The organism is Paenibacillus sp. 01T443 (assembly GCF_056398325.1).
The window spans coordinates 115343-230685 of the sequence record NZ_JBFTPE010000010.1; the positions used below are offsets into that span (position 1 = coordinate 115343).

Sequence of the window (115343 nt, forward strand, 5' to 3'; positions counted from 1 at the left end):
TCGGCGGCTCCGCTTGCTCCCGTTATCCGCACATTCGTACCGATTATGCCAGCAGGTATATAAGCCGCTTGCGTCTTGACCAGCTGTCCGAATCCATCCTTGTAATAGGTTTCGTACGGTAACTGTGAGGCTGTAGCCTGCAAGCCGGGCCACGCTATGTAAATCGCCGTAATCAGGACCATGATGACCGGACGAATCCGCAGCCTCCTGTTCTTCAAACGATTCCCCCCTTGTTTATTTGATACCCGAATGCGCCATGGTAGAAATGACCTTGCTTTGTAAAAGAATAAAGAAAATTAAATTCGGCACGAGCATAATAAGCGCTGCTACGGCAGCCGCACCTTGACGAGCTACATTGTTCGCCAGATTGCTCGTCAGCGTCGATAAGAAAAACGGAAAGTTTTTCATCTCATCATCCTGCATGAACAGCATCGACGTCTCTACGTTGCTCCAAGAGTTTTGAAAGGCTAGAATAGCGACCGTAGCTATGGCAGGCATACACATCGGAATGACGATGCGGGCAAATACAATAAATTCATTGGCTCCATCAATCCTCGATGCCTCCAGCAGCGAATCGGGAATCTGATCCACAAATTGCTTGAGCAGGAAGACGGCGACCGGCAGCGCAAGCACAGGCAGCAAATGACCCCAATACGTATTCATGATGCCTAGGTTGCTGACCACCAGATACCTTGGGATTTGAATCACCTCCGGCGTAAACATGAGCATAAGAATAATCGCGGCGAAGATAAACTTGCGCCCTGGAAAAGGATGCTTTGACAGCGGATAAGCGCAAAGCGCGCTCACGGTTGTTACACCGACGACGCTCGCCGCCGAAATGAACAAGCTGTTGAATAAATAACGGGAAACCGGAACGATCGAATTTGAGGTTACCCAAAATAACTCCACGAAGTTCTGTATGTTCGGCTCCTGAACGAAAAACCTAGGCGGATAAATAAATAATTCATGATACGGCTTGAAGGCATGATTAAAAATATAAATGATCGGTAGGATCATGATAACGGACAACGCCAGCATCAACACATTAAAGCATATTTTCGCAGCCAGACTCGATTGTTTCAGGTGTTATTCCTCCTTCGTACCGAACAATCCCCAGCTAAGCTTGTTCGCAAAATACATTAGTATAAGAAGAAACACGGAAATCGCCGCCGCGTAGCCCATTTCAAAACGGATGAGCCCGTAATCGTTAATATGGTTCACGATCAAATGGCCGGCGTATTCCGGCGTCGGGTTTTGCCCGGACAGCTCGACGCCAATAGAGCCCGTCTTGAACGTCGTGACGATTGCCATTACGGCGCCGAACAGCATTTGCGGTTTCATGGACGGAATCGTGATAAACCACAGCTCTTGCAAACTATTTTTGATACCGTCGATTCTCCCTGCTTCATAAAGCGTCGTATCCACATTAAGAATCCCTGCGAGCATCGCCAAGAAACCAACGCCCATGCTCGACCATAACGTGACGGCAATCATCGAATTCATTAGAAAATCCGGGCTGGTTACCCATAGCTTCGGCACATCGATAAGTCCGGCTTTCAAGAGAAAGCTGTTCAGGTAACCAATCCGGTCTCCCGAAAGCAGGGGAAGCCATATGATGGTCATGGCAATCCCAACCGTGAGAGATGGCGTATACATGGCAAGCGCAACCCATTTGCGGTAGCCACCGCGCAGCCGCGAGATGAGCCATGCGAGCAGGAAGGCTGCTGCATATCCGCCAGGACCGACGATTACGGCAAATTTAAAGGTGTTCGGGAGCGCGTATTTCAGGAACAGCAAATCCTGCGCGATCAAATATTGAAAGTTGCTCCACCCGACAAACCGCGGCGGCTCTATCCCGTTGTAGTATGTGAAGCTTAGGCCAACCGCCGCAAAAATAGGTATCACAATAAATAAAGCAAAACAAACGAGAAAAGGCGCAATAAACAAGTAAGAGATACGAAACGACCACAGCTTAATCCACATAGCGATCAACCCCTTCCCAAGGCTGATCCACAACCTTAATATCCAGCTTTTTCACTTGGCTGCCGTTTTCGTTGATAAATCCGAATTCCTGCTGCTTCCTGATCAGCTCGCGGTTAATGTCCCTAACCGCTTGCTCTAGTGAGGACATGTAATTAGACGTTTTTACAACGGAGCGGATCCACGCATTATTGATCTCACGCTCCAGGAAATATCCCCCCGGCACATTAGGAATATCCTTATACCATTTCCATTGGTTCAAAATGATTGCAGCATCCTCCTTTTTCCACGGAAGATTAGTGAAAGCCTCCACGTTAGACGTATTCCAGCGGAATGCAATGCCGTTCACAGCTTCCAGATCAGAGCCGTATTGCTCCTGCACCTCGGCTGAAAGCCACCATTTCAGAAACTGCCAGGCCTCAGGCTTTTTGTTAGACTTGTTGAAAATTACGCCGGTTCGCTGTCCGCCGCCCGCCCAGCGGCTTATAGAGCCGTCCGATTGCTTCGTTCCCGGAATCAGCGCGATGCCCCAGCGTCCGTTCAATTCGGGCGCGGCCGCCGAGAGCTGTACGTACATGTTGTAATCCGAGATGCCAATTGGCATCGTACCCGTGCGGAAATGCTGGTAGAAGCTCGGCACCTCCCGCTCCAAGGCATACGTATTAAATAAATCCGTCCACTGCTTGAATGCACCGTACGCTTCGGGCGTATCCAGCCCTGATTTAATGCCGCCCGGCTCGTAAAACTCTACGCCGTTTTGATAGAAAAAGTGGGTGAATTCCTTCGGATTTACATAGAAATTCATAAAGTTTTGCTGCAGCGTTGGCAATAGTTGATAGACTTCCTCCCAGGTTTGCGGGATTTCAATTCCGAGGCGCTCCAATATATCCTTTCTATAATAGAGAACCTGGAACGACTGTGTCTCCGGCACGCCGTAATAACCGCCGTTATAATGAAGCGGAAGCCAGGAGCCGGGACTAAACTGCGGATAAAGCTGTTTAAAATCATCAAATTCGCTCAAATCCTGCAGCGACCCGCGAATGGCATAATCGACCGGCAAATCCTGCGTCAGGCCAAGCGCAATGTCAGGCTGGACGCCTGCAGCGTTAGACATGAGCAGCAGCTCCGGATTCGGCAGCAGATTCACCTTTACTTCAATGCCCGTCTCCGGCGTAAAGGACTCGTCAGCCAATTGCTGCAGCTGATCGACATAATCCCTTCCCCGCTGTACCCAAATATTAAGCTTTTTATCGTCCATTTCTTTCAAGCTGTCCCTTGCGTCAAACGAGTATACAAAGTTTTGGGCTCCGCCCCACATGCGGTTAAAAAGGCCAGCCTCCATATTTGGCGCATCCGATTTCTCCGGAATGACATATACCTCATCGAGCTGTAGCGATTGCTTTACCAGCGTATCAATAAACGACGCGAACTTTTCTCGCATGGAGGCAATCTCCTCCACTTGATAAGGAATCTCCTCCGGCTTACGAAGCAGCGCCCGCAGATCCTTCGCTGACGTATCGAGGCCTTGGCTGATGGAATCCTTTTTCCCATTCGCTTGGACCACTCTTTTGGACAATGCTCCCATCACATCTGCAGCAAGCGCCATCTGGTCTGTCAGACCGGGGAAATCCTGATCCATATTCCATGAACGGTTGCGATCGATCGTTTTTTTCGTGCTGGAGCCTGTAATCGTGCGCAAATCCCAATCTATGGCATCCAGATGGGCAATCAGCTTCTCCAAATCGACAATAATCGGTTTTACGGGCGACTGCGTAACTGCAAGCGATAAAGTATGCTTCCCCTTCTCCAGCTTTAGCAGATACGGTTTTTTGCTTTTATCCTGCAATATCAGGCCGTTCCAGCCCGTCGAATAAGGAAAACCATAAGCCAGAAATTGTTGAAAAGGCACCTCGCCGTCAATTTTCACGGCTCTGTAGGATGTTTTCTGCGCAATCGTATTCTGCAAGGCTCGGAAGCCAATTTTGTAAAGCCCGGTCTCTGGCACTTCAAACGACCAGGTAATCTCCTGGTTTTGCTCCAGCCACCGCAGGCCGCCCACGGTATTATAAACAATTCTTCCTTTATAACGCGGGAGAGTGCGGGAGTTCTTATCCGAAAACAGCTTGATCGCCGTATCGTTTTTCGTCGAGAAATCCTCGGCTTGCAGCGTTATTACATCGCCGCCAATGGCTGGCACATCCTCATTCTGCTCTGCCAACTCCTCGTAAGCCGGAATCGTCCGGCTTGGACGGAGCTCGATTTGCTCAATCGCTACCGGATCATAGCCTTGCAAACGAATCGTATGCGTTCCTTGTGAGAAATGCCATTGCAAAGGCTGCGCATATGCCCCTCCCGAATCAATGAAAGGCTTCTCGCTCCAGTCTGAAACATCTACCGCACGGGGGCGAATCTCATCGCCGTCTGAGTTTTTCAATATAGGACGGACATCCTCCCAGGTTCGGTACAATGAGGTGGACGAAGCTTCCCTAAATGGCCTTTGACCGTCTAACGTTACTTCCCACCCAATCGGTCCTTTTTTCCCGGCATCCTTTAGAGGGTTATAAGAAACGTGGATTTCATACAGCGCACTCTCTGCAACGTCAACCTTATATTCGACCCAGCCGGTATTGCTTGTGTTCCAAAGCAGAACATTCGTTTTCCCCTCATACTCGCCCGCTTTAATTTCTTGGGGATTGGATACAGCGGACGGCTTCGCTCCTTCCACCCGTATGGAGGCGGTTGCGTTGTTCAGCCCTTGCTCCTGCCATTTTGCCAGTGCCTCGCTAAAATAAGGATCAACCTCATAATCGAATGTAGAGATGAGGTCTGCGTAATTAACCGCTGCGGTTTCCTCGCCGGATACGGAGCTAACCGCTCCAGACGAAAGCAGCCATGCCGCAATCACGATACTGCCGCAATATATGAACCATTTTTGTTTCTTTCTCATAACGGGAAGCCGCCCCCCTCCTTCGCGCAAATCCAATTATTCTGTAAATCTCACACCAGTGTCCTTATGGAAAAAATGAGCCTTGGAAATATCCAGTTCAACCTTTACCTTCTCATTTTCAGCAAAACGATTATCGGGATCTACCCTGGCAATCAACGGCTTTTCCTGCCCGATATCCAAATAAAGAAAACGGTCTGCTCCCATCAGCTCATTATCACGATACGTTCCAGTGATGATCGTCTCCGAAAACAAGCCCTCAAGCTTTACATTTTCCGGCCTTATTCCTAATATCACCGATTTGTTTACTTGGTTATTATTGCGCAAAATATCCTCGGTCGCTTCATTAATCTTCAAGCTAAAGCGGTTCGTATGAAATTCCAATCTGCCCTGCGGGTTTTCTTGAATGCGCCCATGGATGAAATTGATTTGCGGCGAGCCGATAAAGCTCGCTACGAACGTATTCGCAGGCTTGGAATAAATCAGCTCCGGCGTATCGCATTGCTGAATGACTCCGCCCTTCATGACGACAATGCGATCGGCCATCGTCATCGCTTCCACTTGGTCATGCGTCACGAAAATAAAAGTCGTGCCTAATTTTTTGTGCAGCTTCGTAATTTCCATTCGCATCGTCACGCGAAGCTTTGCGTCTAAGTTAGACAGCGGTTCATCCATTAGAAACAGCTTCGGATCGCGTACGATAGCTCTGCCCAGCGCAACCCGCTGGCGTTGTCCGCCCGAGAGCTCCTTCGGCTTGCGATGCAGGTAAGGCTCGATTTCCAAAATCCGGCTCGCATTTTTGACCGCTAAATCAATCTCATGCTTAGGCAGCTTTCGCATCCGAAGTCCAAACGCAATATTCTCATAAACGCTTAGATTTGGATAAAGAGCATAGTTTTGAAAAACCATGGAAATATCCCGGTCCTTTGGCGGGAGCTTATTAACCAGCTGGTCCCCGATGAAAATTTCACCCTCTGAAATATCCTCAAGTCCGGCAATCATTCGGAGAGTCGTCGATTTCCCGCAGCCGGAAGGCCCAACGAACACAATAAACTCCTTATCCTTTATCTCCAGCTGGAAATCCTGCACAACTGCGTGTTTGTCTTTGCCATACCGTTTGTACAAATGATTAATGGTAACTGCCGCCACATAATGACCTCCTATCATGACTATATTCCCGCAAACAAAAATGAGGATATCAGGCCTTGCTCTGATATCCTCCATTGATATGGTAGAATGTATGCCGTTATTGGATTAAGCTTAAAACTGTTTCTTTCCCTAGCTGCAGATTGGCTGTCACCTCGTCTGCCTTTGCCAGCTCTTCCGCGTTCAATCTTTCATGCCAGCTTTTTGCAGCTTCCGTAATATGGTGAGACTTGGAAGCGCCCAGAATGGCTGACGTTATCCCTGGCCTGCTCAGCACCCACGACAATGCGTATTGCGCCCCGGTTAGTCCTTTCTCTTCCGCTAGCGGCCTAATCGCCTCCGCCACTTGAATAGCATTTTTCTTCAGAAGTTCTTCTAATCTCGGTTCCCCTGCCGCAAGGCGCGAGCCTTCCGGCGGCGCTTCTCCAGCCCGATACTTGCCTGAGAGTATCCCGCGGCCGAGCGGGCTGTAGACGATAACGCCGACATTTTCCGATTGGACGAATGGGATAATTTCTTTCTCAATCTCGCGTGAGATCAAGCTGTACTCCGGTTGAAGGCTATCAAAGCGATGCAAGCTGTGCAGGGCGCTAATTCCATGAGCTTTCGCCAGCTGCCAAGCAGCAAAGTTCGAGGCCCCTATGTATCTCACCTTTCCTTGGCGGACCAAATCGTCTAAAGCACGCAGCGTTTCCTCAAGCGGCGTGTTCGGATCAAAGCGATGAACCTGATAAAGATCCAAGTAATCGGTTTTCAATCGTTTCAGACTATCCTCGACGGCTTTGAAAATATGATATCGGCTTTGGCCGCCATCGTTTACACCTTCGCCCGTGCGGCCGTGAACCTTAGTTGCAAGAACGATTTGCTGCCGTCTTTCCTTTAGCAGGTTGCCTAGAATACGCTCAGACTCTCCAGCGCCGTAAACATTCGCCGTATCCACCAAATTAATTCCGCTATCCAGCGCTAAATCCAAAATATCGGCCGAAGCCTGCTCATCAATCCAGCGACCAAAAGCCATCGTCCCCAAGCTTACTGCGGATACTTTGAGCCCTGTTCTTCCTAATTTACGATATTCCATTTTCATATTCCTCCTATGGTTTGGGTAATAAAAAAAACCGGAGACATCAAATAAAGCATGTCTCCGGTTATCCGGTCGATAGATATGAGTATTCAAAAGAATGGGATGCTAGTTAGTAGGCGGCCAATACGCTTCTTGCATGTCTGTCATGCTCAGCAGCAAATTGGCTTAGCTCGATGATTAAATTCCCTTTTCCAAAGGACAAAAACTTCCGCCCTTCTTCTGCTTGCACGTTAACCATGAGATCCAAAAAAAGAATAATCATCTTCCGTCTTCGTTTAATTTCAGGATAACCGTTATCGAACAGCCATTGATCAATCGTATTATAAGTTCCGCGATTCAGCCGATACATTTGCAAACAATAATGATGAAATGCCAGATCAGGCCATTCATATAAGCTTGCCTTCAGGTCATTCTTCATAAGCTACCTCTCGTTTTTTAAAATAAGAGCTTTCCTTACAATCTTTGCCGCTTTACGGAGGAAGGGGATTTCTCTGTATCGAAGCGACTGCGTTCAGTCCGGTCGATTTGCACGATCTGACCATTATGGATAGTGATCTGAACAACGCCATATTGAACCCCTACCAACTGCTCCTTGATTCGTTTCAACCATTCGTCAGCAACCTCTACAGTTCGGGACATCATCATCATCCTCTCTAAAGTTATGGGTGTAACCATTAGAAAATAAAGAAGACGCACGTCAAACGAATGAGCCTTCGATTGGCATGCGCCTCCAGTTTTCTAGCGAGCGCGGCCTGCAGTAAAATACAGCGGTTATTAAGCTATAATTTCTTATGCAAGCAACAATATTCATTTCCGACTAATTCAATAGGATAAATTTAATTTAACATGTTGTTTTTCATTCGTCAACACTTATCCGTCTAATCAAGCTGACGTTTTTGCAAAATAGCGATAACCGTCAGCCTTGAGCGGTACAGTTGATAAGCGACTCCGATAAGCAGCCAACAGAGCCCCATGTATAAGGCAGTTCGATCAAGCAGCGTGAGCAGCCAGCCAACGAAGCAGGCACCGCAAAGCGGAATAACAAGGTAAACGATCGTCTGCTTAAAAGATCGCTTTTTCTCTTTCACATACAACTGTACAATGACCGATCCGTTCACAAACACAAATGCCGTTAACGCGCCGAGGCTAACGAATTTGATCGCCGTTTCCAAGCTTAGAACCAGAGCGAGCAAGGATACTATACATACAACCGCAATGCTGTTGACCGGCGTTTTATATTTGGCATGCAGCTTTCCGAAAAATCGTTTGGGCAGCGTCGAGTCCGTACCCATAACATGCAGCAATCTGGATGCGCTCGTTACGGCAATAACTCCCTGCGTAAACACAGCCAGGATAAGCACCGAAATGAAAATCGCTTGAAGACCTGCCCCGCCGACCAACTTCATAAGCTCAAAGCCCGCTGCATCCGCATCCGAGAAAACAAGACTTGGAAAAACCAGCTTTGTTAGAGCGGAGACGACGATATACATGGCGGATGCAATAAGAACGATCAGCATAATGGCGCAGGGTATCGTTTTGCGAGCATTAATCGTTTCATCCGCCAAGGTGGTAACCGTGTCAAAGCCAAGAAAGGAAAAGCAAACCAATGACGCACCGGTCAGAATCGTCGAGATTCCCCAATCACCCTGGGGCAGCAGAGGCTGTACGGCAACCGCTGCAGCGCCGCCGGCCAGCCCTTTAAGTAAATAAAAGCAAAACACGGCAATAAACAAAATTTGTACAACTACAAATATTTTGCTGATGCCTGCCGAAAACCTAATACCTACGATGTTCACAGCCGCAAAAATAAGATTGATCGCAATAATCCATAGCGATGCCGGTATATCCGGAAACTGCGCATGCATATAAAGACCAAATGTCAGGCAAGAGATGACAGGGGAAAATATATATTCGAGCAGCACGACCCACCCGACCAAAAAGCCCGCATACGGATGGATAGCTTTTTTGACATACGTATAAGCCGAGGCAGAGGATGTAAATCTTTTGGACATTACGATATAACTTATTGCGGTTAATAGAATAGCTGCCGCCGCCATGCTGTACGAGCCTGTCATCATGCCTTTAGAGCCTTCGTAGGCAAGACCGTATACGGTAAAATAAATCATAGGCGACATCCACGCCAAACCCAGGGCAACAACCTGAAACAACGTTAACGTCTTTTTATACGTCACTTTTTCTTCCATCATTCACACCTCTGCCTTATTGTTTTTATATCTTGTAGGTAATAAAACAAGAATAACCCGGGAGGTATTGTCGTTAGACAACCTCCCGGGCTTTTATCCCTCCGTGAACACAGCAAGCTGTGCGTTCCCTCTCGGTCCAGTCCGAACAAATGGTTCGCGGAACCCTAGAAAACTATAATTATTTTATTTTATTTTATGACATGTTACCTGACAAACAACCCTGAAACACGAACGATTATTCATATTTCTTCGCTTATGTTAAATAATATAACATAGTTTGTTCTGTATTTAAAGATTTTGTTTTTTAATGATGATAAAATACAAAAAGACCTATGCGGCCGTGTTAGGGATACATAGGTCTTTCTTTTAACTTAAATTTAGCGAAATGACGTTATTATCAACTCAGGCGGTTCTATTAAGCTACCTTGGATTTCGCCGAAGCAAGATTTTAAATCTTTTCTGCCATTTGCTTAAGCTCTGATAATAATTGATCCAACTGCGCATACTCTTCAACCATCGTATGGATTTTGATATCCTGCGTCTCCATGCTGGCGTGAACTTCTTCTACCGAAGCCATATTTTGTTCCGTCGTAGCCGCAATATTGACCATTTCATCCGCCATATTGGAATACCGAAGATGGAGCTCATTAGCTGAGCTGCCTACCGCATCAGAATGACGTTTGACAAGCTCCGTATTGTCATTTATACGATCGATAAGCTGCTGCACCTGCTTTGAAACATCTCTGCTTGTCGTTACAGCAGCCTGTCCGTTTTCAACCTGCTCGTGAACGGCGCTAATTTGAGAGCGGATACCCGATAAAATATCGGATATTTCTTTCGTTGCCTCTCTTGCGTTATCCGCAAGCTTCCGAACCTCGCCGGATACTACCGCAAAGCCCCGGCCATGTTCGCCGGCGCGTGCTGCTTCAATCGCCGCATTCAGCGCAAGCAAATTCGTCTGCTCGGCAATGTCGCCTATGGTGCCGACGATCGAGCTAACGCGATCATTTTGTTCGTTAAGCTGCGCCATCATTTCAACCGTATGCGTAATAATAGAACGCACGCTCTCGACCTCTTTGGATAAAGCCGTCATTTGCTCGCGATTTTGAACGGTTAATTCGGCATTGTCAGCGGAGTATTGCTGCAAAAGCTCCGTTCCTTCCAAAAGCTGCTTCACAGAAGCGTCAATGACCTGCGAGGATTCGCTGATGTTTAGAATTGTCCCTGTTTGCTTCTCGATCGCTGCCGACATTTCGGAGAACGTAGCGGTTACTTCTTTCGAGATATCACCCGTGGAACGAACGGTCGTCTGTTGGCTGCTGCTGAATTCCGTCAATACCTGAATGGAGGAATTGAGCTTAGCCAGCAGCGCTTCTGCCATATCCTTTGAAGCTAAGGCTTCACGCTGCTTGTCCGTCACCTGCCGCTGAAGCTTACCGCTAAAACCGGCGGAGAATGCAAGAGCAGCCGATGCAAATATTAAGTACAGGTACAGGTAGACAAGCGATTCATCCGGAAACAGCTTTGGTTGCAGCACGGGATCAAGAAACAGATAAGTGCTTAACGCAGCTCCAAGTACCCCAGTCAAAATGATAGGCCTATGATCGGCATACAATGTAATGATTGCAAGATTCACATACACCAAGAAATAGGTGCTTACAATCGGATTGGGGTCCGACAAAATCAATAAGCTGACGATGATGGTCAAAATAAACGGTACGGTATATTTAATATAGCCCGTAAAAATTCCACGGTATGTCATGAAAGTAGCTGCTCCGCACAAAAATGTTCCGACACCCGCCAACAGGAGAACCATGTTCGCGCCGAGTCCGATAGCCAGATCTGTAGCGATCCCAAGAGCTAAGAGGCTCCATAGAATTTTTATTAACAATCGATTTCGTTTGTCTAGTTCTGTCAATTCTCTTTTCATGACATTTCCGCCTTTTCTGAGTAAACTATTCGTTTCTAAAGCTTAATTGATTCGCTTTGCCCAGCACCTCCCGCTCCGTTTGCAACAAGGACCGACTCCAGCGGATAGACAAGCCAATCATAGAGATGCTTGTTACGGTACATTTGCTCCATATCGAACAAAACCGGAACGACATCATCGCCTTTGTAGAAAACCTTCTCTCCCACCTTCTCTAACGGAACCTGATACGAAATTCGAAGCGCCCTCAGAAATTTCGGCTCCAGCAGCGAAACAAAGTATTTCAAATGCAGCTTCTCCGCAATATACACAGCCGAAGAAAGCAAATCTGAAATGTAGCGTCCGCGGTATGGTCTAAGCAGAGCCATCTTATCGATCTCTGCAACTGCACCGTCTGCTTCAACGACTTTGGGGTTCTTTTGAAAGGGACCCGCAGCGTTAATAGAGCTTGAAGTTAAGCTATAGGGCTTAATTTCAGAGGTTCCTACATAATGTCCTTCCGGTGTCACAACGATAAATCTCTCAAGAGTCTGATCAGAAAATTCAAGTTCAAACCCCTTCTCCATCCAGACGGTTGTCCAAATGCCGTTAAACATGGCTAACTCCAGCTCGTTCTCCACTCGTTTAAACATGATTTTTCTCCTTTTTCTCTCTATTTTCTCGTAGGTTTCTTCGCAGGTAAAATATGTAGGCAACCTATTTATCGGTATAATTTACTCAAAAATTTACCATTTTCACAGAATAATCATAATTTTTTCTAAATCGAACATCACATCTTATCCCATATACGCTTTTTAATTATTGTAAAAGTCCTCCTTTGATTTCATATAAAATGAATAACCCGCAATATTCATCATTATTCGTTTCCGCTAATTCCACACAATTCCTAGCAGTTAAGTGCGAAATCGAAACAAATCGTAGCATCAACATCTACAAATTGTCAATCATTTCCTTTTGATTTTGTTTCAAAAAGCGTGGTTTCGTTTATATATAACTAAGAAATCCAAACAGTTGATCAACAAGATCAACAAATAAAGAATGAGGAGAGATGTTAAATGTCACGAGAAAACTCTAGTAACGGCGTATTGGTAGGCGCAATTGTAGGAGGTGCCATCGGTGCCATTTCGGCTCTGCTTTTTGCACCAAAAACAGGCGCAAACCTTCGAGAGGATCTCTCGAATAAGTTCAAAGCCATTAGCGAGAGAACAAAGGATATTGCCACTACAGTAGGACAAACAACAAAAGAATTGGCAACCACGGTCGGTCAAAACACAAAGGACCTGGCTACTAACATTAAAGACGAAGCCGGCGATTTGATGGATCACACTAAAAAATCAAATCAAAATATTATGGATTCTCTGTCCTCCACAAAAGAAGAGGTTAAGGATGGGCTTGCCACCACAGGGAGGTAATGCAATGAAAGTCGATCTCGAGACGACCACAAACTCGATGGCTCCCACCGAGGAAGAAATGATTAAACTCGGTGAGGACATGGAGAAAATGGAAACGAATGCAGAGGTTATCGAAAACGGAATGGTTCCCGATCCCGCTCAATAACGGCTGATGCACAAACAAAAAACCACCCTTTCCATCATTAAGATGGAAAGGGTGGTTTTTTGTATTAATAAAATGATATTAAGTACCGAACTCCGGATGCTGATCCGCTAACAGCAGCTTCAGCTTATCGATCGCACGCTTCTGAATGCGGGATACGCTCATTTGCGATACGCCAAGCTCATCGGCAATATCACGCTGCGACTTACCATTGTGATAAGCGAGCAGCAGCACGGTCTTTTCTTCTGTTTTCAATTGATCGAGCGCTTCTTCCAGATCGAGACGATTATCGACATGCTGATAATCGTCTTTGTCTGATCCAATGAGGTCGCCTATTGTAGCGGCGCTTTCCCCTTCACTGGATAAAGGCGTGTCCAGCGAAACATAATGATAGGATTCCCTGCAAGAAAGCACCTCGATCGTTTCCTCCACCGATAGGCCAAGATGACCTGCAATCTCTTCCATCTTAGGCGAATGCCCAAGCTCTACCGTTAAGTGATCGATAGCCTGCTGAATGAGCAGGCCCTTTTCCTTGATTCGTCTTGGCACCTGGATATACCATGACTTATCGCGTAAATAGTTTTTCAGATGGCCGATGATGCTTTTCATCGCATAACCCTCAAACGGAATTTCCCGCGAGCTGTCAAATTGCTTAAACAAGCGAAGCATGGACAGTTGGCCCACCTGATACAAATCTTCATAGAGATCAGGACGGCTTCGGGACATTTTAGCGGCTGCCATCTTTACGATTGGTTCATAATGCTGCAGCAATTCCGCAGCCACATCATTGCAATTCGTATCCTGATACACTTTCATTTTTTCAATTGTTTCTTTTGGATCCAGGAAGGATGAATTCGCGTTCATGCCATCTCCTCTTTCCTACCAATAAGCTTGGTGAGAATCACCTCGGTACCTCTCCCGGAGAATACCTCAACTTTATCCATTAGCGCATGCATCATAAATAGCCCAAGTCCGCCCGAAGTCACTTCGCTTAGTTCCTTATCGTGAAGAGTGACGGACTTGCTCTCAGCCGGCTCATATTTAAAGCTGCTGCCCTCATCCTTGATCCGAATCGTAATCCCGTTCTCTTCAAGCTCAAAGCTTATTTCAATTTCCCCAGGCTGAGAATTACTGTACGCATGGAGCACTACGTTAGTGCAAGCCTCTGTTACCGCTACCTTCATATCTTCAATTTCCTCATAGGAAAAACCTGCTTTATTCGCAATGCCAAACAATGTAAGCCTAACAATATCAATAAATTCCGCCCGGGCAGGAATCGTCAAATGAATGAATGAGTTCATAGTTTCTTCTGTCCTCTCCTGTATGTTCCTATTATAGCTTATATTTTCTTGACTTTGTTCCAGACCCTAATAGTGGAGATAACGCCATCATACACCGTACTGATTAATCCCGGTTCCCCCACGGGCTTTTTGTTATGCCCTTTAATAGAGGCTACCACGCTTGCCGCCGATTCCTTAGCAGCACCGGTAAACGAATGCAAAGCATGCCCTAGATCATTAACCGAAGCGAATAAAACATCAAGGGAGCTTAGCTTCGTGCGAACATCCAGCGTCATCGCATTCGTATTATGAATGGCCTCTTTCACCTCGACGCTAATTTGCGTAACCTCCGTTCGGAGCGAGCCCACGGTTTGACGCATCTCATCCAGCGCGCCTCGCAGTACCTTCAACGTTTGAATAAGAGAATACAATAGAACTAGGAACGCAATTGCTATTACAGCAATACTGATTTGCATTAACAAATCCATTCTCATCACTTCCTTTTTTTCATAAGTTACCCGCTGCCCGTCAATTTGAAACAGGCTAGCAGCATCCTTCAATAGTTGGATGAAAATTGTCCTTTGGATCATTCATGTTATAATAGAGGGAACGATAATAATGATCTTTTATATAAAAGGAGCCTATCAAATTGCATAATCTACGAATAAATATCCGTTGGAAAATATTAATCGGCTATTTTCTGATCATATGCTGTCTGGGCGCTGCTATCCTTGTCGTGAGCAATAGAATTTCCTCATTACAGACCGAAATCGAAACGATGACCACCCGCGACATTGAAGTCCACAATCTTATTACTACCATCAGGTACAATGCCGTTAGCATGGAGACAAGCCAGCGAGGCTTTGTCATCACCGGCAACGAGATCTATTTAGAGCCGTATAACCGCGGGAAAGCAGAATGGGAAGCCAATTATAATACGCTTTTTCAATATCTTGCGGATGATCCCTCTTCTCGTAAAAACCTCGAGGAAATCAAGCTGACCATTCAAAATTGGATTAAAACAGCCGGCGAACCTACCATTGCGATGCGTAAGGCAAATAATACACAAGGCATTATTGATTTTTTTAATGAGGATAAAGGGAAACAGGATATTGACGCCCTACGAGTACAATTAGAAACGATGCGTCAAAAAGAAATAACGACAACTAAAAATCATATTTTGCAATTAAAAAACCGCAACGATATGCTCGTAGTCAGCTTATATCTTATGCTGATCATCATATCTATTATCGCTTTCATCATCGTCTCCTATGTTTCTGGCACAATTGTCAAAACAATCAAAGACGTCGTGAAAACCATTTCTGATATCGCAGCCTCCGGCGGGGATTTATCGACTCGGATTAAAGTAAATACCCGGGATGAGATCAAGGATCTTGCCGATGCGACCAACAGTCTCCTTGATAATCTAAATGACCAATATTGGATACAAGAAAAGGTTGCTGAAATTGCGACGATGAATCAAGGCGTAAATGATATCAAAACTTTAGCGGATTCCTTTCTCACCAAGCTGGCACCCATTCTGGGGGCGGCATATGGCGTATTTTATGTTCGCAAAGGCAATGGAGAGCAGCAAAGGCTTGTCAAAACAGCCTCCTATGCTGCTCACGGGGACGAGATGGGTCATGATAGCTTCCGTATCGGTGAAGGGTTAATCGGCCAAGCGGCGCTCGAGAAACGCACTTTCTTATTGAACACCGCTCCAGATCATCCGGTACGCCTGACCTCCGGCCTTGGAATGATAGAACCAAAGAGCATCCTCATCGTTCCTTTTGAATTTGAAGGCAAGGTGGCGGCAGTCGTTGAATTTGCTTCCGTTGAATCCTTCACTACCCAGCATTTAAAGCTGCTGGAACAAATTGAAAGCCATTTTGGCGTCGCCATTAATAATGTCGATGGGCGCATGGAAGTGGAAAGATTGCTTAGCGAATCCCAAGTGTTAACGGAAGAGCTTCAGACACAAACGGAAGAGCTGCAAACCCAGTCCGAGGAGCTGCAAATGCAGCAAGAGGAAATGCGCATGACTACCGAGCACCTAGAGGAGCAGAATCTATTTGCCGAACAGAAAACGAAGGAACTCGAAAAAGCGAAGGAAGAGCTGGAGAACTATTCCGAGCAGCTAAGAAGAAGCTCACAATACAAATCCAATTTCTTGGCCAATATGTCGCATGAGCTTCGGACGCCGTTAAACAGTATCTTAATTCTTTCTCAAATGCTCGCCGAAAATGAAAATAAAACGCTGACTTCTGAAGAAGAAGGGTATGCTTCAGTCATCAACACTTCCGGAAATGACTTATTAACGCTTATTGATGATATTCTTGATTTATCCAAGGTTGAGGCGGGTAAGGTTATTTTAACGAAGGATGAAGTGAATGTCAGTGAAATACCTCAGCATATGCAGCTGCTCTTTAACCCTGTGGCTGAGAACAAGAACATCGCCTTCTATATCGATCTGAAGGATGACGTGCCGCCATTGCTGTACACAGACGGTCAGCGTTTGCAGCAAATTTTGAAAAATCTTTTATCCAATGCCTTTAAATTTACGGAAAAAGGATCGGTTACCCTAACGATTCAAAAAGCTGAACAGCAAATCATTCAAAAATATATTCCTGCTCACTTAGATGACAACGTGATCGCTATTTCAGTAACCGATACCGGAATAGGCATACCATTAAATAAACAACAGCTTATTTTCGAAGCTTTCCAACAGGTAGACGGCGAAACGAATCGACAATACGGCGGTACAGGCTTAGGTTTGTCCATATGTAATGAGTTTACCAAGCTGTTGAATGGGTGCATAATCCTTGAGAGCATCCCTGAGAAAGGAAGCACGTTTACCCTTTTGATACCGAGTCTCCCTAATATGGAGAAGGAACAGCTCGTGGTTCTTAATCAGGAAGTCGCCGCAGGCGCAGAGCCATTAACAGAAGAACGGACAACAGTCTCGGCACCCGACATTATCGATTATAAGGTAACCGAATCAACGGATTTTGAAGGCTCCCTCTTTAAAGGCAAGAAAGTACTGCTTGTAGAGGATGATTCACGCAATGTATTTGCGCTGGTCAAAGCGCTCGAGAACAAAGGCATAGAGGTCACAGTCGCTAATAACGGCAAGCAATCTCTTGAAATCATAGAGAAGCAAAGAGACTTCGACCTTGTACTCATGGACATTATGATGCCCATTATGGATGGTTATGAAACCATGAAAGCGATGCGCCAAGACTCAGATATCAAACATACACCGATAATTGCGCTTACGGCCAAAGCAATGAAGAGCGATCGCGAGAAATGTTTGGAGGCCGGCGCATCGGATTATATAAGCAAACCGCTAAATATGGAGCAGCTGTTCTCGCTTATGCGGGTATGGCTGACAAAGCAGGTGGGGAATTGAGCAGTCAGTGGAATGAGGATGATCCTATTCTCGATGAATTATCGTTAGATGAGCTGGAAGCCATAGAAATTAACCTGCTTTTGGATGGCATTTTCAACGTCTATGGCTTCGATTTCAGGAACTACCTGCGTTCCTCGCTGCGCAGACGCATTCAGCATCGGATGAATCTCGAAGGCCTGCCTACGATAACCTCGCTGCTGGAGAAGGTGCTTCATGAACCTGGGTTTATGGAAAAGCTGCAAAATGATTTTTCAATTAAAGTAACGGAAATGTTCCGAGACCCAAGCTTCTTTGCCTCCTTCCGCAATGAGGTTATCCCTCAGCTCCGTGACCTTCCCGAAATTCGAATATGGCATGCGGGCTGCGCGACGGGAGAAGAAGTTTACTCGATGGCCATACTGCTGCAGGAGGAAGGTTTGCTCGATAAAACAAAAATTTACGCTACTGATATGAACGAGCAAGTAATCCAGAGCGCCAAGTTAGGAAAGTTCTCGATCAAGCGCATGCAGGCATTTACGAAAAACTACCTGCAGGCTGGCGGCACTAAGGAATTTTCCTCCTACTACTCAGCCGATTATGAATATGCCATGTTCCATCCTTACATGAAAGAAAACATGATGTTTGCGCAGCATAATTTGGCAACGGATCGTTCATTTAATGAGTTTCACGTGATTTTATGCCGAAACGTTATGATCTATTTCGATACGGAACTCCAACGCCGCGTGCATGATTTGTTTTTTGAAAGCCTGGCGAGTCAAGGCTTCTTGGCGTTAGGAAACATGGAATCGATGATCTCCGTCCATAAAGCACAATATGAGGACTTTAACCCGACCGAGCGTATCTTCAGGAAGTTCAGCACGAATGGCTAGATTCGATCATAAAAAAAAGGGAAATGACAATAATGTCATTTCCCTTTTTTTATGATCGGAATAAACTGAAGCCCCTACTGATGCGCTGCTTTAGTATCCAAATATTTCGTCAGTACAACTTCTGTGCCGTTCTCAGATGCATTAACCTCTACCTCATCCATCAGCGCCTGCATCAAATAAATGCCCAGCCCGCCAACCTTAAGCCCGCTTACATCAACCTCAGGCAGCGGTGCAGCATTCTCCAGCGCAGCTGGAGGAAGAAATGAAGGTCCGCTGTTTTTCACTCTTATCGTGAGACCGGAATCCTTGGACTCGAAGTATATGTCGATTACATCCTCAGTGGCACCCTGGGCGCCATGGATAACCGCATTATTGCAAGCCTCCGAAACAGCTACCTTCATATCCTCCATTTCTTCAAAGGCATAATTCATTTTTGAGGCGATTCCAAAAAGACAGATTCTGACCATATCGATATAGTCTGCATGGGCCGGTATTTGTAAACGAATGGCATTCATGCTTGAGCCTCTGTCCCTTCTATTAGATATCTGGAAATGCCCGTAAGATCAAATAATCGTTTGACGCTCGCAGGGATTTCACGTACAAAAAATGGAGCCTTTAGCTCATCACGCAGCTTCAGCACCGAAACGATAATGCCAATTCCGGTACTGTCGATATATTTTAATTGTTTAAGATTTAATACTAAGGCCTTATCCGTACGGTTCATCACTGGCTCTAAAGCAGCTCGCAGCTGCGGCACCATAGACAAATCCAGCTCTCCGCTTACATGAAGAATATATTGATCTTGTTTCTCTTCCTGTATCACTTGAAATTGCTCAGCTTTCATTCAATTCACTCCGCTCGCGTTTGTTTAATAAAAAATAGGAACAAGATTCTTCTCATTGTACAAGAAGTACAAATAAATTCCTACATTGAGAAGCTATCGAAATAATGAATGGACGTTAACTTGCCAGTATCTGCATCAATAAAAAGTTTTAGCAAGGCATCACCTCGTTCGAATACGATTCCATCCTCTGTAATGTAATCCGGCCCACCAAGTGCTTCTTTAACCGATTCAATCGTAGCTGCGATTTTAACGCCATCAATGTCCAGCGTTTTTGTTCCTTCAGCTAATTCAACGGAATAAATCATGTCATCACTAAAGACAACATCCATATTCGGATAATGATAAGTCATCAATTCCTTCAAATATGGATCTTTCGTGATTTTCACAGGCTCTCCCAGCTTCTTGACTACGATTGCTGGATCATCATAGAGCGATACGCCATTAACACTTTGAAGCTTGAAGCTTGGTTTTTCCACCTCGGAAGCACTTGCTTCTGCTTTTGCATAGGTAACCTCGATTACGGTAGAGGGAGGCATAGAAGCGGTCACTATTTTGTTCGCTGATTGAGCAGGTGCTTCTGCCTCCACAGAGCTTGAATCCATCGCTAACGAATAAGTAGGAGCGACATGTCCAAGATCACCTGGAAAAGCAAAGATCCCGCCAATTAAACAGCCGATTAAAATAAAATTCTTCATATGATCTCCCTCCTATGCGGGATAGTCCATCATCTTACTTACTTTATAAGTACATTTAAACCGCACCCGAGAGTTTGAAACAGGCTGCTTGCATTTATTTTATTTTGTTTCGATCATCACTAAACAGATATCATCTTTCTGGATTTCGTTATTATACTCTGAAACAAACCCGCTCACGATTGAGGCATGCTCGGAAGGCTCCTCACGAGCCAGATGTTCGATAAGCGAATCAAGGTTAACTTCATCATCTCCAATAGATTCACTTAATCCATCCGTGTAGAGAAAGATCTTCATAGGCTCGTCATAGGGAATGACGCCTTTCTGAATTTCAATACGATCAAACAATCCAATTGCGCAGCAGCCCTCGGTGAGCAGCGTTACTTGACCGCCCGTGAGAACTTTGCCTGGAGGATGCCCGGCATTCACGTATTCAATGATACGGTTCTTGGTATCGAGCACTAAGTAAATGGCGGTGAAATAGTAATTAAGCAGTTCTTCCTTCTTATACAGCTGGTTCATATACCGATTAAGCTCCTGCATAACAAGGTCCGGCTCCGTAATTCGCTTAATAGTATCTTTAAGAACCGAGGATATGTACATACATACGAGTGAGGACGAAATCCCATGTCCCATCATATCGAGTAAAATTACACCGTAACGGCTCTCGTCAATGCGGTACCAAGCATAAAAATCGCCTGCAAGCTCAGAAGAAGGCTGATAAACCGCGTTTACTGCTATATTGTCATCATTTATAGGCTGACTTAATACATTCCTTTGGACTTTTTTGGCCAGCTCAAGCTTCGCCTTCATTTGCTTGTCTCTTTCTTTGTGCCAATCAATCTCCTGCTTCAATCGCAAGGATGAGCGAATACGTGCGAGCAGCTCCATCTTGTTGATCGGCTTCATTACGTAATCACTCGCGCCTGCATCAAGCGCTTCTGCCATTTTATTTGAATCACCAAGCGCTGTAACAAATATAATCGGAACATCCTTAAAGCGCTCAACTTGTAAAATCCGTTTGCATGCCTCGAGCCCGTCAATTTCAGGCATCATCATATCCATCAAGATTAAATCCACATTCGTTTCAGCCGTGCATTCGCTATCTATGTCCAATATGTCGTAAAGCTCCATCGCGGAAGAAGCGATCTTTAGATCCTCATAGCCTTCCTTATTTAAAATAGCTTTAATAATAATCTGGTTTGTAGCATTATCATCTACGATTATAATACTCATATTTAGGCTCCTTTAACTCCATTACCTGCTAACTATATTCTGAGCGTAACAGATAACTGAGTCAACTTTTTATAGGACAAATGACCAATAAAAGACCTACCCTCACGGATAGGTCTTGAATTGTCACCTGCGAAGTAGAGGATCCAGCTCCTAAACGACGTAGTGAGGATAATAATAAACGGCAGGGTCAAATTCTTCTCCGGAATATTCCCTGCCTCCCCAAGCGATGACCAAAATTTTGTCTTGGTCCATCTCGCGTTCAAGACGCTGCGACTCCTGCTCGGAAATACCGAGCGATCTCATCTTCGCACGAAGCTCATCCCCGTTCGAGCGGAAAATATTCGCAATCGCAGATCCAAAGCCTTCCTCGGCAATACCGATTTTCTCGGCATCCGTATTATCGACGATCCTTTTTGTACGATCCTTATCATGGGTCAGAACAAAGATCTTGTCCTTCGCATAACCTTCCGTTTGAAACTTATTAACCTGTTCTTGAACCTCGACAACATTATTTACGGTGTGTACCTTCGTATTGTTTAGATTGTTTAAATTATTCATTGTAATTCCTCCTGTTTTCATATTAGTCATTGTCCTGCTTCATTACAGCAGCCAGCGTATTGCCCAGAAATGGACGACATCTCCCTAAACGAAGTTAACTGACTCGTCTTCTGCCAACGATGAGAGAAACGATAAACAGAACGATGAATACTACAAATAGTATTTTTGCGATTCCTGCTAATGCGGAAGCAATTCCTAGAAAGCCGAATATGCCTGCGACGACTGCAAAGATGAAAAACAATAATGCCCATCCTAACATTGGAATCATCCTTCCCTGAAATACTGTTTTTGTTAACTTGTCATGTTATTAACCAGCCAACAGCCCTTTGAAACAGGGAATATATAAGCGCAGTTCCCGAAACGGCGCCTATTAATGAAGAAATAAATACAACCTTTTTCTGATGTTTCAGAAGCGCCGGATTAGGTTAAGAGACTACACCAAACAAATCGATAATAGAAAAGGCTGGTGATGATCGATGGAAAAGCAACGTGTATACGTTAACGGCATCGATTTAGTCTATGAAGAATGTGGAAGTAGTAAAGGGAAAGTCATTGTATTGCTCCACGGCCTTTGCGGCTCATCTCAATACTGGCAGAAAATATGTCCGTCGCTCAGTGACGATTATCGTGTCATCATACCAAACCTTCGCGGTCACGGCGGCTCATCGGCTCCCGATGGGACTTACACAATGGATCTAATGGCAGAGGATATAGCTGCGCTCTTAACCGCGCTTCATATCGAGAAGGTGGTCATGTTCGGACATTCCTTAGGAGGTTACGTAACGGCTGCTTTTGCAGATATGTACCCGGAAAAGCTTACAGGCTTCGCGCTCATCCATTCAACCGTACTTGCGGATTCAGAGGTAACAAAGGAAAAACGACTAGAGGATATTGAAGCGATTCGTGAAAAAGGGATTTCAAAATACCTTTACGGAATTATCCCGAATTTGTTCACCGATGCGAAGCTGGGTGAAATGCGCGAAGAGGTCAATGAACTCATTGGCGTAGGTCAAGAAATGGAAGCGAACGCAGTCATTGCTACATTAGAGGGAATAATGCAGCGTCCTGACCGCAGCCATGTGCTGGCACTGGCTAAATATCCAGTCTTACTTGTTGCGGGTGCCGAGGATGCCGTCATTAAACCTGATGATACCTTCACGGTTACAAGTCTGGATCAACCGGAAACGACCTACAAATACCCGCATATTCTTGAAACGACATTCGAGGATGTCGCACACATGAGTCTCGTGGAGGTTTCTGATCAGCTTGCACGGGTGATGTCCACTTATTTGAAGACATTGGTAGAACGCGAGAAAACAAGAACCGAGGGAAAAACGGAATTACCGACGCCTCAATAAGACATCTGGATGGTTAGATGGCTAAACCTTGTTTCAATATCAGGTTAAATGGGTATATAAGAATGTGCGGATGCCCCCCCTATCTATCCGCCGCAAATAACTGGAGGTGCTAGTGACTATGAGCAATACAAAGAGTAGTACGAATACTTCTTATCGAACGGGAGAAATTGTTAAGCATGCTGGTAACTACGTTTCAGAATCAGGTAAGGAAAATAAGCTGCAAGAGGGAGAAACATTCCCTGCTTGTCCTATTAGCGGTAATGAAACAACTTGGAGTGCCCCCAATTAGCGTAAAATAACAGATTTTAACCTTATTGAAGGGCTGTTTCAGAAAGTAGACCATCTACTTTTTGGGGCAGCCCTTCTGTTTTTTTAGGTATACATACTTCACTCCGATTAACTTGTATGGTAGTATGGTAGTGTAAATCCGAAAGGAATGAGCAAATGAATTTCAATCTTCCTCCGCAGCCTGCTTCGACCAGGGATGCCGTCTACATGCAGTTGAAAGAACAAATATTAAAGCTCGAGCTGCCGCCTGGAACGCCGCTTTCAGAAAACGAAACGTCACTCCTGTTCAAGGTCAGCCGCACGCCTGTGAGGGAAAGCTTCCTTAGGCTTGCTGGGGAGGGACTTGTGCAGGTTCTTCCGCAACGCGGTACGTTCGTATCGTTAATCGATACCGTCCTCGTTGAGGAGGCAAGGTTTATGCGGGAGCAGCTGGAGAAAGCCGTCATTTTGCTCGCTTGCTCGCATTTTCCTGAACTATCCATGCAAGCGCTCTTAGAAAATCTACGTCAGCAGCAAGCTTGTGTACGTGACAAGCATGACAAGAGTATGTTTGAGCTTGATGAGGCATTCCACCGTATTTTGTTTGACGGCTGCAGTAAGAGCAATACATGGTCGATCATGCAGCAGATGAATGCACATTTGAATCGAAGCCGCATGCTTAGGCTGGTGGATGACCATAACTGGGAGCCTCTATATGAGCAGCACCGCCAAATGGCAGAAGCGATAAAGAAACAGGACAGCCAAACGGCTCAGCAATTGATGACCGAACATCTTTCTTTAAATATCGCTGACCAAGCTCTTCTGAAAGAGAAGTATCCCGATTATTACAAATGAACGCAGGAGGTCAAATACGCATGAAGATGACTTTTAGATGGTTCGGCGAGGGTAATGATACCGTCCCCCTCAACTATATTAAACAAATTCCTGGAACCGACGGCATCGTTTGGTCGCTCCACGACGTGCCGGCCGGTGAAGAATGGCCGATTGAGCGGATTCTGGAGGTTAAACAGCAAGCAGAGAATGCCGGGTTACATATCGATGTTGTTGAAAGCGTTAACGTACACGAGGATATCAAGCTCGGCTTACCTTCTCGTGATCAGTACATCGAGAATTACAAGCGGACCATTGAGAAGCTCGGCAGTGTTGGCGTCAAAGTCATCTGTTACAACTTCATGCCAATATTTGATTGGCTGCGCACCGATCTGCATAAGCCATTGGGTAATGGCGCGACCGCGTTATTTTATGAGAACAGCCGCATCGCTAACGCCGATCCTTTCCAATTGGTCGATGAGATAAATGCGAATTCGGCACTTACCATGCCAGGCTGGGAGCCCGAGCGGCTGCAGCATTTGACGAGCTTGTTTGAAGCTTACCAAGGTGTTACGGAAGCTCATTTGTGGGAAAACCTTCGCTATTTCCTAAATGAAATCATTCCGGTTGCAGCTCGGAGCGGTATCCGAATGGCTATCCACCCGGATGATCCGCCATGGCCCGTATTCGGCTTGCCGCGCATTATGACATGCCAAGAAAACTTCAGTACCTTCTTGAAGCTTTATGATAGCCCTTACAATGGCATTACACTTTGCAGCGGCTCGCTCGGCGCCAATCCCGATAACGATATTATTGCAATGATTCATGAGTTTGCTGACCGCATTCCGTTTGCCCATATTCGTAACGTCCGCGTTTACGAAAACGGAGATTTTATCGAAACCTCGCACCGCACGCAGGACGGCTCGGTTGATATCGCAGGTATCGTGAGGGCATATCATGAAATCGGGTTTACCGGCTATGCAAGGCCTGATCACGGACGACACATCTGGGATGAACAATGCAGGCCTGGTTATGGGCTCTACGATCGCGCGCTCGGCATTATGTATTTGTGGGGACTTTGGGATGCTTGCCAACTTTCAGCCGCATCTACCGGAAAACAGGAGGTTCGATCATGACAGGATTACCGCAGCATGAATCATTAGTTGGCAAAGTAGCTGTAATCACAGGCGGCGCAGGCGTATTGTGCCGGGTGATGGCGATTGAGCTCGCTCGTCAAGGCGCCAAGGTAGCTATACTCAATCGCACGGCTGAGAAAGGGGGCGCGGTTGCCGAGGAAATTAGGGCAGCCGGGGGGACAGCCATTGCCGTGGCTTGCGATGTGACAAACGCGGAAAGCATGAAAGCAGCCGGCGCTGCCGTGCTTATGCAGCTCGGGCCATGCGATATTTTGATCAATGGCGCGGGAGGCAATCATCCGAGCGCAAATACGACAAACGAGACCTTCAAGCCTGAACATCTGCATGCGGAAAATATGACCACGCTGTTTAACTTAAGTGTGGATGGCTTCCGGAACGTCATGGATCTTAACTTTGTCGGAACGCTGATTCCTACACAAATTTTTGCGGAGCAAATGATTGAGCGCCAAGGCGCAGTCATTATCAATATTTCGTCTATGAGCGCCCCTTCCCCGATGACAAAGGTGCCGGCTTACAGCGCGGCCAAAGCAGCTATTGTCAACTTCACGCAGTGGCTCGCGGTACATCTTGCGGAATCGGGCATTCGCGTTAACGCGATTGCTCCCGGATTTTTCTTAACGGAGCAGAACCGCAAGCTGCTCTTGCATGATGACGGTTCTTTGACCGAGCGCTCGGGCAAAATCATCTCCCATACGCCGATGCGCCGCTTCGGAAAGCCTGAGGATTTGCTTGGCGCTTTATTGTGGCTCGCTGACGAGACGACATCCGGATTTGTTACCGGAACAACGATTCCGGTTGACGGTGGATTTTTAGCCTATTCGGGCGTTTAATCTTAAGCTGATCTTCAAGTTCCCTCACTTCCCTGTATGAGATGGGCAGCAATATGCCAACCTACAGTAGGAAAGGAGGGGATCTCGCTATGACATCATCCAAAAGCCGCCGTGAAAATGCGTGGCATCAACGTAAGCACACGCAGCAGCCCCATGGCAAAGTGAAGTCACTCGAAGAGCTTAGCCAAGAAGACAACGATACGAAAGCCAAACAAGATTCATAAGGCCCAGCCGAATAAGTAACGGTCACATGCGCAAGCGGCTGCTTTCGCCGCTGTCCTTTACGGCAAAAGCAGCCGCTTCGCGGGCATTTCTACACGCATTTATAAATGTAATTAATAAATCGTTACAGATCAAGCGTAAACGGCTGTCGCCGTCCTCTGTGGCAAAAGCTGACGTTTCGCGGTGATATATAAGCACATTTATAAGTGAAAACTTATAAATTCTTATATATGAATAAAAGCCTTCGTCCCTTGTTAACATAGGGATGGAGGCTTTCTCACTCTAATCGTTATTGAACTTTATCACGCGTATAAGCCAGATCAAAGGCTGCTGCGGCTTTAAAATCAAGTGCAGTAAGCCCTCCGTCCCGCCAAGTTGTCATTCGAAGCGTCACCATTTTATAATCAATGGAAATAAAAGGATGATGATTTAACTGCTCTGAAGCTTCTGCTACTTCGTTCACGAATGTTATGCCTTCTGGAAAAGTCGGGAAGCGATATTTTTTCACAAGCCACTTTCCATCCTCACGCTTCCAGCCCTCGATCTTCGTCAAGCCTTGCTCGATTTCCGCCTCGGAAAGCTTCAAAGCCTTCACTCCCTCTCTCGTTCAATTACGACTATTATACGATAGTTCGCTGGTTCAATAGGGTATAATACGGATAAGTATGATATAAACGTTCTCAAGGCTTAATGCTTATAGCTTTGCAGCGCTGGAGTATGCAGGTATTTGCTCTTAGTAAATTAAGGAGAGAAACAAGGTATGAATCCAAAAGCTAACACTTATTATTTTGCAGACGATGGTCGCATTCCTAATCATCCGAGCTTGCCGCTTATATTATATCCAGGAGCTCTAAGAGAAAAATTAGACCAAATCGAAGCTGTATTCAACAACAATAATTGGCGGAACAGTTGGACAAACGGGGTTTACGGTTACCATCATTACCACAGCAACGCTCATGAGGTGCTCGGTGTCCAAAGCGGTTCAGCAACGATCCAAGCAGGCGGCGAACATGGAAAAACCTTAACGATCCATGCCGGAGATATCATCATCCTTCCTGCAGGTACGGGACATAAACGCTTGAATACCAGTCCTGACTTCAAAGTCGTGGGTGCCTACCCGAATGGCATGGATTACAATCTGAGGCGCGGCCAAGATGGAGAACGACCGCAGGTGTTAGAAGAAATCCGCAAGGTTCCGTTACCGGATACGGATCCTGTTTATGGCTCTGCGGGTCCGTTAATCGAGCTATGGAAACATAAAGAGTAAAAGTCTATTTTGGAATCTTAGTCCGTCACAGGTTTCAAGACGCCGGATTAGCAGCGTCTCATGTTTTAGCTTCTTATGGCGAATGCAATTGCATTCTGCCTTTCGTAATATTTTAATCATGCTGAGTCAATTGAGGGAAATCAGTTACTACTGCTGCTGTTCCTTCTTTTCAAAGTAATGTATCGGACGGATCTCCAGGCGCCAGCCAAACTGCTCGCCCTCCCCCACTTGCGTAGTCGGATGAAGTGAGGCTACCCTGATGGCATCTTCCATGTTCTGTGCTTCTATGAGGAACACGCTGCCTATTATCTCCTTAGTCTCAGTAAAGGGACCGTCCGTTATCGTCACCTTCCCTTTCTCCCGGCGCAAGCATTTTGATTCCAGCGCTAGGCCAGCATCAATAATTACTTGGCCGCTATTATAGAATTCTTCGAGGTGAGGCTGACATAACCCCATCACTGCATTGATCTCCGTCTCCGGACGGGCATCCATTTTCTCATGATCTAAGTACCCCAAGCATAGAAATTTCATTTTAATCCTCCTTAAGATGAGATGAATTGTGCCTCTATTCATACGACGAACGGTAGATAACAAAATCGACACAGCGGATTACCAACTTTATATTACCGTTAAAAAACAATTATAATTTTAAAAATAGCTCAGTTGATCAAGTTTAAAAGTTCATTGCGAAGTTGGAAATATGTATCATTCCACCCCATCTTCGCATAGAAACGTAATCCGATCAAACCATTGTAATACCTGGCTCCAATTAATCTTTCCTTGAAATTAGGAATGATAATTCCCGTTTGTTTTTGATAATTCTGATATTCTCGGATCACACCGAGGTCCTTCATATGCCAATCTAAGGTTGCAAGATCAACAAGAAAATCAACATATTTGCAATTGCTAATTCCCCGATTAAATCACTGAATTTGATGACGTACTCCTTTTCTTTAATCGAGAAGGAGAATACAGTGCATAAATTCCCCCACTCAATTGCGTTATCCTAGATACATCCGAACCAAAATATTTACTCATACAACTTCTACTTCTGATATCTCCAATTTTGGTTTTTCGTAAATAGTCATCTATCTCTACACCTCTCCAGAAGATTGACTTAATAGCTGATAAGATCCCCCAAGAGCAGGCCGAGGCGGCGTGCTACACTAAATCCATAACAATCGAAAGGATGGATGGCGGATGACTCATGTCGTAACGCAAGAGCAAATTGAATTTTATCAAAAGAACGGTTTCGTTCAGGTAGACAATATCCTAAGTCAAGAAGAGGTCGCGGAGCTCACAGAGGCGATGGAAGAAGCGATGGTTGAACGCTCTCAGCTCTCCATTGCTACCGATGTCAGCACCGGCTCTTATTACAAGGTGCTTAACCAGAAGGTCAACGTTTGGCGTGACCACGGCATCATGGCTAAATATTCGCTGCATGCCAGAATCGCCCAAGCGGCCAAGGAGCTTTGCGGCGCGAGCGTTCGCCTGTTCCACGACCATGCCCTCTGGAAAATGCCACACGATTCCAAGCCAACTCCCTGGCATCAGGACCTACCCTATTGGCCAATGAACGAACCTGGCGCGCTCTCCGCGTGGATCACAGTCGACGACGTCAACGAGAAGAACGGATGCATGATGTTCATCCCCGGCTCGCACAAAGTCGGCAAATTAACTGGCATCGACCTTGTTAACCCGCACAATATTTTCGATTTTGTCAACGGCACGGAGCTGGAGCATGTAAAGCCGGTCATCGTTCCGTTGAAGAAGGGCAGTTGCACGTTCCATCACGGGCAGACTTTCCACTATGCCCACTCCAATCAGTCAGATAGGCCCCGTCGCGTGCTGGCAATCATCTACATGCCGGACGGAACGACCTACAACGGGAAGAAGCATATTGTCACTGATGGACTGGGACTCGAAATCAATGCTAGAATCAGAGCAGGAACGTTGCCCCTGCTGGCCAAATAACCGGCGGGCCGCGACAAGCGATCTTCTTCGGAAATGAAGTGAAGCCTATGACCCGGATTCTTAGCAAACAATATTTCGACAACCCCGATTTTCCGTTTTACGCAGGATACTACGTCATTGCGCCGGACGAAGCGGTTGCCGAGCACTCCCACGAATTTACTGAGTTGGCGTACGTGGCGGAAGGCTCCGGTGAGCACAGCTATAACCACGGGGACTACTATGCCATTCGCGCTGGCGACGTGTTCATTATTGAGCCCGATATGGTGCATGCCTACCGGGTCGGGCCCGCCGGGAAGCTCGTTATCTGCAACGTCTTGTTCATGCCTTCTCTGCTCAAGAACGAGTTGGACACCATGTCTTCGGTTACGCCCTTCGTCGACTTCTTTTATGTCGAACCCTTCCTCCGCAACAATGCACGATTCGTATCGCGGCTCAGTCTGCGAACGAGCCAGCAGCTCGAGATCAGCAGCATTTTGGACAAACTGATCGCAGAGCAGAACAACCGGAGTTTAGGCTACCAAACGATGATCAAGACATCCATGATCCAGCTGTTTATCTCTTTAAGCCGTTACTATCAACAGATGGAGCGTCCCAAGGAAGCTGTTTCCGACGAACAAAGTCTGCAGATGATCGTCGATTTCATCCACCGTCACTACGCCCAACCTCTCACGTTGGAGCAAATTAGCCATATTTGCGGCATGAGCGCGTCTGTGTTCTCTGCCAAATTCAAGATGTACACAAGGAGAACCTTCATCGAATATCGCAATGAAATCCGTTTGAGTATCGCCCAGGAAGCCATCCTGTACACCGACGACAAAATCGCCACAATTGCGCAGAATGTTGGATTCGACGACCTTAGCTTCTTTAATAAGCAATTCAAAAAAAAGACCGGGGTTACCCCCAGTCAGCTGCGCAAGCAACCAAATAGAACGATCTGATCTGTAAGTAAAAAATCTACACGATGGGAGAGGTCGCATGAATCGGAGAACAGTACTACAAAGAAGAGTATGATTTAATTTCACTGAATAGATTTATTTCCTCATTAATGTTGAGAGATATTATCGCAACGACCTTCTTATATATTCTCTATAATTTCACTAACACAATGTTCTATATCCTTATTTGAGCAATCAAAAGTTTTATCACTGTACTTAATGTATAGAGGAACCCTTTCCTCGTAAACGTCCTTAAGACTATTTCCTTTTTTTATTACAATGCCTCTGGTTGTTATGTTTATTAGTCTCCTTTTGATTTCTTCATATGGGACATGTAAATAAATAATCTGTCCCTCCTGTTTAAGGACATTCATTGTTTTTTCTGAATATATAACACTTCCACCTGTAGATATAATGCAATTTTTCAGTTGCAATTCAGACACAATTTTTTCTTCGACTTCCATAAATTTTTCGATACCATCATTATCAATGATATCTTGTAACAACCTGCCTTCATGTTGTTGTATAACAATATCTGTATCCACATAATCCATTCCTAAAGCTTTTGCAAGCAACACTCCTAAAGTGCTTTTACCAGCTCCGGACATACCTATAAGAACTATATTCATATTCTTCCTCACTTTTGTTCACTGGTATTGGTGTCGTTAAACCATTCGGCATTTCCCGAAAATATCCTTTACGGGATAACGTTTTACTGCCCTTTAGCGATTCCATATTGAGCACATAAGCAAAAATGAGATTATAACGGCTGTCTGTTCATTCGGTATCATGATCTACTGGCTATATCAGTCATTGGCTTCCTGCAACACACGAGTTCCACCGGCCGCCAAAAAATCCTTAACGAATTCGTCGAAATACTCCAAGGGTTTGTCCCCTGTAATAATTGAGATGTAGGCTTTGTTTTTTAGCTTTATTAACTCAGGCCCCGATTGGATTAGGGAGGGTGTCGCTACCTCCAACGCATTGTAGATTCCGTCCTGATCTAAGCCCAAGGTTGCTGCCCATTTCTCTCTTGGTTCCGTAGGCATAATGGGAACAGTCATGCCTAAACCGGTACCAATCGTGTTCTGATAGCTGAACGTCTTGTCATAAGGAGGAATCAGAATAACATCTTCCCTGGAGGCGTTAGCCCATTTCCAATGCGTTCCCTGGATCCCATACTTCATTGAAGCAGCTTCATCCTGGTCGGAATTAGCACTAACATAGTCAAGGATTTGAAGGATCCTCTCCATCTTACCCGGCTCTTTGGCGGCATCGGCTCCGATCGCCGTGAAGCTCATGAGCATATCATAGGCTTTTGAGCCTCGTTTGCCATCCGGTCCGCTAAAGGGCTGACCGACCACGATTTGGGCGTACGGATTTATAGCGGTTAATTCCTTCACGTTAAATGTCGCTTCTACAGGAGTCTCCTCGCCATTCGAATTCCATATTAGATAATCACCTTCTTGAATCCAATGATAATAATTGCCCATGGATGTCATGCCGATCGTTCCATTGATAAAGGAATGAGAGAGATGCTTGTAGCCTCCCTTGTTCTCCCCAGTAATAAACTCCGGATCGATGACACCGTCCCGATACCATTTGCTAAGAAATTGTAGCGCCACCTTCATCTCCGGCTGCAAGGCACCTATAACCAACTCCTTTTCCTTTACTCCAAAATAGAGCTGGTCGGCAAAGACGATCTGCCCAAAGGCGCCGAAGACGACGTTCATCCCTTCGCTGGACAGACCATAGGTATCCTTTTTGCCGTTGCCATCCGGATCCTCATTCGCGAATGCATAAATGACCTTCTCGAAATCGGACAGCGTCTGAGGAACCGTCAGGCCGAGCTTATCCAACCAATCTTTGCGATAGACGATGGGGATCCGATAAATGTTCGTAGGATTAATGACCGGAATACCATAATATTTCCCGTTAATTTTTCCATAATCCTGATAGTCGGACGCCTTTTCCTTGATAGCCTTCATTATGTTCGGAGCGTACTTATCCAGCATCTCCTCCGGAATTTCGGCCAGCACACCTTGCTGTTGATACTTGAGAATATCCTGAGGCTGTCTAATCCTGAACAAATCGGGAATCGAGCCCTGAGCCAGCTTGATATCCAGAAGCGCTTCATATTTATTGTTCTCCAGATTCCATGAGTCCAGATTGACATTAAATTTCTGTTCCACATACCGAACCATCTCCGCATCTTCGGAGACGGGAAGGTTCTGATGCATCGTCCAGGAGATATCATACCGGGTGGCGCCAGAATCTGTGGGGGCCTGCAATGTTTCTGCTGCAGAGGGGGACAACGTGGTTCCTGCACAGCCGCTAACAATGCCCAACAAAACTGTACCAATAAGATAAATGAACAGATTGTACCGTAATTCCTTCTTTGCCATCAGACAACCTCTCTCCCTTACCATCAGTCTCCTGCTTCCGACGGGCTGAATCGACTATACTTACTTAGCGATGTTACGCAAGTAATTCCCCGGCGTGCACCCATGCATTTCTTTGAACCTCTTGATAAAATAAGCAGCCGTTGCGTAGCCGACCGTATTTGCAATTTGCTCGATTGTCATGTTGTTTTGCCCAAGTAAGGCTTTGGCTTTCTCCATTCGATGACTGGTGACATATTCGGTATAGGTGACGCCTATCTCTTCCTTAAATAGCGTGCTTAAATATTTGGGACTGAGTAATACCTTCGTGGAGACCGCCTCAAGGGACAGATCCCCCGAGAGATGGTCATGGATGTATTGCTTGGCCAATTCAATACTGGAGACCGCACGCTCGCTATTGCGATTCTCCATATGAGCGATAAAGCCGGTTGCCGAATCCACCAGCCACTTTTGAAAAGAAAGGATATTGTGCAGCCCGACGTACTGGTTGTAGAGATCCAGATTCTCCTGCTCGGGATGCTTATATCGAACACTCTTCAAAAAATCGGAATAGACGAACACGGTATTGGCCAGAACAAAGCGGCAATGATCTGCCGCATACATTCCTTCCCGCATAATCGTAACCAACTGCTCTATAGCCGTTACAAGCTCCTGCGGCTGCCGAGCGTGCAATTTATCTTTGAACTTCGCCAGAATAGCTTGCGGAATTTGATCCAGGCTGTTCTCCCGATTGAGCAGCTTGCGATCCTTCAGGATAGAGGTCTCTGGCTGGAAATAAACATATTTCATTAAGGTTTGGGCCTCAATGTAGCTCCTATGAACATCGGTCATCTCATGCACCCAACAACCCCACGAGATTTGGACATCCAAGCGGAACTGCTCTTGACCCTCCGATATTACAAATTGAGATATTTGTTCCAATAGATCCTCGCTCTCTTGATTAGCGCAAACAATGATGACAACCTTCTTGTCCGGAAGCGCTTCGGCAATGATGCGGCTATTAGACAGGGACGCGGTCTCCAACTGGTTAATAATACGGTACACCGCATATTGCATATTCCTGGAGCTTAACCGTGAGAATGCTTCGCTCGAATCCAGAATTAAGCAGCAGTAGCGATTGTATTCGCTCGAGAGACCTAGAAATGAAAATTCTTCAACCCATTCCTCACGCGTATAGCAATTGTGGAGCAAGTTGAGGACGACATTGTGCTTGATTACCGAGCTATTGGCCTCCAGTGTCTCTTCCAAGCTATTGACTTTATCATTCAGCTTGACGAAGGCCGTGTCGATCAGCCTGTACTCATTGGTGACATGCTCGGACGAGTGGTCCATTAACCCTCTTATTTTGTTCGTCAACCGCTTGATTGGGCTATAATTCACCCTAGCCAGAATTCCGGACAATACGATGCCTACCAGAATGGCCAACAAACAGATGCTCAGGATCAGCTTTTGTATGAAAATCGATTTTTCATAGAAAGAGCTGGAAGGCACGACGCTAAAAATTTTCCATCCGGTCGATGGGAGGGTTTGATAGGAAACAACGTGGGAATTCTGGTCAATGGTTCCGCTATAGCTCTTGGCCTCCCCCCTGATCTTACTGTTGTCATAATCACCCTGTACTAGTTTTCCTTTATCTGCATCCGATATCGTGTTACCGGAATGATTCAGAATAAACGTACCTTCATATTGTGAAGGCATCATATTATGAATAATCGCGCTTATTGCACTTTCCTTCACGTCAATCGCAATGATGACGTCGCTGTTCTCGCCTGAGACTTGGAAGGGATAGCTATGTGCGTAAGTCATCAATGCACTGCTTCCACCGTCAGATAGGTTCGAATAAATATCCTTAGGGACCAAGCGTGTCGGAGTCCAGAGGCTGCTCTGTTTATTGCTTCGCATCCCGTCAATCCAGTCCGCTAGGTTAGCGATGCGGCTATCTTGGTCGGCATTGAAATTCAACCCATAGAGCGACGATAACATGACATTTTGTCCAGGGTAATACAGATGCACAGCTTGTACGACGTCCGAGTTGCTGATGACCTCCGATTTAAGAAATTCTTGCAGGTCAATCACCTTGCTATGATTGCTCTGTAAGGAAGAGTCAGCAAGCAGTCGTACATTTATGTTTTGGTTAAGGGAAATATCCAAATAGATTTGCTGAGCTCTTTGGAACACTGCCGTTTCAATCGTTTGGGCCGTGTTCTCCAGAATCAGCTGATTTCTGTCGCGCAACTCTTCCTTATAGTTTCTCGAGAAGTAAATGTAGAAGATAGAACAGAGCAGAAGCACGATGACGAGAACAATGGATATATAGGAAATAGCTAGGTTAGCAAATACTGAATTCCATTTTTTCATAGTGTTCCCCTTATCCCTCTGAGAGTTTCCTCAGTCATTAACTCAATTATCCTGCATCTTTATTAAACCAATGTAAAATACGATCCGCATTTTATTAGGTGAGTGTAAAATATTATCCCCATTCCTCCCAAACTGATATAAAAGAGAAATTGTTATATTGATGTATGGCGCGCCCCAATGCTACATTGAGACCGATTCCGATTCCATTCGGCAAGGTGATGCAGAGCGGCACAAGTCGTTCACCCCTTCCTATGAATCGGTTCTAGATATCAAAAGACAGGAGTCGATTCGATTTGAAAGTCAAATCCCAAAACAAGCTGTTATCTGTTACGATGGGCGTGTTATTGCTGCTCAATCCCGTGGCAGGAAGTTACGCCATGGCCGCTCCGGCCGAATCTTCTGTCGGACTGCCCCAAGCTCCGGCATGGGGACACTTTGTAGATAGCTACAAGAACAACTTGCCCGCTAATATGACGGTGGAGTCTAACCCAGTGATTGGTGTGCTGTCCGGGTTCCTCGATCTCTGGACGCCAGGATCCTCGTGGAATAACGGTACCAAACTGAACAGCGCAGTGCTGGACTACAATATCCAGTATGTGGTTGATCTTGCAGAAACCCGTACGGATGAGGAAGAGAACGCCGCTTATTACGACGACCGACGCAACCAAACCTACGGTGCTTATGACGGTCTTGGAACGCTTGCAGATGTGTACCGAGAGAAATCAGGCACGTTCACCACCATTACGAGCATTCCAGACGATGCTACGACGGTTAAGTACGATGACGGGAACGGCGCTAATAAAGGCGGCAATTCAGACTCCGAGCTGGGCAAGATGGTCGATCTGATTGGTACGGTTCGCGGCAACTATGCTTCGACTACGCAAGCTAAAAACTTCTACAGCTATATGCGTCCATGGCGCTGGGCGGATACTTCTGTCATCGTGCCTACGCTGTTTCCTGCGCGCAATACGACTAAGCCGGAAACGGATGGCGGCTTCCCAAGCGGTCATACGAATGCTTCCTATCTCGCCTCACTGGCAATAGCTTATACCGTGCCTGAACGCTTCCAAGAGATGCTAACCCGCGCTTCCGAGATGGGCAACAACCGTGTCGTTGCCGGCATGCACTCACCGCTGGATGTCATGGGCGGACGCGTTACGGCTACCGCTCTGGCAGCTGCAGCTCTAGCTGACCCGGATAATGCTGAGCTGAAGCAAGCCGCTTACGAGCAGGCTCATGAGATTATGCAGCAAGAAACCGGTACTGCAGAAGATCGCTTCAGCGATTATGAGAAGAACAAAGAGCAATTCAACCAGCGTCTAACCTACGGATTCACGCCGATCGCTTCCACGACGGAACCCGCAGTCGTGCCGAAGGGCGCTGAGGTGCTGCTGGAGACTCGCCTGCCTTACTTGAGCGACGAGCAGCGCCGCGAGGTTCTTGCGACAACTGGTCTGCCATCCGGCTATCCAGTGCTCAATGATCCAGAAGGCTGGGGACGTCTGAATCTATTCGCTGCTGCAGATGGCTATGGCGCCTTCAACAGAGATGTAACAGTAACCATGGATGCTGACAAGGGCGGCTTCTATGCAGCCGATAGCTGGAGGAACAATATCGCCGGTGCAGGCCAGCTGACGAAGGCAGGCAACGGAACGCTGACGCTGACGGGCAGCAACACGTATTCCGGAGGCACTGAGCTTAATTCCGGTACGCTCGAGGGAGAATCCGCGACGGCGTTCGGCAGCAGCGATGTTCTGAATAACGGTGGTACACTTATGGAGAATGTAACGGGCAAGATGACCATTGGTGGAAGCTTCACTCAAGCTGCCGAAGGTACTCTCGAGCTGAATATGGCCAGCGCAGGTGATGTGCTTGATGCAAATGGCGCGGTCAATGTGAACGGGAAATTGCAAGTGAACTTCACAGACAACTACGTGCCGAGCACGGGAGACATCACCTTGATCAGCCATGACGCGGATCAACGGACCGGACAATTCTCTGCTGTTAAGGTTAATGGCTTGCCCAGCTCGTATAATGCTAAGGTTCTTTACCAATCCGACCGGATTGTGCTGAACCTTACTACCTCGACGGGTACTCCAGGTTCAGGTTCCTCTAACGGCACGGACGGCAATGAGACAGGCACACAGGAGCCGGAGACTAATTTGAATCCGTTCCAATCCAATGTTGTTAGCCGGGAAGCGGTACTGAAAGCGGTGAACGACGCTATCGCCGCAACGAATAACGGTAACAAATCGTTCATCGATGTTAGCAATCATTGGGGCAGCAGCGCCATTGCGAAAGCAGTGAAGCTGGGTATCATAACTGGGTACGAGGATAATACGTTCCGTCCGAACGCGTCTATCACAAGGGCAGAGTTCGCTGGCATAATTGCCAGTGCATTCGCACTGACATTAAATCCAGCCTCGGCTACCTTCAACGATACGGGCTCTAATTGGGCCATTGGTTACATCGGCGCCTTGGCGGAGAAGGGGGTCGTAACCGGTTATGCGGATGGCAGCTTTAAACCGAGCGAAGCTATCTCCCGTGCCGAGATGGTGGTGATCATTGCCCGCGTGCTGAACCTTGACGTGTTAGCGACCGGCGAGCCAACCAACTTTACAGACGTGAGCAACACCTACTGGGCTGCGAATGAGATTGAGTTGGCTTCTTCAGCCACTCTTGTACAAGGGATTTCAACCTCTTTATTCGCACCTAATAGCACGACTACTCGCGCTGAAGCGGTGACGCTCATTATCCGCGCTCTGGAGAGCGACAGCTCGATCAAGGCGTTAATTGAAGGGTTATAAAAAGTCCTAAATAACAAAGAAAAGTGAGATGGCTCATTTAACGACGAGCCATCTCGCTCTTTGTCAGAGACAATTCGATAGTATCGTTTCTGGAGCTTTTGTTAACTGATATTGGTGTCGTTAGTTCAACCAAACCTATTAAAACCAGAGTCATTGATGATTTCTTCTACCGTCTCTGCTGGTTGTTTTAGGGTGGTGTCGTAAATAAATTTGTTATTAGAATGTGACATTTGCATTTTGTTCAATAAAAATAAAGAGCGTTCTAAGGAATCAATGTCCCCCCTTATGCTTAGACGTTCGATTAACTTTTCTTTATCTGCTATCAGTACAACATACTTTAGCTTCACATTTAAATCTGATAAATGTTTACAAAACCAATCAAGCTCATCCTCCACTACAAAATCAATTACTACATTTAAATCATTTTGAATAAAATTTCTCGTTAAAGCCAAGATGTTTTCCCATGTAAGACTTAAACGTTCTTCCCATGAATGTTGTAATTCGCCTTTAAACATATGAAGAAGAACATCACCCTCAATAAGAACGCAATGCTTAACATTGCGAGCAAGTTCTTTCGAAGTCGTGGATTTACCAACCCCCAACGGACCAGATATAAGATATACAATGTTTTTTTTATCTTCTTCTTTCATTTCTAAAATCCTCTCGATCCGATTTTATTGTCTAGTACAACTTTTCGGTATTAAAATATCGTTCACCGTTAGTTGAATACCTTATCAGGACCTCAGATATTTTTATACAACAGTCTTACTGTTTGATTTTCTTTGAATTCTCTTCTTAAATAGAAATTGTAGGCTGGTGCAAATGTGTTGGTTAGTAAGACTATGTTTTCTATACCTAGCGATTTAATGTCCTTATAAGTAAACTCAAGCATATTTGAACCTAAACCCTGCCCCTGAAGCTCAGATTTAACAAAAAATTCTTCAATTAAATATTCCTTACCTCTCCACCATTGCTTTTCTTTCCCGAGTATCGTTGCAACTATCGCGTTTCCATTAGATTCATCAATTGCTACATACCCTAAAAAACCAGGTGTCTCCCAAAAGTCTTTGAACAATTGTTTAGCAACATCGAAAGTCCATTTATTATTCCAAGGAGGTTGGTTAAATACTTCAATAAATAAGGATATACAGTGCTCTAGATCTTCCTCAATAAGTTTTCTAATAAGTATAAAATTCTCCTCCTCAAACTAATCTGCCAGTCAGCTTAATAAAGCAAAGGAGCAATTGCCGCAGCAAAGTGCTCCTTTCTAGTTAGTTTAACACCTTACATATTTGCGTTTGAAACCAATTTGCCCTTTATCTACTGCCTTTTGAATATTTCCGGAAGCGAGTATAAACTTACTTTTTTTCTTGTCCCGATTGACTTCTACTGGGCCTACTGCCTTCGCAGTTTCTACCGCCTTATCATGGAGAGGCAAATAGGATACTCCCACTGTGTAAAGATAATTATTCATAGCGGATTTTGTTCGATCGGGAGAATCGTGAATCGTATTTTGCACAATTTCAAGCATATTGGCAAGTTTGCTTTCGGAAAATTCACCGTCCGGTCGATTACCCAAAAGCCAGCAGTAACAGCTCCAGCCCGCTGACATTCTCAGCTCTTCGCCGCTTGCGATCCATTTATCGGCAACTTCTTGTGCAATATCTGTTTCTGCCAAGGTTACTGCCACTACATAATCAGAAAGCATATAAAAATAAGCCGAATCTATCCAACGCTCAAAATCAGCTTCAGCCATTGCTTTCGGGTCTGCAATTACGCCAGCAAAATACATGGCGTCGTAATTCCCCGTTGTGTAAAGCTTCTCAGCCAACGGTTGGTTTTTTTTGATTTTTTTGGCGATGGGCTTCATTTCACCTGTAGCCACACCGAAAAGTGGTTCATGTGCGCCATTTGATATGTATATTTTCTTGGTTCGTTCCTTGCCGAGAGCTTCAAGCTCCTGCATAACCATTTCGAAATTCATTATTTAACACTTCCCTATTTTTAAAGGATTTCATTAATTTTATCATAAACACATACTGGACAGCGATAGTGTACTATGTAACACAGGTATCTGATTCAAACGCCCCTGGGATCGGTGCAACAACTTCACAAACATATCCCGTTTCTTCTCGCACTTCTCTCATTGCTGTGTATTCAGGAGATTGATCTTGTGGATCCCTTCCCCCTTTGGCAAAAGTCCAAACGTACCCTTCCCAGAATCCGCTGGGACTTCTCATCAACACCTCACCGGCATTATTAAAAACGATTCCTCCATAAGCGATTTCATCCATTTTTTACCCGATAGTTCAATTTCAAGATCGGTTTCGTAATCTTTATTTCTTTGCTTCTGAAATATGCCAGCATACACCAGATGGATCTATTAGGTTGATCTCACGTTTTCCCCATGGATACATTGTGGGTTCCTTTGCCTTAATAGGATAATTCTTCTCTAAAGCAACGGTTTGTATGAGTGACCACCAACCGTCTAAATCCTCAACTACGAGTTCTACCATGTAGTTATCTTGGAATTCTTGATTATGGAAATTTTGAAGATAGAATTCCTGTTCCTCAATTCGAAAAATACTCAATCCGTCGTCGGAGTAGACTTTCTCAAATCCAAGATCTTCAAAAAAGCTCTGTGCAAGTATATAATCTTTGCCTGATGGAATAAATGGTCGAAGCTTAGTAACCTTCATAAGTTCCCTCCCTTTTAGGCCTAATAACCAAAGATTCAGATGTTTGAAGCCCGGTGGTTTCCTGAAGTTCAGGACACCGGGCTTCGTTTTTATTTTTTTACAATCGGAACCCATACCTCGCAGCGATAATCTTCCGACATCGTATCTCCCGGCGGGTAAAGCTCGAAATCGGGCCCTTCGGCCTGTTCATATCCCGTAGTGGGGAACCATTCCTGGTAGATGCGGCCCCAAACCTCTTGGATCGCGCCAGGCATCGGACCGATGGAGCTAAATACAGCCCACGTGGCTGCCGGAATCTGTATTAATTCGAACCCGTTGCCTGTCACTGCCGCATCAATCTCTACCGCAATCGCGTATTTAAAGCCCCCGCTATCCTGCTGCGTATCATAGCAGAGTCCAAGCATTTCGTCGGTTTTTCCTAGGGCAGCAATTCTTCCGACAGTACCATCCGCATGACTATCTCGCCAGAATTTCGGGATCTCCGTTGAATTCTCTCCCTCCATAGTGGATGTTTGGATCGATTTTCCTACGACGGTAAACGCCTCTTTTTGCACAATTCTGTAGTCCATTTCTTTGTCTCCCTTCAGTGATAGGTGGAAGGAGATGCGAGGGAAGGCCTTCAGTTGAACGCCGGGATGACGGGCGTCGGAAGGTGAAATGCCGTGCAGCTTGCGGAACGCCTTAGAGAACGACTCAGGTGAATCGTAACAGTACTTCATCGCGATATCGATCACCTTCGGACCGGACAGAGCCAGCTCTTGCGCCGCCAAGGTCAAACGTCGTTTCCTTACGTACTCGGCCACAGTCATGCCTGTCAGCATATAAAACATGCGCTGGAAGTGATAAGGGGAGGAGTACGCTGCCTTCGCAAGCTCTGCGATATCCAACGGCTCTTCCATCTTCGCTTCCATCAAGTCGAGCGCCGACATCATTCGATTCAGCCATTCCATTCGCAAAAGCTCCTCTCTAAGAACATGTTATCAGGGTTTGGTGATACCATCCTGTCATTGTGTGCGGTCGTTTGACAGACGCTGATATGAAAACAGCTCCAGAAAACCTTTTACTGCGTTTGATATTAAAATAAACTGCCTGTTAGCTCAGCAATATTATATAAATCTTCCAAAGCTAATACTACGCTTTGTCTATAATTATCTTTATCTTTCTTGCATTTTTTATAACAACGAGCGTTTTCAGAAAAAACTAAACAACCTTAGTCCGGTTGAGTACCGAGCTAAGGTTGTAATATTCATTCTTGCCTTCTTATCCTTTTAATCCGGTGGTCGAAATTCCTTCAACGAAATATTTCTGAGCCAGGAAGAACAATAAAATACAAGGAACGACGCTGACGACAGACATTGCCAACACCTGATTCCAAGACACAGCAGAGGAAGCGTCGAGCGATAGACGCAGGCCAAGAGAAACCGTGAATTTCTTAACGCTGCTAATGTAAATGATTGAATTGAAAAAGTCATTCCATGTCCATATGAACTGGAAAATACCTACAGAAAAAATTGCAGGCTTGCATAAGGGCAGGAGTACCCTTACTAAAACCATGAACGAGTTGCAGCCGTCGATCGTAGCTGACTCGTCTAAGTCACGAGGCAAGCCTCTGAAAAACTGGATAAGCATATAAACGAAAAAGGCCGAAGTTGCAAATAATGATGGCACGATAAACGGCAGATAGGTGTCCAGCCAGCCGAGCTTATTGAACAAGATGTACCTCGGAATCATCACCGTTGCATCCGGCAGCATCAAAGTCGCCATCATGATGGAGAACAGCGGCGTGCGCAGCGGGAAGTTGAATCTTGCGAATCCGTAAGCAACGATAACGCTCGATAGGATCGTGAACACGACGGTTGGCACGACGAGCTTCATTGTATTCAAGAAGAAATCTTGAAATCCATATTGCCCGGTACCGGCCCAGCCTAACGAATAGGAGTTCCAGACATAGGTATCGGCGAACAGCTTGCTGGAGCCGAAAATGTCTTGATTCGTCTTGAATGAAGATACGAACAGCCATATTAACGGATATACCATCACAAAACCTAACAATATCAACAGTAAATATGAAGGCCATTTGTTCGAGCGAGTATGCATCATTTCGATTTACCTCCGTCTTCGTAGTACACCCAGCGGTTAGAGGTTTTGAATATAATGCCGGTCACGATCAATATGATCACGAACAATACCCATGACAACGCCGACGCGTACCCCATCTTGAAGAAGGTGAAGGCTTCTTCGTATAGCTTCAAGGCATACAAATAAGTTGATTTCATAGGACCACCGTTCGTAATGACGAATGCGCCGGTAAATTCCTGAAAAGCGTTAACCATTTGCATAACCAGATTGAACAATACGATTGGCGTCAGTAGCGGTACCGTAATCCTAAAGAACATACGGGTCTTCGATGCGCCATCAATCGCGCCTGCTTCGTACAGATCTCCCGGAATCTGTTGTATACCCGCCAGAAACAGCACCATTGACGAGCCGAATTGCCAAACGGATAGCAAGCCGAGTGTGTACAGTGCTATATCCGGATTGCCCAGCCAATCTACAGGGCTGATGCCGATATTAACAAGCAGACTGTTTACAACCCCCTCCTTCATGAACAGGAAGCGCCACAATACCGATATGGCTACACTGCCTCCCAATATTGAGGGTAAGTAATAGACCGTTCGGAACAAATTGATTCCCTTCAGCTTTGCGCTTAGGATCAATGCTATGAATAACGCGAATGCCAGCTTGACCGGAACGGCAAGAATCACATAAATCGACGTTACGCTAAGCGACTTCGTGAAGCCGGGATCCGCTGTAAAAATTTGTTTATAATTGTCCAGACCGACGTATTTCGGGGGATTGACCATATTGTAATCCGTTAAGGAATAATAGAACGATGCGATAAACGGATACAATTGAAAAACGAGCAGCCCCAAAATCCATGGAAGAACGTATAACAGTCCGATATAGCGATAGTTGCTTCTTCTTCTGAACACTGGCTCACGCTCCTTCTTTCCGATCGTTTCAAGAGCTGGCACGCCGGCAGCACAGCAGTGTGCATCATGCTGCCCATTTAAATTCCGCCGAATCCGGCGCACCTCTCTAATTAAAATTACAACTCACCTATTTGTCATTTAACTATCTGCTCTTCAGCTCGGTCAGCTTCTTCTCCAGGTTGCTCGCAAGTTCCTTGGCTGCCGCTTCCGGAGAGGACTTGCCGAAGGCCACCTGCTCGATGACATCCTGCAGAATAGCTGATACTTCCGAGTTCATTGCGATTGCGTTATCGACGATGCCTGCGTTCTTCAGTCCCATCTCGACTGCATTCGTAATCGAAGGGTCGATCTTTCCCGCTTCGACTGCCGCTTTCTGTGCCGAGGACGATGCAGGTATGGAGCGAACGTCTCCCAGAATAACGGCTGCTTCCGCGTCGTTCATCAGCCAGTTAAGAAATTTAACCGCTTCTTCCTTATGCTTCGACTTGCCGTTCACGGTGATCAATTGCGATGGACGGACCAAGACAGCCGAGTTTTTTGCGTTTTTGTCAATGACCGGGAGCGCCGTTGTGATTTCTACGTCATCCGGTAATACGGAACGAAGCGATTGAAGCGTGCTGCTCATAGCCGAGATGATCGGAATTTCTTGATTGATCCACTTCGTATTTTGTTCGGTTTTGCCGATAAACAGATCCGCTTCGCCAAGCGGCTGATAGACGCCCGCTTTCATCGCTTTATCAATCCAAGCGAGCGCTTCGGTCGCTTCCTCTATCGTGAAACCCAGCGTAAAGTCCTCATTGATCCATTGCGCACCCGTACGCTGCTTCAGCATGTTCGTGAAATCCTGCATCAACACGCCATGATCGGCAAGCATCAAGTACTTCGAGTTGTCCTTCTCGTGCAGTTTTTTCCCTTCCTCGTACAATCTGTCCCAGTCCCATTGAATGTCGGTCGGTACACCCAGCTTGTCAGCCGCCGTCTTATTAATAACAAGCGCGTAAGCATTAACGCCCATAGGCAGCGCTACTATTTTGTCATTGTATACACTGAAATTGTTCAGGAACTCTTGATCAAAGCCATCTAGTGACAGCCCTTCCTGCTTACTTAGGTCAAGGAAGAAGTCGCTCTTCGTCAATTCTTTCATCCAAGGCACGTCGAGCTGAATAATGTCGGCAGCCGTCGAGCTGGCAAGCTGCGTCTTCACCTTCTGCTCATAGCCGTCAAAGCCTTGATATTCCGCTTCGATCGTGACGTTAGGCGCAATTTTCTTATATTCCTCTATAGCGTCCAAGGTTGCCTTGTGACGGCCATCGCTTCCCCACCAGCTGAAGCGCAAGGTTACTTTGTTGTCTGCCCCTTTATCTCCATTTCCTCCATTATTCGATCCTGAAGAGCCAGACGAACAGCCGACAGCCATTAGTGCCAGTACCAACATAACGGCGATGAAACCTATAAACACTATCTTCCTTTGTATTGTAACCTCTCCCTTATCCGTTATTATGGAAACGCTTACTTGATTATAGAAGGGATTTCTTTTCCGTTGAAGGTATCCAATCTTAGATCGGAGTATCATTATTTGAGCATTTCGATGTCAAAGTATCATTATATCGGTTTAAGTATCATTTTTATCTAAAATACGCGATCTCCCGCCTGCCTTCTCGAAAGCTGTCCGTGCTGTGCTATAATTTCAATAACCGGCTAACCGATTGCGAGGTGACATTATGTACAACCTATTGCTCGTCGACGATGAGGCCGATACAAGAGAAGCGTTGTCCTCCTACTTTCCCTGGGAGAACATTGGCTTCCAAATCATCGGTCAATGTGGAAACGGTAAAGAGGCGCTTGATTTCATTCAATCCCATGAGAAGGTCGATGTCGTACTGACCGATATTAAGATGCCAATCATGTCTGGAATCGAGCTGGCCGAGGCTATTCGTGAACGGAAGCATAATATCCGGATCATCTTTCTAAGCAGCTATCGCGAGTTCGAATATGCGCAGAAGGCACTACAATATCGGGTCCGCAACTATATTGTAAAGCCAGCCAAATACCAGGCTCTGCTGGACGTGTTCGGTGAGTTGAAAAATGAGCTCGAAGCGTCAGAACCTAGTATGGCCCAACCTTCTTCCGGGAGCAACAACGATGGGCTTATTATCACTCAAATCAAATCGTATATTCAGACGCACTATAAGGATGCTAATTTAGAAGATGCGGCGAAGAAAGTCTTTCTGAACGCCAACTATCTCAGCTATCTGTTCAAACAGAAGACGGGACAAAATTTTACCGATTACCTTATCGGGGTCAAGATGAAGGAAGCGATGCAGCTGCTAAGTCAGAACGAGTACAAGACATACGAAATTAGCGAAATGGTTGGTTACAGTAATGCTAAAAATTTCACACGTACGTTCAAAAACTATTACGGCAAGCCGCCAAGTGACTATCGGAACGGGTGACCCGCTATGAAAGAACGATACTTTATCAAGCATTTGGCTACATTCTTGATTCCATTGATCTTGCCGCTCATCATACTCGGCTCGTTGTCCTTCTACACGACGCAGCGCGATATGAAGAACGATATTAACAAGAATAGCAAGTTCCTACTCATTCAATCCCAGCGCCAAATGGAGATGATTCTCGATGAGCTAGAGACACTTAAGCTGGCACTTTATCAGAATGCCAAGGTGTTCAACGAGCTGTCGAACGTATTGCAAAATCCGGTCTACACCTATGAAAGCTCGACTACCTACCAAATTATTTTCAGTTATTTGAATGCGCTTACGAGCTCAAAGCCATACATTCATTCAATCTACTTCTACGCGAAGAACTCGAATAATCGTTTTGTATCCTCTCTGGGCGGTTTATCGACGATTAACCGTTTTAACGATACGCAGTGGTATGACGAGTTCATGAACTACGAGGGATCGGCTACGGAGTGGACAACAAAGCGTGAGACGCGGATTTTCCATTTTGAGAAAGACAAGGCCGAGCTCGTTACGATCTACAACGTGCTGGCCCCGAAGAAGATCGGCATTATTTTGAATATTCGGCCCAAATATATTGAAAACATTTTAGCCAACATTACGACGCATAAGGACCAAGTGCTGTACGTGCTGAACGAAAACAATCAGATCATATTCTCAAATACGGAGAAGAGCGGATTAAAGGATACGGAGCTCAATAAAATCGCAAACCATCCGTCCACCTTCTTCGACTTCGAATCGAGTATCGGAGAAGTAAATGTGACGAAAGTCGAATCCGAGCAATACAATTGGAAATACGTTTCCGTCATCCCGCATCACTCGCTGTACGAGACGCCTTCACGTATCATGAACTATACGATCGGCTTCGCCTGCTTGTCCTTCGTACTCGGCCTTGCGCTGACGTTCTATTTGACACGCCGGAATTACAGGCAATTGCTCGCGATCACTTCTCTGCTTCGATCAGCTGAGAATAACCGGATTCCTCTCGTTTCTCCCAAGAAAGTGAACGACGAGTATTCGTATATCGTTCAAAATATGATTGCCCACTTTATCGAGCATCGCTATATTCAGACCCAACTGTCGGAGAAGAAGTATCGTCTTCAGTTCATGGAGCTGCTCGCGCTGCAGTCTCAGATTAATCCGCATTTTCTATACAATACGCTGAATTCGATCTATTGGGAGACGGTCGGCTTGACGGGCAAGCCGAACAAAGCGAGCGACATGATAGAGAACTTGTCGGATATGCTATCCTATTCCTTCAGCCGCCCGACCAATGATGTTACATGGGCAGAGGAAATTGCAAATACGGTGAGCTACATCAACATTCAGAAGAAGCGCTATAAAAATATGTTCGACGTCATCTTCGAGTACGATGAGGATATACTCGGTTTCTACACGATGAAGCTTATCCTGCAGCCGCTCGTCGAAAACAGCATTTATCACGGCATTAAGGAGAAGGAGTCGCCAGGGCTCATCAAGATCAAGATCTATCGAAGCGGGAAAACGCTGCGCCTGGTCGTCATAGATAACGGACACGGAATCGAGACTGATCGCCTCGCCCACATTCGCCATTCATTGGACGAGGCAGAGCCAAAGGAACCCGAGGAGCATTCCCAGCATATCGGCTTGCTGAACACGAATAAGCGGCTAAGGCTTATGTATAATTCGAATTACAATCTGACGATCAAGAGTAAACAACGGCTGGGTACGGTAATCTGCGTCGTCGTACCGCTCCATACCCGATAGTTACTTATAAAAAAAATTCCCGTCCGTTTGAAAGCAAACTTAAGACCCGTAAGATGGCGGATTCATTCGCGAAGCGTCCATTCTTACGGGTCTTTGTTATAATTTAAGGTCTATTTTTTCGAACGTTTCTTGGAAGATGCTTTGACTTGTTTCCCGCGTTTCACGCTCGAAACCATAACGTTTTTCTCCGTATGCGTGTAATAGTGCTGATAGACAGGACAACAATGATGTTGCTTCACCGTTTCAATATTTTGAATGACATTCACAAGCTGCGGATGGTAGTAGTCCTCGTATTGGGTAATTGGAGGATCATACATCGTCTGCGTTGGACAATCGGGACAAAAGTCAGCTTCATTCACACTACCTACATTGCCCATGTTATAGTTACGGTTCACAGTAATTATCCCCTTCCAGTTTTGGATTACAACTTATTGTATTCACAGAGAGGCGATGCGACCTGTACGCTTGACCCGGAAGGCGATAGCCTCCAATGTTTCCGCGGTTTGAGGGGCGAGAGAATTACCGTGTACCGGTTACAGCTTATTCAGGCTGCTATTTCGATTCAATCGATTGGGCGCTTTTTAAATATTAGAGGAAACGTTTGAGATACCTGATTTAGAAAAGTGTAGACTATCACTTTCGTATCGGTATTATGGGAGTGTCTCATTCGCCGTTAATGAAGGTGTAATAAGAAGCGATGGAAAAAGAAATTTACGACATAACAAATACAGCCGGCCTCTCAAGAGGGCAGGCTGTATTTGTTTAAAGGCTTTTAATTGGATGGAATGATTCGAATATCCTTATCCAAATTAGCAAGCATTAAGTAATTGCGATTGAAAGTAAAGATGCGTTTCACCTGATAATAGGACATGGTCACAGCAGTGAATGCTTCGCTGAGCGAGAAACGGAGCTCGGGCCTGTCCATAAGCAGTCTGCGCGATTCCCCATCAAATTCGGGGCCGCTGGAGATGACCGCCAGCTTGCCTTTACTCACTGCCTTATCAATTGCATTCAGAAAATATTCCGCAAGCTGATAGCTGTATTCATTGCGAAGCCATTCGTGAAGATCAAAAATAATGGAGTTGGTCGTCACGTAATTACGTTCAAGATCATGCAAATCCAGAAACAGGGAACGGGCTTTCACATAGCGGGGGTCTTCAGGGTTCATTAAAGCGGCTAAAGCTGTTCCATCCAGAAAGATTGTATCCTGAATGTTCAAATGGTCTTCCATATGTCAGCACTCCTTAATCCACTAGTTTGCAAATACCATCCAAATACAGAAGTGGGTTATCTTCCTTTTGATCCACTGAAATGGAGGTTGAATCGTTTTGGGCGCTTGCCAGGTATTGGACAATGATTCCATTGACGATCGCTTGAACGGTCGTTTGCTGCATATCGGCGATTGCTTTCAGCTCAACATAATATTGCGGATTGATTTCTATAGTGCTTTCTACTTGTTCTTCACTTCTTGAAGAAATGAATTCGGAAGCGGTAGACTTCACTTTTACGAATTGATTTTGAATGAAGCGTTTGTAATTGTTCACCATCGGGATTCACTCCTTATGTATAACTTTTATAAAGATTCGTCGAATTTTGTCATTTTCAGGGGGTAATGTCGGGTTGAAAGCCAGCATCTGGCTTCCTGCAAGGTGATGGGCGTCTTGGGAAAATAAAATTGGATGAGGCAATTGGAGGTCATTTATCCGACTCAAACGTGCTTTGTACTGATTTGTGGCGAGCATTTAGCTCCTACGCCAAGTGTTACGCGACAATGAAAGCTTGTTTACCGAAAACTTGAAAAAAAATTCGCATCGTTAGCGCTTTGTGAGTGGGATTTAATGTGAATTATTGACCTCTAATTATTGAGCTATCCTGCCCGTTAGCGTTATGAAGCAGCCGATCATTGTGGTCGGCTGCTTCCGTGTTTTTATTGAACTATCGTTTCCCGTTAGTTGAACGTCGTATAGATCAAAGTTGTTTCATGTAATAAACGGTGAAAAATGCATCCTCGTGAAAACCAAATTGCCTCTTTCAATGGCATAGCTTTAGTTTAGTACGTCTAGGCGACCCAGGGCGCTATACAGCCATACAAACAATAACCCCACGGCTGCTCCTAAAATGGATACGATTCACGCATCCTGCTTCGCATTGCTTGCAAGTACTGACGGAGCTACCAGGATAGAACTTCCAATCGTAAACAATATGACCGTGACAGTAAATTGCCGAACGCTCATCTTGCCATTTTCCAACATCGCCTTCGCCTCACTTTCGTCATAGTTTGATCATAGAATGCCCACAGCTACTCGTATCATTTGGGCAGCGGAACCTCAAATGCATTTCGAATTTTAGCTGTACAAAGCAATAATAAAGGCAAAAGGAACCCATATGTTGAAGCATAGAATAGCCAAATGTCTTTATTAAAGTCTGCAACATATTGAGCGTTCGGAAAAACAATAAGCGATAATACAATCATCAGCATTCCTAAAGGTGCAATAAGCGAGCGATAATCTTTTATTTCAAATAGGTTTGCAAACACAACAACCGATACATGAAAGTACATCACCGATCGAATGTAAGTTGTAATGACCCAAGTGAAAGCGAGGATTGCTTCGATGCGCGTTAGGAAGCCCCCGATATTAATCTTTTTCGCAAGTGCATAACTTGGTGCATTATTTCTTGCCACAAAATCCGGACCGAGTACGAGAATATTCAGCAGGATAACGGTAATTAAAATGATTCCTCCTAGTAATGTACCGATGTAAAAGGCTTTTCCAGCTGCCTTGCGATCACTAATAAAAGAAGGGAAAATCATTAAAAACATGACAGGAGACAACGAAAATGTGCTCACATAAAAAAGTGAGGCCTTTATAACCGGTGTTATGCCTTTTTCAAACACAGGCTGTATATTTTGTAAATCTACTTGAGGTGAGATGAACACGATAAGTGTAATAAGCAAGAATAAAAAAAGGATGAATAACAGTTCAGCCGAACGTGCGAATGTTTCAACGCCAAGACGGGCAGCTAGGATCACAATCATTGCAAACAGGATATTTAATGCAACAAGCGGTGTTTCGGGCATCCAATAGGTTTTAATAAAATCGCCAACATAAAAAGTAACTTGTGCAGCACTTGAAAACGCCCAGAAAAAGAAGGTAAAATTGATAAGCTTCCCAAGCCACTTTCCGAAGACTTTTTCAATAACCTGATCCAAAGAAAGATCGGGGAACAAATGACCAACTTTAATATATAACCATACAAACATCAAACCAATCCCGGTGCCGAGTATGGCTGCAAGCCACGCATCTTGCTTTGCAAAACTCGCTAAGGGTGCTGGAGTATGCAAAATAACCGTACCAACGGAATATAGAAGAACGAGAATCATAAACTGACGCGCTGATATTTTGAAGTTTCCAGGCATGTTAATCCCCCTTTATTCCGTGATTTTTCCTTTTTTTTCGTACGATAGCCATGCCTAACAACAAAAGCGGTAGAAAAAGCCCTATTGTCAGCAGATGAAGAGTCCATACTTCAGTCGTCTTCTGATATTGTGTAACGTTGGGGTATATGAAAATAGAAAGAACCACTAAGATCATCCCTAAAGGCAGCGTAAGTGGTCGATAATTTTTCAAATTCAATGTTTGCGCAATTCCTATTAGTGAAGCGTAAAAATAAAGGGTTATTTTAAAATAAAAAGAAATGAACCATAATATTGCGAGTATTACTTCTATTCGTTGAATAAACGCCCCCACATTGATTTTTCTTGCTAAGGCATAACTTGGATACATCAGCCTCGCCGAATGGTCAGCACCAAGAACTAAAACACTTAAAAGTGTAATCATTAATAGAACAATTCCTCCCATAATATGCCCTTCAAAAAAAGCTCTTGAAGCTTGTTTTGATTGATTTATAGAGGAGGGATAAATCATTAACAGAGTAATAAGCGGCAGAGAAGTAAAATTTAAATACAATAAAGTAGCTAAAATAATCGGTTTTATTCCCGTCTCAAAAACAGGCTGTATTTTTTGAAAATCGATATCAGGAGAAACAAAAATGATAAGCATAAAAAATAGTATAATAAACACAGGAAAGAATAATTCAGCTGCACGTGCTATTGTTTCAATTCCTAGACGTACCCCTTGAACAATGATCAAGGCAAAGATAATATTGATCACTTCTATAGGTGTGTTAGGCATGATCTGTGTAGTTAAGAAATTTCCGAGAGCATACAAAAGAACCGCTGCAGCAAGGAACAAACTTAAACTAACCAAAAGCGAAACGATTTTACCCAGCCATGTTCCCAAGAGTATATTATTTATATGGATCAATGTCATCGCGGGTAATCGATTACAAAGGGCGATATACAACCATATGATTAATAAACCAACAATTGTTCCAATAATCATAGAAATCCAAACATCCTGTTTTGCAAAAAAAACTAGACCGGATGATGCAGTTAAGATCGTACTCCCGATCGTGTAAAAAGTGACGAGTATCCTAAATTGACTTGTCGATATTTTATTTTTCTCATGCAATGTTTCTCATCCTTTTCATTTTTTGAATATTGAGATGGATGCGGGTAATCGTGCCAAATATATAACTTCCTTACTTTAAGACGCTGTCCAATAGATCGTTAAATGGTCGGTAAATGACCGTCAACCAGTCGAGGGGATTCGGAAGTTCAACATTTAAACTCAACAAGATGCTTAAGACGGTTCCCAATAAGAGCAGGAATGAAAATATCCACAGTTCCTTGGTTAACCGCCTTTTCAATAGGTCAGGCGCATCAATGATGAAGATGGCGGCAGCCACCGCTAGAATTCCTAAGATCGCCCACATTCTCTACTACTCCTTCATGTTCTGCAGGAATGAATTTGACACGGTGCCTAAACGCCGGGTCTTTATATCCACCTTCACACTTACCTGCAGGTCGTCGGTAAAATACTGATCCCAATCCTCTTTCATCTTCTCCCATGCCTTGGGATTGGCACGATGAATGGCTTCACCGAATCCGAAAATGTCGACCTTATACTTGTTTTGTACTTTTTCGATCGTATGTTTGATAAATTTCTCGATTTTTTGATTCGCTCGTTTATCCAAATCGGCAATCGTCTCCGTCTTCGTTAAGTCGACATTACATTCAACGTCCAGTACATTTTGTTCGATTCGAATAAGGATATCAATTTTGGGGTGACCGTCTTCTACCCTTCCTTTCGTTTCTGTTTTCGAGCGGATGACCTCGAACGATATTTGGCCTCCCGCGGGACATGTCAGAACACCGACTGTACCTTCCACTTTATCCTTGATATAGCTGTATCCTTTGCTTTCCTCTTCGTTAAGCCAGCCCAGTAGTTTATCTTTTTTAAATACTGCGATTCCCGTGTATTGCAAATTGGCGGGAGAATCAATTTTTTCTAGATTTTTCTTGCTCGCACCTTGTTCATGGTCGCCCTTAATTTGGATAGTGCTCAATACCGGATGTTTTCCTTCACTTATGAGATCAGACAGCAAATCATCCAAATGGGTGGGAACGGTCGGTGCCCATGTTTTATCAGAGACCTCAAGCGATTTATACAATTTATTCGCCGGGAGTTTTTCCAAGGGGGTTAAGAACCCTAATATTTCTCTTGCCGTCGTTCCCTTCGATACAGCAATGTAAAAGTCCGTTCGGAACTCGTAGAATCTCGACAAGAAGTCAAGCGTATCGCGGATGCCTTCCTTCGCGAGCTGTTCCCCTAAAATAAGCATCCGAATATGCGCAAAATAGAGTTGCCTTGGGGTTACCGTTGTCATTCTTCTGACGGCCTCAGACACCGTTTTTCCTCTTGCATGATACATCACGGACGGCATTCGACCGCTGCCCGGGTTCCTTGAGGATACTTCACTCGGATCCGTGACTTGGACGGAGACCTCATATTCCCCCCCTACTTTATCAATGCCGATAGCTCCCACAATGGCGAGATCATTGAGCTCACGGCGACTCCAGCAGCCGGTCACAAACATCAGCAGGAAAAGAACAAAAGCTAACAGGAACGCGTTTCGTTTCACGGTACAACTCCTTTGATGCGCCTTTATAAGCCTTTATAACATGCGACCCTCATCCTTGCGGTTTTTGTTTCGGAGGTGGAGGATTTAGTCCGCGATTCACATTCGTCTGATTGATGAGACGAGGGCGGGAAAATAGGGCCCACCTTGGCAACCGGATAACAGCATCCTTTTGGTCATCAGGTATCATCGGAGCAAAAGGACTCATATAGGGAACCCCAAACGTGCGAAGACTGCACAGATGAAGCACAATCGCAATGATTCCGACAATAATCCCAAACAGCCCAAAGGAAGCAGCAAGCCCCATCATCGGGAACCGAAGAATGCGGAAGGCGTTAGACATGCTGTAGGAAGGAAATACAAAGCTGCTAATGGCCGTTATGGCGACAACGATGACCATCGCAGCTGACACAATTCCCGCCTCTACGGCCGCCTGGCCAATAACCAAAGTCCCGACGACCGATACTGCAGGACCAATCGTTCTTGGCATGCGAAGACCGGCTTCCCGTAAGATCTCGAAGGCCAGTTCCATGATCAGTGCCTCGATGAAGGCGGGAAAGGGAACACCTTCCCGCTGTGCCGCCAAACCGAGCAACAGAGGCGTAGGCAGCATTTCCTGATGAAACGTCGTAATCGCGACATATAGTGAGGGAGCCAGTAACGAGATTAAGATCCCGACGTAGCGAAGGATTCGAATAAGACTGCTGATATCCGCTCGCTGGTAGTAATCTTCCGCGGCATGTAAGAAGGAAATAAACAAAGCCGGGACGACTAGAACGAACGGGGTTCCATCAACCAGAATGGCGATTTTTCCTTCCAACAGCTCGGCTGCGATGACATCCGGGCGTTCCGAATTGTAAACGGTCGGAAAAGGGGTGAATGTTTCGTCTTGTATCAATTCCTCGATATAGCCGCTTTCCAGGATACTATCGATGTCGATCCGGTCCAAACGCGAGCGAACTTCTTCGACCACGCCTTCACTCGCTATTCCTTTGATGAACATTATTGCTACATCGGTTTTGGTCACCCGTCCGATTTGTTTGGTTTCTAACCAAAGATTCGGGTCTTTAATTTTGCGCCGAAGCAAGGCGGTGTTCGTGCGAAGCGTTTCGGAGAACGCTTCACGCGGTCCGCGAATGACAGATTCGGTCGAAGGTTCGGTTACCCCGCGGTCTTGCCAGTCCTGTGTACTGGCCGCGACTCCTATCGCATGCCCGTCCAGCAGGAAGACGACCTCTCCGGACAAAACCGAATGGTATAACGTATCAAAGTCAGTAACGTCTTTGATATCGCCGATCGTGAGGGCGTGGTCTTTCAAAACTTGTATGGCATCCAGGGGCGATGCAAGCTGTTGAGACACATTCGTAATATCCAACATCACCGATTCCATTATAAAATCGTTGATCACTTTTTTATCCGCCAAGCCATCGGTGTAAAATACCCCCATCAGCTGATTTCCGGATTTGATGTGAACCTCGCGGACGATGACATCCGTACTGTTGCCGAAAGCATCATATACCTTTTGTATGTTTATTTTAAGGCTTGATTGCAGCGGTTCTTTCTCATTTGTCGTCTCAGTTGCAGCGCTTTTCGCAGTCATTCGTTTCAAAAATCGAGAGAATTTCATGAATGTCTCCTCGGCTATGGGGTTAGTAACCCATTTTCACCTAAATATATGAGGTTTAGTCTTTAAGACAGCCATTTCTTAAGATTAATATCTTCGCTTGGCATTTGTTCCGTGATCCATTGCTGCACATGATACAACCGATGATCGAAAGCCAGTTGTAAAAATCCAGTCAGCCGATATTGGGAAATATGTGATTTTTTCAATTTAACAAACGCTTCTTCGTAGGAAGAAAAACTTAGTTTTTGAAAAATAAACCTATGCTTAAATCCGGCTTCACCCTTACCACCGACTCTCATCTTGAAGCTGCAATGTTTAACAAAACACCTATCACCGTATTTCAAGACGGAGAAACATTTGACTTTGGCGGTGTAATCCAAAAACTGGACGAACATACTGTCACCATAGATGGCATGCACTATATGAAGAGTACTTGTTCATTTAAAATCAGATAACCAACTAATCTAATACGTCATATGCTTAACTCCGACTGCCCTGTCCGCGATCTCAGTTTTAATTAGAGCATCGAAATAGCTTACATGAATTTGTTTGTAAATAAGACCATATAAAAAAGCCCGACCTAGTTGGTCGGGCTCGGGCTTGATATAGTTATTTCGATAGTTTTTTCTTCATTGAACTTCCCATTATATATATCGTCCAGTAAATGAGTGAGCATGATCTTCTTAGCGACCCACATCAGAATCATTCCGCTGTCGATGCTTTTAGCCTCGTCATAACAATCTATTTCCAACCGCAGCTGTTCAGCATGCTCTTCAAGATGCTCAATTAATTTTTGACAATCAATTTGTTCCCCGATTGTTTTCGTTTTTGTATATTTTAGAACATCCTAACCCATTCGAGGCTGCCGTTTTATGCCGGCAGCCTCGTTCTGATGATTGTTAAGCTATCGTTACCCGTTAGCACAATGAGCGAGTTTTTATTGCTCTATGCCAAAATACGATAACAAAGCTGTTTTATACTCTTCATTTGTCTGCGGGGTGAAGGTCCTAACACCTTCAGAGGTGAAAATGCGGAACTCACGGTCAGAGATTGTACGCCGTCCCTCCGGAGTCCGTATCGCAACGATCGGGTATTTGTTGAAAATTGAATCAGGGGCATTTTCACACCAGAAACTCGCAAATAAGTAGTCCTTCGGCAGTTGTGGCTCCTCAGTGAAGGAGTAAATGCGAGTCCATCCCCTGTTTTTCTGTTCACAAAGCGCCCAGCCGTAATAAGGATCATTTTCGAGGCGGTAGCACTCATCGCCTTGCTGCTGTTCAAGACCTTCGATGAAAGAAATTGGTCTGCGGGGTACGATCCCGCCCACACCAACATCACACAGGTAGTTAATGCCTTCGGCTTCTACCTTAAGGACGTGATGGCGCCTTTTGGGCGGGAGATCCGGCTCATCGCGCCAAAATCGGGCGACCAAATCAGTAACCGTATAACCAAGTTCCCGCAGCAGCCAGCCGAATAATGCATTCAACTCGAAACAGTACCCACCTCGCTGACGCATTACAATTTTCTGATACAGATCCTGCGGATCAAGTGATAAAGGTATACTTTCTAGAATATCCAAATTCTCATATGGAACCGTGTACAGATGTCGTTCTTGCAGGTCAGCCAGCGTCTTTGCGCTGCCATCGAGCGAACCCTCAAAACCGATGCGATCTAGATAGCCCTGAATTTGATTGTTTTTACTGATCAATCTTAAGACACCGTCCTTAGGAGAATTACTTACTATGAGAATCGCTGTTAGATGAATCGTACTGAGAATTCTTCCATAAAAATCTCCATTATCCTTCTTTTATGTGGCCTTCAGCCACACTCTTTTGCCCGTTAGCTTAATCCTCAGAAGCTCCAGCTTGAAGCCACGAAGCCCAAATTGATCATTCATAGTTCGTCGGCAGATTTGGCACCTTGACTACGCAGCCACTTAACCAGATCAGCAGCGGAACTACGTTTTGCTGCGTCCAGTGGGGTCAATCCATCCCAAACCGAAATCCAGTTCAGTTCAGCACCTCGGTCGAAAAGGTACTCTGCTGAGTTACACTGTCCACCGTGACAAGCGCACCAGAAGGCGACGGTAATCTTGTCCGGAGGTGAAGAGGATTTTGCTCCCCAGGGGTATCGCTCCGAAAGTGTGGCACCGGCGAAGTTGGCCTTCAATGCATCCATCTGTCCTAGCGCAGCCGCATGCCAGAGTGCTAACTGAGCTCCACGTTCAACCAATCTATGCGCTGCCCTCCACTGTGCGAACGCCACTGCATCGTCTAGCGGTGTGCCACCGGCGATCACTGCACCTGGCGACTCAATGTCGGCGCCAGCATCAAGAAGCGCGTCAAGCACTTCTATGTCATCGCAGCTCGCAGCCCAATGAAGCGGAGTCTCGGTGTGCGATCCAGTGAACCGAGCGTTCAAGTCCGCACCGAACTCGACTAACATACCTACTGTAGCCGCACCGTTAGGAAAGTTACCGGGCCAGTCGGTCACCACATGCAATAGTGTTCGAGACATTCCGCAATTTTCACTTTCGTTGTTATTGCCTCTTCCAATAATTCTTGCCGTAGCCAAGCCCGTATTTTCTTCAAGAAGTCGCTTCAACGATGGGATATCGCCAGTGTGGATCGCTTTAACAACGGATACTGTCAGCGTTTCATCTTCGTAAATAAAGTCCATGTCCAGTTCTCCTCTCACACATATGATCAGTTCCATGCCTGGCCTCTCTATTTCATAGAGTGCTACATACCATCCTTCTTTCGATTTCAAATCCCAGTATCCTGCCAGTTAGTTGAGCGAAGGGCTGCCACGTGGCAGCCCTTCGTCATTTGAACTATCGCTTCCCGTTAGCGGAATAGCATATATTTACTTTCGCTATGTTTATAAATGCATAGAATGTACCCATTTAATCAGCATATTTTTTAACCCATTCCTCTCTCCAATCTTGAAAAGACTCTGGCTGAAGTTCTTCTAAGGTTTTCCCTTCTAAAGACCAATATCCACCATCTGATGTATCGCCATGCGGGTATGAAGTCCCTCCTATTGGTTGACCATCAACTTCATACACATATACATCAACTTTTCCTTTGGTAAGTGGGTGATTTTTAACGATGAATTTTTCAACATTGATTAACTTACCAAAATATTTAGAAGGGTCAAAATGTTGTAATCCCCAATAAATCATATAGGGTAGTGCTACGATTTTCTGTTTTGTCAGTTCGTAACTTTCAGCACGCCCTTCATAAGAGACAACTTGGTATCCTTTACTCTCAAGGTAGCTTTGAGAGACGATCTGCAACTTCGATATTTCGTTACGTTTGTTTCCTTGTTCAACCTTCTCCGCATTTGAACAACCAGTCATAACGAGCAGTGAAAGCACAATTCCAGCTATCCATTTCATACGTGAAGCCTCCTTTACAATTTGGACCCTCTTATCTTGTGAAGGCTGCGAATAATTTGATTTTTAATCGCCCATCAAAAGAGCACGTTTATTTGAACTTACGCTATCCGTTAGCGTAACGTTTAGTCTAACCGGTACTACCTTGCTCGAGCGTGAGTGTTTTTAATCTATCCGTTCCAACTGCACCTGGGCTTATAAGGTTCTCCTCTGTCCAATAACTAATTCGGAACGATGTGTCATCGTCTAAATGAATGCGCAGAAATACCTTGCCTTTGTCACCAAGCCCTTTTCCTCTTTTGTATATTTCGTCAAAACCTACATACTCCAATGCAAGGTATTCTTCTATGAATTCTTTCTCCGCTTCTTCAGTGAAAACCGAAATTTGGTGACCGTCGTTGGTACTCTCGAAGCTTATTTTAGAGACTTTCCCCTGAATATCATAGACATCTGAAACGGTTTTTGCTATTGGATTACCATTCGATTGATACAATTTCTCCCCAGCTACAAGCCGAAAAGTCGATTTATAACCTTCCACTTCATATACTTTCGTACCTTCAGGCAGGAAAGTTGCATCACCGTTTTTCATTTTATAATCCATGCATGCGTTGTTTGATAAAGTGAAGTCGATCTCGCCAACTTCCTTCCCTTTCCCGACCTTTAAACCTTCATTTGAAAAAGATTCATCTCCAATATAGTCGTACCTAATGTCGTTCCACATTAAAGCGTCAACGTAGTCAATTTCTGCATCGGGGCAATCCTTAACATTTTTTTCGGTTTTCAAAAGGATCTGCTTAGGGTTTTCTTTACTTTTCGAAACTTGATTTTCTTCATGGCTCTTAGATCCACAAGCGGTGAACAGCAGCAAGATTACCATTAGCATCATTTTTATTCTCATAAAGTCAACCCCTTAATTTATCAGTAATCAACAGACGTTAACATAGAGAGTATTGTTGCGCTAATCTGCCCGTTAGCAGAGAAGACTATCGATCCATTGATGTCGGCAGCCTTCCCTGAGGTTATTGAGCTATTGAGCTACCATCCTTGTCCTATTCACCAACATCTTCGTCCCTTTTGTGATTATGTATCCTACTGCTTTCAATCTAAGGATGATAGACTGTTTATATATAGTAAGAATGGATTGGTGAATCGATGAACGAAAAAATTATGGTAATTGAAGATGAAAGAAAAATTGCGGATGCAATTGCCTACGCCTTAAGAAGAGAAGGATATACCGTCGAGGTTGTTGATCATGGCGCAGCAGCTATAGAAAAGATAAATGCGTTTCGTCCGGATGCCATCATTTTGGATGTGATGCTTCCCGGCATGGATGGCTATGACATTCTAAAGAAGCTTCAGGATAAAGGGCGCATCGGCGTGATCATGCTGACGGCCAAAGAGGATATTGTCAACAAGATTTTAGGACTTGAGCTGGGAGCAGATGATTATATCACAAAACCTTTTGATATGCGGGAGCTGCTTGCGCGTTTAAAGTCATTACTAAGAAGAATGCAGGCTTCAGGAGAAAAGCAAGAGCTTGACGAGATTAGGTTGGGTGAAATTGTGCTGCATATAAGTAAACGAACGGTTCTGGCAGGCGATAAGAAGCTGGAATTGACACCTAAAGAATACGATCTGTTGGCTCTACTAGTATCCAGCCCCGACAGGGTTTATACAAGGGAGCAGCTTTTGGATTTGGTCTGGGGAATGGATTATATAGGCGGTACGCGTACCGTGGATATTCATGTACAAAGGGTGAGAAAAAAGCTGGGATCGGATATCAGTGAAATGATACAAACCGTTCACGGTATCGGTTATAAAGCCTTGGGAGGTTACGGTGAGAATCAGCATAAAAATTAAATTCAGTATTTTTTTGGCTGCCCTATTGCTTCTTACTGTATTTGTTTTAAGTTTGCTGGTGCTGGAAGGCATAAAAAAAAATCAGCAGATAGAGGTTGAGCAGTATTTGGCCCAGCAAGCGACAACTGCAAACGTATATTTTATACAGACCATTATGGCCGAGTCTAGTAAGGTGCCTCAAACTTTTCTGGCATCGAAAGGCAAGGAATTTGCAGAGCAATTGGAATTAATTAGCGGTCAATCGGTCGTGTTATATGATCAGCACGGGGCAATCGTTAATAAAGATAGATCGTTTATTACATCCGATAGTATTAAAAAAACGTTATCTTTCGCACTTAATAATAAAACAGCCTATTTGACGGCAAAAGATTCATTATATTACATGACTCCATTAAGAACAGGCAATGAGCAAGTAGGCGTTGTACAGTTCAATTACTCCCTGTCAAAGAACCTTGCCTTTTACAATCAGATCAAGCAATTGTTTATCAATATAGGAACGGGTGTATTTTTACTCAGCTTTATTCTGGCTTATTTTTATTTTAATTCGTTTGCCAGTGGAATCATTAGACTTAACGAAACGGTGGACAGGATTCGGGAAGGACATTTTAAGACAGACATGCTCTCACGAAAAGATGAAATCGGTGAACTGAGCGAGGGCATTCGCGTTATGAGCGAGCAAATTATGAAAACGATGCGGGATAAGGATCTTGAACGAGAAAAATTAACACTGGCGGTCCATAAGCTATCCCTGCTTGATCAGCAGCAAAAGCAGTTTATTGGAAATGTCACCCACGAATTTAAAACACCGTTAACATCCATCAAAGCCTATATCGATTTGCTCGAAATGTATCCGGATGATGAGAAGCTGATGGAAACAGCAAAAATAAATATCCAAAGTGAAACGCAAAGGCTTTATGAAATGGTTGAAAAGGTTTTACAGTTGGCTTCTCTGGAAAAATATGATTTTGAATTTAACAAGGAAAAGGTCGATGTACAGCAGGCTATCCAAATGGTGCTGAACAGCCTGAAAGGTAAACTGGATAAGTTCGGTATACATCTGGAAACAGATTTAACCGAAGCCTATGTGGAAGCCGACAAAGACTGTATGACCATTGTGCTTGTCAATCTCATGGATAATGCCATTAAGTATAACAAGGCAAGGGGCCATATTTTTGTAAAAAATGAATGGAAGAATGGTCAGGTTATCATCGAAATTGCTGATACTGGCATTGGCATCCCGGAAGATGTGGTGTACAAGATTTTTGAACCCTTCTACACCGTTGATAAAAACAGATCCCGGGAAAACGGAGGCGCAGGACTTGGACTTTCTCTTGCTAGAAAGTATGCGGAATCCCAAGGAGGCTCTATAGCTCTTGTGAGCACAGATTTGGCAGGAACCGTATTCAGAATCTCTTTTCCAGCATATGGGATAGCGGACACAAGAAAATAATTAACATTTTCGATACTTTTGTTTACATGTTGGAAACATTCGTTTGTATTTTTGGAACAATTTCTTGATATTGTAGGTATCGAGGAGGCGATCATGATGAAGAAAACAAAAATGATAATTATGGGGTTAGCTATAGCGCTGCTTGTATTCACTACAGCCTGCAGTTCAGAAGAGGATGCTAACAGGGTGATTATCAAAGAGCCCGGGGAAACGATAACGGTCATTGATGATGCCGGTAAGGAAGCTGGCGAGCCTGGTGTATCCGTGGAAAAAATAGAGCGTTATGATAATGTCGAGATTTCAGACTGGCTGGATGATGAAACCGTCATCGTATCAAAAGAAAACACGTCGCTAGAAAAAATGAAGCTGGAAGAATTGTCGGATTCCTATCCTAGAAGCTTGTATGCGTACAATCTTAATACCAAACAATACGAGCTGCTAAAAGAACAGGATGATGTGTTTTTGGGAGGTGCGGCCTTATCTTCTGATAAAAAACATTTGCTGTATCATGAATTCGATTTAGGTGATCCTGTCTATCATGTGTTGAACCTGGATACGTTGGATTCATTCGGTATCATTGGCAATCCTATTGGAGGAGCCGTCAGTGCCAAATGGGCAGATAAAGAAACGATTATTGGCGCTGCTTACAGCGGGGGCGCCTATACGGCAAGCACAACTGGGAACATATCTTCAATAGCCGGTTTAAATGATGAAGCTTTGTTTATCGTTGAAAGAATGAAGGATAAGGTTTATTACAATACCAATTCCAATGAGTCCTTGATGGTGCTGAACCTGGCTACCAAGGAAAAGACAAGTTTGAATTTGGATCATGTATATGGTGTAGTCCCCTCGCCGGATGGGAATCAACTACTGGTTTTGCAGTCAAACGGCTCCAAAAGAGTTATGATTCTTTGTGACGCAGATGGGGGAAATCAAAAAACGATTGCAGAAGGCACGGAACTTGGCGGGGTTTCATGGTCGTCGGATCAGCGGATGATTGCATACAGCGAGAAGGCCGATGTAAACGGAATAACCGTGGAAGGACTTTATCTCTACGATATGTTAACCGGCAAGTCCACCCAGTTAGCGGTTGATATCGAAAATGCAGTGACCTCTTGGAGCCCTTCCGGCAATGCGCTAGTTTATACGGAATGGAGTGGTAACCAATATAACAGCAGTATTGTCCATTTAAAGTATTCGTTACAAAAATAAAAAGACTCTCTTTATTTGTTGTTGTTTTTCTTACGCGATGTCACGCAGTTTAATCTGTATAAAGCAGCTATTATCCTTGTTTCATTCTTTCGCAGTACATTAAAATCGGCGCCGTTTACGTCTGTTCTGGACGTATGTGGCGCATTTTTTTACAATATTGCAACTAGGGTCAGACTCTGATTTATGGCTATAACTCTAGTTTTTTGGCGACGCATGGAAAATGCAGTCGAAATTTTACATATATAGGACTGCAAGAATCTAGTAAATGCTGGTATAATAGTAGACCTACATAACCTAAGAATACTAAAGGAGACTTGTATGAAAAAAATTGTATACCTGATGATTTTGATCTGTGGGTTGATTAGTATTTCCGGTTATACACCAAACCGGGCGGAAGCAAGCGGTAGTTATACAGCCAAGGTATACACCGACTCATTGAATGTCCGCAGCGAGCCTTCGGCGGAATCGTTGATCGTGGGTGTTCTGACTAATCGCGAGACGGTCACCGTTTCGAATGAAGAGCACGGCTGGCTGCGCATCAAGTCTGACCGGGTCTCCGGCTGGGTGGCAGGTCAATATTTGAAGAAGGTCGATGGCCGAGTCGTAACGGCATCGGCGACAGATCAAGATAGCAGTGTGCAACAGACTTCTGCGGCCACCCGTGCGACTGTGCTGGCGGATTCGCTGCGAATCAGAGCCGGCGCCGGATTGAACTATAAGGTTCTTGGAGGCCTAACCAAGGGTGATACTGTTACGTTAATAGACAACCGGGAAGGATGGGTTCAGATCCAGACTACAAATGGGCAAACCGGTTGGGTATCAGATCTTTATATCGAGAAAAATACAGTACAAACGGCAGCGGTTTCTTCGGGAAAATCGAAGGGACTTCAAGGGAAGCTAATCGTCATTGACCCCGGTCACGGCGGAGACGATCCCGGAGCAATCGGAATGAAATATGAAACGATGGAGAAAGAGCTTAATTTGAGCACTTCCTTCTACCTTGAGGATGAGCTTCGCAACCGCGGAGCGCGCGTCATCATGACAAGAACGAAGGAAGAGGAGAAGCCCAAGCTCTCCGATAGGGTGAAGATAAGCGAATCCGCCGGCGCGGACGCTTTCGTCAGCATCCATCATAATTCTTCGGAGAATAATACGTCCGGCATACTTACCTTCTATTATTCGGAAACGAAAGATCGGTCATTAGCCCGCGCAATAGAAAACAGACTTGCGGACGGCATCGGCTTAAAGAGCAATGGGATATCTTTCGGCAATCTTCACGTTTTGCGGGAAAATGATACGGTATCTACACTAGTAGAGCTCGGTTTCTTGACCAACGCAAAGGATGAATCTATCATCCGCAGCTCTGATTACCAAAAGAAAGCAGCCAAAGCAATTGCGAAAGGGCTGGAGGATTACTTTAGCATGTAACTGCATATTTGATCGGACAAGAGCAGACCGCCAGCTTTGGGCAGTCTGCTCTTGTCTTATAGGGGTATCGCCTTTGTAATGGAATGCTTATAAATCAGTCTTCCTTAAGTTACTTTGAATTTCAATAGTCTGGTTTTCGTGACCATCCCCGCACTCTCCAGTGTCCTCTTAGAAGCTTCATTATAGTACCAACATCCGCATACAGGCTTAATACCCTGCTTCTCACACCATTTCCTTAATTCTAAAATGATGACTCTCCCAATTCCTTGTTTTCTATATGCCTCATTAGTAAACATACCTATGCTTGCTAATCCTTTGAGCATCTTAGAATTCTCAACTACTCCTATTCCAAGCAGAACAGCCCCCCTATAGTAGGTGAAGATTTCTCCTCTGGCAATCCGCCGTTCGTATTGGTCAAGAAAATCTCCGCAGATTTGTTGTATTTGTTGCAGATCTTCTAAATTAGCAGTTCGAAATGATTCATCACCTGTAACATTACTCTCTACTATTTCTGCTTGATTGTCTTGGAAAAAGTAAGCTTGTTTGTTAATCGTAAAGTCCTTATCTAAAGCTAGGCTTATAAATAGTTCATCGCAGGTCGGAACGAAAAGAGAGTTCACTGTATTTCGTTCAAGCACTTCGCTAAACATCTTCTGCGAGTACATTTGGAAGGGGCGTCTGATATAGAATTGGGTAAGAAGTTCGCTATTGTGAATAGCATAATAACCCACTACTTCTGTTCCCTCTTGGATCATGTAAAAAGTCGATGCTAGAATATGCTCCTCCAAGAATGAATCAAAAGGTGATGGTAGTCCGTCGATGTATTCTTCTATAAGATATTGAATTTCATTGATAAGACATTCTTTTGTAATCATCCCAAGCCATCCTTTCATGAGAGACTATTATTTTATTTAGACAGAGAATTTATACTATACCACTTTCTAAGCTGATTAATTTGAGCTTGATGATAGCGACTATGGTCAGCCATATGCCATAAGCCCCAACGTATGGTTGCTTGCTTTTCATTTTCATGTCCAAATGTGACAACTGTATCTAGATCAGCATCTGTTACTTGTGTACATGAATCTTTTAGCATTCTTAATACACCTTCATATTTAGACATAAGTGTGTTCAAAGACATCCCTTTGACCATCGGGAGCCTATTAGTTTCATCTATCATGGGGCCATATTGTTCTTTTAATGACTGGGGAAGTGGCTGTCCCTTTATTCTATAAACCCAATTTAGATCAACATACATGATATGTTTTATTAACTGAGCTGTACTATTAAAATTGTCATTAAGTCCCTTGTAATCTACTTCCTCTTGCGGCATTCCATCAGTGATTAATTGTAGTCTTTGGCTATTCTCTTTTACAGCGGAATATAATATTCCCACAATCGGTGACATATTTTCTTCACCTTGTAAATCGTAAAGCATCCTAGTTCATCCTCCCCCGTTTTAGCGTCAGCCTAATACCTTATTTTTCTAGTCTAAACTTTATTTTCTCAGTCTAACACTTAATTTTTCTAGTCTAAGACTTTCTTTCCTTCTGACACCACTCTCCTATACAAAAAGGTACCCATCGCAATAAACACTTTTTCAAAGTGTCCAAGGTATGGGTACCTGATTGATCTTACATCTCCGCTTTTGGCGTCGATCTCTTTGGCGGTGCATCATCCGGCACCGTCTTCGGTGCCCTCACGATGCTGATTTCTTGCAGCCGTTCGGAGGACGCTCCTCCTGAAGCGTATCGTTCCTTCAGAGGTTTCCTAAACGCCGGTGAAAAGAAGGCTGATGTCCTCGTTGCCATTCTTCGTCTTCCATCCGTTGAAGCCTGCCGCATCGGTAATGCCCGGTTTGAACGTGAGATAGTACACCTGGCCCGGCGTCATGTCCTTGGACAGCTTCAGCGTCACCTCAGTGACGACCGCGCCCGTGTTGTTCAATTCGTCGTGGGAGATACCTACGGCATCCCCTCCCTGTTCCTTCATCACGAAGTACGGCTCGTTCACGTTTTTCACCGGCTCGCTGAATACGACCTTAATCGTCGTCCGGTTCAAAACGATCACCTGTTTCGCGTAAGGAGCCTCGTTGGCGACAATGGTTCCCGCGAACGCAGATTCGTTCGCTCCGTCCTGCGAGATCAGTGACGACACGCCCGTTACCCTCCCCGTGTACACGTGACCAGGATGGAATAAGCCCGGGTTCGGATCGGTTCCCGTGCGGAATTGGACGGTAACGACCCTATTCGTTCCCGGCTTGCGGACAGCGTATTTACTCCAACCGGTCATCGAGACGTTGGCGCCGTTGTCCTTGAGAATTGTTATAGCTAAGGAACCGACGTCCGCGTCCTTAATATCTCTGTCGAAAGTTATCTCGATGGTGTTCTCGTTAACCGCGGCTATGCTCTGAAGCTTCACCGGCAGGATAGGATTCGAGATGCCCCCGAACTGAAGGCCAGATTTCGTATCCATCACGTTGCCAGCCAGGTCAGGAATACCCGACACGGTAAGGCTGTACACGGTTTTGTCTTGTTGGGCGGATGTCCACAGCGTGACGGTACGTCCCTCGTTGTCCAGGTTCGCTGATACGATCGCCAAGCCGCCGATGCTGTACCGTCCGGTCTGCACGGCAATGTCCCGATTCACCTTCTCGCTAAATTTGACGGTCAATGACGCGTCCGCATTCACCTTAAATTCCGAATCGATGATCGTCGGCTTTACCGCGTCGTCGTTGCCGACGATGGACAAATCCGATCGCGTGTCCATGACGTTGCCGGCGAGATCCTTGACGTTCTTAACCGTCAGCCAGTACCGGGCGTTGTCCGATTGATTCGAAGTGGAGAACGTGACCTGTCTCTTGTCTGAAGAGAGCTGCAGCGTCGTGATCTTCAATCCACCGGAGAACGAGTAGTTCGCGGGATTCGTAGCCGTCGTGTAGTCAACTGACTCGGAGAACGTCAGCACATAGACGCGAGCTGTTACTCGGTCGAACGCGGTTATCGTCGGCTTCGCCATGTCCGATCTCGCCGAAGTGTACGCCCACGCCTTGCCGTCGATGGTCAAGTAATGCGTGCGGTTCTCGATCTGGTAGCCCGTCGTGAGCAATACCGACATCCCGTCTCCGCTGACCGTCGCGAGAATGATCGGCACTACGTTGCCGTGATCGTCCCGCAGAGAGAATCGTCTGATATCCGCCGAGTCACTCTTCACCTTCAGGTTCACTCGCACCGTCTGGATGTTCAGTCCTTCTACCGACTTCACATCGAGCGCACTGTCCCAGCCCGTATAGACCGCATAGACAGCCTCCACGAGCACGCCTCGTGTGGCTTTGACCGTGTAGTCATTCCTAGGCGCGATCCAGCCTTTGCTAAGAGCGGTTCCGACCGCAACCTTCGCCCAGGCCGATACTTTACCAACGAAGCCGACGTTCGGGTTTGCGGGGACGTTGTTGACTTTCAGCAGCACGGCAGCCAACTCTTCGACCTTCACCGGGGCGGCCGGCTCGAATCGGTTACCCCCTTTGCCAACCATGATGCTCGCGCTTCGCACCGCTTGGACTGCCGTGAACGACCAGCGCGTCTTCAGCACGTCCACGAAGCCGGGCGTGGAATTAGAACGAGGCAATTCGAGAAGCTTGTAGAGCACGGAAGCGAACTGTTCGCGGGACATTGATTCGTTCAGGCGGGATGACCCGTCCTCGAAACCGGTCATAATTCCTTGCCGCTTCAGCACTTGGAACTTTTCCTCCGTCGTGAGCGTCGCCGCTCCCGCGGCCGGGATGACCAATCCAAGCAGCAACGTTAAYGCGAGCAATGCCAGAGCGATTTTCCTCATCTTTGCAATCCTCCTAAGGGATTTCTGCCGGAACCGCGGAAGAAGAATAAAATGTAAGCAGTTGCAGGCCGGCGAATATACTCTCTTTAACGACGCTACAGAGGAAAATGTTTCTGTCGAAGGGTGTCTCATCCAAAACTAGTCATGATTCGAGCAAACTTCTGGAAATCCGCCGCGAGCGGCGTGGATTGTACATCGTTTTGTTCGGCGAAGTAAATTTTGATGCCAGCTATCGGGTCATCGAATGTACGCTGCAGTGTCCCGTTAGCGTAATTTTGACAGGATCATGAATCGTTCCTTGTTCGACTCGCTTTAACATTTTTAAGCTGGGCAACGATGATGACGCTAATGATTACCAGAAGGAACCAAGAGCTGATCTTACTGAAACTAACCAGTTGCCAGGTTTGGTGTTGATCAGGGTATTTCCAAGCATCAAAAAATGTGGCTATATTTTCTGCTAACCAGATGAAAAAACCTACAATGATAAAAGCGAGCGATAAGGGCATTCGATAAGTTATAGTCCGTACCCGATATATGATCCGTGTTTTCCAGAAGATAATAAACACAAGTGCCGTCAACCACCATCGAAAATCGGGAATAAAATGATGTGTGAAAAAGTTGAAATAGATGGCTCCTCCTAAAAATACCGCAGACCTAAGCCCAGGCCAGCCGGTCATGTCCATCCGCAGTCTCCGCCATACCTGACACATAAAGCTTGCTACACTTGCATACATAAATCCGCTAAAGAGCGGGACGCCAAGCAGCTTCGTATATCCAGGCTCAGGATATGACCATGATCCCATCCATACCTTATATATCTCCAGCAACAATCCAATTAAGTGAAATATACAGATGACTTTGATTTCATCACGTGTCTCTAATCCGCTGCGGTACATGAAGTATTGTACTCCAAGCAGTATAAGTAAAATGGCATCATAACGATAAATGAAAGGTACCGCTATTACGTTAGAGAGAGCTAAGGTTCCAAAGATCGCAACAGGAAATATGCAGCTCATCGCCTGATGATAGCCAAAATGCAATAGTTGAACGATTGGCTTCAATTATGTTTATCTCCTCCCCATTCCCATTTAAACTTACGACTCATCAATTTAAGTTCTGGTCATCAAAATTGATTAGATTGGGTATGTGTCTCAAGAATAAAGGTGAAATCCTTATTTTAAAATAGAAACTTCCTCATTTAATATTTCTTATTTTCGGTTGCTCCACATAGAAGGAGCCGCCGCCATTTTCTGTATACTGATTGAATGTTTGTCCTTTTTTAGCCATACAAAAATCCCCTCCAAGTTCACTCTATCCTTATGAATTCATAAGATTTTTTCTGAGTGTTTACATGAAGGGGATAATATCAATGTATCAATTCCATTTTATAACCAAGTAATAATAGAGATAAAATAAGCCATTTTATTTTATAGAGGTGCAGATGTCATATATTTCCGCTAAGTTTGTGACCGTGTATGTACTTTGAATTTCTGCAGAGCTTTTTTGCGAATTTCTGTTAACCCAACAAGTATCAATTCCTGACAGAATGCCACCTTTTATATCGGTATTTAATGTATCCCCGATAATGAGTGCTTCCTTTATATTAAAATCATTAATATGACTCATCACATGATCAAAAAACTGTTTTGACGGCTTTTGAAATCCAATGCTTTGAGAATCAAAAATATCTTCAAAAAATTCATATAAGCCTGACTGCTTCAATCGCTTTATCTGAGTTTGGGTTATACCATTAGTGATAATAAACAGTCTATGGGATGCAGATAAGCTCTGACACAGTTCTAAAGCTCCTTCAATAAGCTGAGATCCATTGCCCAAAAGTTCTCTGTAAATATTTTCCCATTCAATGCCATCTACGACTTTTCCTAGCTTTAACATAGTTTCAGAAAATCTTGAGTTTAGCACATCATCCAATACAATTTTTCCATTTTCATAATCAGCCCATAGTTGTTTGTTGACGGAATTATATACTCGAAATAACTCATCCGAAAAAATATATCCTTGTTGCTGAAACAATTTGTTTAACGAATTTGTTTCATTAGCACCAAAATCTAACAATGTATCATCTAAATCAAATAGAAGTATTTTATAACTCATTTTTCTTCTCCTAAAATTTAAATTTTACTTCATCTCATCTATCAAAGGTGAATACTAGAGAAAATCAGACTATAGAGCAAGTCAATCCCCGTACATAGTTGATGTACGGGGATTCCGCCTCCAAAAAAATGTTATTTACGTCCATAGGCAGGCTGTTATTCTCCAGGTATCATACCTGTTGAAATCGCTATTCGATTCCAACAGTTGATCGCATTAATCGCCATAATTAAATTGACAAATTGGCCCTCGTCAAAATGTTTGCGGACTAGATCATACAAATCCTGCGGCACGCCAGCATCCGAGATTTTGGTCACAGCTTCCGTTAATGCTAGAGCGGCCCGCTCCGCTTCCGTATAAAACGGAGCTTCCCGCCAAGCGCTAAGCATATACAATCGCTGCTCCGTCTCCCCCGTAGTACGCGCTTCTTTCGTATGCATATTAATGCAGTAGGCGCACCCATTAATTTGCGAGGCACGAATTTTAATCAGTTCCCACAGTTTAATGTCAAGACCACTCTTCTTTACATACCCTTCTAATTTTAAAAGTGTTTGTAAAGCCTCGGGTTGCACTTTGGTATAATCCATTCTGATTTCCATTTGTCATTACACTCCCTAATTTTTTTATGGATAACGTAATTAATGCTTTTTATCTTTCTTACGTCCACCTTATATCAAAAGAAAACATAATAAATACTTATTTTTTTATTAAATAGTAACCAAATACTTTCTAACAAAGTATTTCCTGAAGCACTTTGCATGATTCGGTGAAACCCAAAATAAATGATTAACCATTGAAAACTGGAGATTACAAAGAACTCTTTACGAGTTCGAGATGACTCTTCATGCGATTCATAAGCTCAGGCAGGGCAATGCCGATCATCGTGATCCCCACACCAAGCCATTGCAGCCAGTTGACGGACTCATTCAATACGACGTACGACATAATGACAGCCGTCGGCAGTTCAGCTGCACTTAAGATTGTAGCTAGTCCGCTGCCAACACGCGGTACACCAATGGCATAGAATAAAGGCGGTATGACGACACCGAAGAGAGCTAGCAGTATCGCCCAAGGCAAAAGCTCTTCCTGCAAAGATCCATTTATAAGAAAATGCGGTGGAAACACCACCATGGCGAGAATAAACGAGCCAGACAGCATAATCGCGCTTCGTGTGATTGGAGCGACTTGTTTGGCTGTTTTCCCGCTAAACCAAACGAAGAGCGCATAGGTAACAGCAGCCAACAAGCCTAGAGTAACACCTATCCAGGAAACAGCTTCCTGGCCATCGCCCAAATAGCCGCTTGCCATAATAATCCCAATTAACAAGGTGATGAGCGAAAAAATCTTATCTTTACCAGGACGTTTACGTTCAACTACTGCTTCCAGCAGGATGCCCATCCACGTAAATTGAAACAACAAGATAATCGCGAATGAAGCTGAAATATATTGAAGCGCTGTATAATAAAGCATTCCCGTTAAGCCTGTCGTCGTTCCTACGGCCATGAGCGTGAGTGCTTGACGCCTTGTTACTTTCAATTTATGCGACTTTGCGGGTTGCTTGGTGGATTTCGCGGTCACGAATACCAATATCCACAGCATAATCACACCGAATAGGTTTTGGCTGCCGACGACATCGCCGACATTGAAACCAGACTCATAAGCTTTCTTTACAAAAGTAGATAATAAGCCGAAGCTGCATGCCCCACATAAAACTAATAAAATGTATTTCATGATGCCTTTTTCTGTTCTGACTGACCGCACTCCAGAACGATAGATCCAATTCCTATATTTTGGTAGTAGCGCCTCCCAAAACCTGGATGACTGAATACAAAGACTGTATGATGCCGTGATGATGCTGGAACTATTTGAATCATTGTCACACCCGATTCCGGTTTTTTTACTTTTAGAATTTAATTTATTCACTTTAGGAGCTTTGGGCTAGTTCGATCGCTAGTTCGATCGCTTGTTCTAATCGTTTTCTTATAGAATTTTATTATTCTCAATAAGCTTCTCTTTACTCCTCTTCAGGGAACATCCCCGTGGAGATGGCAATTCGATTCCATGCATTAATGGTGTTGATCGCCATAATGATTGCCACATATTCTGCCTCATCCACATGTGCCCGAACTCTTTCATACAAATCCTGCGGTACGCCTTGCTCAGAAATACGGGTTACAGCTTCCGTAAGCTCGAGCACCACTCTTTCTTTGTCGGAATAAAAGGGGGCTTCGCGCCACGCGCTTAGCAAATAAATCCGCTGCTCCGTCTCGCCCATTTTCCGCGAATCTCGGGTATGCATGTCCATACAAAAAGCACACCCGTTAATTTGTGAAGCTCTGATCTTAATTAATTCATATAGATTTGCATCCAACCCACTTGTCTTAATAAATCCTTCCAGCTTCATCATCACTTGCAAAGCACCTGGGCTTGCACTCATATGATTTAATCTAACCTTCATTATAATCTCCTCCGTGAACTTTATTTTTATCAAGTCTTACAAATTCTATCGACGATAGGAGTTATCGACGATTAACCTCATCCACAATATATCTGTTTAATTTATGTCTGTCAACTAATAATCTGAGCTATTTCGTTGAAAATACCCAAATACCCACATTTGACAAGGGTTTTAAATCCACCTAAGATGATTAATAATAATCTTTATATCTGGAAAGCAGGTGTTTGCATGCAGTATAGTATTGGCGTTGAATATGGCCTGCATTGCTTAGTATATTTAATTGATATTCCTACTGATTCTACTATTGGGATTAAAGAGCTCTCCGCTTTTCAAGGTATTTCGGAGACCTACCTTTCGAAGATTTTCGGCAAATTAACAAAAGCTGGTATCGTTAGCTCTGTCCCTGGTGTAAAAGGAGGCTACAAATTAGCCAAGCCTCCTGAGGAAATTTCTTTTTGGGATGTAGTTGAAGCTGTTGAAGGTGCTACCCCCATTTTTCAATGTAAGAACATCAAAAATAATAGCTATCTATGCCGCGATGAAGACTATAAAGCGTGTTCTCTAGCTTCTTCCTGTGTGATTAACTTAGCTATGCTCGAAGCTGAGGAGAGTATGCGCAATCTTCTGCGTAACAAGTCACTTACTTGGTTGAATGAAGAGCTTGATCGCGTATTAACCCCTCAATCGCGCAAAGATACTCGTGAATATTTTGCTAATAGCAACAATGCTTAATGGTGAACATTTCCACATGTTTATTTGATATCCCGCTTGTTGTTCCCCTCATATACTTGTATTGAGTCCAATCTCTTCATCAGCAATAAAAAAAGCCACCTGGAAGGGTGGCTTGCATTCAAGAAGAGTGCAAAAGTAATTGCTTATTGTATAATTCGCTATTCTCCCAAACCAAAATCCCAACCTTTTCTAAAGTCATGTATTCTATTTCCTTCTCTGTGGGGTATGTTTGCAACGAAACGAAATCGATTTTACTTTCATCCATGTCTGCAATACGATTAACTACTATTTCATTGCCTTCAATTTTTAATATCAAATCATACGTTCTAAAATCCTTTCTTTCTGGCATATCTCCAACATGATGCTCGGTAAAACTCTTTAAATCTATCCACGAAATAACAGAGCGATGGATACCTGAACCAAATGAATAGGCATAAACTACATCCAAAGTTCCATCCTTATTGACATCGTAAGGCACAGCACTTGTTACACCAAAACCACCGAATCCAATACCTATATGAACAGCCTTCTGATTGGTTACGATAAATGTTTCCAAGCTTGAATCCTTAAAAAGCTGAAGCTTTGTTTTATCCCAAATATCAGAGGGAGTAATTTCAAGCAGGTCATTTTCCATATTACCCGAATGAGAAATATCTTGAGTTGCTAAAATGAGTTTATTGGCTTCTTCAATTGATAACTTCTTTTTTGATTCCTCGATTGATTCCTCATTGGAATCACAAGCCGAAAATAGAAAGCATAAAGTCACCATAATTGAGAACCCCATTAGCATCTTGTTGTTCATTTTAAATTTCACCTCCGAAACATAAAATAACTGCAACACTTATATCATCAAAATTTCATGCTCGTAGTGTTCGCTAAGTGTTTAAACTATCCTGCTCGTTTAATAGTTAGCAATCTCTATCAGATTATCATCGGGATCCCTTATATAAATAGACGTAATAGGAGCTAATGCTCCTGTTCATAAAATTTCATATGTTTACCCCATCCGTTTACTACTGTTCTCCGTTAGCTCAAAATGGCATGAATTACAGTTACTTTATTCCACTTCCCCTTTAAATTCTTTTGTACAATTCGTTTCTCATAAATCTCAATACTATCCTTGGATTCTGAAAAATAAGGTGTCGGCCTTATAATCATTTTGAGGACATCGTCTATTCCGCAAGGGGCAGTCAATATTACATTATCCTGGTCGTCTAACATCAGGCCTAAAGCTGTTGCGGTCTCTGGAAACTTAGAGATGGCATCCACTGAAGACAAATATGGCGGGATGTTATTGACTAAGTGCATCCTTGCTTCATTTTTCACAGACCAAGGTATGTCTGGAATGATTTGTTTCAACTGTAATTCAAATTGTTTCTCAGCGTCTTCATTTTTATTTGAAGGATCAAAATAAATTACATCTACATCAGGTAATGGTGTTCGCTCCGTGAATCCATGCAGGGTATCCCAGATTTTTGAACGCACAAAGCCTGCACAAACCCACCAATCAGGAAGTTGCAGCGATCTAGCAGCCCGGAGGATGTCCATCATCCATTCATCTGCATTAATAAGGCGAATAATATCTTCTCTACTATTAACCAAACTCATCCTCCTCATATAAGAACATACCAATGATGTCCCTGTCTCGAACTTAATACTTATTCGGAAAAAGCGGCTAATTACCCTTTATTACCCCATACGTTTTATTTAAGACTAAAACTGCGTCATTTATGATCTCTTGTGGTAAGAAAGAGAAAGGATTCACGAAGGGAGAGACAGCGATGGCGCAGTTAACGAAAGCACAGCTGAAGCAATTAAACGAAAGGCTCACCGAGGAAAAAAAGGAGCTAATAGCTCATTTTGAAAGCAATATCGATTCAAATAGCGAACTAGACGATTCGCTTACAACTTCTACCGGAGAGTTGTCATCATACGATAATCATCCTGCCGATCTTGGAACCGAGACATTTGAGAAAAGCAGGGACATGGCCATTGATGAGACACTTGTCCAACAGCTTGAGGAAGTAAACAGCGCGTTAGATCGGCTGCAAGCAGGCGAATATGGAGAATGCAGAGTCTGCGGCGAGTACATCCCGTTCGAACGGCTTCAGGCGCTGCCAACCGCTGCGCGCTGCATCGAGCATGCCGCCGATTCCAAGCTCTCGGATGACCGGCCCGTGGAAGAGCAGGTCATGACGCCGCCACCTGACGGAGCACTAAAGAGCGGACAAGAGGATAAAAGCCATTTCGACGAGGCGGATGCTTGGAGCTCCGTTGAAGAATACGGAAATGCAAGCGATACAGTAAAACCCGATGCCAATTAGCATCGGGTTTTTCATTACACCAGCAAGAAACGAATTAATCCCAAAATAGCGAAGCAAAACAGAATCGTACCCGCGCCAATACCCGTGATTGCTCTATTTGCAACGCGTAGTTTTTTGGATAAAAATAAGGAAAGCAATGCGACAGCAACAAGGAGGATCCCTAAAATATTCAAACTTGGATCCTTAAACACATTTTTTAACCAGAAGAAATGAATGCCTACGATAAAAACAATCCATGGAGCAATATAATCCTTTTGTTTAAGCTTCGTTAATAGGATGGCACCAATTGCTGCTAAAAAGAATTCGATAAACACGAAAACCAAATAACTTTTGAAAACGCTCGAATCCGAAAGCGCAGTAGCCTCCTCCCAATTATTCACACTTAAATAGATGCCAATTAAACAGATGATTAGCGGAAGCAAAGAAGCCATTCCGATATATTTCCGCCAACTTTTCCTGGGATTCTCCTGCGCCCAGCCAAACCAACTAAAACTAAACAATCCAAAGATAGCAGCATACATCGCGTAATCCCTAATGTATTCCATTACGTCCCTCAATCCCCCATTTCCATCGCAGTCTTCACCCTTCAATATTCCCGCATCCCAGCCGCTTCAATAAAATAGAAATACATCCATGATATATGACAAATTATATCAAATAATCCCATTCCTGCGGGCAAAAAAAGGAAACGGGCTCCATGTGCCAAGGCGAAGCAGGCTTGAATATGCTATGAACAAGAAGCACGGCATAAGGCTTCAAAGGAGGAGTTACCTTGGACGTCTTGAAACAAAGTTATGAACAGCTCATCTTCCTCCAAGACCTCTCAATCGGTTTTAAAGCAATCATTGCCATACACAATACGAAGCTCGGACCTGCCCTTGGCGGATGCCGGATGTGGCAATACGCCAGTGACGAAAGCGCTATTCTTGATGCGCTTAGGCTCGCTCAGGGAATGACTTATAAATCTGCCGTTTCGGGGCTTCCTTACGGGGGCGGTAAGGCGGTCATCCTCAGCCATGCTGATCAAGGCCCGCGTGAAGTGCTGTTTCGCGCGCTGGGTCAAAAAATCCATGATTTGCAAGGCACCTATATTACAGGCATGGACCTGGGGACAACGGTCACCGATATGGATTGGGTTCATTTAGAAACCTCGTTCGTTACCGATACGACCGGATCACTCGGGGCTGTCAGCGATCTTACTGCAAAAATGACGGCTTACGGGGTATTTCTAGGAATCAAGGCGTCTCTCAAACGCGCGTATGGCAGCGAAACTGTCAAGAACAAAATCATTGCTGTTCAAGGTTTAGGGAAAGTAGGCTACCAGCTTTGTCGTTATTTGAAGCAGGCAGATGCTACGCTCGTCGTTACGGACATTAATCCCAAGCTGTTGAAAAAGGCTATTGATGATTTTGGAGCAAGCCCGCGCAGGCCGCATGATATTATTTCCGCGCCATGCGATGTGTTTTCACCATGTGCATTAGGCGGCATATTAAACGATACTACGATCGGACAGCTTAACTGCAGCATCATTGCAGGGGCCGCCAATAATCAATTAGCTGAAAGCCGACATGGCGAGATGATCCATGGTCTCGGTATTTTATACGCTCCCGATTATGTTATAAACGCTGGCGGCATTATCGTTACATCCGTAGAGCTGGGCGGTGGAGATGCTTTGGCAGCGCAAAAGGAAGTAGAGAAAATCAGCGATACGTTGACGTACGTGTTCAGCGAAGCAGACGCGCAAGGCATCTCGACTGCAGCAGCTGCCGATGGGGTGGCCGAGAAGCTGCTCGGGAACTGATTGCATTCGAGTGTTCCTTTAGCTGATCAAGCCTACAAAGATTGTCTCACGATTTCTTCCAGCGGCGTCAGCGTGCCGATAAGTTTCTTTTAATCGGCAGACGTCCAGTTTCCGGTTGTAGTTGCCAAGCCTATTTAAGTTGTACAGCCCGGCTGTCGTTTGCTAGATTTTAAATATATTAATACCGCTGCTGCTTATTTGGGGGACGGATTACATGGGGCATATGGGGGACACCGGACTTCGAGAATAAGGGCTGGAATCCTCCCGGTGGACCTTTGCGATGATAAACGAATAATAAGTAAGGGCAAGCATCGCTTTTTCTGCGGACAAGCTATAATACTATTGGTCTTTCTTAATGAATCGCGGGGATGCCTTTAATACCTCTTCTGTGGTCCATTCAGCAAAAGCGACCGATCGGATATCGGCATAGCCGAGTGTTTCCAGCTCCTGAAGCAGCCAAGTCTCATCACGGCGGATTGCGGCAAGCCCTTCGGGCTGCGGAACTCCATCTTCGACCAGGCTGCACGACATATGAATCGGGGACGAATGGAGATCGAAATCGCTGCGCTGCACGGTCTCGTACGACGGTTTTTTCAGAATGCTGAGCGCTCCATTCGTTTCATAGACAGCATAAGCCACCTCGCTGACCGAGAAAACATCGCGCTGCCGAAGCATCATACGCAGCTCGTCGAATGCAATGCTGTTGCGGCGCAGCGCGTCAAGATCAATTTCACCGCGGATAATCAGAAGCTCCGGTTTGCCTTCCAAGCTTCTGCGAAAGGGCTTGCTGAACTCCATTATTTTTTCGAATAGATACGAAAGACCCGCCCAAAACGCCAGGGCGAAAATGAGCTTCCAGAACGAAACCTGCCCATCGTAAATCGTATTTCCAACTAGCTCGCTCAATACTAGAGCAGATATAAAATCAAAAGGCGAAAGCTGGGAAATCTCTCTTTTGCCAAGCAGGCGCGTTAAACACCAGAGTCCGGCAAAAGCGATAAACAGCTTAATTACTATGGGCAAGTATTCCTCCATTTCTGTTCCTTCTTCCGCGTTTTTATCATTTAATACCCTTCTTTTGAACAATGTTAACTTTGTTTAGTCATTTCTAATAGAAACGCAAGCGTAAACGGCTGCAGCCGTCCTTTAGCGGCAATAGCTCGTTTCGCGGAGATATATAAGCACGTTCATAAGTGAAAACTTATAAATTCTTTTATATTAAAAAAAAGGCTCTTGTAACTCCTGAAAGTGCCGATGCATATAAAACTAGCTGCTCATATAAATAGAGGAACCAGTCTTTTACTATGAAGGGGCGCTGAGGCATCTATGGGCTGCTGCATCGGACGGATTACAATCGTAAATAACCAAGGCACTATTATATTTGGTAATGTCAAATCCATAGAAGTCAATACGACTTCTTCATCTCAAAGTGATTCATCCGGTTCATCAAGCTCATCGAGCACCGCAGCTGCCGACACAGGTTCCGATGCGGCCGGAGCTGCCGGGGATGCCGCCGAAGCTGCTGCTTTAAATAATAAACGGTCAAAAAATCGGAACAAAAACAAACGGAGTCATTCCGCGGTCGAAGCCTATCGGTATTTTAATCGCAGAAAGCGCAGGCGTAAGCGTAGGCGTTCTTAATTTGCACGGGTACGGCAGTAAAGCGTTTAGAACACCTTCCGATATAAAAAGGAGCTCCCTTGGCGATTGCGCTAAGGAAGCTCCTTTTTTTCAAGTGATTGCATGCAGCTCATACAAGCTGTTGACATTACACCCCACCGTATCGGCTATGGCTATCGCAGCCTTTAGTGGCATAATGCGCTTGTTGTCGATATAGTCGACAATTCGCTCAGGCCTAATGCGGAGTGTCGCCGCAAGCTGCTCCTTCGACATCCCGCATTCCACCAAGCGCTGCTCAAGCAAGCAGCTGCCAAGCTCAATTCTCATCGGATGGCACCCTCCATTAATTGGACGTACAAATCCAGTTTAACCAAGCGTGCCTCACTATACCCTCCGTTCAAAGCTCGAACTCCACCGCTGAACAATCTGCCCGACTAACACCATTCCTGCCTCGTTCCTCCAGCAGCGTATAAATCAGACTCGTTTCCATTCGTTTAGCTGTTTACTTTCTCTTTTTCTTTGGTATAGCGGTTTGTCGGAATCGGCAGGCCTAAATTGCCGCGCAGCGTATCGGATTCATAATCGGTACGATAAATCCCGCGTTCCTGAAGGATCGGAACGACCAGCTCAACAAAATCGTTCAAGCCGCTTGGAATGGATGAATGAATAATGAAGCCGTCCGCAGCGCCTTCTTCATGCCACTGCTGAATGAGATCAGCCACCTTCTCCGGCGTGCCAACAAACTGACCGCGCGGCGTAGCGGATTGAAGCGCAACCTGGCGAAGCGTCAAGTTTTGTTCCTTGGCTGTTTTTTTAATTTTATCCGTGCCGCTGCGGAAGCTATTATGTCCAAGATCCCCAAGCTCAGGGAAAGGCTCATCAAGCGGATATTGCGAGAAATCATGGTGTTCAAAGAAACGTCCCAAATAGTTCAGCGCATTCTCGATCGTAACAAGCCCGGCAAGCTCTTGATACTTACGCTCAGCTTCCTCTTCCGTCCGTCCGATAATCGGCCCAATACCCGGAAGAATGACAATATCGTCAACCGAACGGCCTTCCGCAACCGCGCGGTCCTTCACGTCCTTGTAAAAAGCTTTCGCATCCTCGATGTTTTCATGACCAGTGAAGACCGCATCTGCTGCTTTACCTGCCAGCTTCTTACCGCTCTCCGAGGAGCCCGCTTGGAAAATAACCGGATGCCCTTGCTTCGACCGCGCGATATTAAGCGGACCTTGCACAGAGAAATACTCGCCTTTATGGTCAAGACGGTGCAGCTTGGAAGGATCGAAGAATACGCCCGACTCTTTATCTCTTACAAAAGCATCATCCTCCCATGAATCCCATAATCCGCGCGTAACCTCAAGGTACTCTTCCGCAATTTTATAGCGCTCGTCATGCGTAGGGTGATCCGTTTTGCTAAAATTGCTTGCCGAGCCTTCAAGCGGAGACGTAACCACGTTCCAGCCTGCGCGGCCTCCGCTAATATGGTCAAGCGAGCCAAACTGTCTGGCTACCGTAAACGGTTCGCTATAGGAGCTGGATAGCGTACCGACGAGACCAATTTTAGAGGTAACTGCAGCGAGCGCGGACAATATCGTAATCGGTTCAAAGCGATTTAAGAAATGAGGAATCGATTTTTCATTAATGTATAGACCATCCGCAATAAAAACTAGATCAAACTTACCCGCTTCCGCCTTCTGCGCCTGCTGGGTATAAAATTGAAAATTAACGCTCGCATCTGCCGGCACTTCCGGATGTCGCCATGCCGATACATTTCCTCCTACGCCATGGATCAATGCACCAAACTTAATTTGTTTGCGATTCGCCATAATAAACTACCTCCCGATTTACATTGGTTTGTTGCCCGACTTCTGCCAATACGTTTATCCCATTTCCCATATCTCATATCTCATATCTCATATCTCATATCTCATATCTCAAATCTCAAAGCTGGTAGCTTAACTGCAGCAACGTCGCTCCAGCGTTTTGCCGACAAGCCTTACAGTGTACTTTCTGCAACAGAATCTACCACAAACCGAACCTAACGAGTCTACATTGCACTTTGTACAACAGAATGAGCATCCAAGCCTGCAGAACGGGCAGTTTACGGCTTTTCTACTGCAAAAACTGCAATGTAACCGGTCAAATGTTCTCCCTGTGAGTTTTCTGTTGTAAAAAGTGCAATATAGCCTGTTTGTCCTTCATCTCATTGAGGTTTCTGCCGCAATAACCAATTGAGGAACCTGCTACAATAGCACCCTATAACCCGTTTATGCGTTTGCCCTATAAGGTTCCTGTTGTAAAAGATGCAATAGCCTGTTCGTCCTTCGTCTCATTGAGGTTTCTGCCGCAATAACCAATTGAGGAACCTGCTGCAATAGCACCCTATAACCGGTTTATGCGTTCGCCCTATAAGGTTCCTGTTGTAAAAAGTGCAATATAGCCTGTTCGTCCTTCATTTCATTGAGGTTTCTGCCGCAATAACCAATTGAGGAACCTGCTACAATAGCACCCTATAACCCCGGTTTATGCGTTCTCCCTTATGAGGTTCCTTTTGTAAAAAGTGCAATATAGCTAGTTGAACCTTCGTCTCATTGAGGTTTCTGCTGCAATAACCAATTGAGAAAACTGCTACAATAGCACCTATAACCCGTTTATGCGTTCGCCCTATGAGGCACCTGCTAAAAAAGTACAACTCAGCTGCTTAATCTCCCAACCGTACGAAGCTCCTGCTGCACACAATGCAGCAAAGCCTGCCGTGTGCTCCTCCGCTATTGCACCTGCAGCAAAGGAGCTTCGTTCAACAAAAGCCGGTAGCTCTTCACGAGCGTTTCCCCGTTTTTCAAATCCTTATCAAACGCACGCTCAAAACCAAGCCGCTCATACAGCCTAACGGCCGAATCCATCATATCCGAGGTATGGAGATGCAGCGTAGCGGCGCCCCAATCTCTTGCCAGCTTAGCGCTGGCGCGAATAAGCTCGGTCGCAACGCCGTAGCCGCGCGCTTTCTTCGATACGGCAAGCAACCGGATGATCGGTGAATGAATATTCAGGTCAGGCAAGCCGTAAGCCGCTTCCGAGGAATCGAACAGGAACACACTCCCGACGACCTCCCCATTCAGCACCGCGACCAGCCGCGCCTTTGTAGCTGCGCCATCAACAGCCGCAAGGATGCTTTCTTTATACTGTTTCCAGGCCGGCTCGGGCAGCTCCAGTTCATATTGCCCATAAGCATCGAGCAGCACCTCCCGGGTCGCCTCGTGATCCGTCAGCTCGGCCCCCCGTATAACCACTGCATTTTCTGGCATGCATCTTCACCCGCTCTTTCTGAAAATAATAGCAGCCGCTTTACAGTCTAAATTGCGCAGCTGGAGTTAAGCGATCCTGATTCGCCCTGCTTAATCCTGCGAATTTGCGCCAAGTGAACTTGAACATGCGCGACAAAGGCCGGTACGATAGCAGCTATCGCTACGGGCTCGCCTTTAAAGTTAATGCCTGCTTTGCTCCATTCCTCAACCGTCAGACGATTAAACAGCAAACTGTTATATTGAACGAGCGCCCTTGCGGCTGTCAGAATATCTTTCGCATCACCCTCGTTTGCCTTCTGGCCGGATACCCATGCATCTTGGTTGAATAAAGGCAATTCCACTTCGGATCCTGCCAATATTTCACGTACGCGGAAGGATACCACAATACTGTGATCCACAAGATGCGTGAGGACCTCCGTTACGCTCCATGATTCAGGAGCAGCTTTCCATTTCAGCTGTTCATCCGTTAATCCTTCGATTTCTTTCTCGATCTGATCGTACGCCTGCAAATACGCTTGAACATCGACAGTTGACTGGCTCATGTAAGCTCCTCCTTATGAATGGGGCAAAAGTGTACTTCTTTATTACTTGCTAAACCGGCTAATCTCGAACAATCGAAGATCATAGCCCGTGTCTTTTCTTTCTATTTTGTCAGCCAAAATCTCACCGACCACGCTGGCAAATTTAAAGCCGTGACCGGAAAACCCTCCGGCAAGCAGCACATTGGCATGCTCCGGATGCGAATCAATAATGAAATCTTCGTCAGGAGTAAACTCATATTTGCATACCGCGCTTGCCAAAAGCTTACCCGCTGCTCCCGGTACAAACGCATCGAGAGCGCGGCGCAAGTCTTCCTCATCCTCCGGAAATGCGCCAAACGGAGCAATCGGCTCGCCAGGCAGCCATTCCTCTCCCGTGTCATGCCTGCCAATCTTGATGCCTGCGCCCCCGATACTAGGGAAGCCGTAATATCCGCCTGCCGCTCCTCCCCAGGTGAAGCCGGGAAAAACACCGGCATCAAAGCGCGGCGAGCTCGTTTCAAACCAGCCAACTACCTTGCGAACCGCGCGGATCGGGAGCTTGACATGATTCGATAGCATTTTGAACCAAGCACCGACGGTAATAATGATTTGCGGAGCCGTATAAGCCGCATCCTTCGTATACACGGTGACGCTTGTCGCATCGGCCTTGATGTCTGTAACGAAAGTATCCGTGAGCAGCTCAGCTCCGGCTGCCAGCGCCTGCTGCTTGTAAGCAGCTACACATTTCTCGCTGTACAGGTAGCCTGCATTCGGCTCATACATGCCTTGGAACGAATCGTCCAGCTGAATGCCGGGAAAACGCCGGTTAATCTCAGCCGCTTGCAGCAGCTCGACCTGCACGCCGTTCGCAACCGCATCATTCAGCCTGCCTTCGTAATTGTAAAAGCTCGTCTCCGCCATGTTCAGCACGCCGGATCTCTCCAGCAGCTTTTGTCCGGTTGCCTGCTCTAGTGCTAGCCACCTTTCGTCCGCGCGCAGCGCCATCTTCACATACGTATCGCCGCCGTGGTAAGCATGCCTGATCAGACGAGGCTCGCCATGATGGCTTCCATTGTTATGCGGTGGATTAAAGGCATCGATGAGCAGCGTCCTGGCACCGCGCGCTGCCAGCTCAAAGCCTGCGCTCATCCCCATCGAGCCTGCCCCTACGACGATGACATCATATGATTTCGGAATGCTGTCGTCCTCCTTGCGTACGCTCAGCCGCCAGCTTGCGCAAAGCGTCCGAAGCCAGTTTGGCAAAGAACGTAGCTGCGATCGGCAAAGCCTTCTCATCCAAATCAAAGGCTGGATGATGCCACTCCTGCGGTCCTGCCGTGCCGAGAAATACGAACAGTCCATCCGTTTCTTTCAAATAGAAAGCAAAATCCTCGCCTGCAGGTGAAGGGATCGGCTCCACGACGGTAAACCCCGCCGCTTCGGCAGTCACTGTCGCTTGATCCGCCCATTTCTGATCATTCACGACCGCCGGCGGGCCTTCAATCCATTTCACATGCGCCTTTGTTGCAAAAGCTGAAGCTACGCCATTCACAACCTGCTCGAGGCGCTCGCGCACGGTTAATCGTACCTGCTCGTCAAACGTGCGGAGCGTGCCGTCAAATACCGCCTTATCGGAAATAATATTCCATGCCGTACCCGCATGCAGCCGCGTCACGCTAACGACCGCGCTGTCCAGCGCACTCACATTGCGGCTTACGATCGACTGCAGCGCCGTAATGATATGCGCCGCTGTCACGATCGGATCAAGGCCTGCCTCAGGCACCGCCGCATGGCTGCCGCGCCCTTCCACCTCAACAATGAAACCATCTGCCGCAGCCATAAGCGGGCCGCCCTTGATGCCAATGGTTCCGACCGGCAGATCAGGCTTATTATGCATGCCGAATACCGCATCCACGCCTGCAAGCGCTCCGCTTGCGATGAGCAGCCCCGCTCCCTTTGCTTTCTCTTCAGCAGGCTGGAATAGAAATCTTACAGTGCCCTGCAGCTCCTGCTCCCGCTCCTTTAATAGAAATGCGGTGCCGAGAATCGAAGCGGTATGGAAATCATGGCCGCAGGCATGCATTTTTCCCGGTATTTTGGAAGCAAACGGCAGCCCCGTCTCCTCTTGGATCGGCAGCGCGTCTATATCCGCCCGAACGGCAACGGTCGGTCCGCCATGTAGACCGCCAACCTCCGCGATTACCCCCGTTTTCAGTCCATGCTCTACGATCCGAATGCCAGCTTCAGTCAACCAGCCAATAATGGCGGCTGTCGTTTCAAATTCCTCATGGGACAGCTCGGGATGTTCATGAAGCTGCCTGCGAATAGCTACAAGTTGCTGCTCTATCGATTCTGCCGAGAAGTCGCTCATACTAATTCCCCTTCAAAGGCTTCCTTCAGCAGTTCAAAGGAACGAATGCGTTTCGCGAAATCAGGAATAATTGTCGTAAAGACGAATTCATCCACGCCGTATTGCTCTTGGATCTCCAGCAGTCGTTTTCGAACCGTTTCCTTGGTGCCTCTCGTAATATCCGCTTCCCGCTCTTCGGCAGTGTATTCCTCGCCTGCTTGCCGAGCGAACTCCTTTGCTTGCTCAAGCGATCCCACATTAACGGTTTTGCCGCTTGCCAGCGTAACTCTCACGCTTTTAAAATGCCCGGCTAATGCATTCGCTTCCTCCTCTGAATCGGAAGCGATAACGGACAAAGCCAAAATGGTTTTCGGCTCTCCGCCAAGCGTGCGGTTAAAGTTATTCCGGTACGTCTCGATCGCTTTCCGGGCCGTATCCGGATCATTATTAATAAATAAGGCAAAAGCATACGGATAACCCTTCTCCGCGGCCAGCTCCGCGCTTGAAACACTCGTGCCGAGCAAATAAATATCAGCCGGGTGAACAGGTAATGGACTTGCTTCTAAACCGGCAAGCGGATGCTCCGCTCCAGTCGGAGCAATGAGCAGCTGCTCCAGCTCCGTCAGCTTTTCTGCCAAGGTCGCCGCTTCCGCTACGCCCTTCTGCAAAGCTTTTGTCGAACGCGGCAGCCCTCCTGGTGCACGCCCGATCCCGAGCTCTACCCGGCCAGGTGCCAAGGAAGCCAGCACGTTGAAATTTTCCGCTACTTTATAAGGGCTGTAGTGCTGCAGCATTACGCCGCCTGAACCGATACGTATGGATTTGGTTTGAGCCAGCAAATAAGCGATAAGTACCTCCGGCGAGGAGCCTGCCATGCCTGGGGAATCATGATGCTCCGATACCCAGAAGCGTTCGAAGCCCAGCGTTTCCGCGAACTGCGCTAGCTTAACTGTATTTCCTAAAGCTTCTGAAGCTGTCTGCCCGGGGAAAATAATGCTTTGATCCAGAATGCCAAATTTGAGTGACATATTGATTTGCTCCTCTATGCGTTAGATGGAATAAACACCTTCCGGTGTGATTCGCTTCAAAAATTGCTTCGTCCGTTCTTCCTTCGGATAATTAAAAATCTCGTTCGGCTTGCCTTCTTCGACAATGACGCCGCCGTCCATGAACACCACATGGCTGGCTACATCCTGCGCAAAGCCCATTTCATGCGTCACGATAATCATCGTGATGCCTTCCTTCGCAATTTTGCGAATAACGCCTAGCACCTCGCCAACAAGCTCCGGATCAAGCGCCGAGGTTGGCTCATCGAACAGGATTACCTCCGGATTCAGCGCCAGCGCACGGGCAATGCCAACGCGCTGCTGTTGTCCCCCGGAGAGCTCGCTTGGGTAGGCATCCAGCTTATTGCCGAGCCCGACTTTCTCCAGCAGCTCCACGCTTCTTTTGCGGGCCTCATCCTTCGGTATTTTCTTAACGATGACGAGCCCTTCCATGACGTTCTCGACGGCCGTCTTATGCTTGAATAAATTATACTGCTGAAACACCATCGCGCTCTTCTGGCGAAGCGTATGAATATCTTTTTTATCCGGACGTTTGCAGTTGACCGAAAAATCATCAATGGAGATTTGGCCGTCATTCGGCTTCTCCAAGTAATTGATGCAGCGCAGAAGCGTCGTTTTGCCGGAGCCGCTAGGTCCGAGTATGGCCACGACCTCGCCTTTCTCTACGGTAAGATCGATGCCTTTCAGCACCTCATTGCGTCCAAAGCTCTTCCTAATCTGTGTCAGCTTAATCATGAGACACCGCCTCTGTTGTAAAGGTTAAAGCGCTTCTCGGCTAATGCGGTCAGACGCTCGATGATAAAGGTCAATCCCCAGAAAATGATGGCTGCTGCCAAATAAGCCTCAAAAAACTTCCAGTTCGTCGTCGCGACGATTTGCGCTTTCGCGTTAATTTCCACGACCGATACGGTAAAGGCCAGTGTTGACCCATGCAGCATTCCAATAACCATGTTCGATAAGTTCGGCAAACTTGCCGCAAAGGCTTGCGGTAAAATAATTCTTCGCATCGCCTGCGAGGTCGTCATGCCGACTGAGTAAGCCGCTTCGATTTGTCCGCGGTTGACGGCCAGCAAGCCCGATCTCACTACCTCTGACATATATGCGCCGGCCGTGATGGAGAATGATACATAAGCGAACCCAATCATTGGAATGGAGACCGATCGAAAGGATAGTCCCAAGGCACCGGCCACAGCGTCGACGATAATCGGCAGCCCGAAATAGATAAGCAATAAATGCGTCAGCATCGGCGTACCGCGGATAAAGGTGACATAAGAAGCCGCGATCGGATAAAGGACAGGCACCTTGTAAAGCCGTATAACCGCTACGGTGGTACCAATGATGAGGCCGCAGAAAACGGAAACGGCCGTTATCGCGAGTGCCGTCGGCACAGCGGTTAGCAGCTGAAGAAAAGCCGTCCATATAAATGCAAAATCAAGCTTCATTTTCCCGTCCCCCTCTGCCAAAGCCCGGTCCTATTGCGAGCCACCTTGCTTTCCCTTTTTTCAAACGAGGTTCTTTATCCTCAGACGCTATACGGCGTTCATGCTTTAACAGCTTGTGTTCAATGAAATGGAACAGCTTCTCAAGTCCAAAGCTGATTATAAAATAGATGATTGCGAGTGAAATGTACGTTTCAACGAAATGCCTGGACATCACGGCGAGCGTTTGCGACTTGCCGGTCAATTCCATAATGCCTAACGAAAAAGCAAGCGAGGTGTCCTTCAGGTTCGCGATGACTAGATTGGCAAATACCGGAACCGATATCGCCATGGCTTGTGGAAGGACGATCCGCGTAAAGGCTTGAAACCCTGTCATGCCTACCGAGTAAGCCGCTTCAACCTGCCCGCGGTCCACCGCTCCTACAGCAGCGCGAATCATTTCCGCCATATAGGCTCCGCTGTGCAGGGCGTAGGTGAGGATGACAAAATATAAGGCCGGCACCTTTGCGACATCTACGTGAACGAGCTTCAATATTTCAGGAAGACCATAATAAAACAAAAACAGCTGAATCAAGATCGGCGTGCCTCTGAAAAAGGAGAGATACACCTGAGAAAAACGTCTTAAAATCGGAATCTTATAAAGCTGGGGAAGGGCGACGATAAACCCGACGCCCAGCCCGATTACGATGGAACTCACCACAATAAGAAGAGTGACTTTCAAGGTAGGCAGCAGCTTTACTAGATATTCGAACACATAACTGATATCAAATGGTTCTCCCATCCAGCCATCTCACCTTTCACCCGCGTTTATTTTTCTTCGGAAGTAAAGTCGTTGCCTAACCATTCAGAACTAAGCTTTGCAAGCGTACCGTCGGCTTTAAGCTCTTTAATCGCTCCGTCAACCGCGTCGGAAAGTTTCTTTTGCTCCGGATCATCTTTACGGAACATGAACAAAATGTCTGCTTCGCTAAGCGCCGGTCCTACTGCTTTAAGCTCTTGCTTTGAATCGATAAGCGATAGCGTGAAGTCGGCTGCCAAAAATGCGTCCACGCGGCCGGAGGTTACTTGTGCTACGGAATCGTTAGCTCCGCCGTTTTGGTACACGATTTCAATGGCGTTATTGTTTTCTTTGTTATAGTTTTCAAGAATGGTCGATTGCGCGCTCGTTGCCGTCGTCAACACTTTTTTGCCTTTTAGATCATCAAGCGTTTGAACGGAATCATTGTCCTTTGCGACGATAATTTTGTTTCTCCAGTGCGCGTACGGCTCCGTGTTAAACAAATACTTTTGCTCGCGTTCCGGATTTTTCTCCATTTCATGAGCAACCAGGTCGATTTTTTTCGTTTCCAAGCTCAGCAGAAGGTTTGTAAATTCAAGCGTTTGGATGTCAAATTCGTAGTCGGCCAGACGTTTATCGATTTCTCTAACCAACTCAACATCGAAGCCGGTTAGCTTACCGTTCTCGTCAATAAAGCAAACGTTAGGGAATTGTGTCCCCGTGCCTACGACGATCTTTGTTACTTCTTTCGAGGCATTTCCGCTTGCTGCTTCCGCATCGGCGCCAGTGTTGTTTTTGTTGCTGCCGCAGCCTGCAAGAGTTAGTGCCATAACGATTGCGATTGATAAAAAGAAAGCTTTTTTCATTTTCTTTTCCCCCAATGTATGATGTAATTCGAATCCTTATAATTCCTACCTGTTAAGTAAGGATTAACGTTGAATTCACTTTACCACCTGAATATAGAATTCGTCAATCCTAATTCTTATAGAGATCTTCTATAAGTAAATCGATTTGTCTGATCGGTGGTTTCGGCAATAAAAAACCGCTGCTTCAGAAGGAGCAGCGGATGAACATATTTAATCACACTATTTCAATCGGCTTTACTGACAATCTAATTTTACCATGAGTGCAGCTCTTCGGATAATAGAGCATTTCTATAAAAGCTTTCAATTTACCGATAAGCCCAGCTTCATCTCAGCTAACTGCTTTCCTATCTCTGTAATTGCGTCAAGAAACGCGAGATGCTCTCCGTGATGCGAAATGAGATTGGTTTGCAAGGAAATGCCTTCCGTCTCCGGAACACGGATCTGATAAAGCTTCCCTTCGCGTATTTCCTGCTGGGCGCATAAATCGGGGAGAAAACCGATGCCCGCCTTTTGGATGACCAGCTTCTTAGCCAGCTCAGAATTGTCTGTTTGAATTTGAATATTGGGCGGCATGTCGAGATGCTCGAAAATACGGTGGATGCGCAGCCAATCTAAAGAGCCGCACTCAAAAAATACGAGCGGCTGCTCAGCAATCGCTTCGATCGTCACGCTCTCCGTCCTTAAAAAAGGATGCCCGTCATAGGCATACAGCCGGATCGGATCCTCATAGAACTTCGTCGATTGCAGGCTGGGATGGTTCACGTTGCGAACAAAACCAATATCGACTTCCTTGCCTAGCACCTTATTCATAATTTCATCCGTCGTGCTGGTTACGATTTTATATTGCGTATTCGGAAACCTTTGCTTCAAGCGAGGCAATAAATCCGGAATGACATAATTGGAGACGGATACGGTACAGCCAATTCGGAACTCGTCGGGAGACGACTTCTTCTGATTGATATGAAGCTTGCCCTTCTGATAGATAAGCAGCAGCTGCTGCGCGTAGGGCAAAAACCGCTTCCCATCCTCCGTTATTTGTATCTGTTTTCCCTGCCGGTCGAACAGCTTGCAATCAAGCTCCTGTTCAAGCGATTTAATTCTAGCCGTTACGGAAGGCTGCGATAAATACAACGCGTCTGCTGCTTTATTAAAACTGCCGCAATGAATGACGTAGACGAATGCTTCGATATTTTCAATATTGATCTCCTTCACCCCCTCAATCCATTTAAACCAACTAATCCAATAAGAATTTATTAGTTTAAAAATAACAAATGAGAGGGCTGGCTGTCAAATCGTCTTCAAAGCAGCATGCCGCATTTTTCTAGTGCTGCTGCGATCATTGCCACGCACGGCGGTACCGTGTCATGCTCCGTATCCGCTGCTAAATCTCCTAAGGGATTAAACGAAAAAATACCCCTTACGGGGTATCTAGCGGACTTTTATTTAGGCCAATGCAGAGAAGAATGAGCTGGAATTATCCGACTGCTGTTATTCTACAGTCATAATAATTTCTTCATACTTCTCGTCAAAAGAAATCCGCAGCGATTTATTTTCTAAATACCACAAGTTATCTTCCTCTATAAAATACGTTATGCCATCTATGTCCTCGCGAAGTCCAATGCTTCTTGGCTCATCCTTGGTGACGCCAAGCGAAAGCCCTGGATGAACACTGCCGCAGCCGCCCAAACGGACATAGATGCGAATCGAGTCACCAACGGTCAAACCCATTTCCTGCTTATACCAGCGAGCCGCTGACTGCTCTACCACTAAATTCATCGCGGTCATCTCCTTCCACTACCTATTCTATTCCATCATTACGAATATGCGAACCGATGTCAACACTAACAAATTTACAAATATGTTCAGTGAAAATAAAGGATGATAAGAATTAATCCAATACCTCAACAAGAAAAACTTTGTTAGCAAATCCGCCTCTTTCAGAAGCCTTCTTCAATCGCATAGTCTCTGCATTTTCGAGGCTAACTCCGTGAATTGAAGCATAAGCATGGATTACCTCTAGCACGTCTGCTAGTTCTTCAGTTGCATCCTCCACATTCGCTGCCTCTATATACTCTAAAACTTCTTCATCTAATTTCTTTCGTAACTCTACTGCATATTTCTCGTTGTCTAAAATTTCGTAAATACATTTTTCTCCTTTAGACTCGATTATTTGTGGAATCCCATCACGCACCAATTTTTTATACAACGTCATTTGTCCTCACCTCATCATTACTTATAACCTCTCAGATAGTATAACTATAGCAATTATCCGTTACCGCGCAAACCTGCCTAATAAGCAATGGATCCTTCAAGAACTTTCTTAACTAATTTGGCCCCTGCTGCATTTCCTTAGAAAATTCCGGCAGTGCCGGCATTCTAAACACAACCTCCGCAGCATTGTTCCACATTAGCAAATCCCAGCTTTGGTGCTTACATATTCTACTGCACTTTCTACAACAAAAACCTGACGTAGCACCCGACCACATGAGCTACAATGCAGTAAGTACAACAGAATTCTCCCAACACGCCCTAAAATTGCTCCATGACGCAGTTTCATTGCAGAAACTGCTTTGTAGTGAGATAAATGGCGATTTAGCACGGATTACATTGTAGAAACTGCAGCGTAGGAGGCGAGATAGATTGGTGGCTGATTAGAGGTAGTTTGATGGTTGATTAGAGGTAGTTTGATGGTTGATTGGAGCTTGATTAGGGGTAGTTTGATGGTTGATTGGTGGTAGTTTCGTGGTTGTTTGGTGGTTGATTGGTGGCTGATTGATGCTTGATTGATGGTTGATTGATGGTTGATTGATGCTTGATTGATGGTTGATTGATGCTTGATTGATGGTTGATTGGTACTTGATTAGAGGTAGTTTGGTGGTTGATTGATGCTTGATTGATGGTAGTTTGGTGCTTGATTGGAGGTAGTTTGGTGGTTGATTAGAGGTGGATTGGAGAAGAAGCAGCAAAGGGATGAACATAACTATCGTCCATTATTCCAGTTGTTTTATATAGTAAGGGATGCAGGAGCTGCTTTGTAATCATTCCGCCTATGTCCCTTATCCTTCCCCAAAATACAAGAATAAGCCGAATACGAATATACCCCATACAAATTACAAAACTAAAAAAAAGAAGACTGCCGTCCTCGGCAATCTTCTTAATCTGTTTTATTCGTATCCCGCTCCAACCCGCCTGCGTCCATTTCTAGTTTCTCTTCTTCAGGGATCTTCTTCGAAGCGCTCGGCACCTTCCTTTTTTTTACAAGGAGCTCATCGGACGAGCAAATGACGATGCTGACCTGTCCGCCGCTCGCGTATGCACGGATCAGAACCGGCTGGTCATATTTGTTTTGAAAAACAAAATCCGGTCCATACCAGCTGACCGTCGCATCCCGACCGGGCGGTACATATTTCACATTCCGGCTATGGGAGTACCTCTCGATTATTTTCAACCCCGCACGGTCTACTGCGTTGAACAGCGTCGACGAAATTTGGCAGATGCCTCCGCCGATATCCTCCGACATTTCTCCCCTTACGATTACCGGAGCACGCAAATAGCCCGTTTCCTTCGTCCGCTTACCAACAACCTCATTAAACGAAAATCTCTCATTAGGGAATACGACATAATTATTAATCGCTTTTGCGGCCAAACTAACGTTATGAGAGCGATTTTTGTTATTCGAATTGTAATAGGTCGCATATTGGCCAATTCTTTTTACTTTTATCGTTGAGAGCAGCTCGCTGTCTACCCTTGGATAGATCGTCAGCATGGGAACCTCAAGCTGCGAAAACCCGCCTTCAAAAATAAAGCTGTAAAATTGCTCTTCAAACAATTTTCGGTCCAGCTGGCTTCCCGCATGCTCAGGCAATATTCTCCCGCCGCCGTCCAGCCTCGCGTTAACAGCCGGTTTCTGCACCTGCCTGTCTATCGCGTCCATCCCTTTGTTTAATTTATCCTGAACCACGAACGGTATGCCGGTACGCGAATCGCTGTACTGAGCCCGGCTCATTTCCAGAATAACTTGTCCATTTCGCTCAATGACAAGCGGATCGGGATAATGCCCCTGCTGAAACATCATCAATATGGCTAAAATCCAATACAGACCCATTGTCGCTAATCTCCCCCAGACGGTAGTATCCGTGATAGTATGAATCATTTTGGGCCTATCCATTCATGAGCGGTCTTTCACATATTTAAAAGCAAAATGGTTGAACCTAATAAAAATATGATGTAGGAGGAGGGCAGCGAAAATGAACTTTATACGGAGGCAAACGATATTCGTTTTTACCGCGTTTCTTATCTCGCTGCTGACGGTACATCCGCATGACGCACAAGCGCAATCCATACTCCAAAAGCCAAAAGCCTCCCTCAATGCGCAGCAGCAAAAAAGCCTCATTATTACTGTCCGTTCCGGAAAGCAAGCCGCATTCGTAAGTGACCTTCACATCGAGAGCCGCGAAATGAATGCAGCATTGCGCCAAGCTAAGATCGTTCCAGCTTCTGACGCTGAAGTGGATGTTTACTCGGATATTTATATCACGCTGCTGTCCCCGGAAGCGACGTATTACCGTTTGGAGCGAGGCGGTCAGCTATGGGATGAAACAAAGATGGAAAGAACGATTTTACCGACAAAAATGGCAGAGAAGCTCATCGGACTAGCAGAAGCGCTGCGGACACAGCATTACGGAGAGCTCCTTTCCTGGCAGCAGTCGACTCAAATCATACCTAACAAAAGCATCTTTTCCGTAACGGAGCTGGAAACGGGATTGACGTTCAATGTGCAGCGCCGCGCAGGCAGCGACCATGCTGATGTGCAGCCCTTAACGAAGGATGATAGCCGCATAATGAAACAAATCTATCACGGCAGGTGGAGCTGGAAAAGAAAAGCGGTGCTTGTCCACGCAGGCGATGCTTGGATCGCGGCTTCCATGAACGGGATGCCTCATGGCGGAGACGGCATTCCGGAGAATGGTTTCTCCGGCCATTTCTGCATTCACTTCTATCTAAGCAGTACCCACAAATCTGATCTTCCTGATTTGGCGCATCAGATCATGGTACACAAGGCAGCCGGGAATTTGAAACCATTTTTCGATTCCGCATCACCGCTTGTATTAGCTAAAAGCTTCATTGAAATAATGAACCATCAGGATCAGGGGCTGCTTCAGCAGGTTGCAGAAGGCATTTCGAAGGAGAAATTCGCGTATTTCGTTAAGGAAATGGAGTCGCTCGATTCCATTCGTGAAAAAAAACAGTCGAAATACAAGGGGGCAAGCGACACAGATGATGGGGGTTTCGATGAGAGCTTGTCAGCAGAAATCAGATTGCCAATTACGATTCATAAACAAAACCATGCTGAGCGGAACACCGGTTATAGGTTTATTTTCAAACGCGAATCTAAGCAATCGCCTTGGCGTATCCAAAACATTTTGACAGATGAAGATAATATGGATTCGAATATTCAATGAAATAAACAAAGGCTGCCGTTCTAATCTCCGGCAACCTAAAGTGTTATAACAAACCGTTGCTCAACGAGACTACCCGATTCTCCTTGGCTGAAATATAGGCGCTATCGAGCAAGGAAACCGAAAGCAGATTATCTCTTGCACTATTAGCCGCCTCTATTCCCGTTTCAATCCAAACGAGCAGTTGGTCCAAGCCGTCAAACACGGCTTCCTCTATCGGCATCACCGCTTGCCAGGTTTGAACAGGCGTCGGATTCCAATTCGGGACGCTGAGAGATCGAGACGATACAAACCGATCACATCCGAATTAGAGCTTATTACACCCTCGCTCACGAGAACGACCAAAGCATTTTTAATAAAAGGGCTAGAGAAGCTTTGCGTGAAATGTGCGCGAACTCCGTTAGCAAACGTGATTTGAACCGTAGCATCGGTTTCCCCGATACAATCGACTGCATTTGAGGAATAGGCGCTGTAATATACCGACTCCGCTTCCGAATTTGCCATGCGGCGTATACCGTCAAGCTAGTGAATCGACATAACCGCCAACGCATGCCGCTCGGTATTCACCCTCCAACCTTTATCCTGACGGTAAAATAGAGAGGAGAAATGAATGCCTTCCAGCTTTCCAACAATCCCTTCCTGAATGAGTCCGCGTATAAAATCAAACTTATGATGCTTCCGGAAGTTCTGATTAACGGAAACTGGAATCTGCCTGCGTTCTGCTTCCTCTGCAATGCTCTTAGCATCCGAGTAAGTATCTGCGAATGGCTTCTCTACAAAAATGATTTCTTCACAGTTTGGATGCAGGTGACGACCATTTTCTTCGCCCGCGTTGATATATACCATGCCAAATGTCATTTGGCCGTCTGCATCAATCTCCTCGCCGTATAACCAGGCAATCTTTCCCCATCCCATATTGAGCACATGCTCTTCCTTGTTTAGATCTGCCGGCTTTACCATCCTGCTCCTCGAACTATAAAGTAGGAGCAACCGAATTTTTGATACAGCCAGGGGATACGATCTACTTCAACTCGCTTGAAGAGCATCTTCTTAGTCCCCTATCAGATGAAGTCACATATATTGCCGTTTTCTCGCAAAAATCATTAGGGTCCTAGATCATTCGCCCCTTCCGTTTCATCATTCTATCAGATGCAGACAGCTGTTAAACATGCTATAATTATCTTTGCGTTTACTAGAAGGATACTAATAAGGTTTAGCTGAAAGAACTACTATACATATAGGTGTTCGGGAGGAGGACAGAAGATGTTCGCGAAGCGATTGAAGCAGACGCGTAAAAAGAGGAAATTGACTATGCAGGAAGTGGCCGATTACGTCGGAGTTGCAAAGAGCACGTATGCGGGGTATGAATCCGGTTACCGGCAGCCGACGATCGAATCCATTCAGACGATTTCCCGAAAGCTGCGCACGTCCGCGGATTATCTTCTAGGACTTACCGAATTTCCGGAGCCGCCAACGGATCTAAACCATAATGCAAAAGAATATTTGAATTACGAGCAGCTTCATTGGGATGGTGTTCCTTTGGAAAGGGACGATCTGGAGCTGATTCGCAGCTTGCTCGAACGCGTGCTCCGTGACCGAACTTTACCCAAAGAAGAATAAACCACTCTCTAACTAACAGGTCCGTTAATGGTGAATCACACCATGAACGGACCTGTTTTTACATGTAAGCACCCCATTCTAGGGTCCGCCGGCAAGTTTCGAAAGCGCTCGCTATTCGGAATAGAACATCTTGCCCGCTATGTGAATATGATTACCAGTACGATATATCAAATTAGGCAAGATTTTGTATCCGCTTTCATACCTTATATAAAGGGGGATTCTCCCTTTGCTGCCGCCAGTTCTGAAGATGTCGTTCATATGGATGGTCATGTGCAAATAAGGAGGAATAATGGCATGAACAAATGGTTGAAACTCGTCACCTTGGCCGTTATGCTGCTTACGTTCGATTCTTTTTTCAATTTATGGCCGGCTCGTGTACATGCGGAATTTACAGACTATATCACACGCAGCGGGGATACGTTGATGGAGGGAGCGTACACGTTTCGTTTTATCGGAACCAACGAGCCTTTATTGAATAGAACATGGACTGGTCCGTCAGAGATCGAGGATGCGATTCGCGCTGCTGCCAGCTCAGGGATTAACGTCATTCGCTTGTATCCGTTCGAAGTGAAAATGAGCAGTGATCCCCCAGGAACTTTTCGTCATGTGATAGGGCCTAATAATTATAACGAAAGCGCATTCAAACTACTGGATAAAATTGTTCAATTGGCAAACCAGTATAATATTCGGCTTATAGTGCCTTTCGTGGATAAGTACAACTACATCGGAGGGTTTGCCGATTGGTCGGCTTTCCGCGGGAAAACGGCGAATGATTTTTGGAGCGATCCTACCGTGAAGCAGGACTTCAAAAATTTCATTAAATATGTGATTAATCGGACTAATTCGTATACGGGTATTCCGTACAAAAACGATAAATCCATTCTGGCCTGGCAGCTGGGGAACGAACTTCCCTCCACGGATAGCTGGGTAAGCGAGATGGCCGCGTATGTAAAGAGTCTCGATTCCAACCACCTGTTAGCCGATGGAGGATATGTCCGGGCACAGGGAATAAGGACCAATGCACTGAATGACAACCATATTGATATTATTGTTCCGCACATTTACAAATATCACAATGTCGATACGGTTACGAAACTCAATGAGTGGAGAGATAAAACAAAAGGAAAAAAAGCTTTGATTATTGGCGAATTCGGCGACTACTCCCCCACGGAAACCGAACAGCTTTTGGACATCGTTCAGAACAATCAAACATCAGGTGCCATGTTCTGGGGCAGCATGTACCATCACAAGATGGGCGGATGGCATTGGCCTCCGGTTGGAGACTGGTCCTATTTGCGCTATCCCGGTTTCGCAACCGGCGATTGGGCGAACGAATCGGCCACCATCGACTTGCTGCGCAAGTATGCCTATTCGATGAAAGGCCTGGCCGTACCTCCTTGGCCGACACCTGATGCGCCAATTATGTTCCCTGTCGATTCCGTTCATACCCTCTCCTGGATGGGTGTCTCAGGGGCAAGCGCTTATGACGTTGAACGTTCGACAAGTTCTTCCGGTCCATGGACAGCAGTAGGCAGCGATGTGACGGACGATATTACCACGCCGCGTCATCATACGTTTACCGTACCGATTTTCGACGATGCATCTGCTCAGGACGGCACAAGCTATTACTATAGGGTGAGAGCGAAAAATGTTCACGGTTCCTATTCCCCGTATTCCAACATCATCGGTCCAATTAAAGCGAAAAACGGGGCCATCGTCGACGAAGAAAGCAGCGGCTATACCGAGACCGGAACATGGGGGACTAGTACGCTGGGCGGCAGTTACAGCGGCAGTTCCCGTTACAGCAGTACCATTGGAAGTACGGCTACATGGAGGCCGAACTTGAAGGCGCCGGGATATTACAATGTGTATGTCCGATATCCTTACCATCAGGGTTCAACGAAGTATGCTCAATATTCGGTCTATCATAATGGCGTGACGAACACCGTAACCATCAATCAGACGACTATTGCGGGCGGTCAGTGGCGCCTGATTGATACAGTGTATTTCGCTGGCGGACCGGAAGAATATGTGAAGTTGACGACCGTTGGAGGCGGCTCCAACAGAGCCGATGCGGTCATGTTTGAACCGCAGAAATTTGGCGACAGCTTTCAAAACAATAGTTCCGGCATCTGGACCCCTATTAGCGGCAGTTGGTTTTTAACCAATGATGTCAGTCACGACAGCATTCCTCTAGACAATAAAGTGTTGAAACAATCGGGAACAGGCATTGCCGAAACCGTTATCGGTTCGACCTACTCCAACGCTACCATAACCGTAGCCTTAAAAGCATATGACAATCATATGGCCAATGCTTCCTCCGGCTTGGTTACCCGGGCAAATTCAGATTTCTCCTACATGTACACCCTGCGCATCAATTATGATCTGAATAAAGTCCAACTCTACAAAAAACTGGGCAATAGTTGGACCATGATCGGGGAAGCGGGTATGATCGCTACTCCAGGCACTTGGTATCTGCTTAAGCTGGAGATGAATGGAAGCTCATTTAAAGCTTATGTGGACGGCGTGAAAAAAATCAGCGTTAGCGACTACAGCTTGACCAGCGGGAGCATCGGTTTGCGAACGTACGATCAGACGGCTGTCTTCGATAACTTCCTTGTTTCGACGAACTGATCTTGGCACACAGAACGCAAAAAGCGCCATAGAGGATCACAGCGTAAGCTGAGGTCCTCTATGGCGCTTTTTGATGTATCAGTTAAAAACAATGAATCCTAGGAATCATAGACGTCTACGTCTACGATCTTGCCGTCAACATAAGTAAAATCCTGTTTCGTTGTACCGAAACCTGCCATAGTCTCCGATACATTCATCACTTCCAGTGAAAGTGTGTCCATTGTTTTTTCTCCATTACACTTCACCTCCTTTAAATGCAAAAAAGCGCCGTAAAGACACAGCTTACGCTATGATCCTTACGGCGCCTTCCGGTGAATCGATTAAATACGATAAATCCTAGGAATCATAAACGTCGAGGTCTACGAGCTTGCCGTCAACATAAGTAAAGTCCATTTTCGAAATACCAAAGCCTGCCATTGTCTCTGATACATTCATCACTTCCAGAGAAAGGGCTGTCCATTGTTTTTTCTCCATTACACTTCACCTCCTTTCAAGTGCAGTTCGTATTCCTATTGAAGCCGTTTGAGAAAACGATAGGCAATCAAGCTGCGCATAAGAAGGATGTGTGCCTACGGGCAAGCAGAACACAAAAAGCACCGTAAAGTCACACAACATAAGCTGCGATTCTCTGCGGTGCTTTCTGGTGCATCAGTTAAGTACGATGAATTCTAGGAATCATAAACGTCGATGTCTACGAGCTTGCCGTCAACATAAGTAAAGTCCATTTTCGCTACGCCGAAACCTGCCATAGTCTCAGATACATTCATTACTTCCATGGAAAGTGCTGTCCATTGTTTTTTCTCCATTATATTTCACCTCCTTTTAAGTGCAGTTCGTATTCCGATTTCTGCCGTTTGAGAAACCGATAGGCTATCTAGCTGTACGTAAGTATATTTAAGTATGGGTCATCAGCCTGCTCCGGCTTTAGGGCCGTAGAAATCTATGAATCCTAGGAATCATAAACATCGAGGTCTACGAGCTTGCCATCAACATAAGTAAAGTCCATTTTCGCTACACCGAAACCTGCCATAGTCTCCGATACATTCATCACTTCCATGGAAAGTGCTGTCCATTGTTTTTTCTCCATTATACTTCACCTCCCTTCAAGTGCAGTTCGTATTCCTATTGCAGCCGTTTAAGAAAACGATAGGCAATCAAGCTGCGCATAAGCAGCTTTAAGTGAGGGTCATCAGCCTGCTCCGGCTTAATGGCCGAACCTACCTTGCTCATCGATTCCTTCACTTGCATCAGATTCAAGTAGCGGGAAGCCTGCTCATCCCTGCAAAGCGTACGAAGCTCTTCTTCTATCGACTGCCACCGGGGTATAATCCGATGCACCCAATCCATGCCTTGAACGCCTCGTGTCCGTTGATTCAATCGAACTTTGTCCGGCAGAATATTCTTGGTTGCTCTTCGGATAAGAGAACGCCCGAAGCCATCTTTAACAAATTGCTCCACGGGAATCGATAGGCAAAATTTGATAAGGCGTACATCGCTGGTTGCATCCCGTTCCCATATTCCCAGTCGATAGGATGACTTCGCCGAAATGGTGCCCTGCATGCTTAGAACCGCCTGATTATTGAAATAATCCTCGCGTTCCCTCAGCATTTGATAGGTTGACTCCCGCAAACCTACATCATACTGCGATAGCTTCTCGAATACCCCGGAGTTCCTTGCAAAATCAGGTTGAATGATGGAAGGTACCCCCGGTTGAAAAGGAGCCGCCTTTTCCGGAAAAACCTGCTGTCTAATCGCGCGTACGATTCTTTTCCGACCGGTGCCCAGTTGTCTGCCGTACATTGTAATCTCACGGTATAATTGGAGCCATTGGAGTTTCTTAAGCAGCAAGCTGTAATAACCGACAGCTGAACCCCAGGATATGGAGTAATTCCCCCGGGCGCCTGTGAGCAAAATACCTACTCCTTGACGCGCCGCTTCTTCATGAATGCCTTTAACCCAGAATGCATTTTCGAAATTTTTGTAAGGTCCTTCCAAACTATCAATCCATTCATCAATCTCAGTAAAAGGACTTATCCGCGGAAAATCTAAAAAGTTAGCGTTCATATTTCCTACATAATCGACGATGGACTGAATATAAGGACTTTCATCCGCAAACATGCTTCTGGGCGTCCAATCGATGAAATCCCGCTCAGGAATATAGCTGAAGGCTTGTAAGCTCTTGCCTTCCTTGGCGAGCATCCTCGCCGCGAAACCTGAAACCGAGCCGGAATCGAGTCCTCCGCTCAGGGTAACTCCCACCTGCTTGAAGGTACGCAGTCTGGAGCGAACCGATTCTTGGTAAATCTCCTGGAAGGCTTCCACATATTCGTCATCAGAGCTTAAGGTCAGCCTCTCTTCCGGCATTAATGAACCATACTTTGCAACCGTAAGCTTACCCTCTTGCAATGTAAAAGTGTGTGCCGGCGGCAGCTGCAAAACATCTGCATAATAGGTCGTGTGGACATTGACAGCATCTAAGAGCGTCGGTATTGCCAAAAATTCGGCAAATCTCTCTTCGCATAGTCTCTTATCTATTCCCGCTAGGGAGAATAAAGGCTGGATTACACTGCAGAACGAGAATTGTTTTGAACTGAGGTGATAATACAATGTCCTGCTGGCCAGCTGATCTCTCGCCCCATACAGCAGTTTTCTGCTTGCATCCCATATAACGAATGCGAAATCTCCTATTAGATAACGCGGCGTCTCCGGCCCCCATTTGAGATAAGCCAGCAGAATGAGCTCACTGTCAGTCATCCTGCTTCTTTTGCCCTGCACAACCTCAAGCTGCTCGAACAATTGCCCGCGATTGTCAATGATTGCATCAGCGGTTATAACCAGTCCGGATTGCTCATCCCGAAAAGGAAGCCGTTCATTAACCGATTCCGGTGTTATCCATTGTAACCGGCAGCCGAGAAGAGCCGACGTATCCTCCCATGTTTCAAAACCATCTCCTGGAAAATGCTGTATAGCTTCCATGAAATCTGCAGTGCCATCAGATGGATGCAGAGGCCTATCGAATTGTATAACACCGGCAATAACACTCATGCAATCACATCCCATCGACTAATATTTGATTACAGCTATTCCTTCTTTACCCTCTTAACGATAAAGAAAACTTCCGTGAACTTAAACCTTATTTATCGTTAAGAGGGGCCCTTATACGTTATAAAAGTATAAGGGCCATAAAAATAATGGGACTAGTAGTAAGTCATCCTAAGAGTCCTCATGAGGGTGACCATTATTGTTACCTTTACCATTTCTGTCAGGATACACACCATTTTTTCCACCCATAGTCGCGCTGACATCAAGGAGCTCCAACGTCAGTGGCTGCCATTCTTTCTTCATTTCCTTTGTCATTTGTATCACCTCCTTTCATGCGGGGCTTTATGAAAATTGCCTTATAAAACGGTAAACAATTAAGCTCTGCATTAATAATCTTACATTCGGATCGAAGGCTAATTCAGGTTTGGGTGAGTTTCCAATTTTCGAAAGTGATTCTTTAATTTGTTTCACATTTAAAAAATACGAAGCCCCGGAATCACGACAAAGCTGATGAAGTTCTTCCGTAAAAGCACTCCACGATGGAATCATGCGATGGATCCAGTCCGCCCCCTGCACACCCCGAACGCGAAGATTGAACCGGACTTTATCGGGCAAATAATTTTCGGTCGATCTTCGAATCAAAGAGCGGTCCATACCATTTTGGACATACTGTTCTACAGGCACGGATAAGCAAAATCGAACCACCCTGGGATCACAGGTCGGATCCCTTTCCCTGACGGCATAACGTAACGATAATTTCGTTGATGACGTCCCCTGATGGTTTAAGAACGACAAATTCTCGAACTGATAGAATCTTGCCGCAAATTCGTTCATTGAAAATTCGGTCAATCCGACATTATGGTTTTTAAGTTTATCGAAGACTTTGGTTCGTTCCGCTAAATCCGGTTGGATTAAAAGCGGGGTATCCGACCTAGGCTTCGAAAAAAAAGACGGATCCAGAAATGGAAATGCCAGTTTGCCGATTATGGGCAGCAATCGGGATCTCCCTATTCTCATATTTCTGCCATAGAGCTTCAGTTCATGGTTAAAACGTATCCAGCGCAGCTTTCTTAAAAGCTGAGCGTAGTAATCCAGCGCCGGACCCCAAGAGATAGTGTAATTTCCACTCCCTCCATTCAGTAATACTCCGACTCCGTGCTTCTCTGCTTGCTCGAGAATCCCTTTGATCCAGAATGAATTTTCAAAAAACTTATAAGGCGCCTCCATCAGCTCGAGCAGGTCATCCATTTCCTCAAATGAGTTTCGACCCGAGAAGTCCAAATTGTTGTGCGCGATATTTCCTACATGTTGAACCGTGGCTTGGATATAAGGACTCTCATCGGCAATCAAGCTTTTTGGTGTCCAATCCACAAAATCAGAGGGAGGGACATAACTGTAGGTTTGTAATGTTTTCCCTTCCTGCCGCAACGGGTTTGCGGCAAAGCTTACGACAGCCCCCGAATCCAACCCTCCGCTTAAGCTTGCACCAACTTTCCGGTATGTCCGGAGCTTCGATGTAACGGCTTCCTGAAAGACTTCACGAAATGCTTCTTCGTATTCGCCGTTTGTTTTTAGTTTAAGCTTCCCGCCAGGCGTTATGAATGTCCCGTATTGCTCCAATGCAATGTTTCCGTCCGCCACAGTAATCGAATGGCCGGGAGGAATTTGATCGATATTATGATAAACCGTGGAGTGAACATCGATCGTATCCAAAATGATAGGGATCATGAGAAACTCGGTCAACCATGACTCATTCAGTTCCTTCTTGACACCGGAAATAGTAAACAGCGGATTCATCACCGTGCAAAAAGCAAACTGTCGTGAATGATGATAATAATACAGCGTTCGATTTCCCGACAGATCACGCGCGCCGAAAAGATGGCGTTTTTGCTCATCCCATATGATGAAAGCAAAGTCTCCTATCAGGTATCGCGGGGCTTCCTTCCCCCATTTCAGGTATGCCGCCAAAATAAGCTCGCTGTCCGTCATCTGTTTCCGGCGGAAATGCTCCACCTGCAACCGGTTAAATAATTCCTCCCTGTTGTCAATGATCGCGTCTGCGGTAATGGCAAGCTTATGTTGTTCGTCGTAAAAGGGCAGCCGTTCTTTAGTCGATTCGGGTGTGATCCATTGCGCGTGACAACCTAAAAATACGAAACGGTCATGCCAAACCCGCACATCATTGGCAGGGTATTTTTGCAAGGCTTGCATCATATTTCCGATCGTTTCGACAGATACAGGTTCTTCATTACAATTAAAAACACCGGTTATCGCACTCATTATTTCTCCAATCTTTCCGGTTATGTTTGATAGCGGCCTTCGTTGTCGGAACTAACTGTTAACGCCTGTTTGATAGTTGAGCAGTTGTCTGAACTTTCCTTTGGCCTCTTGAGACAGCTGTTTATAGCCGCCTTGCTGAATAACCTCACCCTGCTCTATGACAATGACCTGATCCGCATTGCGGATGGTCGATAATCGGTGCGCAATGACGATAATGGTCATGCTTCCCTTAAGACGGTCAAGCGCCTCCTGAATCAGCCGTTCATTCTCACTGTCCAGCGCGCTGGTCGCTTCATCCAGCACTAGAATTGAGGGACGCTTTAATATGGCTCTCGCGAGTACAATCCGCTGCCGCTCTCCCCCGGACAACCGGATGCCCCTGTCACCGATGACCGTATCCAAACCTTGCGGCAGCATGCGTACAAATTCATCGGATACTGAGAATTTCAAAGCGTTCCACAGCTCGGTGTCCTCGGCATACGGGTCAACCAGCTTCAAGTTATCCCGAATGCTCGCATTAAAGAGAAAGGGATCCTGTGCCACATAGCCGATTGCACTCCGCAGTGAGAGAAGCTGCTTCTCGTCTCTCAGCGTAACGCCGTCAATCAGCACTTGCCCTCTCTCCGGTTGAATAAGCCCCATGAGCATATCAATCAGCGTGCTTTTCCCCGCACCGGACATACCAACGATAGCCGTCATGCGATTCGCTGGAATATAGACGTTAATATCACGCAGAGCAAATACCGGCTCTTTAGGGTCGTACCGGTAATTGACTTGTCTGCATTCTATTCCTTCCTGCAATTGAAATTGCTTTCCCCTGTCCGAAGAGCCTGACAAGTTGAGCTCCTTCTCCTGCTCATATTCCTGCTGCAGCTTACGCATTGCTTTAAAAGCGGGAAGATTGGTCGCCAGCTGTTCGATATTCGACTGAATCCCGATAAATCTCGGCCAAAGCCGCGAGAAGATGAGAACAACCAGAATCAATTGCTCAGCCGGCGTGTGGAAGACCTCTAAAGCTAAATAGACGAATCCGGCAATAAGCGTTATGGAAGAGATCCGGTAGATGAACTGGGACAAAGAATTGATTCGTATTAATTGGTTAACGTTGCTCTCCAGCTCCTTGCTCATGTTGTTGAACCAACTGATATGGGAGCGTTCAAGCCTGTTGCTCTTAATATCCTTGATGCCGTTGAAATGATCACTTATTCCTGCAAAATAGCTCTGAGACAGCTCCGATGTCTTATCGCCTATATGTCCCGCCTTCTTAATAAACCTGCGCGAGAATAGAGCGAGTATTCCGCCGCTTATAAGCACGACGGCCGTTAACAACGGAGACAGCCAGAAGGCCAGACCGATTTGAATAACCGTAAAAATAATGGCTGTGACCATCTGCAGGAAGAGGGAAGTGCCGTAGCTGACCCGTCCGAGCTCGTTAACCATGACATGATGAAAATCCGACTTCCTCTTGCGGAGGAAGAACTCCCACTTCGCCCCAAGCAGCCCCTGATACGTTTCCGTCCTGAGCGAACGGACGAAGTTCTGCAAAATCCGTGAGTTCAACACCATCTGGCTTCGCTGAAGCAAAGCTTGTCCCCCTACGATCATCACGTATATCGCTAGTACGATCGGTAAGTTTAACTCGATCGACGATGACTCGATGAATGTGAATAAGGAAGAGACAAGTGGCACTTCATCCATATTCATTTGAAATACACCTATAATGCTAAGCATAGGAACGATCATATAGATTCCGATGCCGTCCAGACAGCTGATAACGAATGTAGTGAACATATTGAGGTACAGACGGAATCCTGAAACCTGGTGCATTTTTCGAATAAAATAGAATAAATCCTTCATAAGAAAAACCCCTAATGCGGATTACCGCTCAATTGTCGACAGAACCGCAGCTTCTGTGTGATTCCCGAACACGGCAACGACAGCATACCTCTCCAGTCTCTCATTGCCGGTTACATAATACGACCCGCTGCGCAGCCAAGCGTGAGCAATCATTTTCCCCGTCTCATCCCTGCCGCTACCCAGATAGAGCGTACTCGCGATTCCTCTTCGCTGCAGCATCTTCATCGCCGCGACAGCCTTAACCATGCACTGACTTTCCCACCATGTGATGCGGCTCATCGCATGAACGGCCTTGGATACCTTACGATGGATGAGATCCTGCTCCATAGTGCTCGTATATGGTGTCTCCCTCATATGCTCGCCAAGAGAAGGTGCTACTTTTGCGAATGGCAGCAGCTTAAGCACCCTCGCCAAAGCTAAATAAAAATAAGCTTCCACATACATCCGCTTCAAGTCTGCGGGGTAAGCTATAAATCTCTTAACTTTTCTTATCGCTTTCCTATACAAGTCCATTATTCCTTCCTAACTTGTATGAGTCCTTCTGCTGCAAGCTTCTGCAAGAAATTGCAAACTTGCTGTTCGCAATCTCCCGGCTCTATCTCATACTCGGTCACTAGTTGCTTAACCATATCTTTTATGGATACAGGGGATGCCATCAGCTCCCACACTCGGCCCCCGAGCTGACCTAAGTTGTAGTACTTGCCGTTCTCGATGCTCAGCATGATCTTCTCCCCGTTCATTTCGCTTACGAGGTAACCATCCGACTGTATAACAAGTTCGTTAGCGGTAATTAATTCAACGCTCATGAAATAACAACCTCCCTTTTATTAGTCAAACTGACAATTTGATCAACCAAGTTAAAGGCAGAAAAGCCGTCTGCCGGGCGGCGGAGCTGGTACACCGGGAGCCCGGAAGCAAGCCGGGCAATCGATTGAAATTGCCATTGCTGCAGGTTCAACAGATGGAGAAGGGAATTCCGATAGGTATGCACATTTAAGACATGAAGCCCTTCTAAACTGTTATAAGCTTTAAGAGACGGTTCTGGTTCGGAAGCTTTGATAAGCTCAACTACCCCGGCGAGAGGGAGAGGCTCTCTGCAAAATTGGGACCGTATAGGCACCGCGTATTTGTTAACCCTTTGGTAAATCGATGAATAGTTGTGAGAAAGCAATCCTAATTGTTCTATGCTTTCCTCCCACAGCTTCTGCTGCGGATAGGACGGATAGACAGTAGCTGCTGCCGAATCATTGGATAAGGAGACCGCGATAACGTCATCCGTCATTAATGGATATCCTGAGTGAGCAAACGCTGCGGCAAGAGTCGATTTACCGGCACCCGATTCCCCGACAATTGCGTAAACCTTCCCATCAATGACGACTGCACTCCCGTGCAGGGGTAGAATCCCTCTCTGCATGAGCAGTACACCCATACAGGTTCCGAGCAGGTAAAGCCGAATTTTCGCCTCATCCGCTCCCGGGTATGGATTTACCATTATATGGTTGCCGGATGTAATGCTGTAAACGGCTGTGTCTGGTACATGAAAGTGAAATCGACCATTGTCGAAGCGGTAGCTCGTCGATGCAAATTGATCCAGGTAATCTTGCTGCGGTGGATTCAATTCAATTTCTACATCAAATTCCGAAATAATTCCATGTATTTCATATGCTTCAGGCAGAACAATTTTACATTTAATGTTCAAACCAAATATTCGATAATAATTCAGAGTAAGCACCCCGTTTAATAAGTAGTATAAACTTTGTATTTATTTATACTATTCGTAATGAAAATTCATTTTATGTCGCTTTTTTCTAAATAAAAATTAATTATTTATGATATTTCTCCAAAACCATAGAAACGGCCGGAGCGGAACATATAGAAAATGAAATGGTTTATATAGCGGCAGCAGAGACATATCTTTCACGTTAGGTTCCAGGTGATTCAGAAGATACCTCGCTCTCTGCCTGCCTGTCATTAGTGATAGAGTGTATCGAAAATAATGCCAAACGACGCTTTTCTCTGGTACCGGGTTTAATTTAACTATCTTTTTGATAAAAAACAAAGATTTTTTCGCTAGCCGAAGAGCCTTCTTATTATTCGTCACTTGATTCATAGAATGAGGAATCTTTGAATCAAGCAGATAGAAAGCTAATATGAAGGCTTGCCCTGTAAATGATTGACCACCGTACTGTCTAAAATAATCATGCATTTTCCCGCTATCCATTTTAGGCATTAAACGATCGATATCCATTAACCAGCGTAATCGGAACCAGGCATGCCTGGCACCATGATCAGCAAGATAATAGAGCAGGTCTTCATTGCCTAAGCAATAAAATGACTGATTCAATAAATGAACTGTATTTCTACGTTCCCACAGTTGATTGAATGAATGAGAACCACTGGAATTAGGATTTAATCGCCAATGAATTTCAACTTGTACAGAATGTTCTTTATGACGGTAAGAAAGATGATGCAACTTCTCTTTCCAATTATGATTTAATGAATGCTTATCCTCTAATTCATATCCAAGCTGTGTCATGACTTCCTCTGCTCTTTCCACATCTTCTACATCGAGCAGAATATCCAGATCTTTGGAAGTCCGATGCGACATATCACCGTAAAGTTGAATCGCCAGAATGGGGCCTTTCAACAAAATGGTGCGTATACTGTTGTCTGATAATTTATCGCAAACTTTATTCATCTCTCTAGTTAGCTGCATCATCTTAATGATATTGGAATTGTAATGATAGTGGAGCGTCTCCATAATATCGGCAGKAATGAGAGATGAACGGATTTGATTTAGTTTCAAGTAAACGATCGGATAAACACGATGATGCAAGGTTAATTGTATAAACGAATTCCACTTCAGATTCGAAGTGAATTCTCGTATCCTCTTCTCATCCAACTCTTGAACGTCGCGCAGAATGAATAGCAAAAATGACAATTCATTCGAAATATCGCTTAAATCAATTTTCTCTGCTTTCATCATGTCAGAACCCCACTATCGTTAGAATTACAATTGCATAACAGGAATTTGCTGTTTGACGCCTTTATTCAGGCTCGGACGGCCAACGGAATAATAAACGAATGCGGTTCCGAGCAAATCTTCCTCTTTAAACACATTGCGTCCGTCAATCAGAATGGCCTGCTTCATAACGGATTGCAGCAGATTCAAATCCACTTCCGCGAATTCATCCCATTCCGTCAGTAAACAAAGCGCATCTGCGTCTTGTGCCGTTTCGAGCGCCTCATTGCACCATATGACGCCTTCCTTGCCGTATAAAGTCTTGAAGTTTTCCATAGCAATAGGATCGTAAGCTTTCACCTTCACGCCGTTCTCTACCAAATATTGAATGATTTCGAGCGCCGGTGAATCGCGGACGTCATCGGTATTCGGCTTAAAGGCCAATCCCCATACCGCGACTGTCTTACCTCGCAACTGGCCATTAAAGATCGTCTCCAGCTTGCGGATAACATTAAACCTTTGATCTTGATTGACTTCCACAACCGACCGCAGCAGTTTGAACTCGTAATCGACGTTTCCGGCGATTTGGATAAGGGCTCTGGTATCCTTCGGAAAACAGGAGCCTCCATAACCGATTCCGGCTTTAAGAAACGACTGTCCAATCCGCTTATCGTAGCCCATCCCTTCCGCAACCTTCGTCACATCTGCGCCTACCTTCTCGCAAATGTTCGCAATCTCATTGATGAACGAGATCTTCGTAGCTAGGAAAGCATTGGACGCATATTTAATCATTTCTGCGCTGCGGATATCCGTCACGATAATTTGCTCCGTCAGCGGCCGATGCAGCTCGGCCATCGTATCGGCTGCGTCTTGGTTATCGGCACCGATGACGATCCGGTCCGGATTTAGCGTATCCTTGACGGCAGAACCTTCGCGGAGAAATTCCGGTAGCGAAATGCTGTCGAACGGCTCGGATGTGCGGGTGCGGATCAGATCGCGGATCCGTTCGTTCGTGCCGACCGGCACCGTGCTTTTTATAGTGATGATTTTATAGCCGTTCATCGCTTCAGCAATATCAAGGGCGGCTTGATTGATAAAGGCCATATTCGCCTCGCCGCTTGGCATCGGAGGCGTTCCGACAGCCAGAATGATAATGTCCGATTGACGCACCGCTTCGGTCAGATCGGTTGTGAAAGCGAGTTTCCCGGCGGAACTGTTCTTATCCGCCAATTCCTTCAGCCCCGGCTCATAGATGGGAATCTCTCCAGCCTGCAGTGTCTCAATCTTCCCATGATCCTTGTCGACACAGATGACTTTATTCCCCAGCTCCGCATAACAGACACCCGATACGAGCCCGACATAGCCGGTGCCAATGACTGTAATGTTCATTCTCATCACTCCCTATATTGAAATCCCTTCACTTATACGGCACATATTTCAATAATTTCATTCCAATCGAAGGCAAGCCGGACGATATCCTCTTCAACAAGCTCCGACCCGGTTTGCACCTCAATGATGTCCATTTCCGTCTCCGCCCGCAAACTGTGCTTGCTCTGTTTCGATATAACAAGCACATCTCCGGCCTTAACCGGAAACCGCTTATCGTTCAGGATCATCTCCCCGTTACCGGAAACGACGGTCCATACCTCGTCTCTAAGCAGATGGTATTGGTAGCTTAAATTATTGCCAGGCCCTATGCATATCCGTTTGGTCAGCACTTCTTTCCCGTCCGGATATTTCAAGTAATCGAGCACCCTGTAACGGCCCCAACGCCTCTCCTCGTACATAGGACGTTGATCCGAATGCTTCATAACCTCCTTAATCATCGGGCTTGATGCTTTGTCCGAGACKAGAATGCCATCCGGACTCGCCGCGACGACGACATTGGATAAATTAAGCAGCGTAATCGGAATATCCAGTTCGTTTATAATATGCGTGTTGATTGAATTGTCGGTAATGATTCCTTTGCCGATCAGTGGTGTCGCAATTTCCTCCGTCAGCGTGTTCCACGTTCCAAGGTCCTTCCAATCCCCCTCGTATGGCAGAGCGACGATTAGATTGGCTTTCTCCACCACCTCGTAGTCGAAGCTGTTCTTCGGAAGCTTGTCGTACTGCTTCACCATTTCGTCGTATTGGATTGGAAGACCGTGCGATAGCAGAATATTAATGATGAAATCCAGTTTGAATGCGAAAACCCCGCAGTTCCAAAGTGCTGCCTGCTCAATCATGACCGCTGCTTCTTCTTCGCGGGGTTTCTCCCGGAAGCTTTGTACATTCATATATGGCGCGTCATGCGTGGTCCCGTTTTGCGGAACAATATACCCGTATTTCTCCGAAGGATATGTCGGTTTTACTCCCATAAGCGCCAAATCCGCGCCCGACTCGTTCAAGACCCGGTCCAGTTCTTTGGTCTTGTGGAAGAACGACTCCTCAACGTAAGGATCGACCGGCATGACCACGACCGTTTCATTCAGGCTGACGCCTTTAACCGAATACAAATAGGTAGCCGCCAGCGCGATCGCAGGATACGTATCCCTTCTTTCCGGTTCGACAATCACTTCAATCTCGCTTCCCAGCTGGTTGTAAATCATTTCAACCTGCGGCTTGCTCGTTGCGATAAAAGCATGATCGCCAAGTCCGGCACTCGCAATCTGCCCCCAAACCCGCTGTACCATCGACTCAAGCTTCTCTTCCGAATTTCTCAGCACCTTTAAGAACTGCTTGGAACGAGCATCGTTCGACAGCGGCCACAGGCGTTTGCCCGAGCCCCCTGAGAGTAGAACAATTTTCATGGTGACTCCTCCTATATATCTTAGTTAACTGATTTGCGAAGCATTTGAATTTGTTTTTTGCCCTTCATTCTTCACAATCAATTGGGCGGACCCTATGCCGCTTGTCCATGTATGATAATAGTTGGAGTTCTTGCCGTACGAATTGTCCAGCAGCGTATTGGGCTTGTCCATCAAGCACGATAAAATATGGCCATGCAGCCTTGACGTCTGTACCGTCTGGTAGCCGCTGAAGCGCTTGACAGCTTTATCTACCAAATAATCGGTGTACCTGCCCCAAATCGCCTGCATCGGCAGTGGACTGCTGCCTTTCTTTATCATTCTGACAATGAGATTAATCGATTTCTGCTCCACCCGGTTATACAAGGAGTTCCAATCCAAATAATCGCCGCGGCCCGCCGATTCGAGCTTCTCCTGCTCAATCGTTTTCTCAATATCCGTTCGGAAGAAGTTGAGCAGATCTTTGCCCGGGCTGCCTTTGTGCCGGATCGGCCATAATTGATGGGCCATGTCAGGAGATAAATAAACGTTGCATCTATGGAATTTCTCAGATGCAGATTGATAGGACAACGTGTCGCGGACATAGAGATGAATATCTTTATGTCCATTGAATATTTGCGCCGTCCGGTCAAATTCAGACTCTTTCTTATAAAATATCGTCTGTGGAAGCATCACGATCCGATGATACGGATAGCTGGTAATAATTTTCTCGCGCAGCTTCTGATGCGCCGGATACAGGTCGCCGAAGTTCCCTCCCCCATGCAGCACGATGATATGATCTTTCGGAATCATCAGCGAATCGGGAAAATCAAGCACGCTGTAGCGTGCACGGACGCGAATATTATAGTCTTTGAAGAACGTTTCCGTGCCTTTCATAATGAGCAGGTCGCCGCCGTTGCTATGAACGGGAATATCGATATAGTAAATGTTGGAGCCCGGCGGAATAACATTCAAAATTTGGCGAAGCTTATTTTTGAGACCATCCATAGGGTGAACATTCGGGGTACTCTTCATGACAATCCACTCCTTTATTGTTTTCTCTCTTTCATTCGCTAGATCAAAAATTAGAAATCATTTCTATCCACGAGCCGGATGGTAGAATCAAGCCAATCCCTAGAGACTCCACTTCACATTCCGTTTGACTTCCTTTGCCGGAACTCCCGCCACAAGCGTATAGGGCTCCACATCCTTCGTTACAACAGAGCCCGCCGCAACAACGGCACCATTACCAATGGTGATGCCTTTTAAAATCGTCGATTTACAGCCGATCCACACCCTATCACCAATGAAGACCGGCTTCGTCGATTCTGAACCAAAAAGTTGATGATAATCGGTGTCTATTATGGATACATCCCAGGAAATTGCGCAATTATTCCCTATTTTCACTTGCTCTTTACACCTGATTTCAGATCTCCGGTTAATAAATGTATGATCGCCAATTTCAATCTTCGCTTTTTTCGATTCCAAATAAAAACCAGTGTCTTCATGCAAAATGACATTTTTCCCGATAATTAATTTTGAATCTTTAGCTTTGGATACAATAACTCTGCCGCACACCCGAAGCATGCTGCCTCCCTGTTCCAACTTCATTCTAAACATCATGCCGAGCAAAATACGGTATCCATATCTGACATATTCCTTTAGGCTTCTCTTTCTTTTTCCCATGATGTTCACCTCCATGTGGTGGGATTCCATCCTTGAAAACGGCCAGCGCCGACGAGAAGATCGAGAAGAAGCCGCGGTTTACTTCACGCTTATTTCCTTAACTCGTAATAAAATTTCGGCCGTTCCCCTAGAAGTAACTTGTAGATGTCGTAGTTGGTGTCCATAATCCCTTCCAGGTATTCCTTATAAGGACGGTCGGCGACATTCACAAGGCCTGAGTTATAACGTTCTCCCCAAATCCCCTGCCAATATCTCCCAAGTCCTGCCTGGTCCAAGTAATTGAATACATGAACGCCTACAATGAAGTCCAGACTGGCTGCCTCCTCCATATAATTCCGGTAACGCATTGCTCTCTCAAACTGGTTCGCGGCCGAATTAGGAAGGAGAGGCTCCAATCCTTGTTCCGCTGTACCGTAACCGAATTCGCTTATCAGAATCGGTTTGCCGCCCGACTTCTTGTGTACATCCTCCAAAAGATCGGGTTTGAGATGATAACTGTAATGGTTGATACTGATAACATCCACGTATTTCCCTTCGATCTCCGCCATAACGCTCCGAAACTTCTCATTGTGGAAAGGAGTCGTTAGCCAGCGGTCTCCGAGAAGGAGATGATTCGGATCATATTTGCGGTAGATCCGTGAAACCGTTCCGAAGAACGTCTCCAGATAATATCTAAAAAATGCGTCCATATCACGCCAAGCCGACGATGTATTGATCGGCAGCTCCGCTTCCTTCAATTCTTCAAAGGATTTAAAGCTT

123 protein-coding genes, 1 pseudogene and 1 riboswitch (2 of these 125 running past the window's edge) are annotated in these 115343 nt (G+C 45.6%); of the genes and pseudogenes, 27 read left to right on the forward strand and 97 right to left on the reverse strand.

What is annotated here, in order from left to right:
- The 11 genes from AC1DLI_RS20010 to AC1DLI_RS20060 all read right to left on the reverse strand — a co-directional run.
- Positions 1–218 carry the start of a YIP1 family protein gene (locus AC1DLI_RS20010; protein ID WP_477605704.1) on the reverse strand. The gene continues 1942 nt to the left of window position 1, outside the view, so only the first 218 of its 2160 coding nucleotides appear in the window; its start codon is at positions 216–218; its stop codon lies off the left edge, out of view.
- Between the two features lie 16 nt (positions 219–234).
- The gene (locus tag AC1DLI_RS20015; protein ID WP_477605706.1) at positions 235–1017 is read right to left on the reverse strand and encodes a carbohydrate ABC transporter permease; all 783 of its coding nucleotides are present in this window, start codon (positions 1015–1017) and stop codon (positions 235–237) included.
- A gap of 69 nt (positions 1018–1086) precedes the next feature.
- A complete protein-coding gene (locus AC1DLI_RS20020) occupies positions 1087–1983 on the reverse strand; it encodes a carbohydrate ABC transporter permease (RefSeq protein ID WP_477605708.1) in 897 nt (298 codons plus the stop codon).
- Positions 1973–4927 carry an extracellular solute-binding protein gene (locus AC1DLI_RS20025; protein WP_477605710.1) on the reverse strand — a complete coding sequence of 985 codons (2955 nt, stop codon included), beginning with the start codon at positions 4925–4927 and terminating at the stop codon, positions 1973–1975. Before AC1DLI_RS20025 ends, AC1DLI_RS20020 begins: the two co-directional genes overlap by 11 nt.
- A 36-nt stretch (positions 4928–4963) precedes the next feature.
- Positions 4964–6073, reverse strand: a complete 1110-nt coding sequence (locus tag AC1DLI_RS20030; protein WP_477605712.1) for an ABC transporter ATP-binding protein — start codon at positions 6071–6073, stop codon at positions 4964–4966.
- Between the two features lie 97 nt (positions 6074–6170).
- Positions 6171–7148, reverse strand: coding sequence for an aldo/keto reductase (locus AC1DLI_RS20035; RefSeq protein WP_477605714.1), 978 nt, complete (start codon positions 7146–7148; stop codon positions 6171–6173).
- Between the two features lie 112 nt (positions 7149–7260).
- The gene (locus tag AC1DLI_RS20040; RefSeq protein WP_477605716.1) at positions 7261–7569 is read right to left on the reverse strand and encodes a hypothetical protein; all 309 of its coding nucleotides are present in this window, start codon (positions 7567–7569) and stop codon (positions 7261–7263) included.
- 35 nt (positions 7570–7604) lie between these two features.
- Entirely contained in the window at positions 7605–7790 is a 186-nt protein-coding gene (locus AC1DLI_RS20045) for a YezD family protein (RefSeq protein ID WP_477605718.1), read from the reverse strand.
- 239 nt (positions 7791–8029) lie between these two features.
- Positions 8030–9358, reverse strand: a complete 1329-nt coding sequence (locus AC1DLI_RS20050) for an APC family permease (protein ID WP_477605720.1) — start codon at positions 9356–9358, stop codon at positions 8030–8032.
- 77 nt (positions 9359–9435) lie between these two features.
- A riboswitch (guanidine-I (ykkC/yxkD leader) is annotated at positions 9436–9534 on the reverse strand.
- A 269-nt stretch (positions 9535–9803) separates the two neighbouring features.
- Positions 9804–11285: a methyl-accepting chemotaxis protein gene (locus AC1DLI_RS20055; RefSeq protein WP_477605722.1), complete on the reverse strand. Its 1482-nt coding sequence runs from the start codon at positions 11283–11285 to the stop codon at positions 9804–9806.
- A 35-nt stretch (positions 11286–11320) separates the two neighbouring features.
- Complete coding sequence (locus AC1DLI_RS20060) at positions 11321–11914, reverse strand: GNAT family N-acetyltransferase (protein ID WP_477605724.1); 594 nt, start codon at positions 11912–11914, stop codon at positions 11321–11323.
- A 423-nt stretch (positions 11915–12337) separates the two neighbouring features.
- Here AC1DLI_RS20060 and AC1DLI_RS20065 point away from each other — a divergent pair, with 423 nt between their 5' ends.
- Positions 12338–12694: a YtxH domain-containing protein gene (locus tag AC1DLI_RS20065; protein WP_477605726.1), complete on the forward strand. Its 357-nt coding sequence runs from the start codon at positions 12338–12340 to the stop codon at positions 12692–12694.
- A gap of 4 nt (positions 12695–12698) precedes the next feature.
- Positions 12699–12839: a hypothetical protein gene (locus tag AC1DLI_RS20070; protein ID WP_308994135.1), complete on the forward strand. Its 141-nt coding sequence runs from the start codon at positions 12699–12701 to the stop codon at positions 12837–12839.
- Positions 12840–12917: 78 nt separating this feature from the next.
- Here AC1DLI_RS20070 and AC1DLI_RS20075 read toward each other — a convergent pair whose 3' ends face one another.
- Genes AC1DLI_RS20075 through AC1DLI_RS20085 form a run of 3 tightly spaced genes read right to left on the reverse strand, consistent with a single transcriptional unit; the run spans position 12918 to position 14604 of the window.
- Positions 12918–13700 carry a sigma-70 family RNA polymerase sigma factor gene (locus AC1DLI_RS20075; protein WP_477605729.1) on the reverse strand — a complete coding sequence of 261 codons (783 nt, stop codon included), beginning with the start codon at positions 13698–13700 and terminating at the stop codon, positions 12918–12920.
- Positions 13697–14137: an anti-sigma B factor RsbW gene (gene rsbW, locus AC1DLI_RS20080; protein ID WP_477605731.1), complete on the reverse strand. Its 441-nt coding sequence runs from the start codon at positions 14135–14137 to the stop codon at positions 13697–13699. Before rsbW ends, AC1DLI_RS20075 begins: the two co-directional genes overlap by 4 nt.
- Before the next feature lie 38 nt (positions 14138–14175).
- On the reverse strand, positions 14176–14604 hold the full coding sequence (locus AC1DLI_RS20085) for a DUF948 domain-containing protein (protein ID WP_477605733.1): 429 nt from the start codon (positions 14602–14604) through the stop codon (positions 14176–14178).
- Between the two features lie 161 nt (positions 14605–14765).
- Between AC1DLI_RS20085 and AC1DLI_RS20090 the strand changes: the two genes are divergently transcribed.
- Both AC1DLI_RS20090 and AC1DLI_RS20095 read left to right on the forward strand, forming a co-directional pair.
- Positions 14766–17525: a response regulator gene (locus AC1DLI_RS20090; RefSeq protein ID WP_477605735.1), complete on the forward strand. Its 2760-nt coding sequence runs from the start codon at positions 14766–14768 to the stop codon at positions 17523–17525.
- Positions 17498–18394, forward strand: a complete 897-nt coding sequence (locus AC1DLI_RS20095) for a CheR family methyltransferase (protein ID WP_477606110.1) — start codon at positions 17498–17500, stop codon at positions 18392–18394. Before AC1DLI_RS20090 ends, AC1DLI_RS20095 begins: the two co-directional genes overlap by 28 nt.
- 74 nt (positions 18395–18468) lie before the next feature.
- Here AC1DLI_RS20095 and AC1DLI_RS20100 read toward each other — a convergent pair whose 3' ends face one another.
- The 6 genes from AC1DLI_RS20100 to AC1DLI_RS20125 form a co-directional block, all read right to left on the reverse strand.
- Positions 18469–18909 (reverse strand): ATP-binding protein, encoded by a 441-nt coding sequence (locus AC1DLI_RS20100; RefSeq protein ID WP_477605737.1) that lies wholly within the window; start codon positions 18907–18909, stop codon positions 18469–18471.
- Positions 18906–19238 (reverse strand): STAS domain-containing protein, encoded by a 333-nt coding sequence (locus AC1DLI_RS20105; RefSeq protein WP_308994128.1) that lies wholly within the window; start codon positions 19236–19238, stop codon positions 18906–18908. The genes AC1DLI_RS20100 and AC1DLI_RS20105 overlap by 4 nt, the downstream gene beginning before the upstream one ends.
- An 80-nt stretch (positions 19239–19318) precedes the next feature.
- Positions 19319–19933: a hypothetical protein gene (locus tag AC1DLI_RS20110; RefSeq protein ID WP_477605739.1), complete on the reverse strand. Its 615-nt coding sequence runs from the start codon at positions 19931–19933 to the stop codon at positions 19319–19321.
- A 99-nt stretch (positions 19934–20032) separates the two neighbouring features.
- Positions 20033–21166, reverse strand: coding sequence for a SpoIIE family protein phosphatase (locus AC1DLI_RS20115; RefSeq protein ID WP_477605741.1), 1134 nt, complete (start codon positions 21164–21166; stop codon positions 20033–20035).
- Positions 21167–21316: 150 nt separating this feature from the next.
- Positions 21317–21724 (reverse strand): YflT domain-containing protein, encoded by a 408-nt coding sequence (locus AC1DLI_RS20120; RefSeq protein WP_477605743.1) that lies wholly within the window; start codon positions 21722–21724, stop codon positions 21317–21319.
- A 94-nt stretch (positions 21725–21818) separates the two neighbouring features.
- Positions 21819–21983 (reverse strand): DUF1328 domain-containing protein, encoded by a 165-nt coding sequence (locus AC1DLI_RS20125; RefSeq protein ID WP_308994124.1) that lies wholly within the window; start codon positions 21981–21983, stop codon positions 21819–21821.
- Between the two features lie 217 nt (positions 21984–22200).
- Here AC1DLI_RS20125 and AC1DLI_RS20130 point away from each other — a divergent pair, with 217 nt between their 5' ends.
- From AC1DLI_RS20130 to AC1DLI_RS20155, 6 genes are all read left to right on the forward strand, one after another.
- A complete protein-coding gene (locus AC1DLI_RS20130; RefSeq protein ID WP_477605745.1) occupies positions 22201–23082 on the forward strand; it encodes an alpha/beta fold hydrolase in 882 nt (293 codons plus the stop codon).
- A 118-nt stretch (positions 23083–23200) separates the two neighbouring features.
- On the forward strand, positions 23201–23371 hold the full coding sequence (locus AC1DLI_RS20135) for a hypothetical protein (protein ID WP_477605747.1): 171 nt from the start codon (positions 23201–23203) through the stop codon (positions 23369–23371).
- A 155-nt stretch (positions 23372–23526) separates the two neighbouring features.
- Positions 23527–24204: a GntR family transcriptional regulator gene (locus tag AC1DLI_RS20140; RefSeq protein ID WP_477605749.1), complete on the forward strand. Its 678-nt coding sequence runs from the start codon at positions 23527–23529 to the stop codon at positions 24202–24204.
- 20 nt (positions 24205–24224) lie between these two features.
- A complete protein-coding gene (gene uxuA / locus AC1DLI_RS20145) occupies positions 24225–25316 on the forward strand; it encodes a mannonate dehydratase (RefSeq protein WP_477605751.1) in 1092 nt (363 codons plus the stop codon).
- Positions 25313–26167, forward strand: coding sequence for an SDR family oxidoreductase (locus tag AC1DLI_RS20150; protein ID WP_477605753.1), 855 nt, complete (start codon positions 25313–25315; stop codon positions 26165–26167). The genes uxuA and AC1DLI_RS20150 overlap by 4 nt, the downstream gene beginning before the upstream one ends.
- A gap of 89 nt (positions 26168–26256) precedes the next feature.
- Complete coding sequence (locus AC1DLI_RS20155) at positions 26257–26391, forward strand: DUF6254 family protein (protein ID WP_308994118.1); 135 nt, start codon at positions 26257–26259, stop codon at positions 26389–26391.
- Positions 26392–26678: 287 nt separating this feature from the next.
- Here the strand turns inward: AC1DLI_RS20155 and AC1DLI_RS20160 are convergent, their stop codons facing one another.
- Positions 26679–26975, reverse strand: a complete 297-nt coding sequence (locus AC1DLI_RS20160) for a 4a-hydroxytetrahydrobiopterin dehydratase (RefSeq protein WP_477605756.1) — start codon at positions 26973–26975, stop codon at positions 26679–26681.
- Positions 26976–27149: 174 nt separating this feature from the next.
- Between AC1DLI_RS20160 and AC1DLI_RS20165 the strand changes: the two genes are divergently transcribed.
- Positions 27150–27656, forward strand: coding sequence for a cupin domain-containing protein (locus AC1DLI_RS20165; RefSeq protein ID WP_477605757.1), 507 nt, complete (start codon positions 27150–27152; stop codon positions 27654–27656).
- Positions 27657–27803: 147 nt separating this feature from the next.
- On the opposite strand, the gene AC1DLI_RS20170 is transcribed toward AC1DLI_RS20165, so the two are convergent.
- The gene (locus AC1DLI_RS20170; protein ID WP_477605759.1) at positions 27804–28187 is read right to left on the reverse strand and encodes a YciI family protein; all 384 of its coding nucleotides are present in this window, start codon (positions 28185–28187) and stop codon (positions 27804–27806) included.
- A gap of 669 nt (positions 28188–28856) precedes the next feature.
- Between AC1DLI_RS20170 and AC1DLI_RS20175 the strand changes: the two genes are divergently transcribed.
- On the forward strand, positions 28857–29630 hold the full coding sequence (locus tag AC1DLI_RS20175) for a phytanoyl-CoA dioxygenase family protein (RefSeq protein ID WP_477605761.1): 774 nt from the start codon (positions 28857–28859) through the stop codon (positions 29628–29630).
- A 47-nt stretch (positions 29631–29677) separates the two neighbouring features.
- Positions 29678–30568: a helix-turn-helix domain-containing protein gene (locus AC1DLI_RS20180; RefSeq protein ID WP_477605763.1), complete on the forward strand. Its 891-nt coding sequence runs from the start codon at positions 29678–29680 to the stop codon at positions 30566–30568.
- 137 nt (positions 30569–30705) lie between these two features.
- On the opposite strand, the gene AC1DLI_RS20185 is transcribed toward AC1DLI_RS20180, so the two are convergent.
- The 3 genes from AC1DLI_RS20185 to AC1DLI_RS20195 form a co-directional block, all read right to left on the reverse strand.
- Positions 30706–31194, reverse strand: coding sequence for a shikimate kinase (locus AC1DLI_RS20185; protein ID WP_477605765.1), 489 nt, complete (start codon positions 31192–31194; stop codon positions 30706–30708).
- 177 nt (positions 31195–31371) lie between these two features.
- Positions 31372–32970, reverse strand: coding sequence for an extracellular solute-binding protein (locus tag AC1DLI_RS20190; RefSeq protein ID WP_477605767.1), 1599 nt, complete (start codon positions 32968–32970; stop codon positions 31372–31374).
- Between the two features lie 60 nt (positions 32971–33030).
- Positions 33031–35325 (reverse strand): helix-turn-helix domain-containing protein, encoded by a 2295-nt coding sequence (locus AC1DLI_RS20195; RefSeq protein WP_477605769.1) that lies wholly within the window; start codon positions 35323–35325, stop codon positions 33031–33033.
- Positions 35326–35657: 332 nt separating this feature from the next.
- Here AC1DLI_RS20195 and AC1DLI_RS20200 point away from each other — a divergent pair, with 332 nt between their 5' ends.
- The gene (locus tag AC1DLI_RS20200) at positions 35658–38132 is read left to right on the forward strand and encodes an S-layer homology domain-containing protein (RefSeq protein ID WP_477606112.1); all 2475 of its coding nucleotides are present in this window, start codon (positions 35658–35660) and stop codon (positions 38130–38132) included.
- Between the two features lie 125 nt (positions 38133–38257).
- Here the strand turns inward: AC1DLI_RS20200 and AC1DLI_RS20205 are convergent, their stop codons facing one another.
- The 9 genes from AC1DLI_RS20205 to AC1DLI_RS20245 all read right to left on the reverse strand — a co-directional run bounded on the left by AC1DLI_RS20205 (position 38258) and on the right by AC1DLI_RS20245 (position 45259).
- Positions 38258–38782, reverse strand: a complete 525-nt coding sequence (locus AC1DLI_RS20205; RefSeq protein ID WP_477605771.1) for a P-loop nucleotide/nucleoside kinase family protein — start codon at positions 38780–38782, stop codon at positions 38258–38260.
- Between the two features lie 92 nt (positions 38783–38874).
- On the reverse strand, positions 38875–39321 hold the full coding sequence (locus AC1DLI_RS20210; RefSeq protein WP_477606114.1) for a GNAT family N-acetyltransferase: 447 nt from the start codon (positions 39319–39321) through the stop codon (positions 38875–38877).
- An 87-nt stretch (positions 39322–39408) separates the two neighbouring features.
- Positions 39409–40116, reverse strand: coding sequence for a DNA alkylation repair protein (locus AC1DLI_RS20215; protein WP_477605773.1), 708 nt, complete (start codon positions 40114–40116; stop codon positions 39409–39411).
- 73 nt (positions 40117–40189) lie between these two features.
- The gene (locus AC1DLI_RS20220; protein ID WP_477605775.1) at positions 40190–40426 is read right to left on the reverse strand and encodes an NUDIX domain-containing protein; all 237 of its coding nucleotides are present in this window, start codon (positions 40424–40426) and stop codon (positions 40190–40192) included.
- Between the two features lie 42 nt (positions 40427–40468).
- Positions 40469–40831, reverse strand: a complete 363-nt coding sequence (locus AC1DLI_RS20225) for a VOC family protein (RefSeq protein WP_477605777.1) — start codon at positions 40829–40831, stop codon at positions 40469–40471.
- Between the two features lie 89 nt (positions 40832–40920).
- Complete coding sequence (locus AC1DLI_RS20230; protein ID WP_477605779.1) at positions 40921–41781, reverse strand: AraC family transcriptional regulator; 861 nt, start codon at positions 41779–41781, stop codon at positions 40921–40923.
- A 310-nt stretch (positions 41782–42091) separates the two neighbouring features.
- Positions 42092–42931: a carbohydrate ABC transporter permease gene (locus AC1DLI_RS20235; RefSeq protein WP_477605781.1), complete on the reverse strand. Its 840-nt coding sequence runs from the start codon at positions 42929–42931 to the stop codon at positions 42092–42094.
- Entirely contained in the window at positions 42928–43824 is an 897-nt protein-coding gene (locus AC1DLI_RS20240) for a carbohydrate ABC transporter permease (RefSeq protein ID WP_477605783.1), read from the reverse strand. The genes AC1DLI_RS20235 and AC1DLI_RS20240 overlap by 4 nt, the downstream gene beginning before the upstream one ends.
- Before the next feature lie 142 nt (positions 43825–43966).
- Positions 43967–45259, reverse strand: a complete 1293-nt coding sequence (locus tag AC1DLI_RS20245; protein WP_477605785.1) for an ABC transporter substrate-binding protein — start codon at positions 45257–45259, stop codon at positions 43967–43969.
- Positions 45260–45545: 286 nt separating this feature from the next.
- Here AC1DLI_RS20245 and AC1DLI_RS20250 point away from each other — a divergent pair, with 286 nt between their 5' ends.
- Both AC1DLI_RS20250 and AC1DLI_RS20255 read left to right on the forward strand, forming a co-directional pair.
- Complete coding sequence (locus tag AC1DLI_RS20250) at positions 45546–46277, forward strand: response regulator transcription factor (RefSeq protein WP_477605787.1); 732 nt, start codon at positions 45546–45548, stop codon at positions 46275–46277.
- A 6-nt stretch (positions 46278–46283) separates the two neighbouring features.
- A complete protein-coding gene (locus AC1DLI_RS20255; RefSeq protein ID WP_477605789.1) occupies positions 46284–48050 on the forward strand; it encodes a cache domain-containing sensor histidine kinase in 1767 nt (588 codons plus the stop codon).
- A gap of 110 nt (positions 48051–48160) precedes the next feature.
- Here AC1DLI_RS20255 and AC1DLI_RS20260 read toward each other — a convergent pair whose 3' ends face one another.
- The 3 genes from AC1DLI_RS20260 to AC1DLI_RS20270 all read right to left on the reverse strand — a co-directional run bounded on the left by AC1DLI_RS20260 (position 48161) and on the right by AC1DLI_RS20270 (position 49597).
- Positions 48161–48445: a hypothetical protein gene (locus tag AC1DLI_RS20260; protein WP_477605791.1), complete on the reverse strand. Its 285-nt coding sequence runs from the start codon at positions 48443–48445 to the stop codon at positions 48161–48163.
- A 377-nt stretch (positions 48446–48822) separates the two neighbouring features.
- Positions 48823–49281 carry a type II toxin-antitoxin system VapC family toxin gene (locus tag AC1DLI_RS20265; protein ID WP_477605793.1) on the reverse strand — a complete coding sequence of 153 codons (459 nt, stop codon included), beginning with the start codon at positions 49279–49281 and terminating at the stop codon, positions 48823–48825.
- Positions 49282–49294: 13 nt separating this feature from the next.
- Entirely contained in the window at positions 49295–49597 is a 303-nt protein-coding gene (locus AC1DLI_RS20270; protein WP_477605795.1) for a hypothetical protein, read from the reverse strand.
- Between the two features lie 101 nt (positions 49598–49698).
- Between AC1DLI_RS20270 and AC1DLI_RS20275 the strand changes: the two are divergent.
- Positions 49699–49806: pseudogene (locus tag AC1DLI_RS20275) on the forward strand (IS1595 family transposase); the annotation flags it as partial.
- A gap of 373 nt (positions 49807–50179) precedes the next feature.
- Here AC1DLI_RS20275 and AC1DLI_RS20280 read toward each other — a convergent pair.
- The 11 genes from AC1DLI_RS20280 to AC1DLI_RS20330 form a co-directional block, all read right to left on the reverse strand.
- Positions 50180–50302 carry a hypothetical protein gene (locus AC1DLI_RS20280; RefSeq protein ID WP_477605797.1) on the reverse strand — a complete coding sequence of 41 codons (123 nt, stop codon included), beginning with the start codon at positions 50300–50302 and terminating at the stop codon, positions 50180–50182.
- Between the two features lie 56 nt (positions 50303–50358).
- Entirely contained in the window at positions 50359–51468 is a 1110-nt protein-coding gene (locus tag AC1DLI_RS20285) for a GerAB/ArcD/ProY family transporter (RefSeq protein ID WP_477605799.1), read from the reverse strand.
- 1 nt (position 51469) lies between these two features.
- Positions 51470–52582 carry a GerAB/ArcD/ProY family transporter gene (locus AC1DLI_RS20290; protein WP_477605801.1) on the reverse strand — a complete coding sequence of 371 codons (1113 nt, stop codon included), beginning with the start codon at positions 52580–52582 and terminating at the stop codon, positions 51470–51472.
- 70 nt (positions 52583–52652) lie between these two features.
- Complete coding sequence (locus AC1DLI_RS20295) at positions 52653–52886, reverse strand: hypothetical protein (protein WP_477605803.1); 234 nt, start codon at positions 52884–52886, stop codon at positions 52653–52655.
- 6 nt (positions 52887–52892) lie between these two features.
- Positions 52893–54095 carry a Ger(x)C family spore germination protein gene (locus AC1DLI_RS20300; RefSeq protein WP_477605805.1) on the reverse strand — a complete coding sequence of 401 codons (1203 nt, stop codon included), beginning with the start codon at positions 54093–54095 and terminating at the stop codon, positions 52893–52895.
- Positions 54096–54144: 49 nt separating this feature from the next.
- Positions 54145–55719 carry a spore germination protein gene (locus AC1DLI_RS20305; RefSeq protein WP_477605807.1) on the reverse strand — a complete coding sequence of 525 codons (1575 nt, stop codon included), beginning with the start codon at positions 55717–55719 and terminating at the stop codon, positions 54145–54147.
- A 62-nt stretch (positions 55720–55781) separates the two neighbouring features.
- A complete protein-coding gene (locus AC1DLI_RS20310; RefSeq protein ID WP_477605809.1) occupies positions 55782–55922 on the reverse strand; it encodes a hypothetical protein in 141 nt (46 codons plus the stop codon).
- Between the two features lie 731 nt (positions 55923–56653).
- The gene (locus tag AC1DLI_RS20315) at positions 56654–57421 is read right to left on the reverse strand and encodes an arylamine N-acetyltransferase family protein (RefSeq protein WP_477606116.1); all 768 of its coding nucleotides are present in this window, start codon (positions 57419–57421) and stop codon (positions 56654–56656) included.
- 188 nt (positions 57422–57609) lie between these two features.
- On the reverse strand, positions 57610–58485 hold the full coding sequence (locus tag AC1DLI_RS20320; RefSeq protein WP_477605811.1) for an ankyrin repeat domain-containing protein: 876 nt from the start codon (positions 58483–58485) through the stop codon (positions 57610–57612).
- Between the two features lie 136 nt (positions 58486–58621).
- Positions 58622–59116, reverse strand: coding sequence for a hypothetical protein (locus AC1DLI_RS20325; protein ID WP_477605813.1), 495 nt, complete (start codon positions 59114–59116; stop codon positions 58622–58624).
- A 127-nt stretch (positions 59117–59243) separates the two neighbouring features.
- Complete coding sequence (locus tag AC1DLI_RS20330) at positions 59244–60011, reverse strand: hypothetical protein (RefSeq protein ID WP_477605815.1); 768 nt, start codon at positions 60009–60011, stop codon at positions 59244–59246.
- Positions 60012–60265: 254 nt separating this feature from the next.
- Here AC1DLI_RS20330 and AC1DLI_RS20335 point away from each other — a divergent pair, with 254 nt between their 5' ends.
- From AC1DLI_RS20335 to AC1DLI_RS20350, 4 genes are all read left to right on the forward strand, one after another.
- On the forward strand, positions 60266–60973 hold the full coding sequence (locus AC1DLI_RS20335) for a response regulator transcription factor (RefSeq protein WP_477605817.1): 708 nt from the start codon (positions 60266–60268) through the stop codon (positions 60971–60973).
- Positions 60974–61193: 220 nt separating this feature from the next.
- Positions 61194–62423: a sensor histidine kinase gene (locus tag AC1DLI_RS20340; RefSeq protein ID WP_477605819.1), complete on the forward strand. Its 1230-nt coding sequence runs from the start codon at positions 61194–61196 to the stop codon at positions 62421–62423.
- A 96-nt stretch (positions 62424–62519) separates the two neighbouring features.
- Positions 62520–63635: a TolB family protein gene (locus AC1DLI_RS20345; protein ID WP_477605821.1), complete on the forward strand. Its 1116-nt coding sequence runs from the start codon at positions 62520–62522 to the stop codon at positions 63633–63635.
- Positions 63636–63953: 318 nt separating this feature from the next.
- Positions 63954–65063, forward strand: coding sequence for an N-acetylmuramoyl-L-alanine amidase (locus AC1DLI_RS20350; protein WP_477605823.1), 1110 nt, complete (start codon positions 63954–63956; stop codon positions 65061–65063).
- A 104-nt stretch (positions 65064–65167) separates the two neighbouring features.
- Here AC1DLI_RS20350 and AC1DLI_RS20355 read toward each other — a convergent pair whose 3' ends face one another.
- The 9 genes from AC1DLI_RS20355 to AC1DLI_RS20395 all read right to left on the reverse strand — a co-directional run bounded on the left by AC1DLI_RS20355 (position 65168) and on the right by AC1DLI_RS20395 (position 73470).
- The gene (locus AC1DLI_RS20355; protein WP_477605825.1) at positions 65168–65938 is read right to left on the reverse strand and encodes a GNAT family N-acetyltransferase; all 771 of its coding nucleotides are present in this window, start codon (positions 65936–65938) and stop codon (positions 65168–65170) included.
- A gap of 32 nt (positions 65939–65970) precedes the next feature.
- Positions 65971–66501 (reverse strand): DinB family protein, encoded by a 531-nt coding sequence (locus AC1DLI_RS20360; RefSeq protein WP_477605827.1) that lies wholly within the window; start codon positions 66499–66501, stop codon positions 65971–65973.
- 196 nt (positions 66502–66697) lie between these two features.
- Positions 66698–66874 carry a hypothetical protein gene (locus AC1DLI_RS20365; RefSeq protein ID WP_477605829.1) on the reverse strand — a complete coding sequence of 59 codons (177 nt, stop codon included), beginning with the start codon at positions 66872–66874 and terminating at the stop codon, positions 66698–66700.
- A complete protein-coding gene (locus AC1DLI_RS20370) occupies positions 66834–68900 on the reverse strand; it encodes an Ig-like domain-containing protein (RefSeq protein WP_477605831.1) in 2067 nt (688 codons plus the stop codon). Before AC1DLI_RS20370 ends, AC1DLI_RS20365 begins: the two co-directional genes overlap by 41 nt.
- Before the next feature lie 284 nt (positions 68901–69184).
- On the reverse strand, positions 69185–69961 hold the full coding sequence (locus tag AC1DLI_RS20375) for a DUF817 domain-containing protein (RefSeq protein WP_477605833.1): 777 nt from the start codon (positions 69959–69961) through the stop codon (positions 69185–69187).
- A gap of 361 nt (positions 69962–70322) precedes the next feature.
- Positions 70323–71015: a YjjG family noncanonical pyrimidine nucleotidase gene (locus AC1DLI_RS20380; protein WP_477605835.1), complete on the reverse strand. Its 693-nt coding sequence runs from the start codon at positions 71013–71015 to the stop codon at positions 70323–70325.
- Positions 71016–71170: 155 nt separating this feature from the next.
- Complete coding sequence (locus AC1DLI_RS20385) at positions 71171–71611, reverse strand: carboxymuconolactone decarboxylase family protein (RefSeq protein ID WP_477605837.1); 441 nt, start codon at positions 71609–71611, stop codon at positions 71171–71173.
- A gap of 208 nt (positions 71612–71819) precedes the next feature.
- On the reverse strand, positions 71820–72743 hold the full coding sequence (locus tag AC1DLI_RS20390) for an EamA family transporter (RefSeq protein WP_477605839.1): 924 nt from the start codon (positions 72741–72743) through the stop codon (positions 71820–71822).
- 283 nt (positions 72744–73026) lie between these two features.
- Positions 73027–73470 (reverse strand): carboxymuconolactone decarboxylase family protein, encoded by a 444-nt coding sequence (locus AC1DLI_RS20395; protein ID WP_477605841.1) that lies wholly within the window; start codon positions 73468–73470, stop codon positions 73027–73029.
- A gap of 228 nt (positions 73471–73698) precedes the next feature.
- Between AC1DLI_RS20395 and AC1DLI_RS20400 the strand changes: the two genes are divergently transcribed.
- Complete coding sequence (locus AC1DLI_RS20400) at positions 73699–74202, forward strand: RrF2 family transcriptional regulator (protein WP_477605843.1); 504 nt, start codon at positions 73699–73701, stop codon at positions 74200–74202.
- Positions 74203–74320: 118 nt separating this feature from the next.
- On the opposite strand, the gene AC1DLI_RS20405 is transcribed toward AC1DLI_RS20400, so the two are convergent.
- Positions 74321–75004 (reverse strand): hypothetical protein, encoded by a 684-nt coding sequence (locus tag AC1DLI_RS20405; protein ID WP_477605845.1) that lies wholly within the window; start codon positions 75002–75004, stop codon positions 74321–74323.
- A gap of 224 nt (positions 75005–75228) precedes the next feature.
- Entirely contained in the window at positions 75229–75810 is a 582-nt protein-coding gene (locus AC1DLI_RS20410; RefSeq protein ID WP_477605847.1) for a nucleotidyltransferase family protein, read from the reverse strand.
- A 173-nt stretch (positions 75811–75983) separates the two neighbouring features.
- On the opposite strand from AC1DLI_RS20410, the gene AC1DLI_RS20415 reads away from it, so the two are divergent.
- Entirely contained in the window at positions 75984–76526 is a 543-nt protein-coding gene (locus AC1DLI_RS20415; RefSeq protein ID WP_477605849.1) for a TraR/DksA C4-type zinc finger protein, read from the forward strand.
- 14 nt (positions 76527–76540) lie between these two features.
- Here the strand turns inward: AC1DLI_RS20415 and AC1DLI_RS20420 are convergent, their stop codons facing one another.
- Positions 76541–77071, reverse strand: coding sequence for a hypothetical protein (locus AC1DLI_RS20420; protein WP_477605851.1), 531 nt, complete (start codon positions 77069–77071; stop codon positions 76541–76543).
- Positions 77072–77298: 227 nt separating this feature from the next.
- On the opposite strand from AC1DLI_RS20420, the gene AC1DLI_RS20425 reads away from it, so the two are divergent.
- Positions 77299–78327 carry a Leu/Phe/Val dehydrogenase gene (locus AC1DLI_RS20425; RefSeq protein WP_477605853.1) on the forward strand — a complete coding sequence of 343 codons (1029 nt, stop codon included), beginning with the start codon at positions 77299–77301 and terminating at the stop codon, positions 78325–78327.
- A gap of 339 nt (positions 78328–78666) precedes the next feature.
- Here the strand turns inward: AC1DLI_RS20425 and AC1DLI_RS20430 are convergent, their stop codons facing one another.
- The 17 genes from AC1DLI_RS20430 to AC1DLI_RS20510 all read right to left on the reverse strand — a co-directional run bounded on the left by AC1DLI_RS20430 (position 78667) and on the right by AC1DLI_RS20510 (position 94381).
- Positions 78667–79350: a DUF421 domain-containing protein gene (locus AC1DLI_RS20430; protein WP_477605855.1), complete on the reverse strand. Its 684-nt coding sequence runs from the start codon at positions 79348–79350 to the stop codon at positions 78667–78669.
- A gap of 401 nt (positions 79351–79751) precedes the next feature.
- Positions 79752–79892 (reverse strand): hypothetical protein, encoded by a 141-nt coding sequence (locus AC1DLI_RS20435; protein ID WP_477605857.1) that lies wholly within the window; start codon positions 79890–79892, stop codon positions 79752–79754.
- Positions 79893–80058: 166 nt separating this feature from the next.
- Complete coding sequence (locus AC1DLI_RS20440; protein ID WP_477605859.1) at positions 80059–80274, reverse strand: helix-turn-helix domain-containing protein; 216 nt, start codon at positions 80272–80274, stop codon at positions 80059–80061.
- Between the two features lie 167 nt (positions 80275–80441).
- Positions 80442–81776 carry an LLM class flavin-dependent oxidoreductase gene (locus tag AC1DLI_RS20445; protein WP_477605861.1) on the reverse strand — a complete coding sequence of 445 codons (1335 nt, stop codon included), beginning with the start codon at positions 81774–81776 and terminating at the stop codon, positions 80442–80444.
- Between the two features lie 942 nt (positions 81777–82718).
- Positions 82719–83255: a GNAT family N-acetyltransferase gene (locus tag AC1DLI_RS20450; protein WP_477605863.1), complete on the reverse strand. Its 537-nt coding sequence runs from the start codon at positions 83253–83255 to the stop codon at positions 82719–82721.
- A gap of 47 nt (positions 83256–83302) precedes the next feature.
- Complete coding sequence (locus AC1DLI_RS20455) at positions 83303–83797, reverse strand: DinB family protein (protein WP_477605865.1); 495 nt, start codon at positions 83795–83797, stop codon at positions 83303–83305.
- Between the two features lie 42 nt (positions 83798–83839).
- Positions 83840–84973, reverse strand: coding sequence for an N-methyl-L-tryptophan oxidase (gene solA / locus AC1DLI_RS20460; protein WP_477606118.1), 1134 nt, complete (start codon positions 84971–84973; stop codon positions 83840–83842).
- Entirely contained in the window at positions 84957–86147 is a 1191-nt protein-coding gene (locus AC1DLI_RS20465) for an amidohydrolase (RefSeq protein ID WP_477605867.1), read from the reverse strand. The genes solA and AC1DLI_RS20465 overlap by 17 nt, the downstream gene beginning before the upstream one ends.
- A complete protein-coding gene (locus tag AC1DLI_RS20470; RefSeq protein ID WP_477605869.1) occupies positions 86144–87154 on the reverse strand; it encodes an LLM class flavin-dependent oxidoreductase in 1011 nt (336 codons plus the stop codon). Before AC1DLI_RS20470 ends, AC1DLI_RS20465 begins: the two co-directional genes overlap by 4 nt.
- 21 nt (positions 87155–87175) lie before the next feature.
- Positions 87176–87928, reverse strand: a complete 753-nt coding sequence (locus AC1DLI_RS20475; RefSeq protein ID WP_477605871.1) for an amino acid ABC transporter ATP-binding protein — start codon at positions 87926–87928, stop codon at positions 87176–87178.
- On the reverse strand, positions 87925–88635 hold the full coding sequence (locus AC1DLI_RS20480; protein WP_364146129.1) for an amino acid ABC transporter permease: 711 nt from the start codon (positions 88633–88635) through the stop codon (positions 87925–87927). Before AC1DLI_RS20480 ends, AC1DLI_RS20475 begins: the two co-directional genes overlap by 4 nt.
- On the reverse strand, positions 88625–89413 hold the full coding sequence (locus tag AC1DLI_RS20485; RefSeq protein ID WP_308998106.1) for an amino acid ABC transporter permease: 789 nt from the start codon (positions 89411–89413) through the stop codon (positions 88625–88627). The genes AC1DLI_RS20480 and AC1DLI_RS20485 overlap by 11 nt, the downstream gene beginning before the upstream one ends.
- A gap of 26 nt (positions 89414–89439) precedes the next feature.
- A complete protein-coding gene (locus AC1DLI_RS20490; protein WP_477605874.1) occupies positions 89440–90276 on the reverse strand; it encodes a transporter substrate-binding domain-containing protein in 837 nt (278 codons plus the stop codon).
- 300 nt (positions 90277–90576) lie between these two features.
- Entirely contained in the window at positions 90577–91479 is a 903-nt protein-coding gene (locus AC1DLI_RS20495) for a LysR family transcriptional regulator (protein WP_477606120.1), read from the reverse strand.
- Positions 91480–91764: 285 nt separating this feature from the next.
- A complete protein-coding gene (locus tag AC1DLI_RS20500; RefSeq protein ID WP_477605876.1) occupies positions 91765–92052 on the reverse strand; it encodes a HesB/YadR/YfhF family protein in 288 nt (95 codons plus the stop codon).
- A gap of 112 nt (positions 92053–92164) precedes the next feature.
- Entirely contained in the window at positions 92165–92488 is a 324-nt protein-coding gene (locus AC1DLI_RS20505) for a MazG nucleotide pyrophosphohydrolase domain-containing protein (protein ID WP_477605878.1), read from the reverse strand.
- Positions 92489–93430: 942 nt separating this feature from the next.
- Positions 93431–94381, reverse strand: coding sequence for a VanW family protein (locus tag AC1DLI_RS20510; RefSeq protein WP_477606122.1), 951 nt, complete (start codon positions 94379–94381; stop codon positions 93431–93433).
- Positions 94382–94523: 142 nt separating this feature from the next.
- Between AC1DLI_RS20510 and AC1DLI_RS20515 the strand changes: the two genes are divergently transcribed.
- On the forward strand, positions 94524–95738 hold the full coding sequence (locus tag AC1DLI_RS20515; protein ID WP_477605880.1) for a hypothetical protein: 1215 nt from the start codon (positions 94524–94526) through the stop codon (positions 95736–95738).
- 43 nt (positions 95739–95781) lie between these two features.
- On the opposite strand, the gene AC1DLI_RS20520 is transcribed toward AC1DLI_RS20515, so the two are convergent.
- Genes AC1DLI_RS20520 through AC1DLI_RS20530 form a run of 3 tightly spaced genes read right to left on the reverse strand, consistent with a single transcriptional unit; the run spans position 95782 to position 96695 of the window.
- Entirely contained in the window at positions 95782–95958 is a 177-nt protein-coding gene (locus AC1DLI_RS20520; protein ID WP_477605882.1) for a hypothetical protein, read from the reverse strand.
- Positions 95958–96239 carry a hypothetical protein gene (locus AC1DLI_RS20525; RefSeq protein ID WP_477605884.1) on the reverse strand — a complete coding sequence of 94 codons (282 nt, stop codon included), beginning with the start codon at positions 96237–96239 and terminating at the stop codon, positions 95958–95960. The genes AC1DLI_RS20520 and AC1DLI_RS20525 overlap by 1 nt, the downstream gene beginning before the upstream one ends.
- Before the next feature lie 18 nt (positions 96240–96257).
- A complete protein-coding gene (locus AC1DLI_RS20530; protein ID WP_477605886.1) occupies positions 96258–96695 on the reverse strand; it encodes a hypothetical protein in 438 nt (145 codons plus the stop codon).
- Positions 96696–96998: 303 nt separating this feature from the next.
- On the opposite strand from AC1DLI_RS20530, the gene AC1DLI_RS20535 reads away from it, so the two are divergent.
- Together AC1DLI_RS20535 and AC1DLI_RS20540 are read left to right on the forward strand one after the other, a co-directional pair.
- On the forward strand, positions 96999–97355 hold the full coding sequence (locus AC1DLI_RS20535) for a helix-turn-helix domain-containing protein (RefSeq protein WP_477605888.1): 357 nt from the start codon (positions 96999–97001) through the stop codon (positions 97353–97355).
- Between the two features lie 294 nt (positions 97356–97649).
- Positions 97650–99989: a golvesin C-terminal-like domain-containing protein gene (locus AC1DLI_RS20540; RefSeq protein ID WP_477605890.1), complete on the forward strand. Its 2340-nt coding sequence runs from the start codon at positions 97650–97652 to the stop codon at positions 99987–99989.
- A gap of 98 nt (positions 99990–100087) precedes the next feature.
- On the opposite strand, the gene AC1DLI_RS20545 is transcribed toward AC1DLI_RS20540, so the two are convergent.
- From AC1DLI_RS20545 to AC1DLI_RS20625, 17 genes are all read right to left on the reverse strand, one after another.
- Positions 100088–100210: a hypothetical protein gene (locus AC1DLI_RS20545; RefSeq protein ID WP_477605892.1), complete on the reverse strand. Its 123-nt coding sequence runs from the start codon at positions 100208–100210 to the stop codon at positions 100088–100090.
- Positions 100211–100325: 115 nt separating this feature from the next.
- Positions 100326–100463: a paeninodin family lasso peptide gene (locus AC1DLI_RS20550; protein ID WP_477605894.1), complete on the reverse strand. Its 138-nt coding sequence runs from the start codon at positions 100461–100463 to the stop codon at positions 100326–100328.
- Between the two features lie 194 nt (positions 100464–100657).
- Entirely contained in the window at positions 100658–100795 is a 138-nt protein-coding gene (locus AC1DLI_RS20555; protein ID WP_477605896.1) for a paeninodin family lasso peptide, read from the reverse strand.
- Between the two features lie 143 nt (positions 100796–100938).
- Entirely contained in the window at positions 100939–101076 is a 138-nt protein-coding gene (locus AC1DLI_RS20560; protein WP_477605898.1) for a paeninodin family lasso peptide, read from the reverse strand.
- 35 nt (positions 101077–101111) lie between these two features.
- The gene (locus AC1DLI_RS20565) at positions 101112–103034 is read right to left on the reverse strand and encodes an asparagine synthase-related protein (RefSeq protein WP_477605900.1); all 1923 of its coding nucleotides are present in this window, start codon (positions 103032–103034) and stop codon (positions 101112–101114) included.
- Between the two features lie 168 nt (positions 103035–103202).
- Complete coding sequence (locus tag AC1DLI_RS20570) at positions 103203–103346, reverse strand: paeninodin family lasso peptide (RefSeq protein WP_245976023.1); 144 nt, start codon at positions 103344–103346, stop codon at positions 103203–103205.
- Between the two features lie 27 nt (positions 103347–103373).
- Complete coding sequence (locus tag AC1DLI_RS20575; protein ID WP_477605903.1) at positions 103374–105311, reverse strand: asparagine synthase-related protein; 1938 nt, start codon at positions 105309–105311, stop codon at positions 103374–103376.
- 51 nt (positions 105312–105362) lie between these two features.
- Positions 105363–107168 (reverse strand): ABC transporter ATP-binding protein, encoded by a 1806-nt coding sequence (locus AC1DLI_RS20580; RefSeq protein WP_477605905.1) that lies wholly within the window; start codon positions 107166–107168, stop codon positions 105363–105365.
- Positions 107169–107189: 21 nt separating this feature from the next.
- Positions 107190–107681, reverse strand: coding sequence for a lasso peptide biosynthesis B2 protein (locus AC1DLI_RS20585; protein WP_308998122.1), 492 nt, complete (start codon positions 107679–107681; stop codon positions 107190–107192).
- Positions 107681–107974, reverse strand: coding sequence for a lasso peptide biosynthesis PqqD family chaperone (locus AC1DLI_RS20590; RefSeq protein WP_477605907.1), 294 nt, complete (start codon positions 107972–107974; stop codon positions 107681–107683). Before AC1DLI_RS20590 ends, AC1DLI_RS20585 begins: the two co-directional genes overlap by 1 nt.
- Positions 107971–108786 (reverse strand): ATP-binding cassette domain-containing protein, encoded by an 816-nt coding sequence (locus AC1DLI_RS20595; RefSeq protein WP_477605909.1) that lies wholly within the window; start codon positions 108784–108786, stop codon positions 107971–107973. Before AC1DLI_RS20595 ends, AC1DLI_RS20590 begins: the two co-directional genes overlap by 4 nt.
- Positions 108787–108987: 201 nt before the next feature.
- Positions 108988–110154, reverse strand: coding sequence for a nucleotidyltransferase domain-containing protein (locus tag AC1DLI_RS20600; protein ID WP_477605911.1), 1167 nt, complete (start codon positions 110152–110154; stop codon positions 108988–108990).
- A 24-nt stretch (positions 110155–110178) separates the two neighbouring features.
- The gene (locus AC1DLI_RS20605) at positions 110179–111519 is read right to left on the reverse strand and encodes a UDP-glucose dehydrogenase family protein (RefSeq protein ID WP_477605913.1); all 1341 of its coding nucleotides are present in this window, start codon (positions 111517–111519) and stop codon (positions 110179–110181) included.
- Between the two features lie 32 nt (positions 111520–111551).
- The gene (locus tag AC1DLI_RS20610; RefSeq protein WP_477605915.1) at positions 111552–112922 is read right to left on the reverse strand and encodes a sugar phosphate nucleotidyltransferase; all 1371 of its coding nucleotides are present in this window, start codon (positions 112920–112922) and stop codon (positions 111552–111554) included.
- 24 nt (positions 112923–112946) lie between these two features.
- Complete coding sequence (locus AC1DLI_RS20615) at positions 112947–113933, reverse strand: polysaccharide pyruvyl transferase family protein (RefSeq protein ID WP_477605917.1); 987 nt, start codon at positions 113931–113933, stop codon at positions 112947–112949.
- 99 nt (positions 113934–114032) lie between these two features.
- Positions 114033–114584 carry an acyltransferase gene (locus AC1DLI_RS20620; RefSeq protein WP_477605919.1) on the reverse strand — a complete coding sequence of 184 codons (552 nt, stop codon included), beginning with the start codon at positions 114582–114584 and terminating at the stop codon, positions 114033–114035.
- Positions 114585–114673: 89 nt separating this feature from the next.
- Positions 114674–115343: the 3' end of a chitobiase/beta-hexosaminidase C-terminal domain-containing protein gene (locus tag AC1DLI_RS20625; RefSeq protein ID WP_477605921.1), read on the reverse strand. It continues 2288 nt past the right edge of the window; 670 of the gene's 2958 nt are visible here — the last part of the coding sequence; the start codon falls outside the window, past its right edge; the stop codon is at positions 114674–114676.

Excerpts from the sequence above, each read along its gene's own strand:
- AC1DLI_RS20445 (WP_477605861.1), bottom strand. The coding sequence starts at position 81,776 with ATGGCGAATCGCAAACAAATTAAGTTTGGTGCATTGATCCATGGCGTA.
- AC1DLI_RS20015 (WP_477605706.1), bottom strand. The coding sequence starts at position 1,017 with ATGATCCTACCGATCATTTATATTTTTAATCATGCCTTCAAGCCGTAT.
- AC1DLI_RS20020 (WP_477605708.1), bottom strand. The coding sequence starts at position 1,983 with ATGTGGATTAAGCTGTGGTCGTTTCGTATCTCTTACTTGTTTATTGCG.
- AC1DLI_RS20360 (WP_477605827.1), bottom strand. The coding sequence starts at position 66,501 with ATGCTTTACGATTTACAAGGTGAAGAAAATATGTCACCGATTGTGGGA.
- AC1DLI_RS20190 (WP_477605767.1), bottom strand. The coding sequence starts at position 32,970 with ATGGCAAAGAAGGAATTACGGTACAATCTGTTCATTTATCTTATTGGT.
- AC1DLI_RS20105 (WP_308994128.1), bottom strand. The coding sequence starts at position 19,238 with ATGAAAGCTGAGCAATTTCAAGTGATACAGGAAGAGAAACAAGATCAA.
- AC1DLI_RS20325 (WP_477605813.1), bottom strand. The coding sequence starts at position 59,116 with ATGAAATGGATAGCTGGAATTGTGCTTTCACTGCTCGTTATGACTGGT.
- AC1DLI_RS20135 (WP_477605747.1), top strand. The coding sequence starts at position 23,201 with ATGAGCAATACAAAGAGTAGTACGAATACTTCTTATCGAACGGGAGAA.
- AC1DLI_RS20580 (WP_477605905.1), bottom strand. The coding sequence starts at position 107,168 with ATGAAGGATTTATTCTATTTTATTCGAAAAATGCACCAGGTTTCAGGA.
- AC1DLI_RS20075 (WP_477605729.1), bottom strand. The coding sequence starts at position 13,700 with ATGAACGCGAATTCATCCTTCCTGGATCCAAAAGAAACAATTGAAAAA.
- AC1DLI_RS20245 (WP_477605785.1), bottom strand. The coding sequence starts at position 45,259 with ATGTTGGTACTGGCACTAATGGCTGTCGGCTGTTCGTCTGGCTCTTCA.
- AC1DLI_RS20110 (WP_477605739.1), bottom strand. The coding sequence starts at position 19,933 with ATGAAGAATTTTATTTTAATCGGCTGTTTAATTGGCGGGATCTTTGCT.
- AC1DLI_RS20500 (WP_477605876.1), bottom strand. The coding sequence starts at position 92,052 with ATGAATTTAGTGGTAGAGCAGTCAGCGGCTCGCTGGTATAAGCAGGAA.
- AC1DLI_RS20180 (WP_477605763.1), top strand. The coding sequence starts at position 29,678 with ATGACCCGGATTCTTAGCAAACAATATTTCGACAACCCCGATTTTCCG.
- AC1DLI_RS20390 (WP_477605839.1), bottom strand. The coding sequence starts at position 72,743 with ATGAAATACATTTTATTAGTTTTATGTGGGGCATGCAGCTTCGGCTTA.
- AC1DLI_RS20175 (WP_477605761.1), top strand. The coding sequence starts at position 28,857 with ATGACTCATGTCGTAACGCAAGAGCAAATTGAATTTTATCAAAAGAAC.
- AC1DLI_RS20040 (WP_477605716.1), bottom strand. The coding sequence starts at position 7,569 with ATGAAGAATGACCTGAAGGCAAGCTTATATGAATGGCCTGATCTGGCA.
- AC1DLI_RS20380 (WP_477605835.1), bottom strand. The coding sequence starts at position 71,015 with ATGAGTTATAAAATACTTCTATTTGATTTAGATGATACATTGTTAGAT.
- AC1DLI_RS20195 (WP_477605769.1), bottom strand. The coding sequence starts at position 35,325 with ATGAAAAAATGGAATTCAGTATTTGCTAACCTAGCTATTTCCTATATA.
- AC1DLI_RS20065 (WP_477605726.1), top strand. The coding sequence starts at position 12,338 with ATGTCACGAGAAAACTCTAGTAACGGCGTATTGGTAGGCGCAATTGTA.
- AC1DLI_RS20585 (WP_308998122.1), bottom strand. The coding sequence starts at position 107,681 with ATGGACTTGTATAGGAAAGCGATAAGAAAAGTTAAGAGATTTATAGCT.
- AC1DLI_RS20520 (WP_477605882.1), bottom strand. The coding sequence starts at position 95,958 with ATGCCGATAGAGGAAGCCGTGTTTGACGGCTTGGACCAACTGCTCGTT.
- AC1DLI_RS20590 (WP_477605907.1), bottom strand. The coding sequence starts at position 107,974 with ATGAGCGTTGAATTAATTACCGCTAACGAACTTGTTATACAGTCGGAT.
- AC1DLI_RS20295 (WP_477605803.1), bottom strand. The coding sequence starts at position 52,886 with ATGTGGGCGATCTTAGGAATTCTAGCGGTGGCTGCCGCCATCTTCATC.
- AC1DLI_RS20305 (WP_477605807.1), bottom strand. The coding sequence starts at position 55,719 with ATGAAATTCTCTCGATTTTTGAAACGAATGACTGCGAAAAGCGCTGCA.
- AC1DLI_RS20285 (WP_477605799.1), bottom strand. The coding sequence starts at position 51,468 with ATGCCTGGAAACTTCAAAATATCAGCGCGTCAGTTTATGATTCTCGTT.
- AC1DLI_RS20415 (WP_477605849.1), top strand. The coding sequence starts at position 75,984 with ATGGCGCAGTTAACGAAAGCACAGCTGAAGCAATTAAACGAAAGGCTC.
- AC1DLI_RS20270 (WP_477605795.1), bottom strand. The coding sequence starts at position 49,597 with ATGGTGAACAATTACAAACGCTTCATTCAAAATCAATTCGTAAAAGTG.
- AC1DLI_RS20130 (WP_477605745.1), top strand. The coding sequence starts at position 22,201 with ATGGAAAAGCAACGTGTATACGTTAACGGCATCGATTTAGTCTATGAA.
- AC1DLI_RS20545 (WP_477605892.1), bottom strand. The coding sequence starts at position 100,210 with ATGGACACACTTTCACTGGAAGTGATGAATGTATCGGAGACTATGGCA.
- AC1DLI_RS20615 (WP_477605917.1), bottom strand. The coding sequence starts at position 113,933 with ATGAAGAGTACCCCGAATGTTCACCCTATGGATGGTCTCAAAAATAAG.
- AC1DLI_RS20385 (WP_477605837.1), bottom strand. The coding sequence starts at position 71,611 with ATGGAAATCAGAATGGATTATACCAAAGTGCAACCCGAGGCTTTACAA.
- AC1DLI_RS20115 (WP_477605741.1), bottom strand. The coding sequence starts at position 21,166 with ATGAGTATTATAATCGTAGATGATAATGCTACAAACCAGATTATTATT.
- AC1DLI_RS20330 (WP_477605815.1), bottom strand. The coding sequence starts at position 60,011 with ATGAGAATAAAAATGATGCTAATGGTAATCTTGCTGCTGTTCACCGCT.
- AC1DLI_RS20350 (WP_477605823.1), top strand. The coding sequence starts at position 63,954 with ATGAAAAAAATTGTATACCTGATGATTTTGATCTGTGGGTTGATTAGT.
- AC1DLI_RS20455 (WP_477605865.1), bottom strand. The coding sequence starts at position 83,797 with ATGAGCCAGTCAACTGTCGATGTTCAAGCGTATTTGCAGGCGTACGAT.
- AC1DLI_RS20250 (WP_477605787.1), top strand. The coding sequence starts at position 45,546 with ATGTACAACCTATTGCTCGTCGACGATGAGGCCGATACAAGAGAAGCG.
- AC1DLI_RS20510 (WP_477606122.1), bottom strand. The coding sequence starts at position 94,381 with ATGGGTCTGTATTGGATTTTAGCCATATTGATGATGTTTCAGCAGGGG.
- AC1DLI_RS20480 (WP_364146129.1), bottom strand. The coding sequence starts at position 88,635 with ATGAAGCTTGATTTTGCATTTATATGGACGGCTTTTCTTCAGCTGCTA.
- AC1DLI_RS20335 (WP_477605817.1), top strand. The coding sequence starts at position 60,266 with ATGAACGAAAAAATTATGGTAATTGAAGATGAAAGAAAAATTGCGGAT.
- AC1DLI_RS20400 (WP_477605843.1), top strand. The coding sequence starts at position 73,699 with ATGCAGTATAGTATTGGCGTTGAATATGGCCTGCATTGCTTAGTATAT.
- AC1DLI_RS20215 (WP_477605773.1), bottom strand. The coding sequence starts at position 40,116 with ATGAATTTCGAAATGGTTATGCAGGAGCTTGAAGCTCTCGGCAAGGAA.
- AC1DLI_RS20560 (WP_477605898.1), bottom strand. The coding sequence starts at position 101,076 with ATGGAGAAAAAACAATGGACAGCACTTTCCATGGAAGTGATGAATGTA.
- rsbW (WP_477605731.1), bottom strand. The coding sequence starts at position 14,137 with ATGAACTCATTCATTCATTTGACGATTCCTGCCCGGGCGGAATTTATT.
- AC1DLI_RS20540 (WP_477605890.1), top strand. The coding sequence starts at position 97,650 with ATGAACAAATGGTTGAAACTCGTCACCTTGGCCGTTATGCTGCTTACG.
- AC1DLI_RS20225 (WP_477605777.1), bottom strand. The coding sequence starts at position 40,831 with ATGAAGGTTACTAAGCTTCGACCATTTATTCCATCAGGCAAAGATTAT.
- AC1DLI_RS20120 (WP_477605743.1), bottom strand. The coding sequence starts at position 21,724 with ATGAATAATTTAAACAATCTAAACAATACGAAGGTACACACCGTAAAT.
- AC1DLI_RS20265 (WP_477605793.1), bottom strand. The coding sequence starts at position 49,281 with ATGGAAGACCATTTGAACATTCAGGATACAATCTTTCTGGATGGAACA.
- AC1DLI_RS20570 (WP_245976023.1), bottom strand. The coding sequence starts at position 103,346 with ATGACAAAGGAAATGAAGAAAGAATGGCAGCCACTGACGTTGGAGCTC.
- AC1DLI_RS20025 (WP_477605710.1), bottom strand. The coding sequence starts at position 4,927 with ATGAGAAAGAAACAAAAATGGTTCATATATTGCGGCAGTATCGTGATT.
- AC1DLI_RS20440 (WP_477605859.1), bottom strand. The coding sequence starts at position 80,274 with ATGAGAATTGAGCTTGGCAGCTGCTTGCTTGAGCAGCGCTTGGTGGAA.
- AC1DLI_RS20050 (WP_477605720.1), bottom strand. The coding sequence starts at position 9,358 with ATGATGGAAGAAAAAGTGACGTATAAAAAGACGTTAACGTTGTTTCAG.
- AC1DLI_RS20100 (WP_477605737.1), bottom strand. The coding sequence starts at position 18,909 with ATGAATGCCATTCGTTTACAAATACCGGCCCATGCAGACTATATCGAT.
- AC1DLI_RS20565 (WP_477605900.1), bottom strand. The coding sequence starts at position 103,034 with ATGAGTGTTATTGCCGGTGTTATACAATTCGATAGGCCTCTGCATCCA.
- AC1DLI_RS20235 (WP_477605781.1), bottom strand. The coding sequence starts at position 42,931 with ATGATGCATACTCGCTCGAACAAATGGCCTTCATATTTACTGTTGATA.
- AC1DLI_RS20365 (WP_477605829.1), bottom strand. The coding sequence starts at position 66,874 with ATGGCAACGAGGACATCAGCCTTCTTTTCACCGGCGTTTAGGAAACCT.
- AC1DLI_RS20150 (WP_477605753.1), top strand. The coding sequence starts at position 25,313 with ATGACAGGATTACCGCAGCATGAATCATTAGTTGGCAAAGTAGCTGTA.
- AC1DLI_RS20035 (WP_477605714.1), bottom strand. The coding sequence starts at position 7,148 with ATGGAATATCGTAAATTAGGAAGAACAGGGCTCAAAGTATCCGCAGTA.
- AC1DLI_RS20465 (WP_477605867.1), bottom strand. The coding sequence starts at position 86,147 with ATGAGCGACTTCTCGGCAGAATCGATAGAGCAGCAACTTGTAGCTATT.
- AC1DLI_RS20045 (WP_477605718.1), bottom strand. The coding sequence starts at position 7,790 with ATGTCCCGAACTGTAGAGGTTGCTGACGAATGGTTGAAACGAATCAAG.
- AC1DLI_RS20355 (WP_477605825.1), bottom strand. The coding sequence starts at position 65,938 with ATGATTACAAAAGAATGTCTTATCAATGAAATTCAATATCTTATAGAA.
- AC1DLI_RS20055 (WP_477605722.1), bottom strand. The coding sequence starts at position 11,285 with ATGAAAAGAGAATTGACAGAACTAGACAAACGAAATCGATTGTTAATA.
- AC1DLI_RS20405 (WP_477605845.1), bottom strand. The coding sequence starts at position 75,004 with ATGAACAACAAGATGCTAATGGGGTTCTCAATTATGGTGACTTTATGC.
- AC1DLI_RS20200 (WP_477606112.1), top strand. The coding sequence starts at position 35,658 with ATGGGCGTGTTATTGCTGCTCAATCCCGTGGCAGGAAGTTACGCCATG.
- AC1DLI_RS20525 (WP_477605884.1), bottom strand. The coding sequence starts at position 96,239 with ATGGCAAATTCGGAAGCGGAGTCGGTATATTACAGCGCCTATTCCTCA.
- AC1DLI_RS20620 (WP_477605919.1), bottom strand. The coding sequence starts at position 114,584 with ATGGGAAAAAGAAAGAGAAGCCTAAAGGAATATGTCAGATATGGATAC.
- AC1DLI_RS20450 (WP_477605863.1), bottom strand. The coding sequence starts at position 83,255 with ATGCCAGAAAATGCAGTGGTTATACGGGGGGCCGAGCTGACGGATCAC.
- AC1DLI_RS20165 (WP_477605757.1), top strand. The coding sequence starts at position 27,150 with ATGAATCCAAAAGCTAACACTTATTATTTTGCAGACGATGGTCGCATT.
- AC1DLI_RS20470 (WP_477605869.1), bottom strand. The coding sequence starts at position 87,154 with ATGTCACTCAAATTTGGCATTCTGGATCAAAGCATTATTTTCCCCGGG.
- AC1DLI_RS20170 (WP_477605759.1), bottom strand. The coding sequence starts at position 28,187 with ATGAAATTTCTATGCTTGGGGTACTTAGATCATGAGAAAATGGATGCC.
- AC1DLI_RS20475 (WP_477605871.1), bottom strand. The coding sequence starts at position 87,928 with ATGATTAAGCTGACACAGATTAGGAAGAGCTTTGGACGCAATGAGGTG.
- AC1DLI_RS20410 (WP_477605847.1), bottom strand. The coding sequence starts at position 75,810 with ATGAGTTTGGTTAATAGTAGAGAAGATATTATTCGCCTTATTAATGCA.
- AC1DLI_RS20605 (WP_477605913.1), bottom strand. The coding sequence starts at position 111,519 with ATGAACATTACAGTCATTGGCACCGGCTATGTCGGGCTCGTATCGGGT.
- AC1DLI_RS20485 (WP_308998106.1), bottom strand. The coding sequence starts at position 89,413 with ATGGGAGAACCATTTGATATCAGTTATGTGTTCGAATATCTAGTAAAG.
- uxuA (WP_477605751.1), top strand. The coding sequence starts at position 24,225 with ATGAAGATGACTTTTAGATGGTTCGGCGAGGGTAATGATACCGTCCCC.
- AC1DLI_RS20490 (WP_477605874.1), bottom strand. The coding sequence starts at position 90,276 with ATGAAAAAAGCTTTCTTTTTATCAATCGCAATCGTTATGGCACTAACT.
- AC1DLI_RS20280 (WP_477605797.1), bottom strand. The coding sequence starts at position 50,302 with ATGTTGGAAAATGGCAAGATGAGCGTTCGGCAATTTACTGTCACGGTC.
- AC1DLI_RS20555 (WP_477605896.1), bottom strand. The coding sequence starts at position 100,795 with ATGGAGAAAAAACAATGGACAGCACTTTCCATGGAAGTAATGAATGTA.
- AC1DLI_RS20230 (WP_477605779.1), bottom strand. The coding sequence starts at position 41,781 with ATGGAATGGCTGAATCGAATGATGTCGGCGCTCGACTTGATGGAAGCG.
- AC1DLI_RS20420 (WP_477605851.1), bottom strand. The coding sequence starts at position 77,071 with ATGGAATACATTAGGGATTACGCGATGTATGCTGCTATCTTTGGATTG.
- AC1DLI_RS20070 (WP_308994135.1), top strand. The coding sequence starts at position 12,699 with ATGAAAGTCGATCTCGAGACGACCACAAACTCGATGGCTCCCACCGAG.
- AC1DLI_RS20140 (WP_477605749.1), top strand. The coding sequence starts at position 23,527 with ATGAATTTCAATCTTCCTCCGCAGCCTGCTTCGACCAGGGATGCCGTC.
- AC1DLI_RS20505 (WP_477605878.1), bottom strand. The coding sequence starts at position 92,488 with ATGACGTTGTATAAAAAATTGGTGCGTGATGGGATTCCACAAATAATC.
- AC1DLI_RS20125 (WP_308994124.1), bottom strand. The coding sequence starts at position 21,983 with ATGTTAGGATGGGCATTATTGTTTTTCATCTTTGCAGTCGTCGCAGGC.
- AC1DLI_RS20515 (WP_477605880.1), top strand. The coding sequence starts at position 94,524 with ATGAACTTTATACGGAGGCAAACGATATTCGTTTTTACCGCGTTTCTT.
- AC1DLI_RS20060 (WP_477605724.1), bottom strand. The coding sequence starts at position 11,914 with ATGTTTAAACGAGTGGAGAACGAGCTGGAGTTAGCCATGTTTAACGGC.
- AC1DLI_RS20185 (WP_477605765.1), bottom strand. The coding sequence starts at position 31,194 with ATGAATATAGTTCTTATAGGTATGTCCGGAGCTGGTAAAAGCACTTTA.
- AC1DLI_RS20395 (WP_477605841.1), bottom strand. The coding sequence starts at position 73,470 with ATGAAGGTTAGATTAAATCATATGAGTGCAAGCCCAGGTGCTTTGCAA.
- AC1DLI_RS20095 (WP_477606110.1), top strand. The coding sequence starts at position 17,498 with ATGGCTGACAAAGCAGGTGGGGAATTGAGCAGTCAGTGGAATGAGGAT.
- AC1DLI_RS20345 (WP_477605821.1), top strand. The coding sequence starts at position 62,520 with ATGAAGAAAACAAAAATGATAATTATGGGGTTAGCTATAGCGCTGCTT.
- AC1DLI_RS20255 (WP_477605789.1), top strand. The coding sequence starts at position 46,284 with ATGAAAGAACGATACTTTATCAAGCATTTGGCTACATTCTTGATTCCA.
- AC1DLI_RS20085 (WP_477605733.1), bottom strand. The coding sequence starts at position 14,604 with ATGGATTTGTTAATGCAAATCAGTATTGCTGTAATAGCAATTGCGTTC.
- AC1DLI_RS20550 (WP_477605894.1), bottom strand. The coding sequence starts at position 100,463 with ATGGAGAAAAAACAATGGACAGCCCTTTCTCTGGAAGTGATGAATGTA.
- AC1DLI_RS20205 (WP_477605771.1), bottom strand. The coding sequence starts at position 38,782 with ATGAAAGAAGAAGATAAAAAAAACATTGTATATCTTATATCTGGTCCG.
- AC1DLI_RS20530 (WP_477605886.1), bottom strand. The coding sequence starts at position 96,695 with ATGGTAAAGCCGGCAGATCTAAACAAGGAAGAGCATGTGCTCAATATG.
- AC1DLI_RS20535 (WP_477605888.1), top strand. The coding sequence starts at position 96,999 with ATGTTCGCGAAGCGATTGAAGCAGACGCGTAAAAAGAGGAAATTGACT.
- AC1DLI_RS20155 (WP_308994118.1), top strand. The coding sequence starts at position 26,257 with ATGACATCATCCAAAAGCCGCCGTGAAAATGCGTGGCATCAACGTAAG.
- AC1DLI_RS20220 (WP_477605775.1), bottom strand. The coding sequence starts at position 40,426 with ATGGATGAAATCGCTTATGGAGGAATCGTTTTTAATAATGCCGGTGAG.
- AC1DLI_RS20575 (WP_477605903.1), bottom strand. The coding sequence starts at position 105,311 with ATGAGTGCGATAACCGGTGTTTTTAATTGTAATGAAGAACCTGTATCT.